This is a genomic window from Actinomyces provencensis (assembly GCF_900155435.1).
Taxonomy (GTDB): domain Bacteria; phylum Actinomycetota; class Actinomycetes; order Actinomycetales; family Actinomycetaceae; genus Pauljensenia; species Pauljensenia provencensis.
Genome location: NZ_LT700212.1, coordinates 1,050,511 through 1,162,736, shown reverse-complemented (window position 1 = coordinate 1,162,736; position 112,226 = coordinate 1,050,511). Strand labels below are relative to the sequence as shown.

General features: G+C 70.7%; 110 protein-coding genes and 3 pseudogenes (1 of these 113 running past the window's edge). 71 read left to right on the top strand and 42 right to left on the bottom strand.

Annotated elements, in window-relative coordinates:
- The 3 genes in view from BQ9890_RS05090 to BQ9890_RS05085 are tightly spaced (at most 9 nt apart) and all read right to left on the bottom strand, a layout consistent with a single transcriptional unit that may run on beyond the window.
- On the bottom strand, positions 1–771 hold the 5' portion of the coding sequence (locus BQ9890_RS05090) for a type II toxin-antitoxin system HipA family toxin (protein ID WP_230297829.1). The gene continues 168 nt to the left of window position 1, outside the view; the window shows 771 of its 939 coding nt (coding positions 1–771); its start codon is at positions 769–771; the stop codon falls past the left edge of the window.
- Positions 772–780: 9 nt separating this feature from the next.
- On the bottom strand, positions 781–1,062 hold the full coding sequence (locus BQ9890_RS16185) for a HipA N-terminal domain-containing protein (RefSeq protein ID WP_230297828.1): 282 nt from the start codon (positions 1,060–1,062) through the stop codon (positions 781–783).
- The gene (locus BQ9890_RS05085; RefSeq protein WP_043536705.1) at positions 1,046–1,291 is read right to left on the bottom strand and encodes a helix-turn-helix domain-containing protein; all 246 of its coding nucleotides are present in this window, start codon (positions 1,289–1,291) and stop codon (positions 1,046–1,048) included. The genes BQ9890_RS16185 and BQ9890_RS05085 overlap by 17 nt, the downstream gene beginning before the upstream one ends.
- A gap of 357 nt (positions 1,292–1,648) precedes the next feature.
- On the opposite strand from BQ9890_RS05085, the gene BQ9890_RS16180 reads away from it, so the two are divergent.
- Entirely contained in the window at positions 1,649–3,124 is a 1,476-nt protein-coding gene (locus BQ9890_RS16180) for an excinuclease ABC subunit UvrA (protein WP_230297827.1), read from the top strand.
- 16 nt (positions 3,125–3,140) lie between these two features.
- Entirely contained in the window at positions 3,141–4,148 is a 1,008-nt protein-coding gene (locus BQ9890_RS16175; RefSeq protein ID WP_230297826.1) for an excinuclease ABC subunit UvrA, read from the top strand.
- 238 nt (positions 4,149–4,386) lie between these two features.
- Here BQ9890_RS16175 and BQ9890_RS05075 read toward each other — a convergent pair whose 3' ends face one another.
- Both BQ9890_RS05075 and BQ9890_RS05070 read right to left on the bottom strand, forming a co-directional pair.
- Positions 4,387–5,931, bottom strand: coding sequence for a catalase (locus BQ9890_RS05075; RefSeq protein WP_230297825.1), 1,545 nt, complete (start codon positions 5,929–5,931; stop codon positions 4,387–4,389).
- Between the two features lie 92 nt (positions 5,932–6,023).
- Positions 6,024–6,497 carry a Fur family transcriptional regulator gene (locus BQ9890_RS05070; protein WP_075889862.1) on the bottom strand — a complete coding sequence of 158 codons (474 nt, stop codon included), beginning with the start codon at positions 6,495–6,497 and terminating at the stop codon, positions 6,024–6,026.
- Positions 6,498–6,712: 215 nt separating this feature from the next.
- Here BQ9890_RS05070 and idi point away from each other — a divergent pair, with 215 nt between their 5' ends.
- The 6 genes and pseudogenes from idi (at position 6,713) to BQ9890_RS05040 (ending at position 12,752) form a co-directional block, all read left to right on the top strand.
- A complete protein-coding gene (gene idi, locus BQ9890_RS05065) occupies positions 6,713–7,315 on the top strand; it encodes an isopentenyl-diphosphate Delta-isomerase (RefSeq protein ID WP_078062240.1) in 603 nt (200 codons plus the stop codon).
- A pseudogene (locus tag BQ9890_RS16170) lies at positions 7,312–8,205 on the top strand (polyprenyl synthetase family protein). The gene idi and the pseudogene BQ9890_RS16170 overlap by 4 nt, the downstream one beginning before the upstream one ends.
- Positions 8,206–8,358: 153 nt before the next feature.
- Positions 8,359–9,216: a phytoene/squalene synthase family protein gene (locus BQ9890_RS05055; RefSeq protein ID WP_075889860.1), complete on the top strand. Its 858-nt coding sequence runs from the start codon at positions 8,359–8,361 to the stop codon at positions 9,214–9,216.
- Positions 9,217–9,283: 67 nt separating this feature from the next.
- Positions 9,284–11,104, top strand: a complete 1,821-nt coding sequence (crtI, locus tag BQ9890_RS05050) for a phytoene desaturase family protein (RefSeq protein WP_075889858.1) — start codon at positions 9,284–9,286, stop codon at positions 11,102–11,104.
- Positions 11,101–11,868: a lycopene cyclase domain-containing protein gene (locus BQ9890_RS15195; protein ID WP_075889854.1), complete on the top strand. Its 768-nt coding sequence runs from the start codon at positions 11,101–11,103 to the stop codon at positions 11,866–11,868. Before crtI ends, BQ9890_RS15195 begins: the two co-directional genes overlap by 4 nt.
- Positions 11,865–12,752 (top strand): prenyltransferase, encoded by an 888-nt coding sequence (locus BQ9890_RS05040; RefSeq protein ID WP_075889852.1) that lies wholly within the window; start codon positions 11,865–11,867, stop codon positions 12,750–12,752. Before BQ9890_RS15195 ends, BQ9890_RS05040 begins: the two co-directional genes overlap by 4 nt.
- Positions 12,753–12,818: 66 nt before the next feature.
- Here BQ9890_RS05040 and BQ9890_RS05035 read toward each other — a convergent pair whose 3' ends face one another.
- The 4 genes from BQ9890_RS05035 to BQ9890_RS05020 form a co-directional block, all read right to left on the bottom strand.
- Complete coding sequence (locus BQ9890_RS05035; RefSeq protein WP_075889850.1) at positions 12,819–13,808, bottom strand: aminotransferase class IV; 990 nt, start codon at positions 13,806–13,808, stop codon at positions 12,819–12,821.
- Positions 13,799–14,827, bottom strand: a complete 1,029-nt coding sequence (gene menC, locus BQ9890_RS05030) for an o-succinylbenzoate synthase (RefSeq protein ID WP_268258657.1) — start codon at positions 14,825–14,827, stop codon at positions 13,799–13,801. Before menC ends, BQ9890_RS05035 begins: the two co-directional genes overlap by 10 nt.
- A gap of 131 nt (positions 14,828–14,958) precedes the next feature.
- Positions 14,959–15,648, bottom strand: coding sequence for a MurR/RpiR family transcriptional regulator (locus tag BQ9890_RS05025; protein ID WP_075889848.1), 690 nt, complete (start codon positions 15,646–15,648; stop codon positions 14,959–14,961).
- The gene (locus BQ9890_RS05020; protein ID WP_075889846.1) at positions 15,645–16,433 is read right to left on the bottom strand and encodes a GNAT family N-acetyltransferase; all 789 of its coding nucleotides are present in this window, start codon (positions 16,431–16,433) and stop codon (positions 15,645–15,647) included. The genes BQ9890_RS05025 and BQ9890_RS05020 overlap by 4 nt, the downstream gene beginning before the upstream one ends.
- A gap of 124 nt (positions 16,434–16,557) precedes the next feature.
- On the opposite strand from BQ9890_RS05020, the gene BQ9890_RS05015 reads away from it, so the two are divergent.
- A complete protein-coding gene (locus tag BQ9890_RS05015; RefSeq protein ID WP_230297823.1) occupies positions 16,558–17,736 on the top strand; it encodes a M20/M25/M40 family metallo-hydrolase in 1,179 nt (392 codons plus the stop codon).
- A gap of 108 nt (positions 17,737–17,844) precedes the next feature.
- Here BQ9890_RS05015 and BQ9890_RS05010 read toward each other — a convergent pair whose 3' ends face one another.
- Positions 17,845–19,383, bottom strand: coding sequence for a serine hydrolase domain-containing protein (locus tag BQ9890_RS05010; RefSeq protein ID WP_075889844.1), 1,539 nt, complete (start codon positions 19,381–19,383; stop codon positions 17,845–17,847).
- A 226-nt stretch (positions 19,384–19,609) separates the two neighbouring features.
- Between BQ9890_RS05010 and BQ9890_RS05005 the strand changes: the two genes are divergently transcribed.
- On the top strand, positions 19,610–21,142 hold the full coding sequence (locus tag BQ9890_RS05005) for a C69 family dipeptidase (protein ID WP_230297822.1): 1,533 nt from the start codon (positions 19,610–19,612) through the stop codon (positions 21,140–21,142).
- Positions 21,143–21,230: 88 nt separating this feature from the next.
- Here the strand turns inward: BQ9890_RS05005 and BQ9890_RS05000 are convergent, their stop codons facing one another.
- Positions 21,231–23,066: an HNH endonuclease gene (locus BQ9890_RS05000; protein ID WP_075889842.1), complete on the bottom strand. Its 1,836-nt coding sequence runs from the start codon at positions 23,064–23,066 to the stop codon at positions 21,231–21,233.
- A gap of 429 nt (positions 23,067–23,495) precedes the next feature.
- Entirely contained in the window at positions 23,496–23,936 is a 441-nt protein-coding gene (locus BQ9890_RS04995; RefSeq protein WP_075889840.1) for a hypothetical protein, read from the bottom strand.
- Between the two features lie 341 nt (positions 23,937–24,277).
- On the opposite strand from BQ9890_RS04995, the gene BQ9890_RS14730 reads away from it, so the two are divergent.
- The 4 genes from BQ9890_RS14730 (at position 24,278) to BQ9890_RS04975 (ending at position 27,369) form a co-directional block, all read left to right on the top strand.
- Complete coding sequence (locus BQ9890_RS14730; RefSeq protein WP_078062537.1) at positions 24,278–24,853, top strand: PadR family transcriptional regulator; 576 nt, start codon at positions 24,278–24,280, stop codon at positions 24,851–24,853.
- Between the two features lies 1 nt (position 24,854).
- Positions 24,855–25,841 (top strand): permease prefix domain 1-containing protein, encoded by a 987-nt coding sequence (locus BQ9890_RS04985; RefSeq protein ID WP_075889838.1) that lies wholly within the window; start codon positions 24,855–24,857, stop codon positions 25,839–25,841.
- A 150-nt stretch (positions 25,842–25,991) separates the two neighbouring features.
- Positions 25,992–26,342 (top strand): TfoX/Sxy family protein, encoded by a 351-nt coding sequence (locus BQ9890_RS04980; protein WP_075889836.1) that lies wholly within the window; start codon positions 25,992–25,994, stop codon positions 26,340–26,342.
- 103 nt (positions 26,343–26,445) lie between these two features.
- A complete protein-coding gene (locus BQ9890_RS04975) occupies positions 26,446–27,369 on the top strand; it encodes an NADP-dependent oxidoreductase (protein WP_075889834.1) in 924 nt (307 codons plus the stop codon).
- A gap of 26 nt (positions 27,370–27,395) precedes the next feature.
- Here BQ9890_RS04975 and BQ9890_RS04970 read toward each other — a convergent pair whose 3' ends face one another.
- Complete coding sequence (locus tag BQ9890_RS04970) at positions 27,396–28,355, bottom strand: DNA topoisomerase IB (protein ID WP_075889832.1); 960 nt, start codon at positions 28,353–28,355, stop codon at positions 27,396–27,398.
- Between the two features lie 296 nt (positions 28,356–28,651).
- Here BQ9890_RS04970 and BQ9890_RS04965 point away from each other — a divergent pair, with 296 nt between their 5' ends.
- From BQ9890_RS04965 to BQ9890_RS04950, 4 genes are read left to right on the top strand one after another with little or no spacing between them, the layout of a single operon-like run.
- On the top strand, positions 28,652–29,464 hold the full coding sequence (locus BQ9890_RS04965; protein WP_075889830.1) for an ABC transporter ATP-binding protein: 813 nt from the start codon (positions 28,652–28,654) through the stop codon (positions 29,462–29,464).
- Positions 29,461–30,255, top strand: a complete 795-nt coding sequence (locus BQ9890_RS04960) for an ABC transporter permease (RefSeq protein WP_075889828.1) — start codon at positions 29,461–29,463, stop codon at positions 30,253–30,255. The genes BQ9890_RS04965 and BQ9890_RS04960 overlap by 4 nt, the downstream gene beginning before the upstream one ends.
- The gene (locus BQ9890_RS04955; protein ID WP_075889826.1) at positions 30,252–30,974 is read left to right on the top strand and encodes an ABC transporter permease; all 723 of its coding nucleotides are present in this window, start codon (positions 30,252–30,254) and stop codon (positions 30,972–30,974) included. Before BQ9890_RS04960 ends, BQ9890_RS04955 begins: the two co-directional genes overlap by 4 nt.
- Entirely contained in the window at positions 30,971–31,951 is a 981-nt protein-coding gene (locus BQ9890_RS04950; protein WP_075889824.1) for an ABC transporter substrate-binding protein, read from the top strand. Before BQ9890_RS04955 ends, BQ9890_RS04950 begins: the two co-directional genes overlap by 4 nt.
- Here the strand turns inward: BQ9890_RS04950 and BQ9890_RS04945 are convergent.
- A complete protein-coding gene (locus tag BQ9890_RS04945; RefSeq protein ID WP_075889822.1) occupies positions 31,944–33,485 on the bottom strand; it encodes an MFS transporter in 1,542 nt (513 codons plus the stop codon). The two genes, BQ9890_RS04950 and BQ9890_RS04945, sit on opposite strands and share 8 nt — an antisense overlap.
- 731 nt (positions 33,486–34,216) lie before the next feature.
- Between BQ9890_RS04945 and BQ9890_RS04940 the strand changes: the two genes are divergently transcribed.
- Entirely contained in the window at positions 34,217–34,684 is a 468-nt protein-coding gene (locus tag BQ9890_RS04940; protein ID WP_075889820.1) for a VOC family protein, read from the top strand.
- A 63-nt stretch (positions 34,685–34,747) separates the two neighbouring features.
- On the opposite strand, the gene BQ9890_RS04935 is transcribed toward BQ9890_RS04940, so the two are convergent.
- Together BQ9890_RS04935 and BQ9890_RS04930 are read right to left on the bottom strand one after the other, a co-directional pair.
- Positions 34,748–35,920 (bottom strand): winged helix DNA-binding domain-containing protein, encoded by a 1,173-nt coding sequence (locus BQ9890_RS04935; protein WP_075889818.1) that lies wholly within the window; start codon positions 35,918–35,920, stop codon positions 34,748–34,750.
- 117 nt (positions 35,921–36,037) lie between these two features.
- Positions 36,038–37,477 (bottom strand): YibE/F family protein, encoded by a 1,440-nt coding sequence (locus tag BQ9890_RS04930; protein WP_075889816.1) that lies wholly within the window; start codon positions 37,475–37,477, stop codon positions 36,038–36,040.
- Positions 37,478–37,637: 160 nt separating this feature from the next.
- Between BQ9890_RS04930 and BQ9890_RS04925 the strand changes: the two genes are divergently transcribed.
- Positions 37,638–38,285, top strand: a complete 648-nt coding sequence (locus tag BQ9890_RS04925; RefSeq protein ID WP_075889814.1) for a hypothetical protein — start codon at positions 37,638–37,640, stop codon at positions 38,283–38,285.
- On the top strand, positions 38,285–38,839 hold the full coding sequence (locus tag BQ9890_RS04920) for a hypothetical protein (RefSeq protein WP_075889812.1): 555 nt from the start codon (positions 38,285–38,287) through the stop codon (positions 38,837–38,839). Before BQ9890_RS04925 ends, BQ9890_RS04920 begins: the two co-directional genes overlap by 1 nt.
- Positions 38,840–39,111: 272 nt before the next feature.
- On the opposite strand, the gene BQ9890_RS04915 is transcribed toward BQ9890_RS04920, so the two are convergent.
- Positions 39,112–40,713: an MFS transporter gene (locus BQ9890_RS04915; protein ID WP_075889810.1), complete on the bottom strand. Its 1,602-nt coding sequence runs from the start codon at positions 40,711–40,713 to the stop codon at positions 39,112–39,114.
- A gap of 304 nt (positions 40,714–41,017) precedes the next feature.
- Positions 41,018–41,599, bottom strand: coding sequence for a GNAT family N-acetyltransferase (locus tag BQ9890_RS04910; protein WP_143226241.1), 582 nt, complete (start codon positions 41,597–41,599; stop codon positions 41,018–41,020).
- A gap of 284 nt (positions 41,600–41,883) precedes the next feature.
- Between BQ9890_RS04910 and BQ9890_RS04905 the strand changes: the two genes are divergently transcribed.
- Both BQ9890_RS04905 and BQ9890_RS04900 read left to right on the top strand, forming a co-directional pair.
- Positions 41,884–43,026 (top strand): TIGR04053 family radical SAM/SPASM domain-containing protein, encoded by a 1,143-nt coding sequence (locus tag BQ9890_RS04905; RefSeq protein ID WP_075889808.1) that lies wholly within the window; start codon positions 41,884–41,886, stop codon positions 43,024–43,026.
- A 186-nt stretch (positions 43,027–43,212) separates the two neighbouring features.
- Entirely contained in the window at positions 43,213–44,751 is a 1,539-nt protein-coding gene (locus BQ9890_RS04900) for an aldehyde dehydrogenase family protein (protein ID WP_230297821.1), read from the top strand.
- A 47-nt stretch (positions 44,752–44,798) separates the two neighbouring features.
- Here the strand turns inward: BQ9890_RS04900 and BQ9890_RS04895 are convergent, their stop codons facing one another.
- The 6 genes and pseudogenes from BQ9890_RS04895 to BQ9890_RS14720 form a co-directional block, all read right to left on the bottom strand.
- Positions 44,799–45,617 (bottom strand): HAD family hydrolase, encoded by an 819-nt coding sequence (locus BQ9890_RS04895; RefSeq protein WP_075892741.1) that lies wholly within the window; start codon positions 45,615–45,617, stop codon positions 44,799–44,801.
- Positions 45,618–45,802: 185 nt separating this feature from the next.
- Positions 45,803–46,054, bottom strand: a complete 252-nt coding sequence (locus BQ9890_RS04890; protein WP_075889806.1) for a CsbD family protein — start codon at positions 46,052–46,054, stop codon at positions 45,803–45,805.
- Between the two features lie 116 nt (positions 46,055–46,170).
- On the bottom strand, positions 46,171–46,371 hold the full coding sequence (locus BQ9890_RS04885; protein ID WP_075889804.1) for a hypothetical protein: 201 nt from the start codon (positions 46,369–46,371) through the stop codon (positions 46,171–46,173).
- Between the two features lie 150 nt (positions 46,372–46,521).
- Positions 46,522–48,243 carry an HAD-IC family P-type ATPase gene (locus BQ9890_RS16700; protein WP_326844924.1) on the bottom strand — a complete coding sequence of 574 codons (1,722 nt, stop codon included), beginning with the start codon at positions 48,241–48,243 and terminating at the stop codon, positions 46,522–46,524.
- Positions 48,126–48,824 (bottom strand): hypothetical protein, encoded by a 699-nt coding sequence (locus BQ9890_RS15820; RefSeq protein WP_230297995.1) that lies wholly within the window; start codon positions 48,822–48,824, stop codon positions 48,126–48,128. The genes BQ9890_RS16700 and BQ9890_RS15820 overlap by 118 nt, the downstream gene beginning before the upstream one ends.
- 170 nt (positions 48,825–48,994) lie before the next feature.
- A pseudogene (locus BQ9890_RS14720) lies at positions 48,995–50,071 on the bottom strand (HAD-IC family P-type ATPase); the annotation flags it as partial.
- On the opposite strand from BQ9890_RS14720, the gene BQ9890_RS16155 reads away from it, so the two are divergent.
- From BQ9890_RS16155 to BQ9890_RS04835, 7 genes are all read left to right on the top strand, one after another.
- A complete protein-coding gene (locus BQ9890_RS16155) occupies positions 50,007–50,225 on the top strand; it encodes a hypothetical protein (RefSeq protein ID WP_230298045.1) in 219 nt (72 codons plus the stop codon). The pseudogene BQ9890_RS14720 and the gene BQ9890_RS16155 sit on opposite strands and share 65 nt — an antisense overlap.
- A 37-nt stretch (positions 50,226–50,262) precedes the next feature.
- Positions 50,263–50,718, top strand: a complete 456-nt coding sequence (locus BQ9890_RS04860; protein ID WP_075890260.1) for an IS5 family transposase — start codon at positions 50,263–50,265, stop codon at positions 50,716–50,718.
- Positions 50,719–50,741: 23 nt separating this feature from the next.
- Positions 50,742–51,314 (top strand): dihydrofolate reductase family protein, encoded by a 573-nt coding sequence (locus BQ9890_RS04855; RefSeq protein ID WP_075889796.1) that lies wholly within the window; start codon positions 50,742–50,744, stop codon positions 51,312–51,314.
- A 34-nt stretch (positions 51,315–51,348) separates the two neighbouring features.
- A complete protein-coding gene (locus BQ9890_RS04850) occupies positions 51,349–52,212 on the top strand; it encodes a MerR family transcriptional regulator (RefSeq protein ID WP_075889794.1) in 864 nt (287 codons plus the stop codon).
- A 9-nt stretch (positions 52,213–52,221) separates the two neighbouring features.
- Positions 52,222–53,145 (top strand): non-homologous end-joining DNA ligase, encoded by a 924-nt coding sequence (gene ligD, locus BQ9890_RS04845; RefSeq protein WP_075889792.1) that lies wholly within the window; start codon positions 52,222–52,224, stop codon positions 53,143–53,145.
- 69 nt (positions 53,146–53,214) lie between these two features.
- Positions 53,215–54,147, top strand: coding sequence for a DsbA family protein (locus tag BQ9890_RS04840; protein WP_143226238.1), 933 nt, complete (start codon positions 53,215–53,217; stop codon positions 54,145–54,147).
- On the top strand, positions 54,144–55,106 hold the full coding sequence (locus BQ9890_RS04835; RefSeq protein ID WP_075889790.1) for a cytochrome c biogenesis CcdA family protein: 963 nt from the start codon (positions 54,144–54,146) through the stop codon (positions 55,104–55,106). The genes BQ9890_RS04840 and BQ9890_RS04835 overlap by 4 nt, the downstream gene beginning before the upstream one ends.
- Here BQ9890_RS04835 and BQ9890_RS04830 read toward each other — a convergent pair.
- Positions 55,036–56,343, bottom strand: coding sequence for an MFS transporter (locus tag BQ9890_RS04830; RefSeq protein ID WP_075889788.1), 1,308 nt, complete (start codon positions 56,341–56,343; stop codon positions 55,036–55,038). The two genes, BQ9890_RS04835 and BQ9890_RS04830, sit on opposite strands and share 71 nt — an antisense overlap.
- 90 nt (positions 56,344–56,433) lie before the next feature.
- The gene (locus tag BQ9890_RS04825; RefSeq protein ID WP_075889786.1) at positions 56,434–57,261 is read right to left on the bottom strand and encodes an aldo/keto reductase; all 828 of its coding nucleotides are present in this window, start codon (positions 57,259–57,261) and stop codon (positions 56,434–56,436) included.
- 211 nt (positions 57,262–57,472) lie between these two features.
- On the opposite strand from BQ9890_RS04825, the gene BQ9890_RS04820 reads away from it, so the two are divergent.
- From BQ9890_RS04820 to BQ9890_RS04810, 3 genes are all read left to right on the top strand, one after another.
- Positions 57,473–58,408 (top strand): AEC family transporter, encoded by a 936-nt coding sequence (locus BQ9890_RS04820; protein WP_075889784.1) that lies wholly within the window; start codon positions 57,473–57,475, stop codon positions 58,406–58,408.
- The gene (locus BQ9890_RS04815; protein ID WP_456047828.1) at positions 58,302–59,036 is read left to right on the top strand and encodes an ABC transporter ATP-binding protein; all 735 of its coding nucleotides are present in this window, start codon (positions 58,302–58,304) and stop codon (positions 59,034–59,036) included. The genes BQ9890_RS04820 and BQ9890_RS04815 overlap by 107 nt, the downstream gene beginning before the upstream one ends.
- Positions 59,006–60,763 carry an ABC transporter permease gene (locus BQ9890_RS04810; protein ID WP_075889782.1) on the top strand — a complete coding sequence of 586 codons (1,758 nt, stop codon included), beginning with the start codon at positions 59,006–59,008 and terminating at the stop codon, positions 60,761–60,763. The genes BQ9890_RS04815 and BQ9890_RS04810 overlap by 31 nt, the downstream gene beginning before the upstream one ends.
- A gap of 124 nt (positions 60,764–60,887) precedes the next feature.
- Here the strand turns inward: BQ9890_RS04810 and deoD (BQ9890_RS04805) are convergent, their stop codons facing one another.
- A complete protein-coding gene (gene deoD / locus BQ9890_RS04805; protein WP_075889778.1) occupies positions 60,888–61,595 on the bottom strand; it encodes a purine-nucleoside phosphorylase in 708 nt (235 codons plus the stop codon).
- Between the two features lie 258 nt (positions 61,596–61,853).
- Here deoD (BQ9890_RS04805) and BQ9890_RS04800 point away from each other — a divergent pair, with 258 nt between their 5' ends.
- Complete coding sequence (locus tag BQ9890_RS04800) at positions 61,854–62,618, top strand: HAD-IIB family hydrolase (protein WP_075889776.1); 765 nt, start codon at positions 61,854–61,856, stop codon at positions 62,616–62,618.
- A gap of 72 nt (positions 62,619–62,690) precedes the next feature.
- On the opposite strand, the pseudogene BQ9890_RS16695 reads toward BQ9890_RS04800, so the two are convergent.
- Positions 62,691–62,831, bottom strand: a pseudogene (locus tag BQ9890_RS16695) (TrmH family RNA methyltransferase); the annotation flags it as partial.
- 136 nt (positions 62,832–62,967) lie between these two features.
- On the opposite strand from BQ9890_RS16695, the gene BQ9890_RS04790 reads away from it, so the two are divergent.
- Complete coding sequence (locus tag BQ9890_RS04790; RefSeq protein ID WP_075889780.1) at positions 62,968–65,556, top strand: ABC transporter permease; 2,589 nt, start codon at positions 62,968–62,970, stop codon at positions 65,554–65,556.
- Between the two features lie 124 nt (positions 65,557–65,680).
- Here the strand turns inward: BQ9890_RS04790 and deoD (BQ9890_RS04785) are convergent, their stop codons facing one another.
- A complete protein-coding gene (deoD, locus tag BQ9890_RS04785; RefSeq protein WP_075889778.1) occupies positions 65,681–66,388 on the bottom strand; it encodes a purine-nucleoside phosphorylase in 708 nt (235 codons plus the stop codon).
- Between the two features lie 258 nt (positions 66,389–66,646).
- On the opposite strand from deoD (BQ9890_RS04785), the gene BQ9890_RS04780 reads away from it, so the two are divergent.
- The gene (locus BQ9890_RS04780; RefSeq protein WP_075889776.1) at positions 66,647–67,411 is read left to right on the top strand and encodes an HAD-IIB family hydrolase; all 765 of its coding nucleotides are present in this window, start codon (positions 66,647–66,649) and stop codon (positions 67,409–67,411) included.
- A 72-nt stretch (positions 67,412–67,483) separates the two neighbouring features.
- On the opposite strand, the gene BQ9890_RS04775 is transcribed toward BQ9890_RS04780, so the two are convergent.
- Complete coding sequence (locus BQ9890_RS04775) at positions 67,484–68,362, bottom strand: TrmH family RNA methyltransferase (protein ID WP_075889774.1); 879 nt, start codon at positions 68,360–68,362, stop codon at positions 67,484–67,486.
- A gap of 176 nt (positions 68,363–68,538) precedes the next feature.
- Between BQ9890_RS04775 and BQ9890_RS04770 the strand changes: the two genes are divergently transcribed.
- A complete protein-coding gene (locus BQ9890_RS04770; RefSeq protein ID WP_075889772.1) occupies positions 68,539–69,111 on the top strand; it encodes a hypothetical protein in 573 nt (190 codons plus the stop codon).
- A gap of 70 nt (positions 69,112–69,181) precedes the next feature.
- Complete coding sequence (locus BQ9890_RS04765) at positions 69,182–70,219, top strand: quinone-dependent dihydroorotate dehydrogenase (RefSeq protein WP_075889770.1); 1,038 nt, start codon at positions 69,182–69,184, stop codon at positions 70,217–70,219.
- A gap of 107 nt (positions 70,220–70,326) precedes the next feature.
- Here BQ9890_RS04765 and BQ9890_RS04760 read toward each other — a convergent pair whose 3' ends face one another.
- Positions 70,327–70,956, bottom strand: a complete 630-nt coding sequence (locus tag BQ9890_RS04760; protein WP_075889768.1) for a DUF3043 domain-containing protein — start codon at positions 70,954–70,956, stop codon at positions 70,327–70,329.
- Between the two features lie 83 nt (positions 70,957–71,039).
- On the opposite strand from BQ9890_RS04760, the gene BQ9890_RS04755 reads away from it, so the two are divergent.
- From BQ9890_RS04755 to trpD, 6 genes are all read left to right on the top strand, one after another.
- Positions 71,040–72,431, top strand: a complete 1,392-nt coding sequence (locus BQ9890_RS04755; RefSeq protein WP_075889766.1) for a M20/M25/M40 family metallo-hydrolase — start codon at positions 71,040–71,042, stop codon at positions 72,429–72,431.
- Between the two features lie 2 nt (positions 72,432–72,433).
- The gene (locus BQ9890_RS04750; RefSeq protein WP_075889764.1) at positions 72,434–73,423 is read left to right on the top strand and encodes a glycerate kinase; all 990 of its coding nucleotides are present in this window, start codon (positions 72,434–72,436) and stop codon (positions 73,421–73,423) included.
- Positions 73,424–73,570: 147 nt separating this feature from the next.
- A complete protein-coding gene (erpA, locus tag BQ9890_RS04745; RefSeq protein ID WP_075889762.1) occupies positions 73,571–73,924 on the top strand; it encodes an iron-sulfur cluster insertion protein ErpA in 354 nt (117 codons plus the stop codon).
- A gap of 4 nt (positions 73,925–73,928) precedes the next feature.
- Positions 73,929–74,936 (top strand): FKBP-type peptidyl-prolyl cis-trans isomerase, encoded by a 1,008-nt coding sequence (locus tag BQ9890_RS04740; protein ID WP_075889760.1) that lies wholly within the window; start codon positions 73,929–73,931, stop codon positions 74,934–74,936.
- A 121-nt stretch (positions 74,937–75,057) separates the two neighbouring features.
- Entirely contained in the window at positions 75,058–75,450 is a 393-nt protein-coding gene (locus BQ9890_RS04735) for a DNA-binding transcriptional response regulator (RefSeq protein ID WP_075889758.1), read from the top strand.
- Complete coding sequence (gene trpD / locus BQ9890_RS04730; protein WP_407638872.1) at positions 75,447–76,499, top strand: anthranilate phosphoribosyltransferase; 1,053 nt, start codon at positions 75,447–75,449, stop codon at positions 76,497–76,499. Before BQ9890_RS04735 ends, trpD begins: the two co-directional genes overlap by 4 nt.
- Positions 76,500–76,625: 126 nt before the next feature.
- Here the strand turns inward: trpD and BQ9890_RS04725 are convergent, their stop codons facing one another.
- Complete coding sequence (locus BQ9890_RS04725) at positions 76,626–76,904, bottom strand: Lrp/AsnC family transcriptional regulator (protein ID WP_075889756.1); 279 nt, start codon at positions 76,902–76,904, stop codon at positions 76,626–76,628.
- A 91-nt stretch (positions 76,905–76,995) separates the two neighbouring features.
- Positions 76,996–78,732 carry an exonuclease domain-containing protein gene (locus BQ9890_RS04720; RefSeq protein WP_075889754.1) on the bottom strand — a complete coding sequence of 579 codons (1,737 nt, stop codon included), beginning with the start codon at positions 78,730–78,732 and terminating at the stop codon, positions 76,996–76,998.
- Positions 78,733–78,849: 117 nt separating this feature from the next.
- Between BQ9890_RS04720 and BQ9890_RS04715 the strand changes: the two genes are divergently transcribed.
- From BQ9890_RS04715 to BQ9890_RS04705, 3 genes are all read left to right on the top strand, one after another.
- On the top strand, positions 78,850–79,713 hold the full coding sequence (locus BQ9890_RS04715; protein WP_075889752.1) for a lysophospholipid acyltransferase family protein: 864 nt from the start codon (positions 78,850–78,852) through the stop codon (positions 79,711–79,713).
- 95 nt (positions 79,714–79,808) lie between these two features.
- Entirely contained in the window at positions 79,809–81,026 is a 1,218-nt protein-coding gene (locus BQ9890_RS04710) for a pyrophosphate--fructose-6-phosphate 1-phosphotransferase (protein ID WP_075889750.1), read from the top strand.
- Between the two features lie 62 nt (positions 81,027–81,088).
- On the top strand, positions 81,089–82,441 hold the full coding sequence (locus BQ9890_RS04705) for a class II 3-deoxy-7-phosphoheptulonate synthase (RefSeq protein WP_075889748.1): 1,353 nt from the start codon (positions 81,089–81,091) through the stop codon (positions 82,439–82,441).
- Positions 82,442–82,576: 135 nt separating this feature from the next.
- Here the strand turns inward: BQ9890_RS04705 and pknB are convergent, their stop codons facing one another.
- Positions 82,577–84,622 carry a Stk1 family PASTA domain-containing Ser/Thr kinase gene (gene pknB, locus BQ9890_RS04700; protein WP_407638871.1) on the bottom strand — a complete coding sequence of 682 codons (2,046 nt, stop codon included), beginning with the start codon at positions 84,620–84,622 and terminating at the stop codon, positions 82,577–82,579.
- Between the two features lie 98 nt (positions 84,623–84,720).
- Here pknB and BQ9890_RS04695 point away from each other — a divergent pair, with 98 nt between their 5' ends.
- On the top strand, positions 84,721–85,071 hold the full coding sequence (locus tag BQ9890_RS04695) for an Rv2175c family DNA-binding protein (protein WP_075889746.1): 351 nt from the start codon (positions 84,721–84,723) through the stop codon (positions 85,069–85,071).
- 18 nt (positions 85,072–85,089) lie between these two features.
- On the opposite strand, the gene BQ9890_RS04690 is transcribed toward BQ9890_RS04695, so the two are convergent.
- Entirely contained in the window at positions 85,090–86,196 is a 1,107-nt protein-coding gene (locus BQ9890_RS04690) for a polyprenyl synthetase family protein (RefSeq protein ID WP_075892733.1), read from the bottom strand.
- A 107-nt stretch (positions 86,197–86,303) separates the two neighbouring features.
- Between BQ9890_RS04690 and BQ9890_RS04685 the strand changes: the two genes are divergently transcribed.
- The 14 genes from BQ9890_RS04685 to BQ9890_RS04620 all read left to right on the top strand — a co-directional run bounded on the left by BQ9890_RS04685 (position 86,304) and on the right by BQ9890_RS04620 (position 95,830).
- Positions 86,304–86,696, top strand: a complete 393-nt coding sequence (locus BQ9890_RS04685) for a universal stress protein (RefSeq protein WP_075889744.1) — start codon at positions 86,304–86,306, stop codon at positions 86,694–86,696.
- A 102-nt stretch (positions 86,697–86,798) separates the two neighbouring features.
- On the top strand, positions 86,799–88,361 hold the full coding sequence (locus BQ9890_RS04680; protein ID WP_075889742.1) for an RNA polymerase sigma factor: 1,563 nt from the start codon (positions 86,799–86,801) through the stop codon (positions 88,359–88,361).
- 116 nt (positions 88,362–88,477) lie between these two features.
- Positions 88,478–89,383 (top strand): tyrosine-type recombinase/integrase, encoded by a 906-nt coding sequence (locus tag BQ9890_RS04675; RefSeq protein ID WP_075889740.1) that lies wholly within the window; start codon positions 88,478–88,480, stop codon positions 89,381–89,383.
- A gap of 731 nt (positions 89,384–90,114) precedes the next feature.
- On the top strand, positions 90,115–90,315 hold the full coding sequence (locus BQ9890_RS04670) for a hypothetical protein (RefSeq protein WP_230297820.1): 201 nt from the start codon (positions 90,115–90,117) through the stop codon (positions 90,313–90,315).
- Complete coding sequence (locus tag BQ9890_RS04665; protein ID WP_075889736.1) at positions 90,312–90,593, top strand: hypothetical protein; 282 nt, start codon at positions 90,312–90,314, stop codon at positions 90,591–90,593. Before BQ9890_RS04670 ends, BQ9890_RS04665 begins: the two co-directional genes overlap by 4 nt.
- Positions 90,590–90,943, top strand: a complete 354-nt coding sequence (locus BQ9890_RS04660) for a hypothetical protein (RefSeq protein WP_075889733.1) — start codon at positions 90,590–90,592, stop codon at positions 90,941–90,943. Before BQ9890_RS04665 ends, BQ9890_RS04660 begins: the two co-directional genes overlap by 4 nt.
- 379 nt (positions 90,944–91,322) lie before the next feature.
- A complete protein-coding gene (locus BQ9890_RS04650; RefSeq protein ID WP_075889729.1) occupies positions 91,323–92,648 on the top strand; it encodes an AAA family ATPase in 1,326 nt (441 codons plus the stop codon).
- A 1-nt stretch (position 92,649) separates the two neighbouring features.
- On the top strand, positions 92,650–92,937 hold the full coding sequence (locus tag BQ9890_RS04645) for a WhiB family transcriptional regulator (RefSeq protein ID WP_075889727.1): 288 nt from the start codon (positions 92,650–92,652) through the stop codon (positions 92,935–92,937).
- A complete protein-coding gene (locus tag BQ9890_RS04640; protein ID WP_075889725.1) occupies positions 92,934–93,299 on the top strand; it encodes a hypothetical protein in 366 nt (121 codons plus the stop codon). The genes BQ9890_RS04645 and BQ9890_RS04640 overlap by 4 nt, the downstream gene beginning before the upstream one ends.
- Entirely contained in the window at positions 93,296–93,466 is a 171-nt protein-coding gene (locus BQ9890_RS15615) for a hypothetical protein (protein ID WP_154671899.1), read from the top strand. Before BQ9890_RS04640 ends, BQ9890_RS15615 begins: the two co-directional genes overlap by 4 nt.
- Positions 93,463–93,684 (top strand): hypothetical protein, encoded by a 222-nt coding sequence (locus tag BQ9890_RS04635; protein WP_075889723.1) that lies wholly within the window; start codon positions 93,463–93,465, stop codon positions 93,682–93,684. Before BQ9890_RS15615 ends, BQ9890_RS04635 begins: the two co-directional genes overlap by 4 nt.
- Positions 93,681–94,217, top strand: coding sequence for a hypothetical protein (locus BQ9890_RS04630; RefSeq protein ID WP_075889721.1), 537 nt, complete (start codon positions 93,681–93,683; stop codon positions 94,215–94,217). Before BQ9890_RS04635 ends, BQ9890_RS04630 begins: the two co-directional genes overlap by 4 nt.
- Positions 94,218–94,326: 109 nt before the next feature.
- The gene (locus tag BQ9890_RS04625) at positions 94,327–95,244 is read left to right on the top strand and encodes a phage major capsid protein (RefSeq protein WP_075889719.1); all 918 of its coding nucleotides are present in this window, start codon (positions 94,327–94,329) and stop codon (positions 95,242–95,244) included.
- Positions 95,245–95,449: 205 nt separating this feature from the next.
- Positions 95,450–95,830 carry a phage terminase small subunit gene (locus BQ9890_RS04620; RefSeq protein WP_230297818.1) on the top strand — a complete coding sequence of 127 codons (381 nt, stop codon included), beginning with the start codon at positions 95,450–95,452 and terminating at the stop codon, positions 95,828–95,830.
- 962 nt (positions 95,831–96,792) lie between these two features.
- On the opposite strand, the gene BQ9890_RS04615 is transcribed toward BQ9890_RS04620, so the two are convergent.
- From BQ9890_RS04615 to BQ9890_RS04595, 5 genes are all read right to left on the bottom strand, one after another.
- A complete protein-coding gene (locus BQ9890_RS04615) occupies positions 96,793–97,158 on the bottom strand; it encodes a hypothetical protein (RefSeq protein ID WP_075889717.1) in 366 nt (121 codons plus the stop codon).
- Positions 97,155–97,775, bottom strand: a complete 621-nt coding sequence (locus BQ9890_RS04610) for a hypothetical protein (protein WP_075889715.1) — start codon at positions 97,773–97,775, stop codon at positions 97,155–97,157. Before BQ9890_RS04610 ends, BQ9890_RS04615 begins: the two co-directional genes overlap by 4 nt.
- Positions 97,776–98,367: 592 nt before the next feature.
- The gene (locus tag BQ9890_RS04605; RefSeq protein ID WP_075889713.1) at positions 98,368–98,850 is read right to left on the bottom strand and encodes a YbjN domain-containing protein; all 483 of its coding nucleotides are present in this window, start codon (positions 98,848–98,850) and stop codon (positions 98,368–98,370) included.
- 48 nt (positions 98,851–98,898) lie between these two features.
- Positions 98,899–99,363 carry a type III secretion system chaperone family protein gene (locus BQ9890_RS04600; protein WP_230297817.1) on the bottom strand — a complete coding sequence of 155 codons (465 nt, stop codon included), beginning with the start codon at positions 99,361–99,363 and terminating at the stop codon, positions 98,899–98,901.
- 272 nt (positions 99,364–99,635) lie between these two features.
- Positions 99,636–99,878 carry a DUF7455 domain-containing protein gene (locus BQ9890_RS04595; protein ID WP_075889711.1) on the bottom strand — a complete coding sequence of 81 codons (243 nt, stop codon included), beginning with the start codon at positions 99,876–99,878 and terminating at the stop codon, positions 99,636–99,638.
- Positions 99,879–100,065: 187 nt separating this feature from the next.
- On the opposite strand from BQ9890_RS04595, the gene BQ9890_RS04590 reads away from it, so the two are divergent.
- The 3 genes from BQ9890_RS04590 (at position 100,066) to BQ9890_RS04580 (ending at position 104,419) form a co-directional block, all read left to right on the top strand.
- Positions 100,066–102,174, top strand: a complete 2,109-nt coding sequence (locus tag BQ9890_RS04590; protein ID WP_075889709.1) for a DNA gyrase/topoisomerase IV subunit B — start codon at positions 100,066–100,068, stop codon at positions 102,172–102,174.
- A gap of 66 nt (positions 102,175–102,240) precedes the next feature.
- Positions 102,241–103,260 (top strand): GNAT family N-acetyltransferase, encoded by a 1,020-nt coding sequence (locus tag BQ9890_RS04585; RefSeq protein ID WP_075892727.1) that lies wholly within the window; start codon positions 102,241–102,243, stop codon positions 103,258–103,260.
- A 148-nt stretch (positions 103,261–103,408) separates the two neighbouring features.
- Positions 103,409–104,419 carry an N-acetyltransferase gene (locus tag BQ9890_RS04580; protein WP_075892725.1) on the top strand — a complete coding sequence of 337 codons (1,011 nt, stop codon included), beginning with the start codon at positions 103,409–103,411 and terminating at the stop codon, positions 104,417–104,419.
- A 126-nt stretch (positions 104,420–104,545) separates the two neighbouring features.
- On the opposite strand, the gene BQ9890_RS04575 is transcribed toward BQ9890_RS04580, so the two are convergent.
- Positions 104,546–107,020 carry a DNA gyrase/topoisomerase IV subunit A gene (locus BQ9890_RS04575; protein ID WP_075889707.1) on the bottom strand — a complete coding sequence of 825 codons (2,475 nt, stop codon included), beginning with the start codon at positions 107,018–107,020 and terminating at the stop codon, positions 104,546–104,548.
- Between the two features lie 69 nt (positions 107,021–107,089).
- Here BQ9890_RS04575 and BQ9890_RS04570 point away from each other — a divergent pair, with 69 nt between their 5' ends.
- Positions 107,090–107,629 (top strand): DUF5998 family protein, encoded by a 540-nt coding sequence (locus BQ9890_RS04570; RefSeq protein WP_075889705.1) that lies wholly within the window; start codon positions 107,090–107,092, stop codon positions 107,627–107,629.
- Between the two features lie 107 nt (positions 107,630–107,736).
- Positions 107,737–108,849: an alkaline phosphatase family protein gene (locus tag BQ9890_RS04565; RefSeq protein ID WP_075892723.1), complete on the top strand. Its 1,113-nt coding sequence runs from the start codon at positions 107,737–107,739 to the stop codon at positions 108,847–108,849.
- A 100-nt stretch (positions 108,850–108,949) separates the two neighbouring features.
- On the opposite strand, the gene sepH is transcribed toward BQ9890_RS04565, so the two are convergent.
- Positions 108,950–110,161, bottom strand: coding sequence for a septation protein SepH (gene sepH, locus BQ9890_RS04560; RefSeq protein WP_075889703.1), 1,212 nt, complete (start codon positions 110,159–110,161; stop codon positions 108,950–108,952).
- A gap of 180 nt (positions 110,162–110,341) precedes the next feature.
- On the opposite strand from sepH, the gene BQ9890_RS04555 reads away from it, so the two are divergent.
- The 4 genes from BQ9890_RS04555 to BQ9890_RS15815 form a co-directional block, all read left to right on the top strand.
- Positions 110,342–110,644, top strand: coding sequence for a DUF4193 domain-containing protein (locus tag BQ9890_RS04555; protein ID WP_075889701.1), 303 nt, complete (start codon positions 110,342–110,344; stop codon positions 110,642–110,644).
- A gap of 109 nt (positions 110,645–110,753) precedes the next feature.
- Positions 110,754–111,410, top strand: a complete 657-nt coding sequence (locus BQ9890_RS04550) for a DUF3710 domain-containing protein (protein ID WP_075889699.1) — start codon at positions 110,754–110,756, stop codon at positions 111,408–111,410.
- Positions 111,403–111,801 (top strand): hypothetical protein, encoded by a 399-nt coding sequence (locus tag BQ9890_RS04545; protein ID WP_075889697.1) that lies wholly within the window; start codon positions 111,403–111,405, stop codon positions 111,799–111,801. The genes BQ9890_RS04550 and BQ9890_RS04545 overlap by 8 nt, the downstream gene beginning before the upstream one ends.
- Positions 111,798–112,226 (top strand): DUF3159 domain-containing protein (locus tag BQ9890_RS15815; protein ID WP_195907628.1); only part of this gene is annotated, 429 nt, incomplete at its 3' end. The genes BQ9890_RS04545 and BQ9890_RS15815, both read left to right, overlap by 4 nt.

Genomic DNA, 112,226 nt, shown 5'->3' with positions numbered 1-112,226 from the left:
CCAGGAGGTGAACTCGGCGACGAGGTCCGCGCGGGTGATCTCCTGATGGCGGTACGTCCCGTTGACAGCGAGCGCGAGTCTGCCGTGGTTGGGCCCGTGGGCCTGTGGAACCACGTCGTAGGCGGGTGCCAGGAGCGTCTCCCCGGTGGAGGGGTGCAGGAGAGCGATGTTCTTGGTGTGCATGTCGAGGTTCCCCACGGCCACCGACAGGACCACCATCCGCGCCAAGTGGTGCAAGTCCCGAGCACTTGCGTACTGGCTGAGGACCTCGGCAACCCTGCGGAGGCTCACCACCCCACCCATCTCCTGGTACTTCTCGTTGTGCTCCGCGCCGAGGGCCTGGCTGAGGTCCTCCTGGTGCACACGGGTGCCGTCACTGCGGTCGTAGCGTTCCACCACCAGTGCCGCCAGACCGTCGAAGTCCGCGACCGTCGTCCCGAATGCCGCCAGCCCCATCCGTCGGGAGAGTCGCGAGCCGAACTCCTCGTCGAAGATGACGGTGCCCAGCGTTCCCCCCAGCTGCGGCTTGAGGATGTGCGTGGTGGGCTGACCGCCGACTGCCTGGGCCCACCCGGTGGGGGTCCTCACCAGGACGATCTTGGGTTGGACACCGCCCAGGGAGGACTTGCCGGTACTGGCCTCATTGGCGAGTGGTGAGCCGACGGGGTCCTCGAGCATCCTGCGGACCTGTGGGGGCGAGAGCTCCCTCAACCCCGGGGAACGGGGCTCGGTGGGATCGTCGAGGTCCCAGATCTGGAGAGCCCCCGCCACGTCGCGACCTTACCGGGCCAGGAAGGCGGGTGTGTCACCCCGGATGAGGTGGCCCTGGGCCAGCATGTGCTCGTACTGGCTCCCTTCCGGCAGGAGCTCGGCGAACCAATTGCGCCGGCGCCTGGCATGGTCCCTGCGCTGCCTCGGGGCCAGGGGGATCGCGACGGAGAGGATCGTGCTGTTGGCCCCGAAGCGTTCGATCGCCTCGGGCGACGGGAGGAAGTCGAAGGTCCGTGCGTCGCCGTCGATGGTCCCCACACGGATCCCGTGCAGCTCAACGGCGAGTCGCATCGTCGTCGTCCCAAGTGGCGGTGAAAGTGATCCCGGTGGCACGGGCGAGCTCCAGGAGTCGACGCAGGTGGATCGTGGACTTCCCTGTCTCGAAGGCGCTGACCGTGCTCTGTGTGATGCCGAGCTCGCGGGCGAGGTCGGTCTGTGACAGACCCTGGGCCATCCTGGCCTGCTGGAGGGCGAGTCCGAAGTCTGCCGGTGCGCGAAGACGTGCGCTTCGTGTGGGCATGGGAGGCCTCCGATCGACTCGTATCAGGATTTCAGTATACCGTGGGAGTATCGTGAAATCCATATACTCGGGCGGTATCGGTTTTTCACGATAGGTCGGGGTCCGTCGACGACGCCCGGTGACCTCGCCGGTGTCGGTTGCTTCCGCCGGTGTCGGGTCCATCGTGTCCGTTGCCGGATCCACCTCCTGCGGCACCCGCACCCGGCAGGAGCGACCCGCGGTGAGCCGTCCAGTGGGCACGTCCGGCACCGGGACTGCGCCGCGGCCGCGCCTGCGTAGCTGACCGTCAACGTGTGGCGGCGTGCGGGCCGGACCGGGGAACCCGCCCCACCCTCGTGCGCTCCTACACTGCGGGACATGGCTGCCTCCACTCCCACTCCCACCCCCCGCCGCCGGGGCCCCGACGCCATCGAGGTCCGCGGCGCCCGGGTCAACACCCTGCGCGACGTGGACATCGACATCCCTCTGGGACAGTTCGTGGGCATCACGGGACTGTCCGGCTCGGGCAAGTCCTCCCTGGCCATGGGGGTCCTCTACGCGGAGGGCTCGCGGCGCTACCTCGACGCCCTGTCGACCTTCACCCGGCGGCGCATCAGCCAGGCCGCCAAGCCCGACGTCGACCGCGTGTCCTTCCTGCCCTCCGCACTGGCCCTGCGCCAGCGCCCGCCGGTTCCCGGCCCGCGCAGCACCGTGGGCACCATGAGCGAGGTCCTCGCCGTCCTGCGCCTCGTGTACTCCCGCATCGGTTCCCACCTGTGCCCCAACGGGCACCGCCTCCCGCCCTCGTACCGGCAGGGGATCGCGGCCACGCGCACCTGCCCGGTGTGTGGGGTGGAGTTCGACGCGCCCAGCGCCGAGGACTTCTCCTTCAACACCCTGGGCGCGTGCCCGAGGTGCCACGGCCTGGGCCAGGTCCGCGAGATCGACCCCCACGGCATCGTCCCCGACCCCTCGCGCACCATCTCCGAGGGCGCGGTGGCCCCTTGGCACGGCCTCATGCACTCCAACATGCCCTTGGTCGCCGCGGAGCTCGGCGTGCGCACTGACGTGCCCTTCGAGGACCTCACGGACGAGGAACGTGAGACGGTCCTCCACGGCCCCGAGGTGACCCGCCGCATCGTCATGCCCACCAGGAGCGGCCACGTCATCACCCTCAACGCCGCCTACGTCAACGCCTACGACTCCGCCGAGCAGATCGCCGACGAGGGGACCGGCGGCGCCACCTCCACCCGCGCGCAGCGCTTCTTCGTCATGCGGCTGTGCCCGGCCTGCCACGGGACCCGCCTGGCGCCCTCCGCGCTGCGCACCACCGTGGACGGGCGCACCATCGCCGAGGCCTGCGACCTCACCCTGGGCCAGCTCGAGGCGGCGGTGCCCGGCATCGAGGCCTCCGTCCCACCCGACACCCGCGACCTCGCCCACCGGCTGTGCACCGAACTGCACCGCGCGATCGCGCCGTTGAGGTCCCTGGGACTGCACTACCTGGCGCTGAGCCGGTCCGGGGACACGCTCTCGACGGGGGAGCGCCAACGCATCCGGCTCGCCCACACGGTCCTCTCCAGGTCCACCGGCCTCCTCTTCGTCCTGGACGAGCCCACGATCGGCATGCACCCCGCCAACGTCCACGGCCTCATCGGCGCGATCGGGGCCCTGGTCGACAACGGCAACTCCCTGGTGGTGGTCGATCACGACGTCCAGGTGCTGCGCGCCGCCGACCAACTCGTCGAGATGGGCCCGGGCGCCGGCGACCGGGGCGGGCGCGTCATCGCGCAGGGCAGCGTCGCGGAGATCGAGGCGACACCCCGGCTCCCTCATCGCGCCCTTCCTGCGTGAGGACCACCCCGGACGCGTGCGTGCGCAGAGGGAGGTCCACCTCGACGAGGGCGACCCCGCGCTGCGCGTGCACGTGGGGGACCGGTTCAACCTGCACGACGTCACCGCCCGGTTCCCGCTGGGGGTGATGACGGTCGTCACCGGGGTGTCGGGTGCCGGCAAGAGCGCCCTCGTCCTCGACAGTCTGGTTCCCGCCCTGGAGGCACGCGCCGAGGGGCGCCCACTGCCCGCCCACGTGCAGGACCTCGACGAGGGCGGGATCCACCGTGTGGTCACGGTGGATGCCACCCCCATCGGTCGCAACGCGCGCTCCGCACCCGCCACCTACTCCGGGGTCTTCGACCCGATCCGCAGGCTCTTCGCTGCCACCCCGCAGGCGCGGGAGCGCGGTTGGAGGACCGGGCACTTCTCCTACAACACGGCCGCCGGGCGCTGCCCCACCTGCCAGGGTCTCGGCGAGCTGAGCCTGGACCTCCAGTACCTGCCCGACGTTCCCATGCGCTGCCCGGACTGCGACGGGAAGCGCTACAACCCCGAGACGCTGGAGGTCACCTGGGAGGGCCGCACGATCGCCGACGTGCTGGGCCTGGAGGTCTCCCGCGCCGCCGAGGTCTTCGCCGGGGAGCAGGCGATCGCGCGCGTGCTGCAGTCCCTGGTGGACGTGGGCCTGGGCTACCTGCGTCTGGGGGAGCCGACTCCGTCCCTGTCCGGGGGTGAGGCGCAGCGTCTGCGCCTGGCCACCGAGCTGCGTCGCGGTCAGCGCCACCAGCTCTTCGTCTTCGACGAGCCCTCGATCGGCCTGCACCCGCGCGACATCCACACGCTGCTGGGGGTCTTCGACCGCCTGCTCGACGCCGGGGCGACCATCATCGTCATCGAGCACGACACCGACATGATCGCCAACGCCGACCACGTCATCGACATCGGCCCCGGTGCCGGGGACGAGGGCGGCCACGTGATCGCCACCGGGACGGTGGAAGAGATCCGGGCCGATGCGGACTCGGTGATCGGACGGTGGTTGTAGGGCCCGGTGCTGAGGGCTCGGTGGTGGGGGCCCGGTGGTGAGGGCTCGGTGGTGAGGGCTCGCTGGTGAGCGGGTTCCGAGGGCGATTCGCACCGGCTGCGCGACCTCCGGGAGCCCGCTGAGCCGGCGGGGTCGGTGACAGCACCGGGCGGCCACCGTCCCCCGTCGGGACGGCGGCCGCCCATGGGTGCCGCGTGGTGCGGGTGGCCCGCCTGCTGCTCAGTGGCCCGCCTGTCGGTCAGTGGCCGGCCGGCGCCGGGTCCGACCCGTTGGTGGCTGGGGCGGTGGCGTCCGAGGAGGTCGCGCCTGCCTTGGCGCGGTAGGTCCTCTCGATGCTGTCCCCGACCTCCTGGTCGATGTGGCGCCAGTACTCGAAGACGTGGGAGAGCACGGGTTCCACGACGCCGTCCAGGAGGGAACCGGTCACGGTGTCGACGAGGCGGGTGCGCTGGTCATCGTCCATGACGTCACGCACCAAGGTGTGGGCCTGGCCGAAGTCGTCGTCCTCGGCGTGCAGGGTGTAGGCGGTGCGCACCAGCTCGCCGTCGGCCTCCCACCCGTTGTCCACCGGACCCTGCTGGTCCTGGTAGGCGCGACCGTAGGAGTTCGGCGCGTAGACCGGGGCGTCCCCGCTGTGCAGGAACTGCATCGCGCCCTCCTTGTCGTAGGAGTTCGTCGGCGTGATCGGCCGGTTCACCGGCAGCTGGTTGAAGTTGGTGCCCAGCCGGTTGCGCTGGGCGTCCGCGTAGGCGAAGGTGCGGCCCAGCAGCATCTTGTCGGGGGAGACCCCGATGCCCGGGACGGTGTTGGCGGGGCTGAAGGCCGCCTCCTCGATCTGGGCGAAGTGGTTCGTCGGGTTCTGGTTCAGCGTGAAGTGGCCGACCGGGATCCTCGGGTAGTCCGCCTTCGACCAGACCTTGGTGAGGTCGAAGGGGTTGAAGCGGTAGGTCTTCGCGTCCTCGTAGGGCATGACCTGGACCTCGACGCGCCAGGAGGGGAAGTCGCCCCGGTTGATGGCGTCGAACAGGTCACGGCGATGGAAGTCCGCGTCCTTGCCGGCCAGCTCGGCGGCCTCCTCATTGGTGAGGTTCTCCACGCCCTGCTCGGTGAGGAAGTGGTACTTGACCCAGAACTTCTCCCCGGCCTCGTTGACCCACATGTAGGCGTGGGAGCCGTAGCCGTTCATGTTCCGCCAGGTGCGGGGCAGGCCGCGGTCACCCATGAGGTAGGTGACCTGGTGGGCGGACTCGGGCGAGAGCGTCCAGAAGTCCCACTGCATGTTGTTGTCACGCAGGCCGGAGGCGGGCATGCGCTTCTGGGAGTGGATGAAGTCGGGGAACTTCATGGGGTCGCGCACGAAGAAGGTCGGGGTGTTGTTGCCGACGATGTCGTAGTTGCCGTCCTGCGTGTAGAACTTCAGGGCGAAACCGCGCACGTCACGCCACGTGTCGGGGGAACCCAGCTCGCCGGCCACGGTCGAGAAGCGGGCCAGCATCGGGGTGCGGGTACCGGGCTGGAAGAGCTTCGCCTTGGTGTACTCCGAGACGTCCTCGGTGATGACGAGCTCACCGAAGGCGCCGGAGCCCTTGGCGTGGGGGCTGCGCTCCGGGATGCGCTCCCGGTCGAAGTGGGCGAGCTTCTCCACCAGTGCGACGTCGTGGAGCATGAGGGGTCCGTCGGGCCCCACGCTCAGCGAGTTCGCGTCGGACTCGCGAGGTGCGCCCGCCTGCGTGGTGGACGTCCTCGTCGAGTCGTGCTGGGCGGTGGGATCGAACGCGGTCACGGTGTTTCCTCCTGGGTTGGGTGACATGACGGGTCGGTGACGCCCTCCCGACGGGAGGACGCAGGACATGATGGGGGTGCGGATCCGGGGATTCAGGACCCGGCGCGACGCTCCGCGGCAGCTGCCCGTTCCCGGCAGGACGGGCACACGCCGCGGAAGAGGACGTCGACGGCCTCGATCGTGAAGCCGTGGTCGTCGGAGGCCTCCAGGCAGGGGGCCTCACCGACGGCGCAGGCGACGTCCTCCAGCCGGCCGCACACGCGGCACAGCAGGTGGTGGTGGTTGTCGTGGTGGTGGACCTCGTAGCGCACCGCATTGCGGGAACCGGTGGAGACCCGGCGCAGCAGCCCGGCATCGGTGAGCGCATTGAGCACCCCGTAGACGGCCTGTGTGGACACGGAGCCGAGCCGTTCGCGCACTGCGACGGCGATCTCGTCCGTCTCGGCGTGCTGACGCCCGGAGACGACCTCCAGGACGGCCAGGCGAGGTGCGGTCACGCGGAGACCGGCACGTCGCAGCTGTTCGCGCGCGTCCAGCTCAGCGCTCTCCACCTGTGTGCTGATCATGGGAACAACATACTCCAAGAAGCGATCAGTTCCAATGCCGGGGTGGTCCGGGACGGGGCGCACACATCCCGGGGAGCGACACCGTGGCACGGGGCGGAGCACCGCTGTGCGCGTCCGGGCCCGCCCGCGCGGCCGGCGGCGTCGTGCGCCCGTGCCGTCAACTGCCGCACCGTCCCGCGCGCGCACCCCGCAGGACCTTCGGGTAGATTCCAGGAATGGAGCCCCGTCATGAGCAGCCGGTCAGTGGCACACCCGTCGTGCACGGCGCCCCCGTGGGGGAGTCCGGGGACGAGCTCGTGGTCCTGTGCGGGCCGGACGGACGCCCGACGGGTTCCGCGCGGAAGGCGGACATCCACACCCACGCCACGCCCCTGCACCGCGCCTTCTCCTGCTACCTCCTCGACGCGTCCGACCAGGTGCTCCTCACCAGGCGCGCGCTCTCGAAGGCGACCTGGCCGGGGGTGTGGACCAACTCCGTGTGCGGCCACCCGCAGCCGGGCGAGTCGGAGTCCGACGCGGCCCGACGGCGCCTCGAGGAGGAGCTCGGCATCGATGTCGGCCCGACGGCGACATTCGAGACGGTCCTGCCCGCCTTCACCTATCGGGCCACGGATGCCTCCGGAGTGGTGGAGAACGAGTTCTGCCCCGTCCTCGTGCTGCGGGTCGACCCCCGGCCCGACATGTCCCCCAACCCCGACGAGGTGGCCGAGTGGGCCTGGACGCCCCTGGCACGGGTACGAGAGGCGGTCGAGGGCGCTCCCTTCGCATTCAGCCCCTGGATGGTGCGGCAACTGGACGAGTGGAACGGTCCCGAATGACGACGGCCTCGGTGCAGGAGCACCTCCTCGGTCTCGTCGACGCCAGACTCGAGGCCTTCCTGGACCTGCGTCGCGCGGAGGCCACGGACCCGTCGTTCACGCGTCTGTGGGACCTGTTGGCCCAGTCCTGCCAGGGAGGCAAACGCATCCGACCCCTCCTCGTCCTCACGGTCGCCACCGGCGCGGGCACGCGGATGGATCCCGCGACCCTGGCCGCGGCAGCCGGTGTCGGGGCCGCCTTCGAGATCCTCCACACCGGATTCCTCATCCACGACGACATCATGGACCGTGACGTCCAGTGACGAGGGCGTCCCACCGTCGCGGCCGCCCTCATGGGTGTGGCCCGCGACGGCGGGGACACCGATGCGACCCACACCGGGGCCTCGGCGGCGATCATCACCGGGGACCTGGCGCTCACCGGCGCCTACCGCCTGCTCGCGGATGCCGACCCCTCCATGTCGCGTGTCGTGGACATCGTCGACGAGGCACTCAGACGCACGGCTGAGGGCCAGCTGCGGGACATCTCGACCACCCCCGCCGCACGTCCCCGTGAGGAGGACCTGTTGGACCTGGCCCGCCTGAAGACCGGGGTCTACTCCTTCGAGGCGCCCATCGCCTGCGGCGCGGTCCTCGGGGGCCTGGGCCCGACGCCCACCGCGCAGCTGGCCGCCGGCGCCCGGGACCTCGGGGGCGCCTTCCAGGTCGTGGACGACCTGCTCGGCACCGTGGGAGACCCCGGACTCACCGGCAAGTCCACCTCCTCGGATCTCAGGCGCCGCAAGCACACGGTGCTCACCGTGTGGGCCGCCGCCCGCGATGCGCGTTGGCCGTCGATCTGGGACGACCTGGGACGGGGGGGACCCCGACGGGGCGGAGCACCTCGCATGTGAGGTCATCGTCTCCAGCGGCGCAGACGACCATGCCCGGGAGCTCTCCGCGGCACTGCACGACTCGGCCCGCACCCACTTCACCCATCCCAGCGTCCCGGAGCCACTGGCCCGGGCACTCGTGGCACTGACCGACACCCTGGAGGCACGGAGCCGATGACACGTCCCACCTCCACTCCCGCACGGCTCTTTGAGCGTGCCGCGCACGAGGCGGCCGCCGTCGTCATCGGGCAGTACTCGACCTCCTTGGGCGTGGCCGTGCGACTCCTGCGGGAGCCGGTGCGCACCGCGGTGCGCGACGTCTACGCCATGGTGCGCGTCGCCGACGAGGTCGTGGACGGGGCCTGCGCGGACCTGCCCACCCAGGAGGTCAGGACGGTCCTGGACCGCTACGAGCAGGACGTCCTCGCCGCCATCCCGCGCGGGTTCTCCACCGACCTCGTCATCCACGCCTTCGCACTCACCGCCCGGAGGGTGGGTATCACCGCAGACCTCGTGGGCCCGTTCTTCGACTCCATGCGGGCGGACCTGACACGCAGCGCACACGACCGGGGAAGCCTGGAGGAGTACGTCCACGGCTCCGCTGAGGTCGTGGGCCTCATGTGCCTGCGCTGCTTCCTCCACGACCAACCCGACCGGGAGGAGGCCTGGGTGCGTCTGCGCCCGGGGGCCGAGCGCCTCGGGGCCGCCTTCCAGAAGGTGAACTTCCTCAGGGACATCTCCACCGACTCGGGGGAGCTGGGCCGCACCTACTTCCCCGGCGTCACGCCCGACACGCTCGACGAGGCGACCAAGTCCCGCCTCGTCACGGAGATCGACGAGAACCTGCGGGCCGCCGACGCAGCCATCGCCCAGTTGCCCGACTCCAGCCGGGCCGCTGTGCGGACCGCGCACCTCCTCTTCGGTGAACTCAACGACCGCATCGCCGCGACACCTGCCCGGGACCTCGCCCGCACGCGCGTGAGGGTGCCCGACACACGCAAGGCGGTGCTGGTGGCACACGGGCATTCCTGAGGGAGGACGTGTCCGTACCCGGCATCGGAGCAGGAAGGCCTGCCCGGCCGGTAGCGGGAGGCACGCGATGAGGAGCACCCGGCACCCCCACGTCACCCGGCGTCCCGCCAGCGGTGCGCCACCCCACGCCCTGGTCATCGGGGGAGGCCTGGCGGGCCTGGCCACCGCGGGGCTCCTGGCCCGCGACGGGTACGAGGTGGACCTCTTCGACCGTGGCCCGGACGTGGGTGGCAAGGTCGGTGAGATCCGCGTCGACGGTTTCCGTTTCGACACGGGTCCCACCTGGTACCTCATGCCGGAGGTCTTCGAGCACTTCTTCGCGCTGATGGGTTCACGGGTGGAGGACCACCTCGACCTCGTCGCCCTCGACCCCGCCTACCGCCTCTTCGCCGGCAGGAGGGATCCCGTGGACGTCCGCTCCGGGGTTGAACGCGTCGTGGAGCTCTTCGAGGGACGCGAACCCGGCGCGGGTGCCGCCGTGCGGGCACACCTGGCCTCGGCGGGGGAGACCTACTCCCTGGCCATGGACAACTTCCTCCACACGAACTTCCAGTCCGTGCTGCCCTGGCTCAACAGGGACGTCCTCGTCGGCCTCCCACGTCTGGTGCGCCTGCTCACGGAGTCGCTGGAGACCCAGGCGTCCCGGGTGGTCCAGGACCCCGTGCTGCGCCAGATGCTCACCTTCCACGCGGTGTTCCTCTCGACCGCGCCCTCCATGGCGCCCTCGATGTACCACCTGATGACCCACCTGGACCTGGAGCAGGGGGTCTTCCACCCCCGCGGGGGGATGCGACGTGTCGTGGATGCCGTGAGGGACGTGGTCCTGGCGGCCGGAGTCCGCATCCACACCCGCTGCGAGGTCGAGGAGATCCTCACCCGTCCAGGTGGCAGGGGCAGGACCCGCGCCACGGTGACGGGACTGAGGATCAGGATCAGGGACAGGGACAGGGACGGGCACGGGGACGGGCGGGCGGTCGACGTGGCGGGTGACGTCGTGGTGTCCACGGCTGACCTGTGGCACACGGAGACCGCGCTCCTACCCGCCCACCTGCGGTCCCACTCCCCGCGCTACTGGGAACACTCCACCGACGGGATCGGGACGGTCCTGGCGATGCTCGGCGTGGAGGGGGAACTGCCCGAGCTCGCCCACCACTCCTTCTTCTTCACCGACGACTGGCAGGAGAACTTCGCCGCGATCTTCGGTGGAGGGCCCCGCGTCCCGGACCCGGCCTCGGTCTACGCCTGTCGCGCGGGCGTCACGGACGCAGATGCCGCGCCACCGGGCTGCGAGACGCTCTTCCTCCTGGTGCCCGTGGCCGCTGACGAGGGAATCGGACACGGCTCCATCACCCGCGGGCACGGGACGGGGGACGTGCCCGGGGACGCCGAGGTCGAGGAGGCCGTCGACCGCGCCGTCGAACAGGTGGCGACCTGGGCCGGCATCCCCGACCTCGCCGGTCGCATCCGCACCCGGGTCACCCTGGGACCCGCGGACCACGCCCTGCTCCACCACTCCCGCCACGGCAACGCCCTGGGACCGGCCCACACGCTGTCCCAGTCCGCCTTCCTCCGCGCGGGATCGGCCTCGCGCCGGGTCGACGGGCTGCTCCACGCCGGGCAGACGACGACCCCGGGCATCGGTGTCCCCATGGCCCTCATCAGCGCGGAGAACGTCCTCAAGCGACTCCACGGCGACACGTCTGCGGGCCCGCTTCCCGAACCGCCCGCCCCTGCTCGACCACGCACCGCGGCGGGTCCGCTGCCGATGGACTCGGTCGCGGCATTGGAGTCGGCCCACGCCCCCGGGCGCAGCGGGTCCGAACCCGTCGGGGATCCGTTCCCCGGGGGAGCGGTGCCCGGGGGCCCGCTCATCGGGGGCACGTCTTGAGCGGCACGGGCTGGTTCTACGGAGGCTTCCTCCTGTGCTCGGCCGCCTGCATGCTCCTCGTGGACCGCCGGTGGCGACTCGCCGTGTTCCGCACCCCGCGCCCCGCGTTGGCCACCATTGCCCTGTGTGTCGTGGTCCTGCTCCTGTGGGACCTGGCGGGGATCGGGTGGGGGATCTTCCTGCGCGGGGCGGGGCCCTGGCAGACGGGGTGGCTGCTGGCCCACGAACTCCCCGTGGAAGAGGTCCTCTTCCTCGCCTTCCTCTCCCACCTCACGCTGGTGGTCGACTCCGCGGCCACCCGCCTGCTCGGGGAGGGCGGACGCCGGGCACGTGTCGTGGAGCTCCTGCCCGTGGCTGCGGCGCTCGTCCTCGTCCCGGTCCTCGTGGTGTCGAGCCACTGGCACGGCGGCGGCGCGTCACTGACCTACCTCGTCCTCGATGCCGCCTTCCTGGCACCCGCCCTCGCGCTGGCCGTCCTGTGGGGGAGAGGCGTCGGGCGCAGCCCCGGGGACCCGTCGACGAGGGCGACACTCGCTGTCCTCGCGCTGCTGACGGCCTTCTTCGACTCACTACTGATCCACTTCGGGATCATCGCCTACGACTGGGCGCTCACCTCCGGTCTGCGCATCGGGCTCGCCCCGTTGGAGGACTTCGCCTACATCGTCCTCACCGCTGCTCTGGCCCCGGTGCTGCTGCGGCGTCTCGGTGGAGCCCGCCACCCGCACGGCGCTCCGACAGGGACCCAGGAGGGAACACGCCGATGAGCACTGTGAAGATGTTGTTCGCAGCGTCGCGGCCGCTGTCGTGGATCAACACGGCCTACCCCTTCGCCCTGGTCCTGTGGCTGCTGACCCGGCAGGTGGACGCCACGCTGGTGGTGGGGACCCTCTTCTTCCTCATCCCGTACAACCTGGCGATGTACGGCATCAATGACGTCTTCGACCACGAGTCCGACCTGCTCAACCCCCGCAAGGGTGGGGTCGAGGGCGCTCTGGTGCCTCGGCGCCAGCACCGCACCGTCCTCGTCGCAGTCGTCGCGACCACGGTGCCGTGGGCGGTGGCACTGGCCGTCCTCGCGGGGCCGGTGGCCGCGGTGGTCCTGGCCGTGGTCCTCTTCGCGGTGGTGGCCTACTCGGCTCCCCACCTGCGCTTCAAGGAGATCCCCTTCCTGGACTCGGCCACATCCGCGACCCACTTCGTGGGACCGGCACTGGTGGGTCTCGCAGCGGCAGCGCCCTCCACGTCGACGCCCCTTGCCTCGCGAGAGGTGGTCGCACCCCTGGTGGCCTTCTTCCTGTGGGGCATGGCCTCCCAGGCCTTCGGTGCGGTCCAGGACGTGATCCCCGACCGGGAGGCGGGGCTGGGGTCGGTGGCCACGCAGATCGGTGCCCGGGCGACGGTGCGCGTCGCGGCAGCCGGGTACGTCCTGGCGGCCCTGCTGCTGCTCCTCGCGGGAGGCGCGGCCCGATGGGTGGCGCCCCTGTGCCTGGTCTACGCGGTCTCCGTCCTGCCCTGGTGGAACGTCACCGACGAGGACTCGGCAGCTGCCCACGCCGGATGGGTGCGCTTCCTCTGGCTGAACTACGTGGTCGGGTTCCTGGTGACACTGGTGGTCATCGCCGCCGTCAACGGGTACCTGCCCACGTGAGGGGTCGGGGCCCGGCGGGAGATGGTCCCGCCGGTGCCGCCTCCGACCGGGGGGATGCGGGTGGTCTCAGTCCCGGTCCTGGTCGAACGGGCTCGGGGCCGTCAGCGTGTACGCATCGACCGCCGCCCGCTGGGTGCGCATGTACTCGTTGGCTGCGCGCGTGAAGGCCAGGTCGGTGGGCACCGGCACGCCGTCCAGCTCGGTGACCGCCTGCACGGTGGAGCCCCCCGTCATCCAGATCTGCTCCGCCTGACGCAGTTCCTCCACCGTCAGGTCCCCGTACCCGACGGTGAGGCCCTGGGACGCGGCGTAGGCGAACATCTCCTGCTGCGTGGTCCCGTGCAGGATGCCGATGCGCGGGTCCGGGGTGAGCAGGGACTGTCCATTGCGCACGATCACATTGGAGCGGGGACCCTCCAGGACATAGCCGTCCATGGTGGTGAGGATCGCGTTGTCGCAGCCCCGCCGGGCCGCTTCGCGTCCGATCGACATGTTCGTGGCGTAGGAGAGGGTCTTGGCGCCGAGCAACAGCCAGGGGGCGCGCTCGACGGAGTCCCTCACGATCTCGCGCGAGAGGGTGATGACGCTGATCTGCTCGGGTTTGGCCTCACTGGGAAGCTTTTCGTCGATGAAGACCCAGACATGGGGCACGCCCGGATCCTGTTCCTTGCCGGGATTCGTGGAGCCGTCGGCGCCCCTGGTGACGATGACCTTCAGCATGCCGGGCTGGTCGGCGTCGTAGCGGGCGACGACATCGGAGAGCGCTTCGACCCAGGCGTCCTCGTCAATGGGCGGCAGGTCGGCGATCCGCGCAGAGAGGCCCAGGCGGCGCACGTGCAGACGCAGTGCCAGGGCCACGCCGTGGTTCACCTCGGTGGCCTCGAAGATGCCGTCCCCCCGCAGCAGCCCGAGGTCGAAGACGCTCACATCGGTGCTGCTCGGATCGACGAACCTGAGGACCTCCCCGATGGAGGGGTCCCGGTGGGTCCCCCCGGGCTGCGCGGTGGAGTGGAAGAGGGCGGTGGGATCGGCCTCCGCCAGAACTGTCACTGCCATGGCGCACTTCTCTCTGTTGGTGTCGTCTCCCGCCCATCCGGATGGTTGACGTCCAGCTCGATCGACTCAAGGGTGTGGGCGTCCATCCATCCGCGGTCCACGTGCACGCCCAGTCCTGGGGTGGTGGGGACCCGGACGACGCCGTGGTCGGCCGTGATGGGAGGGTCGATGATGTCGCGCAGGAAGTACTTCGAGGATGCCGAGACGTCGGAGGGGAGGACGAATCCGGGCAGGGAGGACAGGGCCACGTTGGCGGCGCGCCCGATGCCGAACTCGTGCATTCCCCCGCACCAGACGGGGATGCCGTCCTCCTGGGCGATGTCGTGCAAGCGGCGGGCAGCGGAGAGACCGCCCACGCGGGAGACCTTGATGTTGACGATGCGCCCCGCCTTCAGGGCGAGCATCGTGTGGAGGTCGTCGACGGTCACGACCGACTCGTCGAGGCAGACCGGGGTCCCCATCACCGACTGCAGTCGCGCATGGGAGGTGAAGTCACGCGGGGCGAAGGGCTGCTCGATCATCGTGAGGCGGAAGTCGTCCAGTCTCCTCAGGTGGGAGAAGGTCTCCTCGTCGCTCCCGTATGCGCCGTTGGCGTCGACGTGCACGTCGTGGTCGGGGAAGGCGGAGCGCACCGCGGCGACGGGCTCGAGGTCCCATCCCGGGGCGATCTTGAGCTTGATGCGCTGGTACCCGGCGTCGACCTGTGCCTGCACCTGGACGAGGAGGTCGTCGACGGTCTTCTCGATGCCGAGCGAGACACCGGCCACCACCTCCTCGCGGGTGCCCCCCAGCGCCCGGGCGAGGGGGACTCCCTGCTGCGCGGTCCACAGTGACCAGGCGGCGATGGAGAAGCCCGCCTTGGCGAACTCGTGGCCGCGGATCCTGCGCCAGCTGTCCTCGAGTTCTCCCGGGGTCGCGGCCTCGGTGCCGAGAACGGAGGGCGCCAGGTAGTGGGTGGCCACCAACCACGCGGTGTCGACCGTCTCCGCGCAGTAGTAGGGGTCCGAGGGGGAGGCGATCTCCCCCCCATCCGACCGTGCCGTCGGCGTCCGTGAGGCGCACGAGGATGTGGTCGAGGTGGTCCTTGCGGTGCGAGCTGGTCTGGAACTCGTGGACCAGCCTCAGCCGGACCTTGGCCAGGGCGATCGACTCAATCCTCATGCGGCGCCTCCTCGTCCGGCAGGTACTGGTGGAGCGTCGTGCCGAGCGTGTCCCGCGCGAGCAGACGCCGACGGGCCCCCTTGGCGGAGGCGATGGTGAGCGTGGACAGCAGGTGGCACACGGAGACGATGGGGAGGGGGGAGTCCGCGTAGGACTCCGATCCCGTGTCGACGGTGAGCACCACCTCGCCGATGGGGACCAGGGGTGAGGTGTCGGAGTCGGTCACGACCACGACGTGTCCGCCCTGCTCGGAGTACAGGCGCGCCAGGTCCACGGTCTCGACGCGGTACCGGCGAACCGAGAAGCACACCAGGACGTCGTTCGCGCGCACGTCGGTGAGGACATCGATGGCGTGCAGGGACGTGTCGTCGATCTGGTACACGTTCGCGAGCCCTGCGGCGAGGTCGGCACTGAGCAGGGAGGCATAGGCACTGGACTTGCCCGCACCCATGACGAAGCGGCGTCGGGAGGAGACGATGAGGGCGGCTGCGCGCTGCAGGGAGTCGTCGGAGCAGAGGTGCTCGAAGGTCGAGGCGAGGGACTCCGTCTCCTTCCTCATCACCCTGTCGCGCAGGATCTGCGCGGAGGTCCCGGTCCGGATCCGGGCACGGAAACGTGCGCCCTGGGTGGTCAGACGCCTGTTGTCCGCGTCCTCGGGTGTCGTGGTGCTCGTCGTCATCGCCTCCGTGCGACGGCGAGATATGCCGCCATGTCATTGCCCACACGCTGGCAGTCGACCAGGACCCGGTCGTCGGACATGAGCAGATCGATCGTACGCCGGAGGCGGGAGCCCTCCGCCTGGGAACGGCGGGTACGTCGCCCGGCGACGTACCCCGCCGGGAGTGCCACCCAGACCGCTCCTCCCGGAACTTCGGCCTCCACGATCTCACCGGTGGCCGCATGGGCGATCTCCTCCGGTGCAGCGAGCCCGCGGTGCGCGGCGTAGGGATCGATGTCGTCGCCGAGGGACCAATCGACCAGGAGACGGTCGGTGTCCGGGCGCCCGTAGTAGTCGTGGACGAACTTGATGCCGACGGCGCCCAGGGACCCGAGGTTGAAATGGCCGTTGCGGGCATAGAGGGGGTTGTAGGTCCACCGCATGTGCGTGAACCCGAGTCCGAGGACCACGGCGCGCTGGGCGTCCTCGAGCTGCCAGCCGATACCGTGTCCCTGCCAGTGGGGATCGACCACCGCTGCCTGCGAGTAATGGTACGCATCTTGACCGTCACTGCCCATGAATCCGTAGGCGAAGCCGACGAGTCGCCCGTTGACGTCGCGCGCCCCGACCGCAGTCCCGCCGTTGTCGACGAGAGCGGTCAGGAGGTTCGCATTGAGGGAGAAATCCTCGTTGGCATAGGAGAACACCTCCCGGTAGAGCGTGGACGCCGCTTGGAAGTCGTCGTAGGTGCTGAGCTGCCCGACCCACAGGTCCGGACTCGCGGCAGCGGCAGTTGATGTGTTCACAAAGGATGAATATACGAGTCGTATCATGAGGTTCAAGAAGTGTGTCAGAGTGTGGGACCGGCACCCGTCCGCGCAGTCCCGGGTGGGAGGGTGCGGGAGTCCGCGACACCGACATGGGGCGGGAATGGAGATCGGGATGGACGAGGACGGGAAGCTGGCACCCTCCACCGTGGGGACCGCGGGAAGTGGGGCTCCCGACATGGACTGGGCACTGTCGCGTCTGGAGGAGTTGGTGCGCCTGGAGTCGCCCTCCTCCGACCGGGACGCCAGCCATGCGATCACGGAGAACCTCGCTGCGGGTTTCGAGGACCTCGGTGGAACGGTGCAGCGTTTCGCCTTCGAGGGAGGCCAGCACCTGGTCATCGACCTCCCGGGGGAGGGTGAGCCCCTGCTGTTGGTGGGCCACTCCGACACCGTGTGGGCACGCGGGACCATCGACGGCGAGGTGCCCTGGAGCAATGACGGTACCGTCGTGCGCGGGCCCGGAGCCTACGACATGAAGAGTGGTCTGGTGGTGATGGAGGCGGCACTCAGACGGGTCGATCCCTCCAGGCGGCGCCGCGTCCGCGTGCTCATCACCGCTGATGAGGAGATCGGCTCGCCCGACGGTTCCTCGGTGGTCCGCGCAGCCGTCGAGGGGGTCAGCGGTGCACTCGGTTTCGAAGCGCCCCACCCCGATGGCGCGTTCAAGATCGGACGCCGGGGCAGTACACGGGTGCTCCTGGAGGTCACCGGTGTGGCGGCGCACGCCGCTCTCGACCCGGAGGCGGGGGTGTCCGCGATCGAGGAACTCATCGACCAGCTCCACGCCGTCACGGACAGGGTCCGCCAGGTGTCCGCGTCGGGCACCGAGGTGCTGCTCAACATCGGGACGATCTCGGGTGGGACCCAGGCGAACGTCGTCCCTGACCGGGCCCAGGCACTCCTGGGACTGCGCTTCCTCGACGGGAGCAGTGAGTCCGAGGTGCTCGGGTACATCGACTCCCTCACGCCCGTACGCCCCCGCGCGGGCGTGACGGCGACACGGCTGAGCATGCGTCCGGCCTGGGCCGCGGACGAGGGCGACCGGGCCCTGCTCCAGGAGATCGCCACGACCGCCTCCGGTCTCGGGATCGCGTGCGCTGCACGGCCCGCAGCCGGTGCCGGCGACCTCAATCTCATCGGGGCCCTCGGCGTGCCGTCCCTGGACGGGTTCGGCCCCGTGGGAGGCGGTGCACACGCCGTGGACGAGCACCTGGAGGTTGCCTCCATGGCCGAGCGGATCCGGCTGGTGACGGCCATCGTGGGTGCGCCATCGGCGTGATCCCGCGGGGCGGGAGTGTCGCGGTGTGTGCCGGACCCGATGAACCTGTTCGGTCCGGGTGACGGACTGTGGGCAGCACGCCGACGGAGGTCGCCGGCGCGCTGGGGATCACCGCGGGATCAGCGGACGGAAATGGTGCGTCATGAGGTCCGGGTCCCCGCTCCCGTCCTCGATCGCCTTCTCGATCTCGACACGCTGGATGCGCGGGGGCGAGACCTCGGTCATCTCCAGGCGGCCCTGGACCCCACCGTTGCGGCAGGGGATGCGCCAGACCACCTGTGCGGCGGAAGCCGACCATGACAGGCGGTCCTCGAGCCGTCCTGCCTCACCTGCATCCAGGAGGCCCCCTGCCCCCTCGATGAGTTTGTGGATCCGCGCGTCCCGGACGTCGGCAGGGGCATCGCTGAGCACGTTGGGACTGAACAGGTCAGCGCACTCGGCGATGCTGGCGCGGCCCAGGACCGCCTCGTCGACGCGACGAGCCGCCTGCGCCGTCTCCGGCCACAGCGTGATCTCGCGGGCGGGCACGTCGATCCCGGACAGGACGGCTTCCAACAGCTCCATCGTCCACCGGGCGGTCTTCTGTCCCTCGGTGTTGGTGAAGAGGACCACCCCGACACCGGAGTCCACGTGCCAGCGCATGTTCGAGCCGAACCCGGGCAGGCCGCCGGAATGCTGGGCGAAGGTGCCGAAGCGGCTGTCCTGCTCGACGATGAGCCCCATGCCGTAGCCGACATTGAGCAGGGTCGGGCGTTGGACGCGGTCGTCCGCGGCGATGGCGGTGTGGATCCGCTGCATGCGTCGGCGCTGTGCGCGCGAGAGCACGGAGTCGTCCACGTTTCCCGGGTCGAATGCGCTGGACAACCAGGCCGACCACCGAGCGATGTCGCCGAGGGTGGAGAAGATGCTCCCGGCGCATGCCAGCGCGCCGGTGCCGACGAAGGGACGCTCCAACCATGTCGCACCGGAATCGAAGGTCGAGTAACCGTGGGCGATTCCCTCCGGCGCACCGCCGTCGGGGCCCTCTCCGTGGAAGTCCGATGCGGAGTAGTGCGTGTGGGACAGTCCCAGTGGTCCCAACAGCTCGGTCTCGGCGAACTCGATGAAGGGGCGTCCGGTCACGTTCTCGACGATCAGTCCCAGCACGGCGAAGCCGATGTTCGAGTACTGGTAGAAGCAACCCGGGAACTCCGAGTACCTCAGCCCCCGGGACAGGAGGCTGAGCAGTTCGCGACGGGCGATCCCCAGGTGGAAGTCCGCCCAGGCATTGTCCTCCGGCAGGCCGGAGCAGTTCGTCATCAACATCCGCACGGTCACCGGCACCGGTGTGCCGTGGGTGTCGGCGAAGTCGGGGAACTCCGGAACATAGGCGCTCACGGGCTCGTCGAGGTCGACCTGACCGCGCTCTTCGAGGATGAGGACACACGCGATGCAGAAGCTCTTCGACATCGAGGCAATCCTGTAGACGGTTCCCACGCTCGGCCCACGTCCGTCCAGACGGAACTCGCCGATGCCGCGGTGGTGGAGCACCCCGCCACGATCGAAGACTGCGAAGGACAGTGACGGCACGTGGAGGTCGACCGCATCGAACCAGGTGTCCAGTCGGTGGATGAGGTCGTCGGGGAGTTCGAGCTGCGCACCGGTCATTGCTGGGGCCTTTCTCTCGAGCGTGTCGCGCGAGGGCGGGAGCGGACGACCAGGGCAGATGAGCGGCCACCGGAGTGGACGGGCATCCCCGCCCCGTCAGTTGCGGCCATCGTAAGGAGGGAGCCGAGGCGCTCCGGGACGGCGACCGCGTGCCGGACGGCCGCGCTCGCCCTCGTCCTCCTGGTCCTTCGCAGTTGCGTCCGTGCCTACCATGGTTGCGACTGGCATGATCGACGACTTCGAGGGGGATTCACTCGTGGGCTGCACGACGATTCTGGTGGGCAGGGGCGCGAGCTACGACGGGTCTCCGCTGGTGGCGCGCAACGAGGACTCGGCCAATGGAGAGTTCAACCCCAAGCGCATCGTGGTCGTCCATCCCGAGGACCAGCCGCGCACCTACACCTCCGTCATCGCCCACCTCACCATCGACCTGCCCGAGGAACCCCTCCGCTACACCGCCGCCCCCAACGCCGTCCTCGACGAGGGCATCTGGGGCGAGGCCGGCATCAATGCCGCCAACGTCGCCATGAGTGCCACCGAGACGTTGACCACGAACGAGCGCGTGCTGGGCGCCGATCCCCATGTCGGGTACCGTCCCGCCCGCGGCACCGAGGGGACCCCCGACTTCGTCCCCGAACAGGCCGGTGGCATCGGCGAGGAGGACTTCCTCACCCTGGTCCTGCCCTACATCCACACCGCGCGCGAGGGAGTGTTGCGTCTGGGGGCGCTGCTGGAGCGGTACGGCACCTACGAGGCCAACGGTGTCGCCTTCTCCGACGCGGACGAGATCTGGTGGCTGGAGACGGTCGGGGGTCACCACTGGATCGCCCGGCGCGTGCCCGACGACGCCTACGTGACCATGCCGAACCAACTGGGAATCGACAGCTTCGACGTCGACGATGCACTGGGGGAGGGGCGCGAACACCTCGCCAGTCCCGACCTGCGCGAGTTCATCTCCGACAACCACCTCGACCTCTCCCTGGACGGGTCGCTCAACCCGCGCGACGCCTTCGGCTCGCACTCGGACGCCGACCACGTCTACAACACGCCCCGCGCCTGGTACATGCAGCGCACACTGAACCGCCACAGCGGGGAGTGGGACGGGCCGGCCCCCCGTTACACGCCGAGTTCCGATGACCTGCCGTGGGCGCGCGTCCCCGAACGCAGGATCACCATCGAGGACGTCAAGGACGTGCTGAGCTCCCACTACCAGGGCACTGAGTACGACCCGTACTCACGTCTCGGCACCGAGGCGCAGCGCCACCTGCTGCGGCCGATCGGGATCAACCGTCACAGCCAACTCTCGGTCCTGCAGGTGCGCCCCTACGCGCCGGAGTCGTCGCGTGCGATCCAGTGGGTGGCCTTCGCCTCCAACCCGTTCAATGCACTCGTGCCGCTGTACACGAACGTCGACCGCATCCCCGACTACCTCTCGGACACGACGGCCCGGGTGACCACCGAGAACTTCTACTGGGCCAGCCGCGTCGTCGCGGCACTGGCGGACGCCCACTTCAACGACACGATCCCGGAGATCGAGCGCTACCAGCAGCGGGTCCTGAGTGCCGGGCACGCCAGCATCCGTACCACCGACGAGGGCGTCCCCACCCTGTCGGACGAGGCTGCACTCCGGGAGACCCTCGCCGGCGCGAACGAAGCGCTCGCCGCCACCGTGCGCACCGAGACCGAGGCACTCCTCGATCGCGTCCTCCTCATTGCGAGCAATGGGATGCACAACCGCTTCTCCCGCTCCGACAACTGACCGCATCCAGATCCAGTCGCTGGCGACCCGGCGACCCGGCGGTCCGGGCGTGTGGGCGTCTGGACGTCGGGGCCCAGGGACCCGTGGGTCAGGCGGCGGGTGCTCTGCTGCGGGGTTGGGGCATGTGGGGACCGTGGGGTCTGTCGGTGTCGGTGTGGGTGGTGGTTTCGGCTGTGTCCTCGCCGGTGTCTGGGGTGTCGCTGGTGTTGGCGGTGTCTCGGGCGTCTCGGGTGTGGGTGGTGTAGTGGGGTAGTGGTGGGGGTCGGGTGGTGTGGGTGTGCCCGGTGGGCGTGGTGGTGGTGATGGTTGCGTCGGGCTCGGGCTGGGCGTGCCACCGGGGTGCTTCTTTGGCTTGGTTGCAGTGGATGCACAGGCCTTGGGCGTTGTCGGCGGTGGTGGGGCCGGCGTTGCGTACGGGGGTGACGTGGTCGATGTGGGCGATGGGGGCGCCGCACCAGGGGGTGCGGCAGGTGTTGTCGTCGCGGGCGGTGATGAAGCGGCGCAGTCCTGTGGGGAAGATGCGGCGTGTCGACTCCATGTGGATGAGTTGCCCGGTGTGGGGGTGGGCGTAGAGGCGGCGGATCCAGTGGCGGGTCTCCTCATCCAGCCCCTCATCCGGACTCTGGTCCTGGTCAGCACCTGTGCCTGCGTCAGTGTCCGTGTGTGGGCGGGTGGTTGCGCCGCTCCCGGTCCCGGGGTCCGTCTCAGCCCCACGTCTCGCATCCGTTCCGGGATCTGTGTCGGTGCCAGGGTGCGTGTCGGTCCCGGGGATCGTGTCGCTCCCGGGGTGCGTGCCGACGGTGCTGGTGCTGGTGCTGGTGCTGGTGCTGGGGGTGTCTGTGAGGGTGATGAGTCGTCGGGCCACTGCTGGGGGGATGGGGCCGAATCCTGTGAGGCGGGCGGGGGTGTCACCGTCGGCGAGGAGGGTGTCGTCGGTGATGACCAGTTGGATCTCGAGGGGGACTGCACTGGCGGTGGTCTGTCCGGTGATACGGGTGACGAGGGTGTCGGCCATGACCTGTCCGCGTCCGCGGGGGTCTCCTGCGGCTCGGGCTCTCTCGACCTCACGCAGGAGGGTGGCGTGTACTGCGGCGCCCTGGGCGACGGGCAGGAGGGCTGTGAGGACGGTCATGCAGTCGGGGGCAGGGCGGACGGAGACCCTGCGTTCACTCTCGGCGCGTGCGATGTGGGTCACGACGCCGTGGGGGTCCAGGGCGTAGGCCACTTCGCGGGCTCGGGCTGCGACTTCACGGTTGGACCAGGTGGGGAGGTCTGTGGCGAGGGTGTGGTCCGCTGCCAGGCGTTGGGCCGGGTCCAGGCACGCGGTCTCGCGGGCCACGAGGGTTGCGCGGTACTCACTGATGCGCCCGGCCGAGAGGTGGGCCATGGTGTGGGGGAGTTCGGTGGTCAGGGCGGTGGCGAGTCCGAGGAGTGTGCTGGCGCGGTGGGGGGACTCCCGGCGTGCCAGGGCGAGCTCACTGATGACACTGCGGTGTGCTGCTTCGCGTTGGCGGGGGGTGCTGGCCTCGTGCAGGCGGGTGTCCTCCAGGGCGAGGGCGGCGTGGGCCTGGAGTGCGCAGCACTGGTTCTTGAGGGTTTCCAGGTGGGTGATGAGGTCCACGAGTTCCACGTCGGTGCAGTCGGGGACCTGATCGGTGATCGCCTCGACCAACGCGGACAGCTCCACCACCTGGGACAGTTGCGTCACCTGGGACAGGTCCACCACCTGGGACGGTTCCGCCACCGCAGACGGACCCGCCACCGCGGGCAGGTCCGCCAGCGCGGCTCGGTCTGATGTGTGGGGCAGTTCTGTGACCCCACGCAGTTCTGTGGTCCCACGCAGTTCTGTGGTCCCACGCAGTGCTGCGTCCCCGGGGGGTGCATCCCCGGGGGTGGTGTGTCGCAGGCGGGTGGGTGGTTCCATGACCCCACTGTATTCGAACAGGTGTTCGACGGTCCAGTGTTTTCTTCAATCTGTGGACAACTGTTTCGAGGGTGTCCCGCCTGTGGACAACCATTGACCCGGATGGCGACGAGGCCCCGGGCGTGGCATCCACGAAATGACCCTCCAGGCGGCCGATCCGCCAGCTCAGGAGCCTGTCGAACCTCGGGCCCGCCAGCCCGCCTGCTCAGCAGCCTGTCCAACCGTGAGCCCAGCAGCCTGTCCAACCGTGAGCCCAGCAGCCTGTCCAACCGTGAGCCCAGCAGCCTGTCCAACCGTGAGCCCAGCAGCCTGTCCAACCGCCAGCCCGCCTGCTCAGCAGCGTGTCGAACCTCGGGCCCGCCAATCCGCCAGCCCGACGAGTCAGCGCTTGTCCCCCGGTGCGGCCTGCCACCGGTCGAACGATGCGGGTCAGGAGTAGGTCACCAGCTCGACAGCGGGGTGGGCGTTGCCCCGGAGGCGGCGATGCCTGAGAACCCTCCGGTCCCGGATGTCCGACTCGGTCCTGCGCACCACGGGTCCCCGCGTGACGTGCTCGATGAAACGGAGGTTCTCGGTCGCGGGTGGGCGGCCGTAGGAGTACCACTCCCACAGGACGCGTCGGGCGTCGCCGATGCAGAACTCCGACGCGGTGATCCGGACGTCCGAGGGTTCCCAGACCGAGAGCAGCTCGCCTCCGGTGAAGTGCACCAGGAGCTCCCCGGATGAGCCCAGCCCACAGGCGGCAGGCAGGTGGAAGTTGTCGAAGGGCTTGCCGAAGAAGTCGCCGAAGACCCGGAGTGTGCCTCCGTGGACGTGGCCGGCGCGCGCCAGTTCGTCCCAGTTGGTGACGTCCTGCGAAGAGGGCTCCATGCATACATTCTCCACCGTTCTCACGGGCAATGTCAGCGTGCGTCGACGTGTCGGATGACGTGACCTGACGCCCGGAGTGCGCCGACCCGTGGGCCGATCCGTTGCTGGCTCTCCAAGATGCTGGACAGGTGGCCGCGGAGTACCGGGACTCCGCTGTCTCCCTCCGTCGAGGTGGGGTCGTCCACGTCTCGCCGAGACGTTTCCCTGCACGGGAGGAGGGACGCGAGCGGACGCTCTGTCGGCGTACCCCGCTGTGGACGCCTGCCCGCACGGGAGGAGGAGTGCGAGCCGCCGACATCCAGTCTTGCCAATAATGTGTGCGACACAGTATTGTGGTCGGCATGGACGAAGGGTTCAGCGCTCACCTGCAGGAGCTGCGTCGCGGCACGATCGTGCTGGCGTGCCTGGAGTTGCTGCGCATCCCCGGGTACGGGTACGGCCTGCTCCAGGAACTGGAACACCGAGGCTTCACGACCGATGCGAACACGCTGTACCCGCTGCTGCGGCGGCTCCAGAAGCAGGGCTTCCTCACCAGCGAGTGGAACACCGACGAGGCCCGGCCTCGCAAGTTCTACCGGACCTCACCCGACGGGGAGCGTCTGGGCGAAGCGCTGGGACGGGAATGGCAGGAGCTCAGCGACTCGATCACGCAGCTCACGAACGGATCGCCCGCCGGGGCGATGCCGGCATCAGGCCCGGCAACTCCGGCACCCGACAGAGGAACCCCGGCACCCGACCTGGCAACGCCTGCACCCGGTCCTGCCGGGGCGCCAGCCTCCACGCAGGTCGGTCAGACACATGACGACCCACCACACGACGCACATGCCTCCGGAGGGCCGCCGCAGGACACCTCGTCCGGCGTGCCGTCCCCCTCCGAGCATCGCCCGAGCACCGCACCGACGGACCAGGAGCACTGACATGGACGCCACCCCGCACCCCGACCCGCGCACCACCCCGGACACCGGCCTCACCGAGCGCTACCTCGACGCGACCGCCCGGAGCCTCCCGGCGGAGGCCCAGGACGACGTGCGCAACGAACTCAGGGCCTCCATCGACGAGGCCATCGAGACCCGTACCGAACAGGGGGAGGACCTCCAGGAGGCCGAACGTGCGGTGCTGAACGAACTCGGTGACCCGGCGGCCCTGGCCGCGGGATTCGCCGACCGGCCCCTGCAGCTGATCGGGCCCCGCTACTTCCTCGCCTGGTGGCGTCTCCTGAAGCTGTTGCTCACCATCGTGCCGGTCACGGTCTTCGCCGTGGTCATTCTCGGGCAGTCCCTGGCGGGCGCCCCCATCGGTCAGGTCATCGGACAGTCGGTGGCTGCGGGACTGCTCGTCGCCCTGCACATCTGCTTCTGGGTGACGCTGGTGTTCGCAGCCATGGAACGCGCGGGCGCTGATGCGGGTGCCCCCTGGGACGTCGACCGGCTCCCGGAGCCGAAGGAGGTCGGCAGCGGACGCTCCGACATGGTCGCCTCCCTGTCGCTCCTCGCCCTCGCCGCGGCCGCCATCGCCTGGGACGGCACGCTGGGCCTCGTGCGTGTGGGTGGTGAGTCCCTGCCCTTCCTCAACCCCGCGTTGTGGCCGTGGGTGGTCGCGGCGCTGCTCGTCCTGATCGGCCTGGAGGCGCTCCTGGCCGTCGTCGTCCACGCCCGGGGGCACTGGACCGCGGGCCTCGCAGTCGTCAACACCGCTCTTGCCGTCCTCTTCGTCAGCTGGACACTGACGCTGCTGGGGCGCGGGATCCTCGTGAATCCCGCCCTCGTGGACTTCCTGTCCGACATCGGAGGGGTGGACCGGGAGACCTGGCGCATCCTCGGTGTTCTCCTCGGGTTCGGGGTCGTCGGGATCTCACTCTGGGACGTGGTCGATGCCTGGCTGAAGGCCCGCCGAGCCGCGCGCTGAACGCCCGTTCCCCGTCGGGTGCCCGCCGCACGTGCGCGTGACCCCGGGCGTCACGCCGTGGGGTGGGCGGGGGTTCCCTCCCGTGTCCGCGGACATCGACGAGGGCGGCGCGCCCTCGCAGGTCGGGCGCTCGGGCCATAGGCTCACAGCATGGCCACCCGCGAGGAGGACGTCGACCACATCCGTGACCAGCTGGCCCCGTTGCCGGTGGCGGTCCGGCGGATGTTCGGCGACTACGCGCTGTACCTGGACGGGCGGGTCCTGGGGTTCGTCACCGATGGTGTGCTGTGCCTGAAGATCACCTCCTTCCACGACCCACGTCTGACGGAGGACCTCAAGGGTGAGGCGTACACGGGGTCCAGGCAGTACTGGCGGATCACGGGGGACATGTTGGAGGACCGGGAGTGGCTCCAGCACGTCGTGGGGGAGACGGCTGCGCGGGTGCCGACCCGCGCTGAGGGCAAGCGGGCCGTGAGGAGACGGTCCCAGCGGCGCCAGTGAGGCGCGTGCGCGGAGGCGGGTCGGCCCGCTGGTCCCCCTCCCTCGGTGGCGTGCCGGACCCCGTGCGTGGAATGCCCCGACCCGCGTCGACGTTGTACAGGTCATGCGAGCGCTGACGTACTCCCACTACGGGGAGCCCCATGTCCTGTACCTCTCCGACGTGCCCGTCCCGAAGGTGGGACCCGGATGCGTCCTGGTCAAGGTCCACCGGGCGGCGGTGAACCCCGTGGACTGGAAGCTCATGGCGGGTGGCCTGGACAGGCTGCTCGACGTCGTCTTCCCCGTCGTCCCCGGCTGGGACGTCTCCGGTGAGATCGCGGCACTGGGACCCGACGTGCCCGAGTTCGAGGTGGGGGACCGGGTGGCCTCCTACGCGCGCAAGGACGTCGTGTCCGGGGGGACCTTCGCCGAGTACGTCGCGGTCCCCGCGACATCGGTCGCGCACGTGCCCGACGGTGTCGCTCTCGGCGTCGCCGCGGCGCTGCCACTGACGGGACTCACGGCGCTCCGGTGCGTGGAGACGCTCGGCATCACCGGACAGGACACGGTCCTCATCCACGCAGCGTCCGGCGGGGTCGGGTACATCGCCTCACAGCTGGCCGTGGCGACCGGGGCGACGGTCATCGGCACCGCCTCACCGCGCCACCACGACAAGCTGCGGGCCGTCGGGGTGACGCCGCTGGCCCACGGTGATGGCCTGACCGAGAGGATCCGGGAGGTCGCGCCGGCTGGCGTCTCCGCCGTGCTCGACCTGGTCGGTGGGGTCCTCGGGACGACGCTCGCGGTACTTGGCGAGGGCGGCCGACACGTGTCCATCGCGGATCCCGCAGTGGAGGAGCACGGAGGGCAGTGGATCTGGGTGCGACCCGACGGGCCACGTCTGACCCACCTGCTGGACCTCGTCGCGCAGGGCGCCCTGGACGTCGACGTCGACCGGACCTTCCCCCTGGAGAGTGGCGCGGAGGCACTGGAACTCAGTCGTTCCGGGGCCGCCCGGGGAAAGATCGTCCTCACGGTGACGGACTGAGATGGAAGGTGGCGACGGGCCACTGCTCACCCGGTGAGCAGGGCCAACACCTTGCGGTCGGTGGGCCGGCCACGGATCACCCTGCCCTTCTCGAAGAGCTCGATGACCAGGGGGTCGATGTAGGAGTCACGTGCCACCGCGGGGGTGTTGTGCAGGTACTCCGCCGTCGCCCTGACCGCGGCGACCACCGCCGCGGGTGACGTCTCGCCGGTGGTGGCGGCTGCAGACAGGGCACCGGCAGCCACCACGGTGCCCTGCCAGGTGCGGAAGTCCTTGGCGGTGAAGTGCCCGCCGCACACCTCTCCCAGGTAGGTGTTGATGTCGGCGGCCGACACCCCGTGCCAGAGACGCCTGCGACCCTGCTGTTCGGGCCAGCACACCGCGGGCGCGGACCCGGGCGTTTTGGGTCGGTTGGTGAAGAAGGCCGCGAGATCGGCATCGGTCGAGCGCACGTCCCACTCACTCCCGGACTTCCCGCGGAACACCAGGTGGACGGTGTCGCCCCTGACCTCCACGTGACGACGCCGCAGGGTGCTGGCCCCGAAGGACCCGTTCTCCTCCGCGTACTGCTCGCCACCCACCCGCAGCGCCATCGAGTCGATCATCCGCACGGCGGCCGCCAGTGCGCGGCGGCGCTCGTCGTGCCCCCGCAGGTCCTTGGTCACCCGGCGCCTCACCGAGGGCAGGAGATCGGCGAAGGCCACTGCGCGCAGGAACTTCTCGCGGTCGCGCTGCTCGCGCCACGCCGGATGGTAGAGGTACTGGGTGCGGCCGGCCTCGTCGACACCGGTCGCCTGGATGTGGGCGTCGGCGTCAGCTGCGATCCACACCTCCTGCCAGGCGGGTGGGATGACGAGCGCGCGGATCCGCTCCAGCTGCTCGGCGTTCGTGACGCGTCGACCGTTGGCACCCCAGTAGGTGAACCCGCTCCCGGCCCGCCGCCGGGTGAACCCGCCGGAGCCGACCTCCACGCGGTGGACCTTCATGTGATGACTCCCATCCGACCAGTGAAACAGTGCGGCGACCACCCCGCGCGCGCAGGGGCGGGCAGCGCGCAGGTGAGAGCACCGCACGCGGCCGGGCCCGCCCACCACCTCGCCCCACGCACCGCCGGGCCCGGCGGACGTACCGCCCCACCCTGCGTCCTCCACCCAGCGCGCGCACCCAAGGGGCCCTCCACTAGCGTGGACAGGAGCCCGGCCCTGCAGTCGACACGATCTGGGGTCGACACCGTCCACGACCGACACACCCCGCCACCACCCAGATCCCAGGAAGGCGGCCCATGATCCGCTTCGAGCACGCCGGAAAGACCTACCCGGACGGCACCGTCGCCGTCGGGGAGTTCACCCACACGATGCCCTCCCACGCCTGCGTGGTCCTGGTGGGGACCAGTGGGTCCGGCAAGACGACGCTCCTGCGCATGGTCAACCGCATGGTGGACCCCACCCGGGGCCGCGTCCTCATCGACGAGGACGACGTCGCCGACCTCGACCCCGTCGACCTGCGTCGTCGCATCGGGTACGTCATCCAGTCAGGCGGCCTCCTCCCACACCGCAGCGTGCTGGACAATGTCGCCACCGTCCCCCTGCTCGAGGGGAGCCCGAGGCGCAGTGCCCACGAGCGCGCGCGGGAGCTGCTCGACCTCGTCGGCCTCGATCCCGCACTGGGGGAGCGCTACCCCTGGCAGCTCTCGGGCGGCCAGCAGCAGAGGGTCGGAGTGGCGCGGGCGCTGGCGGCCGATCCGAACATCCTCCTCATGGACGAGCCCTTCGGCGCGGTCGACCCCATCGTGCGCCGGGAACTCCAGGACGAACTCGCCCGCCTCCAGCGCGACCTCGGCAAGACCATCCTCTTCGTCACCCACGACATCGACGAGGCCTTCCGGCTGGGCGACGAGGTGGTGGTGCTGCGCCCCGGCGGGGAGGTCGCCCAGGCGGGCACACCCGCCGAGATCCTCGCCCACCCCGCCGACGCCTTCGTGGAGGCCTTCATCGGCGCGGGCTCCTCCTCGCGCACACTCCACGTGGAGGACCACGCCGGCACCCGCGTCGTCGTGGACCGGTCAGGCCGTGTCTCGGGGGTGCTGGCACCGTGACCTGGCTCCTGGACAATTCCCGCACGGTCCTCTCCCTGCTGGGATCCCACGTGGTCCAGGCCGGTGTGGCCGTGCTCGCCGCCTTCGTGATCGCCGTGCCCCTGGCGCATCTGGCAGCGCGACGCGGCTGGCTGCGCGGCGTGGTCGAGACCGGCTCCGGCCTCATGTACGCCATCCCCTCCCTGCCGTTGCTCGTCGTGCTCCCCCTGGTGCTCGGCACCGGGCTGCGCAGCGTCGTCAATGTGGTGGTGGCCCTGACGATCTACGGACTCGCGCTCATGGTGCCCCAGGCCTGTGCCGCCTTCCGCAGCGTGGACCGCCAGGTGCTCGACTCCGCCACTGCAGTGGGCTACGGGTCCCGCGCCCTCTTCGCCCGCGTCGAACTGCCACTGGCAGGCCCCGCCCTGCTGGGCGGGCTCAGGGTCGTCTCCATGAGCACCATCGCCCTGGTCACCATCGGTGGCGTGCTGGGGGTGCCGAGCCTTGGCATGCTCTTCGTCGACGGGTTCCAACGGGGCATCCTCGCCGAGATCCTCTCCGGTCTGGTCCTCACCGTCCTCCTCGCACTGGCGGCAGATGCGGCCCTGGTGGGGCTCGGTCGTGTGCTCATGCCGTGGACGCGCACGTCGCGGAAGGGGAGACACGCCCACGGACACGTCGGCCGTCCCACGGCGCCCCACCAGCCCGGTGTGTCGCGGCAGCCCGGGCAACTCGACCAGCTCGCGGTCCCGGACCAGCCCGCACCGCCCGAACAGTCCGGCCGGTCCACCCACCCCGGGGTGCGGGCATGAACCAGATCCTCCTCGCCTGGCAGTGGCTCCTCGACCCGGCTCACCTGACGGGCCCGTCCGGCATCCTCACGCGCACGACCCAGCACCTGGGACTCACCGCCCTGGGGGTGGGAGTGGCCGCCCTCGTCGCGGTGCCCCTGGGTCTGTGGGTGGGTCACAGCGGACGAGGGCGGGGCCTCGTCATCGCCACCACGGGCGCTGCGCGCGCCATCCCGACCCTCGGCCTGGTGACCCTGTTCGGGCTGGCGTTCGGCATCGGCATGACCGCGCCCGTCCTGGCCCTGGTCGTCCTGGCGGTGCCCGCCCTGGTCGTCGGCGCGTGCTCGGCATGCGAGGCGGCCGGGCGGGACGTCGTCGATGCGGCCCGCGCCCAGGGAATGACCGAGTGGCAGCTCCTCACACGCGTCGAGCTCCCCCTCGGTGCGCCACTCCTGGTGGCGGGCCTGAGGTCCGCCACCCTCCAGGTCGTCTCCACCGCCATGCTCGCCGCCTACGTCGGCAGCGGGGGACTCGGCCGCTTCATCTTCCTGGGGCTCAAGACCCATGACTACCCCCAGATGCTCGCAGGGTCGTTCCTGGTGATCCTGCTCGCCGTGGTCCTCGACCTCGGCCTCGCCCTCGTCCAACGTCTCAGCGCGCCGCCGGCCCCGGGACGGGCCCGTGAGAGGCGACGCAGCCCCCGACCCGCCATCCCCGCAACGGAAGGATCCACCCCATGAAGCACCTCCGCACCGCCCGCGTCCACGGCACGTCACGCACCCGAGCCGTGATCGGCGTGCTCGCCGCCTCCGCCCTCGCCATGGGGGCCGCCGCCTGCTCGAACGCCGATCCCACCCAGGACCCGGCGTCGGGGACCCAGAGCCGGGAGGACGAGGGTGCCGCCCAGTCGGATGACGGCGCTGCGGTCGTCATCGGCTCCCAGGCCTACTACTCCAACGAGATCATCGCCGAGCTCTTCGCCCAGGTCCTCGAGCACGAGGGGGTGACCGTGCAACGCGAGTACCAGATCGGTCAGCGCGAGGTGTACATGCCCGAACTGGAGTCCGGGGCGATCGACATCATGCCCGAGTACACCGGGAACCTGCTGCAGTACTACGACGCCTCCGCCCCCTCAGGATCGCCCGAGGAGATCGCCGACCAGCTGAACGCGGCACTGCCCGAAGCGCTGACGGCGCTGCCCTTCGCGCAGGCCAGCGACCAGGACTCCTTCGTCGTGACCCGCGAGTTCGCCCAGGACAACGGCCTCACCTCGGTGGCGGACCTGGCGAAGGTCGGGGGGAGTGTGAAGATCGCGGCCAACAGTGAGTTCGAGGCGCGCCCCTACGGGCCCCAGGGTCTGAAGGACACCTACGGGGTGGATGTCGAGCTGGTCCCCGTCGAGGACTCCGGTGGTCCCCTGACCGTGAAGGCCCTGCTGGACGGGACGGTGCAGGTGGCGGACATCTACTCCGCCGACCCGGCGATCGCGGCCAACCACCTCGTGACGTTGACGGACCCGGAGTCCCTGGTGCTGCCCCAGAACGTCGTGCCCATCGTCTCCCAGCGCGTGGACCAGGGCGCCCGTGACGCGATTCGCACGGTCACGGACGCCCTGGGCACGGAGGAGCTGATCGAGCTCAACGCCCGCAGTGTGGATGAGCAGGCGTCCTCCGCCGACATCGCCTCCGCGTGGTTGACGCAGAAGGGACTCATCTGAGTCCGGCCGGAGCCTCCTGTTCCGCGGGGAGCTCCTGGTCCAGGGGCATCTCGGAGAGGTCCAGGTGCGGGTTGTCGTCCTGCCCGGCGACGAGCTCGCGGGCCTCGGCGTGCGTGGCCACGGACGGCATGGACCCGGGCAACGGGCGACGGGCCGACTCGGTCATGAACCACACGCCGACGGCGCCGACCACGGACATGCCCATCATGTAGAAGGCGGGGGAGAGCTGGTTGCCGGTGGCCTGGAGGATGGACTCGATGATGAGGGGCGAGGTTCCTCCGAAGACGGCCACGGCCACGTTGTAGGACACACCCATCCCGCCGTAGCGCGCGGAGGTCGGGAACAGGGCCGGGAGTGCGGAGGCCAGGTTCGACACGTAGAGGGTCACGGGCACCGCGATGAGGGAGAGCCCCGCCAGCGTGGACCAGACGGCTCCGTGTGCCAGGAGCAGGAAGGCGGGCACGGAGAGCACCACGGCGCTGGCCGAGCCCAACCACAGCACGGGGCGGCGCCCGATGCGGTCCGAGAGTCGCCCGGCCAGCGGGATGCACAGGGACATGACCACCAGCACCGGGATCGTCAGGAGTGTCCCGTGGATGGGGTCGTAGCCGAGGGTGTCGGTGAGGTAGGTCGGCATGTAGCTGGTGAGGGCGTAGGCCGAGGTGTTGGCGGCCGCGACCAACATGATGGCGATGAGGATGGGGCGCCAGTGCGTGCGCACCAGGTCAGAGGTGCTCGAGGGCGCGTCGTCGGGGCGGTCGGTGCCCGCGGCCTCCTGGGCGTCCAACTGGGCCTGGAAGGCGGGGCTCTCCTCGATCTTCATGCGGAAGTGGATGGCGACGGCGCCCAGTGGGCCGGCCACCAGGAAGGGGATGCGCCAGGCGCCGTCGAGGATCGCCTGCTGACCCAGGGTGAGTTGGAGGACGGAGACCACCGCGGCACCCACGGCGAAGCCCATGTAGGACCCGGTGTCGAGGATGGAGGCGAAGAACCCGCGCCTGCGGTCCGGCGCGTACTCGCTGACGAAGGTCGTGGCACCCGCGTACTCGCCACCCGTGGAGAAGCCCTGGAGCAGCTTGAGGACGACCAGGAGCACCGGGGCGAGGGCGCCGATGGTTGCGTAGGTCGGCAGCAGGCCGATGGCGAAGGTGGAGGCGGCCATCAGCATGAGCGTGGCGGCGAGGACCTTCTGGCGTCCGATCCGGTCCCCCAGGCGACCGAGGATGACGCCGCCGATGGGACGGGCCACGTAGGTGGAGGCGAAGACACCCAGGGAGAAGAGGACCTGGACCGAGGGGTCTGCGGTGGGCAGGAACACCTGGCCCATGACGACGGCGAGGTATCCGTAGACACCGACGTCGTACCACTCCATCGTGTTGCCGACGACCGTGCCGGTGACGGCTCGTCGCATCAGTGGCTGGTCGACCACGTTGACGTCGGAGACCTCCAGTCTGCGTGGCAGGTGGGAGAGGTGGCGCCGGTGCGGCGCGGGAGTGGACGTGGATGTGTCGGACTGATGGGCACGTGTGCTCATGGGCTCCTCGGGGCAGGCGCGCAGTCTGCTTCGCGGGCGGCGTGCCTCGCGGAAGGGCGATCCCGGAACGGTGTCCAGGGATCGCGCGGGCGGGACCGGCGTGGGAGGAGCCTTCGGATCCCCGGGGGATCGACGAGGGCGGCACGGTCCGACTGTGCGCTGCACCGGGTCCGCTGGACCCGGCGTGTCGCCACGGCGCCCGTCCGGCGCCGCTCGTGAGCGACCCGTCGACCGTACCCGGGGTGGTGAGACCCGTGCAAGATTGCGTGATCCTCCTCACCTGCACGGATGGTCGTCCGGGGCCATGCCCGGGATTCGCGGCGGGACGTGGGTCGGGGTCTGGGAGAGGCGTTCCTGGGCACTGCGTGGAAGATCCTTTGCCCAACACCGTTCCGGGGGAGGTGGGGTCCCGGGGTGGGTCTCCGCAGTGTCGTCAGCGGTCCCGCGGCAGACAATGCGGATGGCCGCCAGAGATGCTCCTCGTGTTCCCGCAGGTCACAGCCGAGCCCATCTTCCACGCCCACGTCGAGGCACGGACATTGTCTGTCGCGGCGGTCGTGGCATCGCGACGGGGCGTGCTTCGGGACTCGGGCGGGGCGTGCTTCGGGACTCGGGCGGGGCGTGCCTCGGGGGGATGCGCGCGGGCACGGGGGCACGGGCGCGGGCACGGGCTCGGTGCACCGTCCGGGGCCCGACAGGCGTCCGGGCCGGGTCATCCCTACGCTGTGTGCATGGACAACGACGCACCCACTGACGGGTCGACGCCGCCCGTCCTCCAGCTCCGCCTGGTCGTCGAGGCCGAGGACTACGCCGCGGCGGTCGCGTTCTACCGCGACGTCCTCGGCCTGCCCGAGCACGCGGCCTTCGAAGCGGACGGTGACGCAAGGGTCACGATTCTCGAGGCCGGTCGTGCCACGCTCGAGATCGCCAACCCGGCACAGGTGAGGATGATCGACGCCGTCGAGGCCGAGGGACGGCCCAGTGCGCGTCTGCGTGTCGCCTTCGAGGTGACCGACGGCGAGGGCATGACTCGACGTCTGGTGGAGGGTGGAGCCGAGCTGGTCGCGGAACCGCGTGAGACCCCGTGGAGGTCCCTCAACTCGCGCCTGCAGGGGCCCGCCGGCCTCCAGCTCACCCTGTTCGAGGAGCTCGAGGACCTCGACACCAGGCAGGAGCGCCCGGGCTTCAAGCGCCCCTGACCCCGGTCGGCCCGGGTGCCGACTGATGGTGCCCGCCGACCCCGCCGACCCCGACGACGACCCTCAGCCCAGGGACCACGCCCGGGCGGCGCGGTCGACGGCGAGCCTCGTGCGGGCGGGGACGTCCTCGACGAGGTCGACCTCGGCGGTCGCCGGTCGACCCGCCCGAGGGGGACGCATCCCCCAGGTCCCCACGACGCGCCCGTCCACGAGCACCGCCGGTCGGAACACGCCGTTGTTCCCGGGCACCAATGCCTGCAGCATGGTGGGTGAGGCGATCAGAGAGCGCTCCGCGTGACCCAGCACCCACTCGTCGAAGGCCGGGAGCAGTCGGACCCCGCTCGGTGGGTTGTCAGTGAGGCCCTCCGCAGGATCAGCGGGTGCAGCCCCAGCAGTGGCCGAGGCTTCGGGCGGGGCGGCGTCGTACGCAGTACCACCGGCTCGCGCCCCACCAGCCCAGGCCCCGCCCGTCCGTGCATCATCCACGACGACGAGGGCGGGTACACCCTCCATCTGGACCTCGACCAGGTCCTCCACCTCGGACAGGGCCCGGCGCAGCATGCCCCTGGGGAGCTTGGTCCACCACGCGAGATCGGCCTCGGTGACAGGACCGCGGGCCAGCACGTAGCCGCGGACCACCTCCACGAGGGCATCCTCCGGGTCCGACTCCTTCGGCGCGGGGGAGAGTGCGAGCAGCTGGGCGGTGCCATCAGGCGCGAAGGGGCCCCAGTGGATGTGCCCGGCCACGGCGAGGTGCATGAGCAGGTGGTAGCCCGGGCCCCCGCGCGTCGCGATGCCGGCTGCCTCCCACAGGTCGAGGGCCTCAGCGCGACCGAGGGGACGTTCGGACAGTGCGGTCCCCAGCACCTCCCACGCCTTCTCGATGGTCGCGTCCCCGAGGCCGAGCTCTGCTCGCCGTCTGGTGGTGGCACGGTGGATGCGGGGTCCGGTGATCTGCAGGAGTGTGGCCAGGTGCTGGGGCGTGGTGGCGAAGAGGGTGCCGCGCATCGGCCAGGAGCGCACCAACTCACCTCGGTCGAAGGCTGCCCGGACATCGGCGACCGTGGTGCCCGGGGCTGATCGCAGGGCGATCGCCCGCAGGACGGCTCCGAGGTTCTGGCCCTGGAGGGCCACCGCGCGGTCGACGACCTCGGTCGGGGTCAGGGAGGATCCTGCGATCAGTTGGTTGCGGGCACGCAGGCGTCGGGCTCGGGTGGCTGTCAGCCTGACGGTCATCCCTCCACCGTAGGGGACGCCAGCTCCCAGCACCCGGCGTCGGGTCCGGACGGGGTGGTGCCGGGAGAGCAGGGACCTGCGGGGCTGCAACAGAGGGAGGGGTTCGTCGCGGTCCGATCAGTGGCGGGGGACGGGGGAGCGGCGGACATCGTCGGTGCCGGCACCGTCCCCGACACCCTCGTACGGGGCCCCCGAGTTCGCGTCGTCCTCGTGCGCGCCGTGGGTGTGGGTTCCCCCACCTTCGTGCACCCGTGCGGACACACGGGGGCTGCCCACCAGCGCCGCCGCGATGCCCGTGGTCAGGGGAATGGCGAGCACCAGGCCGATGGAGGCCACCGCGATGCCGACCAACTCCTGGGCGATGTCGTCATAGGTGACCAGGTCGGCCAGGCGGTGGTCGAGCGTCGAGGCGAGCATGAGGAGTCCCAGCGCGCCCCCGGCGTAGGCGAAGGCGATCGTGTAGACGGTGGAGGCGATGTGGTCGCGCCCGATGTGCATGGCCCGCACGAAGATGGTCCAGCGCGAATCCTCGGGAGCCGCGGCTCGCAGCTCCCACACGGAGGACGCCTGGGTGATGGTGACGTCGTTGAGCACACCCACCCCGCCCAGGACCATGCCGCACAGCAGGACTCCGCGGATGTCGACGTTCTGGGCGTAGTAGGCCAGCTGGGACATCTCCTCACTCCCCCCGGGGATCAGGTGTGCCGCGGGGATCGCCCATGCCGCCAGCAGGGTGACGACGGCGATGCCGGCGAAGGTCCCCAGCAGTGCGGTGGAGGACTTCACGGAGATCCCGTGGGCCAGGTAGACGACGATGAAGAGGACCGCACTGGCCGTGGTCAGCGCGACCGGTAGCGAAGGTTGTCCCGCCAGGAGGGCGGGAAGGGTGAAGAACCAGATGGTGGCCAGGGCTGCGACCAACCCGCACAGGGCTGCGAGGCCCTTGAGACGCGCAACGGCCACCACGAGGATGGCGAGGACGATCCCCAGGGCGACCAGGGGGACACCCCGGTGGAAGTCCATGAACATGTAGTCGGGTGTCGCAGCGGTTGCGGTCGGATCCGCGCCGAGGTCTGCACCGGAACCCGCGCCCGACTCCGTCCCTGGATCGAGCAGTGAACCGTCCTCGCCGGTTGCGCCGGACTCGCTCCCCGGGTCGAGTCCGGGATCGACGCCTGGGTCGAGGGCGCTGCCCCCGTCGTCGTAGGCGGGGATCTCGACCAGACGCATTCGGGCGCCGACGATGTCATCGGTGACCAGGGTCGGACCCATCTGGATGACCGTCTCCGTGCCGTCCTGGTCGAGGCGCACCCTCACCTCCGCGTTGACGCCGGTCTGGACGTCTCCGGGGCTCTCGATGTCCAGGACGGTGGCGGAGACCTCACGGGCGCCCTCGTAGAGGAAACTCCTGCGCTCGGGGAGGTCCGCGGAACTGGGCCAGAGCAGGACGAGGGCGAAGACGGTGACCATGAGGATGAGAGTCATGACGACGGCCAGGCTGATGACCACCGAGCGGCTGGCGGGTGCGGGACCGCCGTGGCCATGGGAGTGCGACATGTCGCCCACACTAGTTCGTCGGTCCGCATCAACCTCGCGGGTTCGCCCGGTCGGGGACCCAGGGTCTGGGGCGTCGGACCGGGGGAGGACTGCGACATGAACTCGCCTCCGAAAGGCTCAACCTTTGATTTCCTTGAATCAAGGTTCTAGACTTGTTGTCATGTTCGCGATGACTGTGGACCAACGGCGCTCCAGGGACGGCAGGGACCTGGTGCCCGACGCCCTGGGCGCCCTGGGGCGCGCCGTCCCCGAGCCGGTCCTTCCCTTCGAACGCACCGTGGGGGACGAGATCCAGGCGCTCCTGGGTCGGGGAGAGGACGTGGTCGCGACGTGCCGTCGCCTGCTGCGCGACCAGGAGTGGCATGTCGGCATCGGTGTCGGACCCGTCGAACTGCCACTGCCGGCCAGCACCCGGGAGGCCCGCGGCGAGGCCTTCATCCGCGCCCGCGAAGCCGTCGAGGAGGCCAAGTCCCTCACACCTTCCCTGCGTGTGCTGGGTGGCAACCGGTCAGACGAGGGGGCCCGCGACGCCGACGTGGTGTTGCGGCTGCTCGCCTCGATGTGGACCCGGCGCACGGCAGCCGGGTGGGACGCCGTCGATGCCGTGGAGGCGACGCGGGACGAGGGCGGGACGCACCAGCCCCTGCGTGACGTCGCCCAACGTCTCGCCATCACCCCACAGGCCCTGAGCCAGCGCCTCCGGACGGCGTCCTGGCAACTGGAGGTGGAGGCACTGCCCCTGGCAGCACGACTGCTGGATGCCGCAGGTGCACGGATGGCGGAGGAATGGGGAGGGGGGCAGCGGTGATGACGCACCAGATCCTGCAGGTGGTGATCGGCCTGGCCGTCATGGTGGTCAGCGCACTGACGGGCTGGCCACTCGTGATCGCGATCCTCTCGCGCAGCAGGGCCTCGGGGTCCCGCGAGGAGGACACGAAGGGGACCGGTGCGGAGCTGCCCGGGACGCCGGGGGGAGCGGATCACGCGGTGGGGGCCTCGACGAAGGCGTCCACCCCTGGAGCGGACACCGGCTCGGACACCGACACATGCACCGGCGCTGACACCGGGACCGGCAGAGGCAGGCCCGGCAGCGTGGACGGAGCGGCCAACTCCGAGGAGGCACACGGGCTGCGCGGGGGACTGTGGATCGGCCTGCTGGAACGCTTCGCCGCGACCGGTGCTGTGCTGCTGGGCGAGTACACGATCCTCGCCGCCATCGTGGCGGTCAAGGGACTGGGCCGATTCAGGGAGCTCTCCACCCCCGCTGCGTCGGAGCGGTTCGTGGTGGGGACGCTGGCGTCCCTGACCTGGTCCGTCCTCCTGGGTGTGATCGGGCGGGGCCTGCTGGCGCTCTTGGTGTGAATCCCGGTAGCGCCCTCGTGGCTGCCGGAGGATGGAGCACTCTCGTGGGTGGATGTGTGCTGGAGGGGCGCCGAGACGTGGTCACGGGGGCGGCGGGGATGGGTGAGGGGCGATGAGATGTGCACTCGTGCCCACTGAGGGTCGGAACGGCGCTCAAGAGGCCTCGACCTCACACCTCGTCGCCCTCCGGATGGATTGTGGGCGCGCGTGAGGGCGGCCGAAGGTGAGAGGTGGCCGGAGGTCAGGGCTGGCTGGAGGTGAGGGCAGGCCAGTCAGTGTGACCCGGTCGTCCGACCAGCTCCCGTAGGGGCGGACGTGACAGCATTGCTGCCGGGCACGACCGCCGCATTGCTGCCGAGCGCCAGGACCGCGTCAGGCACTCGCAGGGCCTCGAAGGGCAACTCCGACAGGTCCAGGAATGGGCTGTCGTCCTGGTTCGCCACCAGCTCCTCGGCCTCCTGGGCAGAAGCCACCGAGGGCATGGAACCGGGCAGCGGACGGCAGGACGACTCCCGCATGAACCACACGGCGACGGCCCCCAGTACCGACATGCCCATCATGTAGAAGGCGGGGGAGAGCTGATTGCCGGTGGCCTGGAGGATCGACTCGATGATCAGGGGGGACGTGCCCCCGAACAGGGCGACCGCGACATTGTAGGAGATCCCCATGGCCCCGTACCGGGCGCGGGTGGGGAACAGCGCCGGAAATGCGGAGGTGAGGTTGGAGACGTAGAAGGTGACCGGGACGGCGATGAGTGACAGTCCCGTCAGCGTGGACCACACGGCCCCGTGTGCCAGCAGGAGGAAGGCCGGCACCGACAGCGCAATGGCACTGACCGAGCCGAGCCAGAGCACGGGGCGGCGACCGATGCGGTCCGAGAGCCGTCCCGCCAGGGGGATGCACAGGGACATCACCACGAGCACCGGGATGGTGAGCAGCGTGCCGTGCACGGCGTCGTAGCCGAGGGTGTCGGTGAGGTAGGTCGGCATGTAGCTGGTGAGGGCGTACGCCAGGGTGTTGGCCGCGGCGACCAGGGTCATGGCGATGAGGATGGGGCGCCACAGGGTGCGCACCATCGACGCGGTCCCCGGGGCCCCGGTGACCTGGCTGCCGTCGCCGTGCCCGGCGGCCTCCTGGGCGTCCAGGTGCGCCTGGAAGGCGGGTGTCTCCTCGATGCGGAGCCGGAAGTGGATGGCGACGATGCCCAGTGGTCCGGCGATGAGGAAGGGAATCCGCCACCCTCCGTCGAGGATGGCCTGCTGGCCGATGAGCAGGTGGGGTGCCGAGACCACGGCGGCACCCAGGGCGAAGCCCATGTAGGAGCCCGTGTCGAGGACGGAGGCGAAGAATCCGCGACGCCTGTCCGGCGCGTGCTCGCTGACGAAGGTCGTGGCACCCGCGTACTCGCCTCCGGTGGAGAAGCCCTGCAGGAGCTTGAGGACGACGAGGATGACGGGGGCGAGGGCGCCCACGGCCGCATGGGTCGGCAACAGTCCGATGGCGAAGGTGGAGGCGGCCATGAGGATCAGGGTGGCGGCGAGGACCTTCTGGCGTCCGATCCGGTCACCCAGGCGCCCCAGGACGATGCCGCCCAGGGGGCGGGCCACATAGGTGGAGGCGAAGACCCCCAGGGAGAAGAGGACCTGCACGGAGGACTCTGCCGTGGGCAGGAACACCTGCCCCATGGTGAGGGCGAGGTAGCCGTAGACACCGACGTCGTACCACTCCATGGTGTTGCCGACGATGGTGCCCGTCACGGCACGCCGCATCAGTGACTGGTCGACGACGGTCACGTCGGAGACCTGCAGGCGTGGGGTGCGTCCGGGTCCGGGTCCGGGTCCGGGTGCGGTGGACGGCTGGACAGACGAGCTCATCGGCTCCTCCTGGGGGTGTGCATCTGACGGCGCAGGGCTGTCGGACGGCGCAGGGCTGTCTGACGGCGCAGGGCAGTCGGACGGCGCAGGGCCGTCGGAGCGCAGGTCCCACGGGACGGACGATCGGCCGCGTCCCCGAAGGTGTCAGGTCCCGGTCCACCGCGGGGTGGTGGCCCGGTCCGTCAGCGCGCTGCACCGGGCACGGTGCCCGGGGTGTCGGGGTGGCACCGGGTGGGTGCTGAGCTCTCGACCTCGTCGGACGTTACCGAGTCCTCGTCCGGCGTGCAAGGAGCCACCTCCCGGCTCAGCGCTCGGGGGTGGCGCGCGTGTCCAGGACCAACTGCAGGAAGTCCAGGTCCAGCCAGCGCCCGAACTTCGCGCCGACCTCCGCGAGATGTCCCACGCGCCGGAAGCCGAGTGTCTCGTGGAGGTGGATGGAGGCCGCGTTGCCCGACTCGATGCCGGCCACCATCACATGGACCCCGCGCACGCGGGCCGCTGCGATGAGTGCGAGCAGCAGGGCCCGCCCCAATCCGTTCCCGCGTCGGTCGGAGCGCACGTAGACGGAGTGCTCGACCGTGTGACGGTACCCCTCCCAGGCGCGCCAGGGTCCGAATGCCGCGTAGCCGAGCACGGTGTCCGTGGTCCCTGCGCCGTGGGTGCCGTCGGTGGTGTCGGTGGGGTCCGCGCTCCCGACGGCGACGAGGACGGGATTGCCGAGTTCCCGGTGGGCCTGCATCCAGGCCAGCCGGTCGGCGACGTCGACAGGCGTTTCGTCCCAGACGGCGGTCGAGTGCTCGACGGCGTCATTGTGGATGTCGGTGATCGCCGGCGCATCGGCGTCACGGGCCTCACGGATGTGCACCGGGTCCCCGTTCACGTCCATTGCACTCCCCTCACAACTCTGTCCCGCCTCCACGCGTGTCCCGTCTGCATGCCCATGGCTGCATGCGGGAGCGTGCCCGCTTCCGGGAGCGTGCCCCTGGGCGCCACGACAACGCTACCGGTCGTGGCATGTCGTGACGAAATCTTGTCACCTGTCACCAAAGTCCCAGGTGTGGGGCGAGGAGCAGGCCTACCGTGACAACGGTCGAGGACGTGTCCGCCCTCGTCGACGCCGGGTCGCCACCGACGCCTGCCCGCCCGCCGCCGAACCCAGGAGGTCTGTCCATGCACGGTCCCACCACCCCCGACATCCCCGCCGCCATCGGATCCGTGCGTCCCCACGACTTCGCGTGGGACCGAGCACCGATGATGCTGTACTGGGAGCTCACCCTGGCCTGCGGACTCGTGTGCCGCCACTGCCGGGCGAAGGCCATGAAGCGCGCGCTCCCGGGGGAGCTCTCCACCGAGCAGGCCGTGTCCTTCCTCGATGACATCACCGGGTTCGGCAACCCGATGCCCCATGTCGTCCTCACCGGCGGGGACCCCCTGCAGCGCGAGGACCTCTACGACATCATGTCCGCCGCCGGGGACCGCGGGATCGGGGTGTCGGTCTCCCCTTCGGTCACACCCCTGCTCACCCGCGAGAGCATGCGCGCCATGCACGAGGCCGGATCACACGCGATCTCACTGAGCCTGGACGGGTCCACCGCGGCCCTGCACGACGGGATCCGTCGGGTCGCCGGCACCTTCGACCAGACTATGGCCGCCTTCGACTGGGCGCAGGAGGTGGGCATGCCCGTCCAGGTGAACACCCTGGTCACCGCCGACACCGCCGCCGACCTTCCTGCGGTCTACCGCCTGCTCACCACCAAGAAGGTGGCGCGCTGGACCCTGTTCTTCCTCATCCAGACCGGACGCGGCGTCATGCTGCGCGAGGTCACCCCCGACCAGTCCGAGCAGATCATGGTGTGGCTCCACGGACTGCGGGACACCGCACCCTTCCAGTTGAGCACCACCGAGGCGATCCACTACCGCCGCGTCCTCGCCCAGGACATGGAGTCCCACGGCATGAGTGCCGCCGAGATCGGGCACTCCCGAGCCGCTCGCGCCTTCGGGGTCCGCGACGGCAACGGCATCGTCTTCGTCTCCCACATCGGTGACGTGACACCCTCGGGGTTCATGCCCCTCACCGTCGGCAACATCAAGGAGCAGTCGATCGTCGACCTCTACCGCGACCACCCACTCATGCGTGAGTTGCGCGACCCTGCGGGGTTCCACGGAAAGTGCGGGGCGTGCGAGTACAACCGGTGGTGCGGGGGCGCACGCTCCCGGGCGTGGGCGGCCACCGGCGACCCGCTGGCGGAGGACCCGATGTGCACCTACGTCCCCGCAGGATGGTCGACGAGGGCGGACGCGCCGGTCGGCTGAGCAGGTCGGACAGGGGGGCCCGTCGGCTGAGCAGGACGAACCGAGGCCCATCCGTCGAAATCCTCCCGGCACGGACCTCTCCGGCGTCGTACGATTCCAGCACCGCACCGGCACGCGGGGAACCGACGCCCGTCGCGCCGGAGCGCACTGCACAGGAGTGCAGGGCGCCACCGATCGGAGGACGTGATGAGCACACCACCCGCACACACAGGACCCGCCACCGGCCCCCTCGCATCCCTGGCACCCGGCATGCGCATCCCCTACGGCGGGGACAGGTACGCCCTGGTCGGCGAGGACCTGGCGGAGGCCTTCCACGAGGGCGACGCCCTCTACGTCGTCCAGGAGACCGGGGCGCTGCTCCACGTCCCCGCCGACGTCCGCCACGCCGTGCACGACCAGGTCGACGCCGCCGTCACCGCCTTCCGGGACATGGCCAGCGTCCCACCCACGGACGTCGCCCGGTTCTTCACCGACTTCGCCACCCGCCTGGAAGGGGAGTGGGAACGCATCCACGAGGCGAACGAGGTCGACATCGAGCGTGCCCGGACCCTGGGTCGCTCCACCACACGCCTGGCACTGGCTCGCGCAGCGCTGGACGACATGGCCAGGGGACTGCGCGGATGGGCCGACCGCCTGCACGGGGCGGGCGGAGACACACATCCCGAGGTCGCCCACCTGGAGCACGACGGGTGGAGCGTGCGCACCGTGAGCGCACCCCTGGGCGTCATCGCCTTCGTCTTCGAGGGACGTCCCAATGTCCTGGCGGATGCCGCCGGCGTCCTGGCCAGTGGCAACACTGCGGTCCTGCGCATCGGGGGCGACGCCCTGGGCACGGCCACCGCCATCCGGGACCTCGCTCTCGCCCCGGCACTGTCGGACGCCGGCCTGCCCGGCGGCGCCATCTCCATCATCCCCGTGCGTGACCGCTCGGCCGGCTGGGCCCTCTTCAGCGACCCCCGCCTGGCACTTGCCGTGACGCGCGGGTCCGGACGCGCCGTCACCGAGCTCTCCGCCGTGGCCCGCCAGGCCGGCATCCCGGTCTCCGCCCACGGCACGGGCGGCGCGTGGCTGGTGGCCGACTCCTCCGCGGACGCGCACCGCTTCTCGTCGGCGGTGCGGCACTCCCTGGACCGCAAGGTCTGCAACACGCTCAATGTCGCAGTCGTCGTGGCTGACCGGGCCGCCGAACTGGTGCCAGAACTCCTTCGCGCAGCCGATGCCGCCGCGGCCTCCCGCTCGGGCACGGCACGTGTCCACGTGGAGGCGGACAGCCGCGGGTGGGTGGGGGCGGGCGAGTTCACCCGCACCATTCCCGTGGCGCGTGCCGACGGGGTCCACGAGGAACCACGCGCCACCCCCATCCCCGTCGGGGAACTGGGCACGGAGTGGGAGTGGGAGGACACCCCCGAGTTCTCGGTGGTCGTCGTGGAGGACCTGGACCGGGCGATCGACCTGGTCAACACCCACAGTCCCCACTTCGTGGCCTCGCTCATCTCGGAGGACACCGCCGCCCAGGAACGATTCCGCGCCCTGGTGGACGCGCCCTTCGTGGGGGACGGTTTCACGCGCTGGGTCGACGGGCAGTACGCCCTGGACCAACCCGAACTCGGACTCTCCAACTGGGAGCGTGGGCGCCTGCTGGCACGCGGGGCGGTGCTGACCGGCGCGGACCTGACGACGCGTCGCCTGTTCGCCCACCACGAGGACCCCGACCAGCACCGCTGAGTGCGGGCGGGAGCGGGCCCCGGAGCGGGGGAGCGAGCAGGGGCAGCTCAGATGAGGCCCAGCTCCTGGAAGGCCTGGGCGAGTCCGTCCTCGTCCACGGGTGCCGTCACCATGTCCGCGATCGCCTTCACGCCCTCGCGCGCATTGCCCATGGCCACCGCGGTGCCCGCTGCCTCCAGCATCTCCAGGTCGTTCTCCGAGTCCCCGACGGCGACGGTGTCGGAAGCCGCCATGCCCAGCACCCGCGTGGCCAGGAGCAGACCGACGCCCTTGTCGACGCCGAGGGGCAGCAGCTCACCTGTCAGCCCGCCGGGTCCCATGGACCCCGGGATGACGTGGTAGCGGCCCCGGAAGGAATCGATCACGCCGCCCACCGTCACCGAATGGTCCGCGGGCAGGGTGAAGGTGCACTTCGAGGAGGTCAGCGGCAGTCCCTGGCGCACCCAGGGAGCGACCTGTCGGGCGTACGCACTCCAGGACCCCTGGGATCCCGAGGCGGTGAGGACGCGCAGGAAGCCGGGGGAGGGGTTGAGCGAGTCGGGTGACTGCCAGACCCAGTCGGCCCCCAGGGCGTCCAGCTCGGAGGTCACCTCCTCGATGGAGTCGCGGCCCATGCGCACGTCACTGTGCACCTCGTCACCCACCCGCACGTATCCGCCGCCGCCTGCCACGATGCCGCTCATCCCGGTCCTGAGCAGCCACGGGTAGACCTCGGGCACGGTGCGGCCCGTGCAGAGCATGAGGGTGTGGCCTGCCTCCACGGCTGCCAGGCAGGCGGCGCGGGCCGAGTCGGGCATGAGCTGACGGGAATCGATGAGGGTGCCGTCGACGTCCAGGAAGACCAGTCTGTGGGCCCGTGTGGTCATGTTCGTCACGCTGAGAGTCTCCCATGGGTGTGCGGATCGTGGTGGATGGGTCCGCTCCACCGGGGTTTCCTTCGCGGGGGTCGTGCAGTGGGCCGGTGCCCCCGCAACGGGGACGGGGACCCGGGACCGTCAGGCCCCGGGTCCCCCTCCCGTCCTCCCAAGTGCTTCGGGGAGGCCCTGCGTGCTCAGTCGACGTCGCGGTGCAGCGCCTTCTTGGCCCGGTCGACCAGCGCCTCGGCACCGGCCTTCACGTCACCCGCGGCGTCGCGGACCTTGTCGCCCGCGTCGTCCAGGGTCTCCTTGACCTTGCCCTCGGCGTTCTGGATCTTGCCCTCGGCCTCCAGGTCCTTGTCGCCGGTCACCTTGCCGGCGGTCTCCTTGAGCTTCCCACCGGCCTGGTCGGCCTTGTTGTCGAGCTTGTCATCGAAGTCGGACATGTGTGCCTCCTGGGTGGTCTGTCTCTGACGTTCCCACCCTCGCACGCCCGGGAGGGAGCGGCAACAGGAGGGCAACTGTGCGGGCAGTGCCGGTCGGTGGCGGCACCGCGCCGTGATCACTCCTCGACAGGGTTGCCCGGGTTGCCGGGGATCTCCTCGTCGGCGGGCGCTTTGGCAGGCTGGCCGCCCACCGTGGAGACCTCGTCGCCGAGATCCGGCCGGACCTTGGGCTGGACGCCCTCGGTGGCGACCGCGTCATCGAGATCCGGGTGGGTGGTGGGCTGGTTGCCGGGGGTGGGGACTTCCTTGTCGCTCATCGCGCTCCTCCTGTGGACGGTGTCCGGCATCGCGGACGGTGGGCCGGCGTGTGTGCCGGTGCAGCTTCACTCTACGATGACCCCGGTCACAGGACCCGATGAGGGGGCGGGAAGTCCGTGCAGGCCACGGACGCGGATGCGGGAAAACGCTCAGGCAGTCAGGCCGAGACCCCGCAGCGCGTGTGCCAGTCCTTCCTCGTCTATGTCGTCGGTGACCACGTCGGCGACCTCCTTGACGGCCGGGGAGGCGTTCCCCATGGCCACTCCGGTGCCGGCCGCCCCCAGGGCCTCGATGTCGTTGACCGAGTCCCCGATGGCGACGGTCCTGTCCAGTGGGATGCCCAGGTGCTCGGCGAGGCCGACCAGTGCGCTCCCCTTGTCGACGCCGGAGAGGAGGATCTCGCAGGTGGTGCCGGTGGCCGCCTCGACGGAGCCGGAGATCGTCCGCAGACGTCCCCCCGTCGCGCGGGGGACGAAGTCGGGGTCGAACGTGCTGCCCGCAGGAAGCATGAAGATCCCCTTGGAGGCGGAGTCCGGCAGACCCCGGCGCACGGCCTTGCCGACCTGGTGCAGGTAGGGGGTCCAGTCGTCGTCCGGGTCCGCCTCCTCCGCGCCCGAGGCCCCCGCGAATGCCTCCATGAACGAGTCACTGGGGTGGAACCGGTCAGGTGTCTGCCAGGCCCAGGGCAGGTCCTGTCCGTCCAGCCAGGTGCTGACGACCTCCACGTCCCCGCGTGTGATCCGGTGGTCGGAGACGACGTGCCCACCCATCCGGGTGAAGGCGCCGGCCCCTCCGATGATCCCCTCGAACCCGATGTCCCAGACCCAGGGGTAGACCTCGGGCAGGGAACGGCCCGTGCACAGGACGAAGATGTTGCCGGCGTCAATGCCGGCCCGGACCGCCCGACGGCTGGACTCGGGCACCTCCTGGCGGGAGTTGATGAGGGTTCCGTCGATGTCGACACACACGAGGTTGGGGGGCACGCAGACGATGATGCCCAGGATCCCGAGCGCCAGCAGGCACGCCACCCAGAAGCGCCTGTTGGTCAGCTGGTGGCGGCTGAGGATGCCGTGGACGCTGCGCCGCTGGACGATGTTGACCAACTGGTACATGAGGATCGTGGCGTAGGTGACGGTGGTCGCGGCAGCCACCTGGGTCGCGTCGCCCCGGCCGACGGCCATACCCTGGAGGGGGAAGGCCACCAGGAACGCGCCGATGGCCAGGGCACCCATGACGGTTCCCGTCGCCAGCACGTCCCCCAGGGCCCGTCGGTCCAGGATGCGGGAACGGGGGTCACGGGGCGGGCGGTGCATGTTCTCCCCCTCGGCGCGATCCGCCCCCAGGGCGGAGATCGGGATGATCTCACCCAGGACGTCGATGGCGAGGATCTGGAGGACGTTGAGTGCCAGGGGCAGCCCCAGCAGGGCGGTGAGGACCAGGCTCACCATGTTCACCACGAACTCCGCGATGTTCGACGTCAGGCAGGAGAGGACCCCACGGGAGATGTTGGTGTGGATGGTGCGGCCCTGGCTGACGGCCTCGACCAGGGTGGCGAAGGAGTCGTCCAGGAGCACCACCTCCGCGGCATCCTTGGCGACGTCGGTCCCGGTGCGCCCCATGGCCACCCCGATGTCGGCGTGGCGTAGGGCGGGAGCATCGTTGATGCCGTCCCCGGTCACCGCGACCACCTCACCGGAGGCGCGCACCAGGGAGACGATGCGCATCTTGTCCTCGGGCGCCACCCGGGAGAAGATCACCCCTCCGGCCAGTGCCGCGGAGAGCACCTCCGCATCGGGCATGGCCCCCAGCTGGTCACCGGTGATGACGCGTGGGTCCGTGCCCGGCGCGCACAGGCCGGCCTGCCGGGCGATGGCCTCGGCCGTGGGTGCGGAGTCACCGGTGACGATGTTGACGCGGATGCCGGCCCCCGCGTGCGCGCCATGGCTGCCGGGACCTCCTCGCGCAGGGGGTCGCGCATGGAGACCAGGCCGAGCAGGATCAGGTCCTGCTTGATCGCGGCGCTGCCCACCCGCTCGTCGGCGGCCGTGGCGGGATCCACCTCGCGCACGGCCAGGGCGAGGTTGCGCAGCGCACGGGAGGCGAGTTCGCGGTCACGCGCCAGGAAGTCGCGGCGGTCCTCCTCGGTGAGGGGACGCACGTGGTCGCCGTCGAGGACGCGGGTGGCCACGGCCAGGACGGTCTCGGGGGAACCCTTCGTGCAGGCGAGGCAGTGCCCGCCACCGTCGCTCCCGTGCCCGGGCACCGGGGCGGATCCGTCACCCGGTGGTGGGCCGGGCAGGGGGTCGGGGGAACGCCGGATCGACGTCATCCGCTTGCGGGTGGAGTCGAAGGGGAGTTCGCGCACCAGCGGCTCGCGGGCATCCGCGTCCCCGGCATCCACACCTCCCTTCGCCGCAAGGGGGAAGAGAGCCCCTTCGGTCGGGTCCCCGATGACGTACCAGTCCCGGTGGGCGCTGTCGGGGGGCAGCAGGCGGGCGGTGGAGGCGAGGATGCCCGCGCGCAGGAAGACCGTGGTCCAGGCATCGGGGACGAGGGCGGCGCCGGTGGCGTGGTCGAGGATGCGCCCTCCGGGCGAGTACCCCGTGCCGGTGACGTCCAGTGATCGCCCCCGACCATGACCTGGACCACGGTCATCTCGTTGCGGGTGAGGGTGCCCGTCTTGTCCGTGCAGATGACGCGCGTGGCTCCCAGGGTCTCCACCGCGGAGAGCTTCTTGACGAGTGCGTGCTTGCGGGCCAGTGCGGCCGACGCCTGGGCCAGGGAGGTGGAGACCTCGGCCGGCAGGCCCTGGGGGACCAGTGCGCAGGCCAGCCCGACGGCGAAGAGGACAGCCTGGCGCAGCGGCATCTGTGCCTGCACCGCCCACACGAGGAGTGCCAGGGACAGGACCACCACGGCGACCCCGACGATGCGGGCGATCCGCGCCATCTCGCGCTGCACGGGGCTTGGGGTGGAGGGGGCGGTCTCGGAGAGGTGGGCGATGTGACCCAACTGGGTGCGCATGCCGGTGGCGGTGACGACGCCCGTCGCCTCCCCGGCACCGATGACCGTGCCGGCGAAGACCATGTCGTGCCGGTCCTGCAGGGGACCGGGGTGTTCGAGGGCAGTGGTCGACTTCCGCGTCGGGTCCGACTCGCCCGTGAGTGCGAACTCGTCGGCCTCCAGGGACTGGGTCGAGACGAGTCGCAGGTCCGCGGGCACGGAGTCCCCGCCGCTGAGGCGCACGAGGTCCCCGGGCACGAGGGAGGAGGAGTCCACGACCGCGGGTCCCCCGTTGCGGACCACCTGGGTCGTGGGGTGGACCAGGGTCCTGAGGGCCTCCATGGTCCGCTCCGCCCGGTATTCCTGGACGAAGCCGATGGTCGTGTTGACCAGGACCAGGAACACGAGCACCCCGGCCGTGGAGAGGTCACCGAGCCATCCCACCACGCCCGCGCAGACCAGCAGCAGGAGGACCAGCCAGTCCCTGAACTGGGCGCGCCACGTGACCAGGGGACGGGAGTGCCCGCGCGACGTGATCGTGTTCGGACCCGCCACCGCCAGGCGCCGGGCGGCCTCGTTGGCGCCCAGACCNCGGGACCTACCTCGGGAGCAGTACGGGCCGTGGCAGACGGTGTGGAAGAGGCATCGCTCGTATGCACGCCGAGGCGTGTGGGACCATGTGCTCTCCCACGTCATCTCCCAGGCGGACACGCGAGGTGAGGTGGACTGGGCGGTCAGCATCGATGCGACGATCAATCGCGCTCACCAGCACGCCACCAACACCAAACGCCCCGAGCAGGACACAGGGGGCGCGATCGAACTACAAGAAATCTCCCACCGGGGAGGATGAACCCGCAGGTCACGGCGTTGGTCGGTCCCGAGGCGGGTTGACCACGAAGATCCACCAGGTCGTGGACGGACACGGCCTCCCACTCGCCATGGTGGTCACTGGCGGGCAACGCAACGATGGCGTGATGCTCAAGGACACCCTGGAAGACATCTATGTTCCTCGGCCTACCGGCAGGCCTCGCACCACACCCGAGGTGGTCTTGGCGGATCGCGGGTACACCTCAGGTGTGAACCGCCGCTACCTGCGTGCCCGCCACATCAAGATGGTGATCCCCCAGAAGAAGAACGAGATCGCCGCCCGCCAGAAGAAGGGCTCCCAGGGCGGCAGACCACCTGGCCTCGATGTGGAGGCCTACAAGGGCCGCAACGTGGTCGAGCGGTCCTTCAACAGCGTCAAGCAATGGCGGGGACTGGCCACCAGATACGACAAGCTCGCCACCACCTACCGCTCAGCCACAGTCCTCCACGCCATCCTCCAATGGCTCAAGACATAGGAGACATGGCCTAGGGTCCAGACATGGGACGCATCATCTTCGACACCGCCTGCACCCTCAACGGCTGGATCGCCGATGAGGAGAACTCCTTGGAGTGGCTCTTCGCCGTCGAGGGCGGCACGGAGCCGGACCCCGGTCTGCTGCCCCAGCGGGCGAGCGTCCTCGTGGAGGGCTCCACCACCTATGAGTGGATGCTCGACCAGGAGGACATGCTCGCCCACCCGGAGCGGTGGCACCAGACCTTCGGGCCCCGGGCGACCTTCGTCTTCGCGACCCGCGACCTCCCCGTCCCCGAGGGGGCGGATGTGCGCCTGGTCAGCGGCGAGGTCGCCGCGCTCCTTCCCCTCCTCCGGGAGGCCGCCGGGGACGGGGACATCTGGGTGGTCGGGGGAGGGGACCTGGCGGGACAGTTCCTGGACGCCGGGGCACTGGACACCATCGCCCTGTCGATCGCCCCGGCCGCCCTCCCGGGCGGGGCACCGCTGTTGCCGCGCAGGATCGGACCCGATCGGTTGCGCCTGCTCTCCGCCCGCGCAGTCGGACAGTTCGCCCGTGTGGTCTACGAAGTCCGTGGACACCCGGTCCCACACCCTTGACATTGACGCGACGTCAACCGTTAGCGTCGCAGGCATGGAACGCTCCATCCAGGAGGTCGCCCGGCTCACGGGAACGACCAGCCGCACACTGCGTCACTACGACGCCATCGGGCTTCTCACACCCACCCGCACGGGCGCCAACGGCATGCGCCACTACGACGCCGCATCCCTGGTGCGCCTCCAACGCATCCTCCTGCTGCGCGACCTGGGGCTGGGACTGGGGGAGATCCGCGAGGTCCTGGAGCGCCGCACCGACGAGGTGCAGGCGTTGGGCGCCCATCTCGAACTGCTCCACTCCGAGCAGGCGAGGCTCGCCCGGCAGGTCGCCGCGGTGGAGCACACCATCGATGCGTTGGAAGGACGTGAGGTGATCATGGCGGAGACGATGTTCGACGGGTTCGACCACGGGCAGTACGAGGATGAGGTGCGCACCCGCTGGGGCGATGCCTCCTGGGAGGACTCGAACACCTGGTGGGAGGGGATGGGCCCGGCGGAGCGACAGGCATGGAAGCAAGACGTCGACGAACTCAACGGGGCCTGGCAGGAGGCGGCGCAGGACCCGGCCGTCTCACCGGGGTCCCCGCGGGCACAGGCACTGGCGGCACGACACATCCGGTGGCTCGCCTCCGTGCCCGGTACCCCGGCGGCGGCCGGTTCGGCCGCGGGGTCCCCCACGGCGGCGGGTGGTGGACCCGGGGACCGTGCGTCCCGGGACGCAGCGCCCCATGACGCAGCGCCCCGTGACCCAGCCCTGCGCGCCTACGTCCTCGGGCTCGCGGAGATGTACGTCGCCGACGCGCGCTTCGCGGAGAATTACGGCGGACCAGAAGGGGCGGAGTTCGTGCGGGCTGCCCTGCGCACACATCTGGGCGAGCCGTCGGAGGCGGCCCGGAGCTAGGCTGGTGTGATGACGGACACGCACGGGGGCGCGGGTCGGAGGGCTGTCAGCCTGCACTCACCTGACAAGGTGATGTTCCCGGAGGTCGGCTTCACCAAGGCCGACCTCTGGGCCTACCTGGATGCGGTCTCCCCGGCCCTGCTGCCCCAGCTCGCCGACCGCCCCGTCACCCGTGTCCGCTTCCCCGGTGGTGTCACCGGTGAGCGCTTCTTCGAGAAGAACACCCCCCGCAACGCGCCCCGGTGGCTGCGACGCCTGACGCTCTCGGCCAGCCCCGGCACCCGTACCACCCGGGGACGCGCCCCCAAACAGGTGACCTACCCCCTCATCGACAGCACCGACGGGTTGAAGTGGATGGCCGACCAGGCCGCCCTGGAGTTCCACACCCCCCAGTGGCGGGTGGGACCCCGGGGTGGGGTGCACCGCCCCGACCGGCTCGTCATCGACCTCGACCCGGGTGAGGGCGTGGGCCTGGAGGCCTGCGCCCGTGTCGCCCATCTCGTGCGCGATCGCCTTGCGGAGGACGGGCTCGCAGCATGGCCCGTGACCAGCGGCGGAAAGGGACTGCACCTGTACGCCGCGGTGCCCGGGGACTCACCCGCCCTCGTACGGGGGCGGACCTCGCGAGCGGTCCACGCCTTCGTCGGAGACCTCGCCCATGAGCTCGCCGACCAGCACCCCGACCTGGTGGTCGCCCGCGCCGGTGCTGGGCACCGGGTCGGGCGGGTGCTGGTGGACTGGAGCCAGAACCACGCCGCGCGTTCCACCGCGACCCCCTACACGCTGAGGGCCCGCGGATCCCGCCCCACCGTCGCCGCCCCTCGTCACTGGGAGGAGATCGGCCCCGACCTGCGCCAGCTGGGACCGGAGGACGTCGTGGCCCGCCTCCACCGCGACGGGGACCTCATGGCGCGCCACGGCCTGGTGCCCTGAGGCCCCGCGCGGAGCGTCTCGCCCACGGGACTGCCACCGGTGGAGGTCCCTCCCGGTAGGGTCGGGGCCATGAACACCCCGTCAACCACGCCCCCGCCCGCAGATCCCGAGCACGAGCAGCCATTCGGTGCTGCCACATCCGCACCCGGCACCACCTCCGAGGTCCCACCCACCCCGGTGGCCGCTCCCGGGCCCGGGATCCAGCGCCTGGAGGAGCTACTGCGCTCCTCCAGGATCCTCAACCTCGTCCTCGTGGTGATCAGCGTGGTGCTGGGGGTCGCCCTGTACCTCAGCGCGACAGGCGCGACCTCTGGGGAGCGGGGCAACGACGCAGCGGCACCCGACGCCCAGTCCGCCGAGGCCGGGGCACCATCGGGTGGGGAGTCGGCACCGAATGCCGACGCTTCCTCCGCAGCGCCGGACGCAAGTGACGCGGACAGCGGGGACGCCACCTACGTGCGTCGCCAACAGGGTGATCCCATGGCGATCGGCAGCATCGATGCGCCGGTCGTGCTGAGCGAATGGACGGACCTGCGCTGTCCCTTCTGCGCCCTCTTCGCCAACCAGACCCTGCCGACCCTCATCCAGGAATATGTCGACACGGGCCAGGTGCGCATCGAGTTCCATGACGTCGAGTTCTTCGGGGACCAGTCCCGCCAGGCCGCCGTGGCCGCGCGCGCGGCGGGGGAGCAGGGCCTCTACGTCGAGTACCTCGAGACCCTCTACGCCGCCGCCCCGGAGAGTGGCCACCCCGACCTCCCCCGCGAGACACTTCTCGCCTTCGCCCGCGAGACGGGGGTCCCGGACCTGGACGCGTTCACCGCGGCTCTCGACGACGCCACACTCGGTGACCAGGTGGATGCCAGCACCTCGGCCGCGCAGGCCCTGGGCATCAACTCCGTCCCCTTCTTCGTCATCGACGGGAAGGCCCTGGCCGGCGCACAGAGCATCGACGCCTTCCGGGAGTTCATCGACCAGGAGCTCCCCGGGGCCGGTCAGTGAACGCGCCGGGGCTCACGGCCGCCCTCGTCGGCGGGGTCCTCACCCTGCTCAGCCCGTGCTCCGTGATGCTCCTGCCCGCCTTCTTCTCCTACGCCTTCACCACTCCCACCCGGCTGCTCGGGCGCACGGGCATCTTCTACCTGGGCCTCCTGGTGACACTGGTCCCCATGGGGCTGGCCGCAGGCGCCACCGGCGCGCTCCTGGTCGCCCACCGCGACACCCTCGTGGCCGTCGCCGCGACCGTGCTCATCGTGCTGGGGATGGTCCAGGTCCTGGGGATCCCACTGCCTGTCCCGCATCTGCGTCGCTCCCGTGCCCGCGTGGGCGTGAGGTCCGGGGGGACGGGGTCAGTGGGCGGGACACCCGGGGGTGGAGTGCCCGGCGGCAGCGCGCATGACGCCGGCACCCACGAGGGCGGTGCCGACAGTGCGCGGATCTTCCTCATGGGAGCGGCCTTCGGGGCGGCGGGCACCTGTTCCGGGCCGGTGCTCGGATCCGTGCTGACGATCGCCGCTCTGGGTGGCAGTGCGCTCCACGGTGGCCTCGCGCTGGCCGTGTACGGCGCCGGAATGGCGCTGCCCCTGGTGGTGCTGTCCTGGCTGTGGTCACGATCGGACCGGGTCCGGGCGTGGGTGCGACCCCGGCCGGTCACCGTCCTGGGTGCGCGCACCACCTGGACGCAGGTCGTGGGTGGCCTGCTGTCCCTGGGCGTGGGCATGTTCCTGCTGGTCAGCAGGGGAGTGACGAGCAGTGGCGTGCTCTCGACGACCCAGCAGTTCGCCGTGGAGTCCTGGGTGGTGGACCACCTGGGCGCCGTGCCCGACCGGGTGTTCGCACTCGCGGTCGTGGCACTGGTGGGCGGGGTCGCCCTCGTCGGCCTCCCGCGACTCAGGCGACGGCGAGGGGAAGCTGTTCCGCGGAGCGAACCGGCACCCGATGCATCCGCGCCACGGGGGTGAACCCCATGGCCAGGCCCGCGCACACCGTTCCCGACACGAAGCAGACCATGGCCGGGACCACACCCAGACGGGCGGCCACGAATCCGGACAGCAACGCGCCCAGCGGCATCACGCCCCACACCGCGAAACGGAACGTCGCATTGAGGCGCCCCAGCAGCGCGGGCGGGCAGATCTGCTGGCGCAGACTCATCTGGGTCACGTTGTAGACGGTGAGGAAGAAGGAACTCACCAGGTTGGTCGCCACCAGCACCCAGGCCGCATGAGCGGGGACGAGGACCGCGGCGGGCAGACCCAGGTTGGCCGTCACCCCCAGGACATTGCACACCACGATCGTGTGGCCCACACCCAGGCGGGCGATGATGCGGTGGCGCAGCATGGCGCCCAGCACCCCGCCGACGGCACCGACGGAGAGCAGCGTCCCCAGGGTGGTCGCCGACATCCCCAGCTCGCGCAGGGCCAGGACGGGGAGCAACACCTGTACCCCCTGACCGGTCAGCGCCGCAGCCGAGATGCACAGGAAGAGCGGGCCGAGGAGACGTTCGGAGCGGACGTAGTCGAGGCCTTGACGCACCTGGTGCCACAGCTTGGGGTCCGCGGGGGGTTCGGGACGTGCCTCCCGACCCGGGATGCGCCAGATGGCGACTGCGGAGAAGGCGTAGGTGGCAGCGGTGAGGAGGTAGGCGGCGGGGGCCGCCACGACACCGAGGAGCCAGCCACCGAGGCCGGGGCCCGCCACGCGTGCCACCTGGAAGCTCGCCTCGAGGCGCCCGTTGGCCTCCCCGATCTGGGAGGGCCCGACGAGGGCGGGCACGAAGGACTGGTAGGACACGTCGAAGAAGACGGTGGCCAGTCCCATGACGGCGGCCACGACCATGAGGTGCCCGATCGTCAGGGCGCCCCACCACCAGGCCAGGGGGATGCTCACCAGGGCGACGACTCGCACGAGGTCGGCGGCGATCATCGTGCGCCGCTTGCGCCACCTGTCCACCCACGCCCCGGCGGGCAGGCCGATGAGCAGGAAAGCCAGGGTCTGGAGTGCCCCGAGCACGCCGATCTGCTGGTTGGTGGCGTGCAGCAGGGTGATGGCGACGGCGCTGGTGGCGAGGCCTGCGACCTGGAAACCGAACTGGCTGGCCGTCTCGCCCCGTCCACAGGCGGTTGAAGCCGATGTGACCGGAGAGCCCTCCCACTGTCGGGTCGTCGGGTGGGGGGAGCGGGGGCACGGCTGCGCCGTCAGTGGATGGGGGCACCCGAACAGCCTAGGGGGTCGGGCGGGTGTCCCCGGCCCGGGTGTGCGGGGTCTGTGAGGGGACAGACACCACCCGGTTCACTCGTTGAACGTGGCCGGGTCCGATCCGATGCGGATGCCGGCCTCCAGGGCGTCGAGGGCCTCGAGGTCGGCGTCGTCCAGCACCACGTCCGCGGCGGCGAGGTTCTCCACGATGCGGGAGGGGGTCACCGACTTGGGGATGACGACGCGCCCGCGGGCCAGGTGCCAGGCGAGGACCACCTGGGCGGGGGTGACCCCGAGCCGTGTCGCGATGAGGTCGATGGCGGGGATCTCCAGGTCGGCCCCGCGCCCCAGGGGGCTCCACGCCTCGGTGAGGATGCCGAGCGAGGCGTCGGCCTCCTGGATGTCCACCTGCTGGAGGGTGGGGTGGAGCTCGATCTGGTTGACCGCGGGCACCGTCCCTCCCAGGTCCGCGATGCGCCGGAGGTGCTCGGGCAGGAAGTTCGAGACGCCGATGGAGCGGGTGAGGCCCTCGGAGCGCAGCTCCTCGAAGGCCTCCCAGGTCGGCAGGTACAGGTCGCGCGCCGGGGTGGGCCAGTGGATGAGGTAGAGGTCCACGTGGTCCAGGCCGAGGCGCTCCAAGGAGGCCTCCAGGGCGGGACGGGCACTGTCGCGTCCCTGGTCCGCGTTCCACAGCTTGGTGGTGACGAAGACCTCGTCCCGGGGGAGCCCGGAGTCCGCGAGCGCCTGGCCGACCGCCTCCTCGTTGCCGTAGATGGTGGCGGTGTCGATGTGGCGGTAGCCCGCCTCCAGCGCCTCCCCGACGGCCTCCTTGGTCTCCGTGTCCGGCACCAGGAAGACCCCGAAGCCGATCTGGGGAATGGTGTGGCCGTCGTTCATCGTCAGTGTCCGGACCGTCGTCATGTGTGTGCCCCTGTCCTGTGGTTGCGCGTGTCCTGTCGGCACCCGGTGTCGCAGGTGCCACGGTCACCCCATGGTGCACCGGGAGGGGGTGCGGGCGCGAGGGGGAGGGGGCAGGTGCGGGCCGGGGCGACACGGCCACGGCGGGACCCGACGGGTGTGCGGATGCTGGGCGCGGGGGGCGGGAAGGCAGTCCGGGCCCTAGCGTGGGGGCGTGGGCACCATCATCCAGAGCATCTGCGCGATCGCACTCGTCATCGTGGCCGGGTGGGTGGCACGACGGACGGGTGCACTGCCGGAGGGCACCGAGCGTGTCCTCACCAACCTCGTCTACTGGTTGGCTGCCCCCGCCCTGCTCTTCTCGACGATCGCGGTCACCGACATCCGCTCCCTGCTCGGCGCGCCCCTGCAGGTGGCTGCCGTCTCGGGGGTGGGCTCCGCGCTCGTCTTCGCCGCCGTCGCGGCACTCACCCTGCGCCCACCCGCCCCGGAGTTGGTCCTGGGGTCGATGTCGGCCTCACTGAACAACGCCGCCTACATCGGTGTCCCCATCGCCCTGTACGTGCTGGGGGACGCGGTGCACGGTGTGCCGATCATGGTCTTCCAGCTGGGGTTCTTCACGCCCATGTTCTTCGTGCTGGCCGACCTGGTGGGCAACCACCGCCGCCCCACCCCCGGCATCGTCGTGCGCGGCGTGGTCACCAACCCGATGGTCATCGCCGCCTTCGCCGGCTTCGTGTGCGCCTGGTTCTCCGTGCCCCTGCCCGAGGTGCTCACGGTCTCCACCACGATGGTGGGGGAGGCCGCCCCACCCGTGGTCCTGCTGGCCTTCGGCGCCTCGCTGTTCGGTCAGCGTTTCCGGCTGCACTCCCGCGCGGGCGCCCTCATCGCGCTCGCCTCGGTGACGAAACTCGTCGTGCAGCCGGGCATCGCCCTGTTGGTCGGGCACCTGTTGGGCCTGCGGGGGGCGGGGCTCATGGCCGTGACCGTCATGGCGGCACTGCCCACCGCACAGAACGCCTTCATCGCCTCCACCCGGGCCCATGCCGGCGAGGAGGTCGCCCAGGGGGCGGTGCTCGTCACCACCTTCGCCTCCCTGCCCGTGGTCCTGGTCATCGCCTGGGTGTTCCACGCCTTCCTGGGAGTGTGAGCCCGGGCGGGCAGGGGACGGCGTCCTCCCCACTGGCGTGCTCCCCGACCCGTCCCGAGCGCGATCCCACGTGGACTCACCTGACGGAATGGGCGATCCTTGGGACATGACGCCTGATCCGACCGCACCGTCGGCACCGACCCCGCCCCCCGCCACCGCGCCCGGAGCACCGGGCCTGCTCGAACCGGGAGTCCCCCTGCGTGCCTGGGCGCGGGGCCTGGTCAAGGTCTACGGCTCCGGGCGTTTCACCGTCACCGCCCTGGACGGGGTCGACGTGGACTTCCAGGAGGGCCGATTCACGGCGATCATGGGTCCCTCGGGGTCGGGCAAGTCGACGCTGATGCACTGCATGGCGGGACTGGACACCATCACCGCGGGGCAGGTGGTGGTGGGTGGGCACGACCTCTCCCACATGAACCAGCGGGCACTGACGAGACTGCGCCGCGACGAGGTCGGCTTCATCTTCCAGTCCTTCAACCTGATCCCCACGCTCACCGCGCGCGAGAACATCCTCCTCCCCCTCGACATCGCCCACCGACGCGTGGACCGGGAGTGGTTCGACGAGGTCGTGGCGACCGTCGNCTGGTCTTCGCCTCCGTGTCCCTGTTCGTCGGGGCGTTCCTGGTGACCAACACGTTCTCCATGAGCATCCACGAGAGGATGCGGGAGTTCGCCATGCTGCGCGCCGTGGGAGCGAGTCCCACGCAGGTCATGGTCTCCGTGCTCGCCCAGGCCCTGGTGATCGGGATCCTGGGGTCCGCCCTGGGTGTGGGCCTGGGGGTCGGCATCGCCAGTGCGATCGCCGCCGTCCTGGAGCACTTCGGCATGGAGATCGGGTCCGGCATCGCCCTGACCTGGCAGACCGTGGTGATCTCCTTCGCCGTCGGCATCGCCGTGTCCCTCGTGTCGGCTGCCATCCCGGGACGCCGCGCCGCCACCGCGGCACCCGTGGAGGCCATGCGTCCCCAGCGACCCACCGAGAAGGGCCTGCTCCTGCGCGGCCTGCTGGGAGGGGTCCTGGTGGTCGCCGGTGGCGCAGGAGTGGTGTGGTCGGCCCTGCGTCGCACCGCCGACGGTTCCGCGGTCGACCACGCGGGCACGATCCTGGGTGTGGGTGCCGCAGTGCTGGTGCTCGGCGTGCTCGTGGTGGCACCCGTCCTCGCCCGCTGGGTCGTGCCCGTGCTGGGCTGGCCCTTCTCCCACTTCCTGCGCCCGCTCGGGCGCATCGCGGTGGGCAATGTCGTGCGCAACCCGCGCAGGACCGCCTCCACGGCGGGGGCCCTGATGATCGGCATGGTGCTGGTCGCGGCATCCGGCGTGCTCGCCGCCTCCACCCGGGCCTCGATCTCGGACCTGGTCGACTCCGACCTCAGGTCCGACCTGGTGGTCCAGACCGCCAGTGGAGCGGTGGCCCCCCAGGAGGCCGTCACGCAGATGGAGCAGCAGCCCGCCGTGGCCAGCTTCGACGAGTTCCGCGGGGGTGCCGGGAAGGTCGCGGGCCCCGGTGCGACGGGCCAGGGGAGTGACGTCGTGCTCGTCTCCGCACCCACGCAGTTCTACGAGCACTCCGTGGGAGTGACCCTGGACGAGGGCGACCTCGCCTCCTTCGACCGTGGGGAGGCCATGGTCCTGCGCTCGGTGGCCAAGGACCAGGGGTGGGAGCTCGGCGACGAGCTGACGATCAGGACCTCGACGGCGGAGCATCCGTTGGAGGTGCGCATCGGGTCGGTGGTGGACAGCCAGATCATGGTCGGAACGGGGGTGCTCCTCACCCCCGACGTCTTCGCGGAGGTGGTGCCCGAGTCCTCCTCGTACTTCATCTCCGCCCACTTCACCGCCAGGGACGGGGACGTCGCGGCCCTGCGCAGCCAGCTCACCGACGTGGCCAGGCAGTACTACGTGTTCTCGGTGATGGACAGCGAACAGATGGTGTCCGCCCTGTCCCAGCAGGTCGACTCCATGTTGGCGGTCATCTACGCCCTCCTGGGCCTCAGCGTCGTCATCGCCGTCCTCGGCATCGTCAACACCCTGGTGCTCTCCATCATCGAGCGCACCCGGGAGGTGGCACTGCTGCGCATCGTGGGGTTGGGCCGGATGCAGATGGCGGGGGTGATCACCATCGAGTCGGTGATGACGGCCCTCTTCGGCACGATCCTGGGCGTCGCGGTGGGGGTGGGCGTGGCGTCCGCCCTGCCCACGGTCTTCCGTGACCAGGGTCTGAGCACCCTGGTCGTCCCGTGGGGGACCCTCGCGGTGATGGTGCTCCTCACCGTGGTCGTGGGACTCGTCGCCGCGGTGGTCCCCTCCGTGCGTGCGGCACGCCTGCCGCTGCTGGAGGGCCTCGCCGCCGAATGACGCCCGGGGGTGGGGCGGGACCCGCAGGGAACGGGGCAGGCCCCGCCCGTCCCCACCCCACCCACCCGGTCGGACCGGATCAGGAGGGCGCTGATCCGTACGGCGCGGATCAGGACAGCGCGGATCAGGACAGCGCGGCCGCCACGGCGAGGCGCAGGGAGGTCTGGAACTTCGTCTCCCGCTCCTCGGCACTCATGTTCTGGGAGGCGTCGAAGAGGTGGTCGGAGACGGTGAGGACCGTGAGGGCCTGGCGGGAGAACTGGGCGGCCACCGCGTACATGGCGGCGGCCTCCATGTCCACACCGAGCACGCCGTAGTCGGCCAGGCGCTCCGTCTGGCCCTCGGGGGCGAAGTAGAAGTGGTCCTTGGAGATGATGGTGCCCACGTGCACCGGGTCCTCGGGGCCCGCGGCCTCCACGGCGGCGCGCGCCAGCTCGAAGCTGGCCACGGCCGAGAAGTTCACCCCGGGGATGCGCTGCTGGTTCATGTTGGAGTCGGTGTGGGCGCCCAGGGCCACCACCGTGTCACCGACGTGCACGTCCGGGGCGATGCCCCCGCAGGTGCCGACGCGGATGACGCGCTGGACGTCGAAGAACTTGAACAGCTCGGTGACGTAGATCGTCGCCGAGGGCTGGCCCATGCCCGATCCCATGACGGAGAGGGGACGACCGTCGACCTCACCGGTGAAACCGAGCATGCCGCGCACGTCGGTGACCAGTCGGGGTTCGTCGAAGAGCTGCTCCGCGATGCGCTGGGCACGACGCGGGTCACCGGGCATGAGGACGGCGGGGGCGAAGTCCCCGGGCTCGGCGTTGATGTGGGGGGTGGACATGTGGGCCTCCGGAACGGACCGTCTCGCGGTCGGGTGGATGGGGACGCGTCCTCGTCGGTGCGCCTGACGGCCCATTGTGCGCACCCGGGGGCGCTTCCTGCCACACCGGCGGGCCGTGGGTGGCCGATCCCACGTGCAGGGACGCCTCACCCCCCACCGGGCGGTGGCCACCTGCTCCCGTGACGTGACACGGTCGACTATCCTGCCTGTGGCCGGATCGTCGAAACGTTCCGGCGGATGCTGCGAGAAAGGTTCCGCATGACCCTCAGGATGGTCGCCTTCGACCTCGACGACACCCTGGCGCCGTCGAAGTCGCCCCTGCCCCCGCTCATGGACGAGCGTCTGTGTGCCCTGCTCGACCACGTGGAGGTGTGCATCATCTCCGGTGGCCAGATGGGTCAGTTCCGCACCCAGGTCCTCGACAACCTCCACGCCGACGAGGGCGAGCTCTCCCGGCTCCACCTCATGCCGACCTGCGGGACGCGCTACTACCGCCACGTCGGGGGCCAGTGGCAGGAGGTCTACGCCCACGACCTCACCGAGCAGGAGCGTGCCCAGGCGATCGAGTCGCTGGAGCGCCACGCGCGCGAGCTCGGTCTGTGGGAGGAGCACCCCTGGGGGGACATCATCGAGGACCGCGGCTCCCAGATCACCTTCTCGGCGCTGGGGCAGGCGGCACCGCTGGAGGCCAAGCGGAACTGGGACCCCACCGGGGTGAAGAAGACCGCGCTGCGTGACGCCGTCGCCGCGGACGTGCCGGACCTGGAGGTCAGGGGAGGCGGGTCCACCTCGGTGGACATCACCCGACGCGGCATCGACAAGGCCTACGGGATGGGCAAGCTCGTCGAGGTCACCGGCATCCCCGCCCACGACATGCTCTTCATCGGAGACCGCCTGGACCCCGCCGGCAATGACTACCCGGTCAAGGACGCCGGGTACCCGACCCACGCCGTCACCGACTGGGAGGACTGCGCCCGCTACATCGGCGAGGTGGTCGCGGACCTGGAGCGACAGGGAGCCTGAGGGGCGCGCCCACCCACCCACCGACCCGCACCGCATGTGCGCCCGACCGGCCACCGAGGCCCGTGCGGGTGGTCAGGGACGTGGGTGGACGTCGCCAGAGCCGACGCCGCGGGTCGCCCAGAACGCCACGGCGGAGGCCGCGGCCACGTTGAGGGAGTCCACGCCCCCGGCCATCGGGATGCGCACCACCACGTCCGCCGCCTCGATNGCCTGCATCCGGGCCTGCGCCCGAGCCGGCGGTGGGCGACCCGTCCGCCGGGCACGGTGCGGGGCCGGCCGGCAGCGGTGCGAGCGGTGACGAGGGGGCGCCCACCACGGGTGCAGGACCCGGTGTCGGTGGGGAGCAGCGATGATCCGCGTCTCCCTGCGCGGCATCCGGGCACGCCTGGGGCGCTTCCTGCTGGCCGTCCTCGCCGTGGCCCTCGGAGTCGGGTTCGTCGCGGGGACGTTCTCCCTGCGCGCGGTGCTGGCGGACACCTTCAACGGCATCGTGGATGCGGCTGCGGACGCCGACGCCTACCTGCGGTCCTCCACGCCCGGCTCGGCCGACACCGACACCGCCGGCACGCGCCCCGAGATCCCGGCCTCCCTGGCCGAGGAGGTCGCGGACGTGCCGGGAGTCGCGACCGCAGTGGCCGAGGCCTCGGGCACCCTCGTCCTGGTGGGGAGCGACGGGACCGCCGTCACCACCTCCGGTGCCCCCACCCTGGGCGTCATCGCGCGCAGCGACGTCCCCACCTTCACCCCCTCCGCCGGGCGGTTCCCGCACTCCGACGACGAGATCCTCCTCGAGGACCGCGCAGCCCGCCAGGCTGGTCTGGGGGTGGGGGACACGACCAAGATCGTCACCACCGAGGGGCTCCTGGAGGTCCGCGTGGTGGGCACCGCGTCATTCCCCGCGGCCACGGCGGGCGCGCTGATCGTCGGACTCACCCAGGACCTGGCCGACCGCCTCTACGCCCCCCACGGGACCGTCTCCACCATCTCCGTCTACGCCGATGGGGGGACCAGCGAGGAGCAGCTGCGCGAGAACCTACAGGACTGGCTGGGCACCCACGCGGACCGGGCCGACACCTCCGGGGTGGAGGCCGTCACCGGTGACACCGTGCGCGAGGAGTCCCGCGACTCCGTGGACCAGATCCTCGGCTTCGTCCAGACCTTCCTGCTGGTCTTCGCCTCCGTGTCCCTGTTCGTCGGGGCGTTCCTGGTGACCAACACGTTCTCCATGAGCATCCACGAGAGGATGCGGGAGTTCGCCATGCTGCGCGCCGTGGGAGCGAGTCCCACGCAGGTCATGGTCTCCGTGCTCGCCCAGGCCCTGGTGATCGGGATCCTGGGGTCCGCCCTGGGTGTGGGCCTGGGGGTCGGCATCGCCAGTGCGATCGCCGCCGTCCTGGAGCACTTCGGCATGGAGATCGGGTCCGGCATCGCCCTGACCTGGCAGACCGTGGTGATCTCCTTCGCCGTCGGCATCGCCGTGTCCCTCGTGTCGGCTGCCATCCCGGGACGCCGCGCCGCCACCGCGGCACCCGTGGAGGCCATGCGTCCCCAGCGACCCACCGAGAAGGGCCTGCTCCTGCGCGGCCTGCTGGGAGGGGTCCTGGTGGTCGCCGGTGGCGCAGGAGTGGTGTGGTCGGCCCTGCGTCGCACCGCCGACGGTTCCGCGGTCGACCACGCGGGCACGATCCTGGGTGTGGGTGCCGCAGTGCTGGTGCTCGGCGTGCTCGTGGTGGCACCCGTCCTCGCCCGCTGGGTCGTGCCCGTGCTGGGCTGGCCCTTCTCCCACTTCCTGCGCCCGCTCGGGCGCATCGCGGTGGGCAATGTCGTGCGCAACCCGCGCAGGACCGCCTCCACGGCGGGGGCCCTGATGATCGGCATGGTGCTGGTCGCGGCATCCGGCGTGCTCGCCGCCTCCACCCGGGCCTCGATCTCGGACCTGGTCGACTCCGACCTCAGGTCCGACCTGGTGGTCCAGACCGCCAGTGGAGCGGTGGCCCCCCAGGAGGCCGTCACGCAGATGGAGCAGCAGCCCGCCGTGGCCAGCTTCGACGAGTTCCGCGGGGGTGCCGGGAAGGTCGCGGGCCCCGGTGCGACGGGCCAGGGGAGTGACGTCGTGCTCGTCTCCGCACCCACGCAGTTCTACGAGCACTCCGTGGGAGTGACCCTGGACGAGGGCGACCTCGCCTCCTTCGACCGTGGGGAGGCCATGGTCCTGCGCTCGGTGGCCAAGGACCAGGGGTGGGAGCTCGGCGACGAGCTGACGATCAGGACCTCGACGGCGGAGCATCCGTTGGAGGTGCGCATCGGGTCGGTGGTGGACAGCCAGATCATGGTCGGAACGGGGGTGCTCCTCACCCCCGACGTCTTCGCGGAGGTGGTGCCCGAGTCCTCCTCGTACTTCATCTCCGCCCACTTCACCGCCAGGGACGGGGACGTCGCGGCCCTGCGCAGCCAGCTCACCGACGTGGCCAGGCAGTACTACGTGTTCTCGGTGATGGACAGCGAACAGATGGTGTCCGCCCTGTCCCAGCAGGTCGACTCCATGTTGGCGGTCATCTACGCCCTCCTGGGCCTCAGCGTCGTCATCGCCGTCCTCGGCATCGTCAACACCCTGGTGCTCTCCATCATCGAGCGCACCCGGGAGGTGGCACTGCTGCGCATCGTGGGGTTGGGCCGGATGCAGATGGCGGGGGTGATCACCATCGAGTCGGTGATGACGGCCCTCTTCGGCACGATCCTGGGCGTCGCGGTGGGGGTGGGCGTGGCGTCCGCCCTGCCCACGGTCTTCCGTGACCAGGGTCTGAGCACCCTGGTCGTCCCGTGGGGGACCCTCGCGGTGATGGTGCTCCTCACCGTGGTCGTGGGACTCGTCGCCGCGGTGGTCCCCTCCGTGCGTGCGGCACGCCTGCCGCTGCTGGAGGGCCTCGCCGCCGAATGACGCCCGGGGGTGGGGCGGGACCCGCAGGGAACGGGGCAGGCCCCGCCCGTCCCCACCCCACCCACCCGGTCGGACCGGATCAGGAGGGCGCTGATCCGTACGGCGCGGATCAGGACAGCGCGGATCAGGACAGCGCGGCCGCCACGGCGAGGCGCAGGGAGGTCTGGAACTTCGTCTCCCGCTCCTCGGCACTCATGTTCTGGGAGGCGTCGAAGAGGTGGTCGGAGACGGTGAGGACCGTGAGGGCCTGGCGGGAGAACTGGGCGGCCACCGCGTACATGGCGGCGGCCTCCATGTCCACACCGAGCACGCCGTAGTCGGCCAGGCGCTCCGTCTGGCCCTCGGGGGCGAAGTAGAAGTGGTCCTTGGAGATGATGGTGCCCACGTGCACCGGGTCCTCGGGGCCCGCGGCCTCCACGGCGGCGCGCGCCAGCTCGAAGCTGGCCACGGCCGAGAAGTTCACCCCGGGGATGCGCTGCTGGTTCATGTTGGAGTCGGTGTGGGCGCCCAGGGCCACCACCGTGTCACCGACGTGCACGTCCGGGGCGATGCCCCCGCAGGTGCCGACGCGGATGACGCGCTGGACGTCGAAGAACTTGAACAGCTCGGTGACGTAGATCGTCGCCGAGGGCTGGCCCATGCCCGATCCCATGACGGAGAGGGGACGACCGTCGACCTCACCGGTGAAACCGAGCATGCCGCGCACGTCGGTGACCAGTCGGGGTTCGTCGAAGAGCTGCTCCGCGATGCGCTGGGCACGACGCGGGTCACCGGGCATGAGGACGGCGGGGGCGAAGTCCCCGGGCTCGGCGTTGATGTGGGGGGTGGACATGTGGGCCTCCGGAACGGACCGTCTCGCGGTCGGGTGGATGGGGACGCGTCCTCGTCGGTGCGCCTGACGGCCCATTGTGCGCACCCGGGGGCGCTTCCTGCCACACCGGCGGGCCGTGGGTGGCCGATCCCACGTGCAGGGACGCCTCACCCCCCACCGGGCGGTGGCCACCTGCTCCCGTGACGTGACACGGTCGACTATCCTGCCTGTGGCCGGATCGTCGAAACGTTCCGGCGGATGCTGCGAGAAAGGTTCCGCATGACCCTCAGGATGGTCGCCTTCGACCTCGACGACACCCTGGCGCCGTCGAAGTCGCCCCTGCCCCCGCTCATGGACGAGCGTCTGTGTGCCCTGCTCGACCACGTGGAGGTGTGCATCATCTCCGGTGGCCAGATGGGTCAGTTCCGCACCCAGGTCCTCGACAACCTCCACGCCGACGAGGGCGAGCTCTCCCGGCTCCACCTCATGCCGACCTGCGGGACGCGCTACTACCGCCACGTCGGGGGCCAGTGGCAGGAGGTCTACGCCCACGACCTCACCGAGCAGGAGCGTGCCCAGGCGATCGAGTCGCTGGAGCGCCACGCGCGCGAGCTCGGTCTGTGGGAGGAGCACCCCTGGGGGGACATCATCGAGGACCGCGGCTCCCAGATCACCTTCTCGGCGCTGGGGCAGGCGGCACCGCTGGAGGCCAAGCGGAACTGGGACCCCACCGGGGTGAAGAAGACCGCGCTGCGTGACGCCGTCGCCGCGGACGTGCCGGACCTGGAGGTCAGGGGAGGCGGGTCCACCTCGGTGGACATCACCCGACGCGGCATCGACAAGGCCTACGGGATGGGCAAGCTCGTCGAGGTCACCGGCATCCCCGCCCACGACATGCTCTTCATCGGAGACCGCCTGGACCCCGCCGGCAATGACTACCCGGTCAAGGACGCCGGGTACCCGACCCACGCCGTCACCGACTGGGAGGACTGCGCCCGCTACATCGGCGAGGTGGTCGCGGACCTGGAGCGACAGGGAGCCTGAGGGGCGCGCCCACCCACCCACCGACCCGCACCGCATGTGCGCCCGACCGGCCACCGAGGCCCGTGCGGGTGGTCAGGGACGTGGGTGGACGTCGCCAGAGCCGACGCCGCGGGTCGCCCAGAACGCCACGGCGGAGGCCGCGGCCACGTTGAGGGAGTCCACGCCCCCGGCCATCGGGATGCGCACCACCACGTCCGCCGCCTCGATGGCGTGGCGGGTCAGACCGTCCCCCTCCGTCCCCAGTGCGAGGGCGACGCGCGCACCGGGGTCGGTGCAGGCGGGTGAGGCGGCGAAGACGTCCAGGGGCACCGAGTCCTCGGAGAGGGCCAGGGCTGCCACGGTGAACCCCGCCGCGTGCAGCGCCCCCACGGTGGGCCACTCCGGGATGCGGGTCCAGGGGACCTGGAAGACGGTGCCCATGGAGACCCTCACCGACCGTCGGTAGAGCGGGTCCGCGCACCGGGGGCTCACGAGCACCGCGTCCACACCCAGCGCCGCGGCGGAGCGGAACGCCGCGCCGACATTGGTGTGGTCCACCAGGTCCTCGAGCACGGCGACCCTGCGGGCCCCCCTGCCCCCACGCGCCCCGGCCAGCACATCCGCGACCGGCTCCAGGGGCGGGCGGTGCATGGCGGCCAGTGCACCCCGGTGGAGCCTGAACCCGGTGATCTCGCGCAGCATCTCCTCGGGTGCGACGAAGACGGGGACCTCACCGCCCTCGGGAGAGCCCGTGGAGTCCTCGATGAGGTGGGACATCTGGTCCAACCACCGGGGTGCCATGAGGAAGGAACGGGGTCGGTGACCGGCCTCGACGGCCCGCATGATGACATTGTGCGACTCCGCCATGTAGAGGCCACGCTCGGGCTCCATGGCGGATCGGAGACGGACGTCCGTCATCGAGGTGTAGTCGGCCAGACGGGGATCCGCCGGATCTGTGAGGTGGATGAGCACCCGGCCATTATCGTCCGTCCACAGCTCCCGGTCCGGCCCCGCACTGTCCACAGGGGCGCGTGACGACCGCCACCCTCCACAGATGTGGGTGGTCCGGGGTGCGCGGGGGACCTGCACGGGTGAGCGTGTCCCCGGGACGCAGGAGCGTCCCGTCACCGGCAGGGGAAGGGACGGACATGGCGACGAGGACACAGGGACAGGCCCGGAGGGAGTCGCTCCACGGCGCACCCGGGTGGACACGGGAGAGTGGTGTGAGCGCCCTGCTGGGACCACACCTGGACCACGGGGACGCGGGTGGCAGTTCCTTCGCCCGCTTCGCAGGGGTGGGAGGGGAGGCGGCACGGGCGCTCCTCGGGCTGCTGCCGGAGGGGAACCTCGCCGAACGGCAGAACGGGGGACCACCCTGCCGGGACATGCTGCGCGCCGCCGTGCGGTGGACGGGGGAGGTGGAGCTGTCCGGCTACCTCGTCTCACCCCCGCGGTGGGACGAGAGGGTCAGCCTGGACGGCATGGTCGTCCACTCCGGGGTGCTCGGAGCCGGTGGCACGCATGCCGGTGCCGGGGGGCACGCCACCGGCGGTCTTCCCGTGCTGCGCGGGTCCTCCACCCCGCTGGGCCGGAGCCGTCTGTGGGAGGAGCTCAGGTGTGCACTCGACCTGGGCGCGGCCACCCAGGATCCCGACGAGCTCCTCCCGTTCCTGCCCGAGGGACGCGGTGGACGCCTCTCGTGGTGGGTGTGGTGGGACTGAGGGAGGTGGGCCCGCCCGGGCTGCTGGGATCCCGGCGCGGGGACCCGGGGTGCCTCGCTACTCTGTGGGCATGCCTGTCTACCCGTGGCTGTACCGGACGTTCATCCACCGCACCGACCCCGAGGCCGCCCACCACCTCGCCCTCGCCGCGATCGCCGTGGCCGGCCGCATCGCCCCGGTGAGGGGTCTCATGAGGGCCACCATCGGGCACCTGGACCCCGCTCCCGCCCCGGCTGCGGGCCTGCCCCACATCGGCACGCGCGTGCTGCCGGGCCGCCTGGGCCTGGCGGCGGGGATGGACAAGGACGCCGACGCGGTCCTGGGCATGGCGGCACTCGGTTTCGCCTTCGTCGAGGTCGGCACCGTCACCCCCCGCCCACAACCGGGCAACGACCGACCCCGCCTGTGGCGGCTCATGGACGCCGACGGCCTGCGCAACCGCATGGGCTTCAACAACCGCGGGGTCGGGGACATGGTCGACAACCTGCGGGAGCTGCGCTCCACGCGGGCCGGGCGTGCCGTCGTGGTGGGCGCCAACATCGGCAAGAACAAGACGACCCCGGAGGAGGACGCCGCGGAGGACTACCGCGTGTGCGCGCGGGCAGTGGCCCCCTGGGTCGACTTCGTCGTCGTCAACGTCTCCTCGCCCAACACCCCCGGTCTGCGGGACCTCCAGGCGGTGGACCACCTGCGGCCCGTCCTCCAGGCCGCCCGGCGTGGCTGCGAGGAAGGGGTCGTGCGGAGGATCCCCCTGTTCGTCAAGATCGCCCCGGACCTGGGTGACGCCGAGATCCTGGAGGTCGTGGCACTCACCCGAGAGCTGGGGGTGGAGGGGGTCGTCGCCACGAACACCACCATCGACCACGACCTGGGCGAGGGCGGGGTGTCGGGACGCCCGCTGAACCCGCGGGCCCTGGAGGTCGTGCGCCTCGTGTCCCGGCACCTGGGTGAGGAGCAGACGCTCATCGGAACCGGTGGGATCGCCAGTGCCGAGGACGCGATGCGCATGATCGAGGCAGGGGCGGACCTGGTGGAGGCCTTCACCGCCTTCGTCTTCGAGGGCGCCACCTGGCCCGGGCGGGTCAACAGGGCACTGGCGGGCCACTGAGCCCACACCCGGGTCCTCCCCAGGTGGTGTGGAGCCGGGTCAGTGGTGGACCGGGAGCGGGCCGCGGTCAGCGCGCCCCGACGGCCCGGCGGGGAACCTGGGACGGATCAGCGCCGCGGTCCCGTCTGCGGGAACTGCCCACGGTCGACCTGGGGCTTGGGGGAGCGCCACCGGCGCGCCATCACCATGCGGGAGTAGACGTAGAACCACGTGCCGCGGGGGATCTCGTCATCCGGGTAGCGCTCCTGGATGCGCTTGCGCAACCGCATCCACACGATGACTCCCTCGACGACGGAGACGATGAGCAGCCCGTAGAAGACGAAGGTCATCCCCAGGACGACGGCGTTGGCGACCTCGGGGGAACGCTGCAGGAACGAGGCCGCCATCATGGCCACCAGGAAGATCAGCATGACCGGGACGACGAACTCGGAGAAGGACCAGCGTGCGTCCACCCAGTCGCGGGCGTAGCGGCGCACTCGGCCCTTGTCGCGCACGGGGAGGTAGCGCTCGTCGCCGGTGACGAGGGCCTCCTGCTGGCGCTGGTAGGCGGCGTCGCGCCGGATCTTGGCCTGACGCTTGGCCTCCTTGCGGTCCGCGGGGACCAGGGGCTGGTGTCGCCTGGCCTCGGCCTCGCGGCGCGTGGGCGTGGCGTGGCCCTTCTTCCCGGTGGGGTCGCTGTGGGAGGAGGCCTCCTGCACGGGGCTCTCCGGTGTCTCGGACTTCTTGCGGCTGAACACCCCTACAGGGTAGTGGATCCGACACCGCCGGACCGACGCCGCCCGGGCACCGGTGCGGGGGAGGTCCGCACTAGGCTGGGAGCATGTCGAACCCCGCCCTGAACAGTGACCACGCGACCCCCACACCGCAGGACCTCCGGGCCCGGGTGGAGGGCATCTTCCCCGAGCTCCTCGAGGAGCTCGCACAACTGGTGGCCATCCCGTCGGTCTCCTCGGACCCGGACCACGTCGCAGACGTCCTCGCCTCCGCCGAGCACGTGCGCGACCGCCTCACCGCTGCCGGTCTGGAGGCCGAGTGCCTGCGGGGCTCCAACCCCGACGGCACCCCGGGACGCCCCGCAGTGGTCGCGCGCAGCCGTGCGGTGGAGGGGGCGCCCACGGTGCTGCTCTACGCCCACCACGACGTCCAGCCGACGGGTGACCTCGCGCGGTGGGCCTCGGACCCCTTCGTCGCCGAGGTGCGGGGGGAGAGGATCTACGGCCGTGGCGCCTCCGACGACGGTGCGGGGATCATCGTGCACCTGGGCGCGCTGCGCGCCCTGGGCACGGACCTGGGCGTCAACGTGGTCGTCTTCATCGAGGGTGAGGAGGAGGTCGGGTCGCCCTCGTTCCGTGACTTCCTCACCACGTACGCCGAACGCCTGAGCGCCGACGTCATTGTCGTGGCCGACTCCAACAACTGGAAGGTCGGGGAGCCGGCCATGACCACGACGCTGCGCGGCAACTGCACCGCGACCGTGGACGTGAAGGTGCTCGACCACGCAGTGCACTCCGGCGCCTTCGGTGGTCCCGTCCTCGATGCCGTCACCGTCGCCGCGCGCCTCATCGCCACCCTCCACGACGAGTCCGGGGACGTGGCCGTGGCGGGCCTGGGCGGGGAGTCGACCGCCGACGTCATCTGGCCCGAGGAGGAGTTCCGCGAGGCGGCGGGCACCGTGGAGGGACTCCACCTGGCGGGGACCGGGGACCTCGCGGCACGGGTGTGGACCAAACCCTCCATCAACGTCATCGGCTTCGACGCGCGCACCGTCGCCCAGGCCTCCAACACGATCGCGCCCGAGGCGCGCTTCAAGCTGTCCATGCGCACCGTGCCCGGCCACGACCCCGAGGAGGCCATGGCCGCCCTCGTCGCCCACCTGGAGTCCCACGTCCCCTTCGGGGCCGAGGTCACCGTCACCCCCAACGAGTACGGGCCCGGCTACCGCGCCGACCTCACCTCCGCGGTCGCGGCGAACCTCCACTGGGCGCTCGGCGAGGCCTGGGGCGTACCCGCCGTCAACATCGGTGTGGGCGGATCCATCCCCTTCATCTCCGACTTCCAGGTGGCCTTCCCCGATGCCCAGGTCGTGGTCACCGGCGTCGAGGACCCCCTGACCAATGCCCACTCGGAGGACGAGTCCCAGTCCGTGCCGGACCTGGAGGCAGCGGTGCTGGCGGAGGCACTGCTGCTGGCCCGCCTCGCCCAGGACGACTGAGGGTGGTCGCACGCGTCCTCGTCGCCGGCCACTGGGAGCGACCGGGACCGGGGAGCGCGGGCCGGGCCCTTGCCCTGGTGGGAGAGGGCCTGGTCGACGCCTGCCCCGGGACCCACGTGGACACCGTGCCCTTCGGGCCCGGGGAGGACTTCGAGGAGTCCCTCCTGGCCGCCCCCACCCACTCCCTCGCACCCGTCGTGGTGGGGGTGGAGGAGGAGACCACCCACCGTGCGGGACGCGAGGTGCTGGCAGCGTGGGGTGCGGGGCTGACCCCGGTCGTCGAGGGCGGGCACAACATCGACGTGGACGCGGGCCTGGGGTTCCTCGAGGAGCTCTCGGGCCTGGAGGTGGCGCGCGACGCGACCCTGGCCGACTCGGCCCGGGTCGCCCTGGAGGCGGCCCGCGGGGTGCTCGGCGGACGTGACCTCATCGCAGCAGCCTCCACGGCACGCCCCCTCCTGGGACTGTCCTCGGTGGTGGCCACGGGGATCGACCTCGGCCCACGCAACCGGCAGGACCGCGCCCACACCGCCGCCCTCGCCCGCTTCTTCGCCGGCGTGGGCACACCACGCCCTGCACTGGCCCTCGCGGACGCGCCTGCACACCGGGACCCCTCCCGGCTGCCGGGCTCGGGGGCTGCGGGTGGGGCGGCGGCCGTGGTCGCGGCACTGGGCGGGAGGATCGTGCCGACGGGCACGCTGCTGGCCCGGACGTGGGACCTGGACGCGCGCTGCGCCGCGTGCGACCTGGTCGTGGTGCTGGAGCCGATGTTGCATTCCCCACACCTGGCCGACGCCCTGCTCGACTCCGTGACCGCCTCCGCGGCCCTGCACGCACTGCCCGTCGTGGCGGTGGGACGGGAGTCGAGCCTGTCCGCACACGAGGCCGCCCAGTGGGGCCTCCACGGTGTGATCACTGCGGGCGCCGGGGAGGATGAGTTGCGACGGGCCGGCGCCCGGATCGCGCGGACCTGGCTCGGGGTGCACCGCTGAGGGCCCCGGACCGCGGTCCCCGGGGCGATGTGCGCTGGCGTCCCACGCTGCGCCGTGGGCGAACTCCCAGGAAACACCCATGGCGGTGGCAAGGTCGCGGACGTAGGCTGACGGGCGACAACGAGGACACACAGATCGAGGAGCACCATGTCCGACACCACCACCGAGCTGCCGACCCACGAGGTCCTGCTGACCGAGGTCGCGGCCGCGAAGGTCAAGAGCCTGCTCGAGCAGGAGGGACGTGACGACCTCCGCCTGCGCATCGCCGTGCAGCCCGGCGGCTGCTCCGGCCTGATCTACCAGCTCTACTTCGACGACCGGGTCCTGGACGGGGACGCGGTGCGTGACTTCGACGGTGTCGAGGTGGTCGTGGACCGCATGAGCGTCCCCTACCTGGCCGGCGCCACCATCGACTTCGCCGACTCCATCGAGCGTCAGGGATTCACGATCGACAACCCCAACGCGCAGAACAGCTGCGCCTGCGGCGAATCGTTCCACTGAGCCGATGACGAACCCCCTCAGGAAGGGCCTCGCCGTGTGCGCGGCCCTCGCGCTCTCGCTCGGCCTCGCGGCCTGTTCCTCCGACTCCCAGTCCGGCGAGTCCGGCGCGGAGTCGGGCTCCTCCCAGTCCGGCGAGGCGGCCCCCACGGTCGACCGTTCCGGGGACGCCAACTTCCCCGATGTGACGGGTGACTTCGGTGAGGAGCCGACGATCTCCGCCGGTTCCGGCACCGAGCCCACCCAGATATCCGCCAGGACCCTCTCCGAAGGCGACGGCGAGGAGATCTCCTCCGACGACTTCCTGCTCGTCAACTACGCCGGCGCCCTCTGGAACGGCAAGGTCTTCGACTCCTCGTTCACGAACGGGTCCCCGGCCGCGTTCGGGCTCAACCAGGTCATCGAGGGCTGGAAGTACGGCCTGGCGGAGCAGCACGTCGGCGACCGCGTCCAGCTGGTCATCCCCTCCGAGTGGGGGTACGGCGAGACCGGGTCGGGTGACGCCCAGAGCGGGGAGGAGGCAACGATCCCCGCCAATGCCACCCTGGTCTTCGTCGTCGACATCATCGACTCGGTGGACCCGAGTGACACCTCGGCCCTCGAGGACGCGACGCCCACCGACGACGAGCTGCCCAGTGGCATCAGTGTCGAGGGCGACCTCGGCTCCGAGCCGACGCTCACCTTCTCCGGCACCACCCAGCCCGAGGACTCCGAGACGACCCTGGCCACCGGCTCCGGTGAGGAGATCACGGACAGCGACTACGTCGTCTACCACGCCGTGGGTGGCTACTTCGGTGAGGACTCCGAGACGTCGGGGACCTGGCCGGACAACGCCCAGATGCTCTCCCCGGGTGTCACGGAGATGGTCGGCAAGACGGTGGGTAGCCGGGTCCTGATCGTCTACGGTCCGACAGCGGACGCCTCCCAGTCGGGTGCCACCGACGCGGAGACGAAGGCCACCGTCATGGTGGTCGACATCGTCGGTGTCCTGCACGACACCAGCGCCGAGGGCTGATCGGCTCCTCGCGCAGGTCCGGTGGGCGGGTCCTCCTCGGGGGACCCGCCCACCGGCGCATAGAATGGCCCCGTTGACCCGTGGGCGCCACGCGCGCGCCCCATTTCCCGGAGGAGTACACGTGAGCGACCAGACCGTTGGCGTCCTGCTGTACAGCGATGACATCGACACCCGCAGAGCCGTCATGGACGGCGTGGGACTGCGTCCTGGCAAGGATTCGCCCAAGGTCGAGTGGTCCCAGGCGGCCACTCCCGCGGGCGCCCTGGAGCTCATGCGCACCGGGCACTTCGCAGCCCTGGTGCTCGACGGGGAGGCCACCAAGGAGGGTGGGATGTCCTTGGCGAAGGAGATCTCGGAGACCTTCGACGACGTCCCCCCGGTGATCATCCTCACCGCGCGCCAGCAGGACGACTGGTTGGCGTCCTGGGCGGGAGCGACCGCCACCATCCCCGATCCCCTGGATCCCATCGTCCTCCAGGAGACCCTCGCCGCCGTGCTCGAGGGGGAGCTGTGACCAGCACCTGGGCAGAGGTCATGGGGGACGTCCTGGGCGGCCGGGACCTGGACCACGACACGGCGTACGCCGTCATGGACCAGGTGATGACCGGTGAGCTCGGGGACGTCCGTCTCGCGTCCTTCCTCACCGCCCTCACCTCCAAGGGGGCCAGCGTCTCCGAGGTCCACGGACTCGCGGCCGCCATGCAGGACCACGCGGAGCCGGTGGACGTTCCCCAGGACGCGCTCGACATCGTCGGCACGGGCGGCGACCGCGCGCGCACGGTGAACATCTCCACCATGTCGGCCGTCGTGCTGGCCGGCGCCGGGGTGCCCGTGGTCAAGCACGGCAACCGCGCCTCCGCCTCCGCCTCCGGCTCCGCGGACGTGCTCGAGGCCCTGGGCCTCAACCTGGACCTTCCCCCGGAGCGGGTCGGGGAGGTCTTCGACCGGGTCGGCATCACCTTCCTGTTCGCGAAGACGTTCCACCCCTCCATGCGCTACGCGGCGGGAGTGCGCAGGCAACTGCCCTTCCCCACGGTGTTCAACGTGCTCGGACCCCTGACGAACCCGGCCCGTCCGGCAGCTTCCGCGGTCGGTGTCGCCCAGGCCCCCAACGCACCCCTCATGGCGGGCGTGTTCGCCGAGCGTGGCTCCTCGGCCCTGGTGTTCCGGGGTGCGGAGCGCGGGTTGGACGAGCTCACGACCATCGAACCCAGTCAGGTCTGGTCGGTCGCCGGGGGAGTGGTGGAGTACAGCGAGTTCGACGCCGTGGACGCATTCGGCTTCGAGCGTGCGACTGTCACCGACCTCGAGGGTGGCAGCGCCGCGGAGAACGCGCAGGTGGCGCGCGACATCCTGGCGGGTGCAGGCGGCCCCGTGCGTGACGCGGTCCTGCTGAACACGGCTGCGGGGATCGCCGCGTACGCGCTGTCCCAGGAGCCCGGGCTCCTGGCCACGGACGTGGTCACCCAGCTCGCGGTGGGCATCGAGCGGGCAGCTGAGGCGATCGACTCCGGGTCGGCCGCAGAGGTCCTGCAGCGCTGGATCGAGGAGACCAACCGCTGAGGAGCCCTGCCCCGGGCGCCCCGACGGGGGACCGGCGTGGATGGTTCCGGGAGGGTGTCCGCCTGCGGGCGGGCACCCTCCCGGTCCACGGTGCCGGTGCAGGGTCGCGACGGGGTACGACCCGCGTCACTCCAGACCGAGGTGGAATGCCTCCTCGAGGTCCGTGCTGGAGAAGGAGCGGAAGGCGATGTGGGTGCGCATGGAGCGCACGCCCTCGACCTTGCCGAGGCGGTCGGAGACGACCGTCGCCAGGTCGTCGTACTCGCGTACACGGACCAGGGCGACGAGGTCGATGTCCCCGGTGACGGAGTAGACCTCGCTGACGCCGTCCAGGTCTGCGATGGCCTGGGCGACCTCGGGAATGCGGTCGACGTCTGCACTGATGAGGACGATGGCGGTGAGCATGGGTTTCCTTCCCGCGTCGGAGAACTTCCTGTACCGATCATCCCACGTCCCGGGCCCGGGGATGCGAGGCACGTGCGCGATCCCGTCCCCCTCACGCCCCCCGACGCCCGGCGAGGTCCAGGTTGGCCAGCAGGCGTGTGCGCGCCAGCGGTGAGTCCACCGGTGCCGCCAGGGGAACCTCGCCCTCCCAGTGCACCAGGCGCGTGCCCGCCTCCGTGACGGAGTCCGTGAGGAGACGGACCTCCTCCCAGGTGGTGCCGGCCAGGAAGACGGGCGGTCGGGGCAGGGGCTCCTCGGAGAGGAGGGACTCCACCCACGGCAGGGGAGAGGTCCGGGGAGGCGTCGAGACCGTGCGCACCAGCCTCCCCCAGGAGGAGCAGTGGAGGGTCCAGCCGCCGTCGTCCAGGTGCTGCGCCCAGACCACCCGGCGCGCCGCAGCCATCGGCACGACGTCCGCGCGCCGCTGCAGACCCGACAGGTAGGCCGCGAGCAGTCCCCGCCACCTCGTGGCCCCCTCGAAGTCCTCCACCTCGGAGGCACTCGCCATGCGCCCCAGCAGGCAGTCCACGACCCCGCAGTGCTCGCCGCGCAGGGCGCCCCCCAGCTCCGATGCGCGCTGCGGGTCCGTGCGGGCGGAGGGCCCGGCCAGTGGTGCGTCCCCATCGTGCGCATAGGTCGCCTGGAGTGCGTCGCGCGCACGACCGGCGTGCGAGGACCCCCGGAAGGGGCCCAGGGCGTCCAGGGCGTCGTCAGCCCCCACCACCGGTACCACGTCCACGGACCCTCCCCGGCGCACGACCCACATGGTGCGGTCCTGGTGGGTGGAGGCGGAGTTGAACATCGGGTGCAGGGTCCGGATGGCCCGCAGCTCCTCGACGCGGGCATCCAGGAGGGTGGACGTGGGGGTGACCTGCACGTCGGCGGTCACGTCGAGCATCCGACGCACCTTGGCGCGGGTCTCCGAGGCGGTGAAGTACGAGCGCACCCGGGAGCGCAGGTTCGTCGCGGAGCCCACGTAGAGGGGCGCCCCCGCAGCATCGAGGAAGCGGTAGACACCCGGGGAACGCGGCAGGTCGTCCGCGAGGGCGACGCGGCGACGACGCCGGGTGGGGACGGGTGCCCCCACCGTCGAGACGTCCTCGATGGTGCGCACCCCCAGGGGCGCCAGCACGTCGATGAGTCCGCGCAGGACCTCCACCGTGGTGCGTGCATCCCCCAGGGCACGGTGCCGGTCCTGGTCGGAGGTGGAGAAGTGCCCGGCGAGGGTGGCCAGTCGGTGGTTGCGCACCAGGGGCCGCGGCAGCGCGATGCGGGCCAGGGCCAGGGTGTCGACCACGCGTGGGGCGGGCCAGTCGTGACCGGTGCTGCGAGCGGCGCGTCTCAGGAAGCCGACGTCGAAGGGGGCGTTGTGGGCGACCAGCACGCAGGAGGGAGTGGGCAGCGCGAACCCGGAGGCATCCTCCAGACCCGCCCACCTCGCGAAGTCGGCGTAGGCACGGTCGATGGTGGGTTGGCCCCGGAGCATCGAGGTCGTGATCCCGGTGAGTGCGGTGATGCGGGGGGAGATGGGTTCCCCGGGGTCCACCAGGGTCTGGAACTCGTCCACCACGTCCCCGCCGCGCACCCTCACCGCACCGATCTCCGTGATGGAGGCCGATGCGCCGATACCGGTGGTCTCCAGGTCCACGACCACCCACTCCACGTCCTCCAGGGGCGTGCCCAACTGGTCCAGACCCACCTGGACACCGATGGGGACGGCCTCGGTGAGGCGCGTGGCGACCTCACGTGAGGCGACGGCGGGACGCTGACCCGGAGGGGGCGCGTTCACGCGCCCTCCCACCCGGGTACGACGGGACCGGCCGCGCCATGTGGCGTCGAAGCGGTCCCGGACGTCATAGGGTGGATCCTAGTTCGTCCGTACCCGGGGGAGTCATCAGGAGGATCCGTGGGTTTCTACCAGGCTCTGAAGGCCACTGGCGGTCCGGTGCTGCGCACCGCCTACAAGCCGTGGATCCGCGGCAAGGAGAACGTGCCCACCGAGGGGCCCGCGATCCTGGCCTCGAACCACAATGCGGTGTGGGACTCGGTGTTCCTGCCCATGATGCTCGACCGTGAGGTCGTCTTCATGGGCAAGGCCGACTACTTCACCGGGACCGGTGTCAAGGGCTGGGCCACCAAGGAGTTCATGCGGGCCGTCGGCACCATTCCCGTGGACCGCTCGGGGGGTCGCGCCTCCGAGGCGGCGCTGAAGGCGGGCCTCGACCGGCTGGCACGCGGTGAGCTCTTCGGGATCTACCCCGAGGGCACGCGCAGCCCCGACGGTCGCCTCTACCGGGGCAAGACCGGCGTGGCGCGCCTCGCACTCCTCTCGGGAGCCCCCGTGCTCCCCGTGGCCATGATCGGCACACACGCGGCGCAACCGATCGGGCAGAAGGTGCCCTCGCGCACCAACATCGGCATGGTCATCGGCAAGCCCCTGGACTTCTCCCGTTACCGGGGGCTGTCCAAGGACCGCTACGTCCTGCGCGCCATCACCGACGAGATCATGTACAACCTCATGCTCCTGTCGGGCCAGGAGTACGTGGACCTCTACGCCGCCGATGTCAAGGCGAAGATGGCGGAGGAGGGCACCTTCGAGGGGCCCGTCCCCACCAACGGACGCCCCGCCCCGGGTGGGCGCGTCGCCCCCGAGGTCGAGGTGCCCGGACCCCCGGAGGAACCGGACCGGGACGCCGCGGCGGACGAGGCCCCCGGGGAGGGCGCTGCGCCGGAGGAGGCCGCGGCGGACACGGACCGTCCGCAGGACTGACGTCGCCCTCGTCCCCCCTGCGACTGCCGCTAGACTGGCCACGGTCAATTGCGGGTGTTCCTCGCCCGTCGTACTCCCGTGAAAGGTGCCCCTCCATGTCGGTCCGTCGTGTCGCCCTGCTCACCGCCGGTGGTTTCGCCCCCTGCCTCTCCTCCGCCGTGGGTGGTCTCATCGAGCGCTACACCGAGATCGACCCGGACGTCGAGATCATCGCCTACCAGTACGGCTACCACGGCCTGCTCACCGGGAACTACGTGGTCGTCGACGACCAGGCCCGCCGTGACGCCGCCATCCTCCACCGCTTCGGCGGCTCGCCCATCGGCAACTCGCGCGTCAAGCTGACCAACGCCAAGAACCTCGTGGAGCGCGGACTCGTCAAGGAGGGGGAGAACCCCCTGGAGGTCGCGGCCGAGCAGCTGCGGCGCGACGGTGTCGACGTCCTGCACACCATCGGCGGGGACGACACGAACACCACCGCCGCCGACCTGGCCGCCTACCTGGAGGAGCACGACTACCACCTCACCGTCGTCGGCCTGCCCAAGACCATCGACAACGACATCATCCCGATCCGCCAGTCCCTCGGTGCCTGGACCGCGGCGGAGGAGGCCTCCGTCTTCGCCCAGCACGTCATCGGGGAGCACCGCTCCAACCCGCGCATGCTCATCGTCCACGAGGTCATGGGACGCAACTGCGGGTACCTGACCGCGCAGTCCGCGGCCGACTACCACGAGTGGGTCGGCAAGCAGGAGTGGGCGCCCTCCATCGGACTGACCCCCGAGCGCTGGGACGTCCACGCCGTCTTCCTGCCCGAGCTCGCCATCGACATCGAGGGCGAGGCCGCACGTCTGCGCGGGGTCATGGACGAGATCGGCAACGTCAACATCTTCCTCTCCGAGGGCGCGGGCGTGCCCGAGATCATCGCGGAGAAGGAGGCACGCGGCGAGGAGGTCGAGCGCGACCCCTTCGGCCACGTGAAGCTCGACACCATCAACCCCGGACAGTGGTTCGCCAAGCAGTTCGCGGAGCGCATCGGTGCGGAGAAGGTCATGGTCCAGAAGTCCGGGTACTTCTCCCGCGCCTGGCACGCCAACGCCGACGACCTCCGTCTCATCAAGTCGATGACCGACCTGGCCGTCGAGTGCGCCCTCAAGGGTGAGTCCGGCGTGATCGGCCACGACGAGGAGAACGGCGACCGGCTCAGCGCCATTGCCTTCCCGCGCATCGCGGGCGGCAAGGCCTTCGACATCTCCCAGCAGTGGTTCCTGGACCTCATGACGGGCATCAACCAGCCCGTCGTGCCCGCGCACCGGTGAGCGCCCGGCTGCCCTGGAGGGGCGCGACCGGCGGGGGTGGACAACCGCCCCTGCGCCAGGAGATGCCCGAGCTGTGGGAGACCGTGGCGCCCGAGACGGCCCCGTGGGACACGTGGCGCTCACACCCGGCCCTCCAGCAGCCGACGTACCCCGACGAGGCCGAGGTGCGGGCGGTGACCGCCGACCTGCGCTCCCGCCCGCCCCTGGTCTTCGCGGGCGAGGTCGACGACCTGCGTGCGGACCTGGCTGCTGCGGGTCGCGGCGAGGCCTTCGTCCTCACGGGCGGTGACTGCGCGGAGACCTTCGTGGAGTCCACCGCGGACCACCTGCGCCTCAAGATCCAGACGCTGCTGCAGATGGCGGTCGTGCTGACCTACGGTGCCTCCCTGCCCGTCGTCAAGATCGGACGGATCGCGGGCCAGTACGCCAAGCCGCGTTCCTCCGACATGGAGACGCGCGGGGAGGTCGTGCTGCCCTCCTACCGGGGGGACGCCGTGAACTCCCACGAGTTCACCGCCGAGGCGCGCACCCCGGACCCGCACCGCCTGATGGAGACCTACCAGCACGCCGCCGCGTCGCTGAACCTCATCCGGGCGTTCACGAAGGGCGGGTACGCCGACCTGCGCCTGGTCCACCACTGGAACCGCGGCTTCACCCAGAACCCCGCCTACTCCCGCTACGAGTCCCTGGCGGAGGAGATCCACCGTGCGGTGAAGTTCATGGAGGCCGCCGGGGCGGACTTCGACTCCCTGCGCGAGGTCGACCTCTACAGCTCCCACGAGGCCCTGCTCCTGGAGTACGAGTCCGCGATGACCCGCATCGACTCGCGCACGGGCGACCCCTACGACACCTCGGGGCACTTCCTGTGGGTGGGCGAGCGCACGCGCGACCTCGACGGTGCGCACATCGAGCTGCTCAGCCGGGTGCGCAACCCGATCGGGGTGAAGCTCGGTCCGGGGAGCTCGCCCCAGGACGTCGTCGCCCTCATGGACCGGTTGAACCCGGAGGGGGAGCCGGGCCGTCTGACCTTCATCACCCGCATGGGGGCGGGGCGCATCCGTGAGCTGCTGCCCCCGCTGCTGGAGGCGGTCAAGGCGGACGGGCGTCCTGTCACGTGGACGACCGACCCCATGCACGGCAACACGATCACCTCCTCGACGGGGTACAAGACCCGGTCCTTCGAGACGGTCATGGACGAGGTCAGGGGCTTCTTCGAGGCCCACGACCAGGTCGGGACCGTTCCCGGGGGGATCCACGTGGAACTCACCGGCGACGACGTCACCGAGGTGATCGGCGGGTCCGAGCAGTTGGACGAGTCCTCGTTGGAGGAACGCTACGAGACCTTGGTGGACCCGAGGCTCAACCACCAGCAGTCCCTCGAGATGGCCTTCCAGGTCGCCGAACTGCTGCGTTGACGCGGCCCGCCCGCCGGGCGCTCCCGGACCCACAGGTGGTCGAGGTCGGGGGCGCCCGTGCGGCGACGGGGTGTGGTGCGCGCGCCGCAGTTCCGGTGTGCCGGGGAGCGGTCGCAGACCGGGTGGGACCCCGACTCAGATGACGGTGACCGTCACCGTGGAGCCCTTGGGCACCGAGGTGCCACCGGCGGGGTCGGTCTGGCGGACGGTGCCGAAGTACCCGCCGAGGATGCGTTCCACCGAGACCTGGAACCCCTGGTCCTCCAGTGCCCGCCGGGCCTCGTCGAGCTGCTTGCCGATCACTTCGGGGACCTCCACCATCTCGGGACCCTTCGAGACGACGTAGTCGACGGGGTCCCCGCGGTGCAGGGTGGATCCGGCAGCCGTGGTCTGGGAGATGACGACCCCCTTCTCCACGGTGTCGGAGAACGCCTCGGAGGGCTGGGACACCAGGCCGAGCCCGTCCAGGGCCTGGGCGGCCTCGTCCCCGGACTTCCCCGTGAGGTCGGGGACGGCGATCGGTTCACGTCCCCGGGAGACGGTCAGGTCCACCGCGGTGTCGTGGGGCAGGCTCGTGCCCGGGTCCTCCGACTGGGAGATGACCAGCCCCTCCTGGACCTCCTCGGAGTACTCCTGGGAGACGGTCCCCACGGACAGGCCCACGTCCGACAGCGCCGTGCGGGCATCGGCCTCCGCATCACCCACGACGTCGGGCACGGTCCGCATGTCGACACCCTTGGAGACGACCAGCTTCACCTCGACGTCCTTGTGGACGGCCTGGCCCCCGACGGGGTCGGAGTCGATGACGACCCCGGAGGCGACGGTGTCGGAGAACTCCTCGGTGGTCGTCGAGGCGAGCCCGACCGCCTGCAGGTCCGATGTCGCGGCGGCGGCGTTGCGTCCGGCCACCACGGGCATCTCGACGTAGGAACCGGGACCGTACTGCGCCCACCACCACCAGCCCCCACCCCCTCCGGCGAGGAGGAGGACCACCAGCAGGACGAGGAGGGTGCGTACCCCGGAACGGTGGCCCCTCGCCGGGGCGGCGGGGACCGATCCCGAGGCGTGGACCACGACCTGCGAGGTCGACGCCGTGGGCACCGGACCCGAGACGTGTCCCGGAAGGGGGGAGGTGGCCGTGCCCGGGGTGATCGCTGCCGTCATCGTGGACGTCGAGGCGGGCGAGCCCACGGTGGGGACGACCGCCGCCCGGCGGTGGGCGATCTCCGCGGGCAGGGAGGCTCGGGTGCGGGCCACCAGTTCGAGTGCCTCGCGCGTGTCCGCGGGACGCTCATCGGGATCACGGGCGGCGAGTGCGGCCACGAGGTCGTCCACCTCACGTGGGATCCAGGGTTCGTCACGGGAGGGGAGCGGGATGTCGTCGTGGACATGTGAGTACGCCATGCGGATGGGGCTCTCCCCGTCCCAGGGGACCCGCCCGGTGAGCATCTCGTCGAGCATGATGCCCACGGAGTAGATGTCGGTGCGGGCGTCGGTGGTGCCCGTCGTGGCGATCTCCGGGGCCATGTAGGCGACCGTGCCCAGCATCGACCCCGTGGTCGACATGGAGACCTCGGAAGCTGCGCGCGCCAGGCCGAAGTCGGTGACGCGGACCGGCCCCTCGGCCGGGACCAGCACGTTCTCCGGTTTGATGTCGCGGTGGATGACTCCGGCGCGGTGGGCGGCCTGGAGGGCCTCGAGGACCTCCTGCGTGTAGCGCAGCGCCTGGGCGACGGTGAAGGCACCCTGGGAGCGCAGGAGGGTGCGCAGGTTGGGTCCCTCGATGAGTTCCATCACGAGGAACCCCTGGCCGTGCACGACCCCCTGGTCGAACACGGAGACCACACCGGGGTGGACGATGCGCGCGGCGGCGCGTGCCTCGCGCCGGAAGCGGGAGACGAAGTCCGTGGACTCCGCGAGGTGGGGGTGCATGACCTTCAGGGCGACGGGCCGGTCGAGGCGTTCGTCCTCGGCGACGTAGACGGTGGCCATCCCGCCCCGGGCCAGGCGGGAGAGGATCCGGTAGCGCCCGTCGACGAGGAGCCCGATGAGCGGGTCGGTGAGGGTGGTGGCCCCGGTGGGTCCGGTCGACGTCGGCGGAGCGGGGGGAGCAGCCGTGGACCCGTCCGTGGGCACGGAGGAGTCCGGGCTGGTGGGGGCGCTCGGACCGGGTGTGCTCACGTCTCGGATTCTACGTGACACGTCGTGGGGCCCCGGCGGAGGGCACGCCGCCACCCGTGGCCCGCGGGTGGCCCGCCCGACGTCGTAGGCTGGTGGGCATGGATTCACCGACTTCCCTCCTCACGATCGACGAGGCCGCACGCCTGCTGGGCATCGAGCCGCGCCGCATCAAGCAGCTCGTGCGTGACCGTCAGCTCTTCCTGGTCACGGCCCCCGACGGGTCGCGGGCAGTGCCCGCCGAGATCATCACCCGGGGCGAGAACGGGTGGGAACCGCTGTGGAACCTGCCCGGCACCCTCACCCTGCTCTCCGACGGCGGCTTCTCCGAGGACGAGGCCGTCTCCTGGCTCTACACCGTGCGCGAGGAACTCGGCGGCACGCCGATGGAGGCACTCCTGGCGGGACGCCACCACCTCGTCAACACGATTGCCGGGACGCTCGCCTTCTGAGTCCGCCCCTCGGGCTCCTCAGGCCTCGCGGCGCGTGAGCAGGTCACCCAGGTCCGCGAGGAGTGCGCTCACGCGTGCGTCCAGTCCCGAGTCCGCCAGCTCCCGTGCACCCCGGGAGACGAGCTCGTCGATGAGCTCCTCGTGGGGCCCCCGACCGTACTCCTCGACGATCCCCACCATGCGTGACAGGAGCTGGGGGCTGGTGTCGGTGTGGCCCAGACCCGCGGCGAGTTCGACGCGTGCGGCGCGGGGGGCCCGCGCCCAGGTGAGGGCGAGCAGGGGGGTGCGCTTGCCCTCCAGCAGGTCGCTCCCCGTCGGTTTCCCCGTGGCCGAGAGGTCACCGAAGACCCCCAGGTCGTCGTCGCGCAGCTGGAAGGCCGTGCCCCAGGGGCCCGCGACCCGCTCGACGGTCGCGACCAGGGTCGGGTCCCCGCCCCCGGCGATGACACCCAGGGCCAGGGGGTGGACCACGCTGTAGCGGGCAGACTTGCGACGCACGACCTCGAGTGCCGCCCCCAGTGGGACGGCCTCGTCGTCGTCGGCGTCCAGGGGGACCTGTTCCGCGCGGACGTCCAGGTACTGCCCCAGGGCCACCTCTGCGTGCATGAGCGTGAAGCGTGTGAGCACCTCGCTGCCCCGTCCGGGGGGGAGCTCGCGTGCGGCGCCGGCGACGGTGTGGTCGGCCGCGGAGAGGAGGAGGTCTCCCAGGAGGATGGCTGCAGCGGCTCCGTAGTCCTGCGCCGAACCCCGCCAGCCCGAGGCCCGGTGGGAGGAGGCGAGGGCGACGTGGGGGGTGGGCCGTCCACGGCGCGTGTCGGAATGGTCGACGAGGTCGTCATGGGCGAGGGCGGAAGCCTGGTAGAGCTCCAGGGCAGCGGCCAGTGCGTCGAGGTCGTCCTCGCCCGGATCCCGGCCGTCGGCGATGGCGGCGCCGATGAGGGCGAAGGAGCCCCTCAGTCGTTTGCCTCCCTCGATGGTGGTGAAAGCCGCTTCCACCAGCGGCTCCAGGAGGGGGGAGGGTCCGAGCTCGTCCAGGGTCCTGTGCAGGGCCGCGCGGGTCGCCAGGTCGATGCGGTGGGCGATCGCTGCACGGTCGGGTCGGGTCTGCCCGGCGGTGGAGGTCATGGCGTCAGGGTAGTCGACCGCACCGGGGCCGTCCGGGTGGCGTCGCTGCGGCAACGGGGGCGCCGCGCACTCCTATCATGGTGGGAATCCCGGATCTCGGAGGAAGCATGGCCATCGTTCTCAGCTACCACGGCAACCGCGAGTCGGAGGTCGCCCTCCAGGAGGCCCTCAGGGTGGCGCACGAGAGCAGGTCGCGCCTGGTGGTCGTCCTGGCGAGGAGGGACGACGAGGAGGACCCGCGCACCGTCGGGGACGCGGAGGACAGGCTCTGGTCCCACCTCGGCCAGGCGGACGTCCCCTTCGAGATCCGTCACACCGAGCCCGGGCAGGACGTGGCCGACGCCGTGCTCGATGCCGTGGAGGCCGTCGGCGCCCAGGCGGTGGTCCTGGGCCTGCGCCCCGGTGGCTCCGCGCACACGACGGTCGGCCCGAACGCCTCCCGGATCCTCCTGGACGCTCCCTGTCCGGTGATCACGACCACGTACCGTCCCGAGGTGTGAGCGCCGGCGCGCAAGCTCTGGGAGAAGTTCCGGGGGCCGCGGATTATAATTGCAACCAGTCCTCCGACGCCACCCCCCGGAACACCTGAGAAAGGGATACGTGTGACTGCATCCCGCGCTGCCTCGTCCCGCACTGCCACGACCACCCCGACCGCTTCCCCGGAGGAGGCGAACACCGGGGCACAGGCACCCGACACCGCGAAGACCCGCAAGCGGACCGCCGCCGCGAAGAAGACCACTGCACCGAGGAAGGGCAACTCCACGAAGAAGACCGCTGCCACGAAGAAGACCTCCGCCACGGAGAAGGCCGATGCGGCCTCGGCTGCGCAGTCCACTGAGGGGACGACATCCGCATCGGGTGCGAAGAAGGCCCCGGCGAGCAGGAAGTCCACCGCCAGGAAGGCCCCGGCGAAGAGGTCCACCTCCAGGAAGTCCACCGCCAAGAAGGCCTCAGCTCCCACCACCTCGAAGAAGGGCCACAAGGCGGACCCGGAGGTCGAGGAGACCGTCGAGGACCTCGACGTCGATGTCGTCGAGGACGACTCCGACGACCTCCACACCACGGAGTCCACCGGCGAGGACACCGCCGAGGACCCGTCCGAGGACTCCGAGGACTCCGAGGACGACGCCCCGGAGGACGCCAAGGGCCCACGTGCCAAGGTCACCCCCGTGACCGTCAAGGCGAAGGGCGGGTTCGTCGTCTCCGACTCCGATGACACCGACGAGCCGGTCCAGCAGGTGACCGTCGCGGGCGCGACCGCCGACCCCGTCAAGGACTACCTCAAGCAGATCGGCAAGGTCTCCCTGCTGAACGCCGAGCAGGAGGTCGACCTGGCGCGGCGCATCGAGGCCGGGCTGTACGCCGAGTACAAGCTCAAGAACGAGGCCGACTCCATGACCTCGAAGCAGCGCCGTGAGCTGCACTTCATCGCCCAGGACGGCCAGAACGCGAAGAACCACCTGCTGGAGGCGAACCTCCGACTGGTCGTCTCCCTGGCCAAGCGCTACACGGGGCGCGGCATGCAGTTCCTCGACCTCATCCAGGAGGGGAACCTCGGCCTGATCCGCGCGGTGGAGAAGTTCGACTACACCAAGGGCTACAAGTTCTCCACCTACGCCACGTGGTGGATCCGGCAGGCCATCACCCGCGCCATGGCGGACCAGGCGCGCACCATCCGCATCCCCGTCCACATGGTCGAGGTCATCAACAAGCTGGCCCGCGTCCAGCGCCAGATGCTCCAGGACCTCGGGCGTGAGCCCACGCCCGAGGAGCTCGCCAAGGAACTCGACATGACCGCGGAGAAGGTCGTGGAGGTCCAGAAGTACGGGCGCGAGCCCATCTCCCTGCACACCCCCCTCGGCGAGGACGGGGACTCCGAGTTCGGTGACCTCATCGAGGACTCCGAGGCGATCGTTCCCGCCGACGCCGTCTCCTTCACCCTGCTCCAGGAGCAGCTCCACCGGGTGCTCGACACCCTCTCGGAGCGCGAGGCCGGGGTCGTCTCCATGCGATTCGGGCTGGGGGACGGTCAGCCCAAGACCCTCGACGAGATCGGCAAGGTCTACGGCGTCACGCGTGAGCGCATCCGCCAGATCGAGTCCAAGACGATGTCGAAGCTGCGCCACCCCTCCCGTTCACAGGTGCTGAGGGACTACCTGGACTGAGAACGTGTCCGGTGCAGGACTCGGAGGCCCATGATTTCAACGCTTTCGGGTCCTGACATCGGACACGCTACCACGGCACAGCGCTTCAGGTCCAGATATTTGGTATCGTGTCGGGTGTGAGCAAGGACCGGGGAACCGTAGACCTGGAGGCGGAGCTCGACCTCTGGCAGGTCAGTCTCCGCGCCCAGCACAAGTCATCGGCGACCGTGAAGTCCTACCGGGCCGGTGTGCGCGCCTTCCTCGACTACTGCGCCGACGAGGGCGTGCCTGCCGTCCTGGACAAGCACACCGTGTCCGCCTTCACCGCGTGGCTCCTGGACCAGGGGCGCGAGCCTGCCACGGCAACGGCCCGACAACTGGCCGTGCGTCGCTTCTCCGCATGGCTCACCGCCGAGGAGGTCCTGGACCGCGACGAACTGGTGGGGATGCGTGCCCCGAAACTCGACCAGAAGATCATCGAGCCTTTGACCGAGACCGAGATCAAGGCGCTCTTGAAGGCGTGCCGCGGGAAGGATCTGCGCGACAAGCGTGACGAGGCCGTGGTCCGCCTCATGCTGGAGACCGGACTGCGCGCGGGTGAGACTGCGGAGATCCGACTCTCCGACACCGACCTGACCCACGGGACCGCGATCGTTCGACGCGGTAAGGGCGGGAAGGGGCGCGTGGTCCCCTTCGGTGCCCAGACGGGGCAGGCGATCGGGCGCTACCTGCGCCTTCGCCGCACACACCGCCTCGCGTCCACCGACGCCCTGTGGCTGGGGGACCGGGGCAAGGAGTTCCACTACGACGCCCTGCACAAGGCTCTCAGTGGACGGGCACAGACGGCTGGCATCCCACGCTTCCACCCGCACCTCCTGCGCCACACGGCAGCGAACCGGTGGCTGGCGGCCGGGGGATCGGAGCAGGGACTCATGGCCGTCGCCGGATGGTCGGAGCCGTCCATGCTGCAGCGATACACCAGGGCCCGCGCATCAGAACGCGCCGTGGCCGAGGCTCGGAACTTGAACCTGGGGGACCTGTGACGGATCAACGTGTCGATCTCGGGCAAGCCGAGGAGAATGCACAGGAGATCCTCGCCGGTGTGAAGGCAGGGACCTTTCGGGAGCTTCGAGGCTCCGCCATCACCTGCATTTGCAAGCCCGGGAGGGGGCGACGGCTTGCAAGGTTCTTTGTCGGTCCCGACGATGATGGGGTGATTGGAACCTGGTACCTCATTTCTCGGTACCGGATGAAGGGGCGGACACTTCCTGCTTGGGCAGCTCCGGTTGATCGTGGGCATGAGATAACGGGGTTCTGGCCAAGCGCAGTTGCAGTGTGCCCGGACTGTCGTCGTGGGTGGGCCATTATCCCGTCGGCATATGCCGCCGCTGAGGTATCCGTCGGTGGTGCGTTGATCATGCGGGCGGGACCGAACGCAGGACGGCCATGGGCGGTAGGTGATTCGACTGAGACGTTCGAGATCGTCGGCGAACCCACCCCGGGCCCAGCTGGGTCAAGGATTGTCCCTCTCGGGCCCGTGACACGCGGGAGCATTGTCGATGGATGACAGCACACCGTAGCGGGTGTAGTGTCAAGCGCATAGGCCCCGGGGGTTCCCGGAAGGACTGCGAGACGGGCGCCGCAGACTAGACCGAGAGGTCAGTCTGCCATGTCATCAGACACTCGTAGTCTCACAGCGAGCATTGCAGCTCACGAATCATGGGCCCACACACCGGATCGTTCCGCCCGTACCGCACCCGCGCGCGCAGCCCTCATGGCGAAGTTCGAGCGCGAGGTGGACCCGGAAGGCCTCCTCGACCCTGCCGAGCGAGCAATTCGTGCCGAGCATCTCCGTAAGGCCTACTTCCAGCGCCTCGCCCTGAAGTCCGCCAAGGCGCGCCGTGCGCGCAAGGTGGTTGCGGAAGGCGAAGCCGCCGAGCGCGAGCTCGCCACCCTCGGGGGTGACGCAGCTTGATCGGCGCAAATGAAATCCGCCCCGGCTGGGAGACCGAGGCGGACCGAGATGTTCACGGGCAGGCGAACACTTCCAGTGTACCCGCCGCTGATCGTCTCGCCCAGTACGTCCAGGGCGCCTTCGTCGTTGTGGTCGAGGTCGGCGAGGACCGCCTGCGTCGCCGCGTGTTCCTGAACCTGCCCAGTGCCCAGCGTGCAGCCGAGCGCGCCCAGGATCGCGGCCACGCCGCCGTCGTTGCCCTTGCCCGCCTCGACGTGGTGGGGGTGATCTCCGAATGAGCAGCCTGTTCGAGCAGCTGCACGCGGTCCTCGGTCCCGACTACCGGGGTCTCATCAATCGCGTGGTGACCTACGCCTACGAGGTCGGTCGCTCCAGTGCCTTCGAGGACGTGCGTGTCGTGCACGTCATCACGGATGACTACCAGCGCGGCTACAGCGACGCGGTGGCGGACATGGCAGCGGCCCAGCGTGAGCAGGTGCGTATCGCCCGTGAGGCGGCCTCTGGGGTCTCCTGGAGCGCCCTGTGCGACCTCCGAGGTGACCGTGAGCGTGCGGCCCTGGCACGAGCCCAGGAGGAGCGCATCGCCGCCATGCCCAGCCCGACCGAGGTTGGGGGGTGGGCAGCGTGAGTACGCGCGTGACACTCAGGGGCGACCGCGTGACGTGGCGGTGCGAACGGTGCGGGCATGTCATTCGTGGCGGCGACGGCTACATCTGGATGGACCGTGCGGACGCTTGGGCCGCGACCGCTGACACGTCGGTGCCTCACGCACGCTGGCAGGTGTCCCACACGCGGTGCCTACGCGGGGACGCTGACGAGCCGGTGGGTGCCTACAACATCGAGACGGACCGTGTGCGGACCGTGGCCGAGGTCGAGGACTGGACGCGGCACCTGAGGGAGAAGAGATGGTTCGCGGGGTGTGGGTGGCGGGAACTTGTCGCGGAGATTCACGGCGCCGCAACTGAGGGCAGGAGCCCGGCGACTCCTCTGCGGGGAGGTGCGCGGCGATGAACGAGATTGACGACTCCCTGACCTCCCAGGAGCGCTATGAACTGTTCCTTGCAGAGGAGATCGCCCGGCAGCGGGCACGCCGGGACGCGCGGCGCATCATCGGACGTGAAGAGCGCCTCGGTCACGACCTCGACGTGGCCATGCTCGCCGAGGTACTCCAGCGGCCCCCAGAAGCGCCCTACCGCGTGGAGGGCCTCATCCCCAGTGATGCGGGCACCCTCCTGGTCGCCCAGCGCAAGACGGGCAAGTCCACGTGGGCGCTGAACTTGGCGCGCTCCCTGATCCTCGGGAAGAAGTTCCTCGGCACTCTCGACGTGATCCCGGTGGTCGGCAACGTCGCGGCGCTGAACTTCGAGGTGTCCAGCCGCACCTACGCGACGTGGGCCCGTGAGGTCGGGATCCCGGGTGACCGGCTCGTGGTGGCCAACCTGCGCGGGGGCCGCAACCCCCTGTCTGACCCCGAGGACGGAGCCGCCCTGGCCGAGTACCTGCGTGCCCATGACGTGGAGACCGTCATCGTGGACCCGTTCGGGCGGGCCTACGACGGGGCGTCGCAGAATGACGCTGGGGAGGTCGGGAAGTGGCTCCTGGGGCTCGACCGGTGGGCGCGCAGCGACGTCGGGGCCCGAGACGTCATCCTCACGGCTCACGCGGGGTGGAACGGGGAACGCTCCCGTGGTTCCTCGGCCCTGGAGGACTGGGCGGACACAATCGTCACCCTGACGCGCGGGGAGGTCGAGGACGGGCCCAGGTACATGCGTGCCGTCGGCCGTGACGTGGACATGCCCGAGGACGAGCTCTACTTCGACCCCGGGACGCGCCGCCTCACCCTCACGGGCAGCGGTGGCCGCGCCCAGGCCAGTGCTGAGCGACGCGCGGTGGACAAGGCCCCCGAGGTCCTCCAGTTCATCACGGACAATCCGGGCGCATCGAAGAACGACGTGGAGAAGATGGGCGGTCGGAAGAGTGACCTCACCGCCGCGTTGAAGGCGCTCGTGGCCGACGGGGCCGTGGAGTCCCGGAAGCGTGAGGGCCGGGGCGGGGGCCTCGCGTACTTCATCACCGCGAACCTCCCCCAACATCCCCCAACATCCCCCGGGGGGACCTTAGAAACCTCCCCCATCCTCCCCTATAGGGGGGAGGTTCTTGGGGGGAAGTTAGAAGTCGAACCTCCCCCCACTCCAGAAGAGTGGACAGACCCTCGGTGGGGACAGTGCGTGATGCCGGAGAAGGGCGACAAGCCCGTGATCCTCAACCCCGCGAAGTACTCGGCATGGCGTCTCGCCGGACAGCCCACCATCGAGATCCCGGAGGTGGCCTGACATGGGGACCCCACCAGCCCGCCTCTCCGAGGCCCAGCGCGACGACCTCGACCGGCTCAACCAGGTGCTGGCCGAGGCCGACGTCCTCCCCTGCGGTGACGACGACCGGGCGATCTCCGAGGACCCCAGGGTGCAGGCCCTGGCCGCCCCCGCCTGCCAGCGGTGCCCGGCCCTCGACCTCTGCCGGGCCTACGGGCTGCGGTGGGTGGACGAGACCGGCCTCTACGGCGGGATGACACAACAGCAACGACAGGCAGCAGCACGCGACCAGGAAGGAACGGCAGCATGAGAACAGGCAAGGTCACGGGCACGTTCGCCCACGGGTACGCGGCGGGGGGTGTCCCCGTCCCACACACGGACCTGACCGTGACGTTCATCGCTCCAGTGGGGGAGTTCCCCGCTGACATGGATCTCGTCGTCCCCGACCGCGTGGTGTGCCACCTCGACGCCCGAGGGCGGATCGCGGACCCCACCGATCCCACGGGGCAGCGCCTCGGGGTGGAGCTCGCGGCGTCGGAGGCCGTCCCCGGCGGGTTCAGCTACCAGGTCGAGATCACCGGGCCGAGCATCGACCGGATCACCACACACGTCACCGTCCACGCCGACCAGGTCGTGGACCTCACCCGACGACAGGAAGGAGCAACAGCATGAACGACATCCTCTTCGACGCCGAGCGCCAGCAGATCACCGAGGTCACCGTCTGGGAGGACGTGGACGGCAACCCCGCGTGGATGCAGTCCAAGACCCACCCCGCCGAGGTGGTCCACGCCGAGGACGGGACACCCGTGGCCTTCTGGACAGATGAGGACCTGGCATGAAGCGGGAAGCAGAGGTGGTCCCCTTCAAGACCGCACCCACCGACAACCCCGACGTGTGCGTCGTCCACGTCAGGTGCCCCTACTGCCACAAGGAACACCGTCACGTGTGGGGCCCAGGCGAGGACGACCTCCCCGCGTGGAGAACCACTCACTGTGGCGGAAAGCGAAACCGAACCTACTGGATCACCAGCAACTACCCCGAGGAGTACATCCAATGAGCACGCAGGAACAGAACACCACCGACACGAACGAGCAGGAGACCACCATGAGCGACACCGAACACCAGGACGAGCAGGACACCACCACCGAGGACACCTCGACCGAGGAAGCCCAGCAGGAGGAGACGGCCACCGAAGACGAGCAGGACAAGGTCCTCACCGAGGACGAGAACGACGAGGAGCACAAGGGCGGTTCCGCCCGCGAGATCCGCTACCGCCGCCGCCTGCGAGAAGCCGAGGCCGAGCGCGACAAGCTCACCGAGACAGTCACCAACCTCCAGCGCACCATCGCTGAGGGGATGCTCGCCGACATCCTCGACCAGCCCGCGTCCCTGTGGCTCACCGACCACAAGGTGGGGGACTACTTCGAGGACGGCCAGATCGACGCCGAGCAGCTCCAGGCCGATGCGCGAGACGCGACCAAGACCCTTGGGTTGGCCCCCACGCGCCGCTTCAAGGGATCTGCCGGAGGCGGTGTCAAGACAGGCCCTCAGACCCGGCATGTGTCGTGGCAGGACGCCCTCCGAGGCTGACACCCCATACCCCCATCGGGTATCATTGAACTGTTGGGATACCGGTTGGTGACCGGACCCGGCGGGAATGAACCTCCTGTGGAGGACTTGATGGTCGAGGCGACCGTCGATGTTGAAACCTTGCGAACAACGTCGGCGGTCGCCCTTCCATTTGCGCCGCCGGGAATCAGGAACGAACACCATGACCATGCTCACCAACACCAAAGGAATCGGCGGCCTCCTCCCCGAGGACTACGCCCAGCTCATCGTCCAGCCCGTCACGCGCGACTCGGCAGCCGCCCAGGCTTCCACCGTCGTCACCACGGCCTCCCACGAGCTCCACTTCCCTGTCATCAGCGACGACCCCAGCGCCGCGTGGACCGCCGAAGGCGCCGAGATCGACCCCTCCGACGCCATCCCCGACGAGATCGTTGCCATCCCCGCCAAGGTCGCAGGATTGAGCGTCGTCACCCGGGAGCTCGCCAACGACTCCAGCCCCGCCGCCACCCAGATTGTCGGAGACGGCCTCGCCCGCTCCATCGTCAACCGCGTGGACGGGGCATTCTTCGGCAAGCAGGGAGCCAACCTCAACCAGCCCAAGGGACTGGAGGACCTGGTCGGCGTCGGCACCGTTACCGCACCCACCGCGTGGGCCGACCTCGACCCCTTCGCCGAGGCCATCTCCCAGGCCGAGACCGTGGGAGCAACCGTCAACACGTGGGTCGCGAACCCTGCTGATGCGCTCGCGCTCGCCAAGCTGAAGGACGAAGCTGACAGCAACCGCCCGCTTCTCGGCACGGACCCGACCCAGCCCACGCGACGCCTCATCCTCGGCATCCCGCTCCTGGTCTCCCCGGCCGTCACCGCTGGCACTGTCTGGGGAATCCCGAAGTCTCGCGCCTTCGTCGTCATCCGTGAAGGCGCAGTGCTGGAGATCGACAAGAGCGTCTACTTCACCAGCGATCGCGTCGCAGCTCGCGCCATCATGCGAGTCACCTTCGCGTTCCCCCACGCCGCTGCGATCCAGAAGATCAAGCTCAGCGCCTGATCGACACCGCGCCGACACCAGCCTGGCCGCTCGCTCCAGCACACCAGCTCCAGCGAGCGGCCACGGCCACGGCAGGGGTGGGGGGTGACCCCTTTGCCAAGTCTTGACCCAGACCGCAGGACAGGTGTCTAGGGGATTTGGGGACCGCTCAGGTCGAACCGGTCAACCATTCGTGCAGGTCAGAGAGCATTTGAAGGAGTAGGACGTGGGCGTCAGCCGCAACATGACGAAGCGGAACAGCCGCGCATACCGCGAAAACGGGGCGAAAGCAGCCGTTCTGCTGCCTGCTGGGGGCTCGGAGCTGCCAGTTCCAGCGATCCCACCCCAGTGCAAGGAGACGTGGAACCGTGCCCAGAAAGCGCGGTGGAAGGAGCTGTGGGAGTCCCCTCAGGCTTCCCAGTGGGACGAGTCGTGCCGGGGCACCGTGGCGGCGCTGGTGGCCTATGAGGACGCGATCCTCACGGGCGCGGCGTCGGCGTGGATGGCGCAGGAAGCCCGCTATGCGTCGGAAGCTCTGGGGTTGACTCCCAGGGCTATGGCGGCGTTGGGATGGGTCATCGACGACGCGGGGGCCTCTGGTGAGTAGCCGACGGGCGGCGCGTGCTCGGGCAGCGAAGGTCCAGCGCGCGGAGATGGTGGAGATGGCACGCCCGGTGACGGGGGAGCGTCCCGGGTTTGAGCGGCGCTGCTGGAAGTGCAAGGGCCCGCTGAACGGTGGCCGCCAGTCCTGCCCCGACTGCCAACAGGCGTTCGTGGACAACGGATACAGCTGGGGCGCGTGAGGGCATGAGCGGTCGCGGTCGGCAAGGACTACTCGACGGTCAGTCGTGACCGTCAGGTGTTGCACGATGCAACACCTGCCCCATCAGTCGAGTCTCCCCGCCCGTGGGTCGCAATCCCGCCCCCGGGAAAGTGATCGAGGGGGCCGTCTCGTCTCTGCGCCCGTGGACTGCACTCGATATTGCCACTGGTGGCAATAACGGGTCGCATCTCGTCTCTGCGCCCGTGGGTGGCACGCTTGCCGACCTCGGTGTTTTGCACTGGTGCAAGGGAGAAGGTCCTCGGTGCCCCACAATGCGTCGACTGTCGACGGAGACCGCGCTCGAGAACCGTCTGGGACCCATGCTCGAGTTTTGGGTGGCGTCACCGAGAAGGGCTCCCCACGTTCCGGGGCACCTTCACCCACACCCATGTGGAGGCCCTGCGGGCCCAGTGTTCCGGGAGCGTCCCTTCATCCCAAAGCGCCCCGGCGTTCCGATCCTCACATTGCCGCATCTGCCCACGACGAGTGGCGCCCACCTGTTCGGCGCGCGCTTCTGTTGTGGCCCTGGTCAGCGGTCCAGAAACGCTGGCACCCGCCGGTGGCACGACGGTTCGGGAAGGGTTGCCACGGCCCTCTGGTGTACGCGGGAGGGTCAGGAACGCGAGGGTGGTGTTCCGCCACCCACAACGGCCACCAGACGTGTGCTGGGAGCCCGTGTGGAGCGTCGGAGCCCTGCGGGGACCGGGGAGGACAGGAGTGCATCCCCTCGGCCCCCGCGTGGGGGCTCATTCGTACATGGATGCCCCGTCCTCTCGGCCTGTCGCGTAGGTGTCCTCGGGCTCGACGGTGTCGGGCGGGGTCCAGGAGGTGGAGGGGGCGGACAGGTTGGTCACTTCCCGCTCGATGCGGTCCGCTAGGGCAATGGCGCGGTCGAGGGCAACCCTGACGAGGCGCGCCTCCGAGGGTGGGAGGGCAGGCAGGACGGGGACGTCCAGCACGACGTAGACGTGGCCCAGGTGGTCGGTGGTGGCGGTGACGAAGATCTCGGGGCGACCGTGGACGATGTGGACGCGCTTGGTGCGCCACCGGTCCCCGGTCACGTCGTCGTGGTCCTCCTCGTCCCACCAGGGGGTGCTGGTCTCGGTGCTCATCGGATCTCCTCGGTGTTGTGGAAGAAGGCGAGGGCGTCCAGGTCGAGGACCAGGACGATCCTCACGACCTCGCTGGGGGTGAAGCTGGTGTGGCCTGCGAGGCGTCGGCGCAGGGTGGAGGAGCTCATGCCTGCCTTGCGGGCGACCTCGGTGGCGGGGATGCCGCTGTCGTGGATGGCCCACCCGACGCGGGCGGTCACCCTCTGCGCGTAGCGCTGGCCGCGTGTGGCGACGTCGTGGGCGTGCTCACGGCGACCGACCCGGGCCCGGTAGTCCTCCAGGCTGTAGGCGTGGTCGCAGGCGGCCTCGAAGCCGAAGATGGCGGTGGCCCACGGGCGGTCGGGGTCTCGCTGGTGGTCGAGCCACCCGTCCTCGAAGGCGACCTCCAGGGGACCACCCCAGTGCGGGGACGCGTCGCCTTCCTCCCCGGCGGCGTGTGTGTGCCAGCCCTCCAGGTAGGCCCGCGCGTAGTCGAGGCCGGCGAGCCCGTGCAGGACCTCGGGGAGGAAGCTGTGGGTGGGGGCACTGGCCGCGTCGAGGGCGGCCCTGCCCTGTGGGGTGATCGACCAACACGTGTCGGTCTCGGGAGCGGTGACGGTAGGTAGGGTGGTGTTCATGGCCGGGCCTTTCGAGCTAGGCCCCGGACCTAGGCCCCGGCGGGTGTTCCACCACCTGTCGGGGTCGCCATTTCAGTCCGGGATATTTCGACCCACAGCGTTTAGCCTTGACCTCGCGACCTGCACCGACGCACAGCGTGTAGCCCGCTAGAGTGAGGGACTACCTGGACTGACACGGTCCCGGAGCGCCCCGCTCGAAGTCCGCTCTGTTCCGACCTCGAAGTCCGCTCTGTTCCCACCTTGAGGTCCGCTCTGTTCGACCCGCGAAGTCCGCTCTGTTCGGGGGTCGAGGTCCGTCCTCGCGACGCGTCGGAGGCCTCGCGCGGCGCGTACCCAGGACGGAGGACACGGGCTGTCCATCCTGCTGTCTCTTCCCTGGGCGGGCGGTGTCCCATCTGTCCTGGGCCGTAGGGTGGAGTGTCGGTGTGCCGTCTGACCCGGCGGAGTTCCACCCCAGCAGGGGTGGAACCGCCAGCACCATCAGATGGCAGATCGGACTTCGCGCCCAAAACGGAGCGGACTTCAAGCCCCGGACAGAGCGGACTTCGAGCCTAGAACAGAGCGGACTTCGCGCCCGGGGGGTCAGGCGGGGTCAGGCGGGGTGCGTCCCCAGTGCGAACACCTCTCGCGCGGCCTCGAAGACCTGGTTGGCGGTGCCCAGTGCACAGCGGATCTGCTGGAGGAGCTGTGCATCGGTGGCTCCGGCCTCGTGGTCGATCGTGTGGGAGGCGAGGAGGACGAGCATGTCGGTGTCCTCGTCGAGGCGGTAGGAGCACTTCGGCCAGTAGTGGTCACGGTGCCAGTCCTCGATGAAGAGACGCAGGGCGTCCGCCTCGGAGACGGGGATGCGTTCGCGCAGCGCGCCCTGGACCTGGAGCACCTCGTCGCGCTCACCCACCACGAAGAAGTAGAACCCGTTCCCCTCCCAGTTGCCTCCCAGGTCGCCGTCCTCGTCGATCGCCCAGTGCCAGCCCTGTGAGTCGAGGATCTCGGTGAGGCGCTCCTGGGACAGGGGACGCACGGTGTCCTCTCGCGACACGGTGTCCTTCCCGGTCAGTCGGGTGAACCAACCCATGTGGTCGGGGTCCTTCCTCGGTGGTGGATGGGGAGCGGGCGGGGGTGCTCAGACGCCGAGCCCGCGGGTGATCTCGTCGTAGAACTGGGTGGCGGTGCCCAGGGCGCACCGGACCTGCTGGAGCAGCTGGGCATCGGTGGCCCCGTGCTCCATGTCCACGGTGTGCTCGGCGAAGACACGGATACGACCCTCGTCGGAGATGCGGTGGTAGCACTTGGGCCACAGGCGGTCGCGGTGCCAGGTGTCGATGAAGAGGCGCACCTCTTCGAGGTGTTCGATGTCGAGGGTCGTGTGCCACATGGACTGGATGTGGAGGATCTCGGAGTCAGCACCGCGCAGCATGAAGTAGAACTGGTTGTCGTCCCAGTTGCCACCGAGGTCGCCCTCGTTGTCGATGTAGTACTTCCAGCCCTGCTCCTCGAAGAGGCGGACCAGGCGGTCACGACTGATCGGCGTGGGGACGTCGGAGGCAGGAGGGGCCGACCTGGTGGAGAAGAGTCCCATCGTTCGCATGCCTTCCTCTGTACTGTCTCCCCAACCTACGCACCCTCGCGGGTGGCGGACAACTCCGTGGTGTCCACGCGCTCCCCACGGGGTCGCGACGGTCCCCGCGTGGCCGGGGTGGTCCCCGGCGGGGTCGTCCCCGGGGTCGGCGTCGCGGGCCACGTGTGGTCGGGGGAGCGGAACCCGGCTCCGGAACGCGTGCGGCGCCGCAGGGAGGTCCCTGCGGCGCCGCAGCGCGTGCACCGGGGTGTGTGTTCCCCGGGCGGGTGGTCACACGGGGTTCAGCGGACCCCGGTGCCCTTCTCGTCGGCGACCAGGAGGTGTGTGTCGTCCTGGATGGACAGCGCCGAGGCCCGGAGGGCCTCCATGTGCTGGCGCGCGTGGTGCGCGCAGAACAGCAGCTGTCCACTGGCCAGGGTGACGCGGACCCAGGCGCGCGCGCCGCAGTAGTCGCAGCGGTCGGCCGCCGTGAGGGCGGGTGCACCGGTGGGCTCGGGACGCTCAAGCATGCTCGTTGCGTTCATGACCCCATGAGACCACCGATCGGTCACGCGCGACAGTGCTGGGGGCCTTCTTTCGCCAGTGGCACAATTCCCCGGGACGGTCCTGATCTGCAGAATGTCGCCACATGTGGGGCATGGGGGAGGTCAGGATCGGGATGCCGCGGCGGGCCGACGTGACCGGCATGCGGACAATTCCTACTATGGGCGGGTGACGACAGACCCGGCATCCGACTACTCCGCTCGCCACCTCTCGGTCCTGGAGGGCCTGGAGGCCGTGCGCAAGCGTCCCGGCATGTACATCGGCTCCACCGACCACCGTGGACTCATGCACTGCCTGTGGGAGATCATCGACAACTCCGTGGACGAGGCCCTGGAGGGCTACTGCCGCACCATCGACGTGCGCCTGCACCCCGACCACTCCGCCTCCGTGTCCGACGACGGCCGCGGCGTGCCCGTGGACGAGGTCCCCGGTGTGGGGCTCTCGGGCGTCGAGGTGGTCTACACGAAGCTGCACGCCGGCGGGAAGTTCGGTGGCGGCTCCTACGCCGCCTCCGGTGGGCTCCACGGGGTGGGTGCCTCCGTCGTCAACGCCCTGTCCGCCCGCATGGACGTCCAGGTCGACCGCAACGGGCGCACCTACCAGATGTGCTTCCGACGCGGTGAGCCGGGGACCTTCGACGACTCCCGGGTCCGCACCCCGAACTCGCCCTTCAGCCCCTTCACCGAGTCCTCCAGGCTCCAGACGGTCGGGAAGGTGCGCAAGGGCGTCACCGGCAACAGGGTGCGCTTCTGGGCGGACTTCCAGATCTTCCCCTCCACCGAGGGCTTCTCCTGGGAGGAGCTGCTGGCACGCGCCCGACAGACCGCCTTCCTCGTGCCGGGCCTCACCATCAACTGCTGGGACGAACGTGGGGAGGAGGTCGTCCAGGAGTCCTTCCACTACGAGGGCGGCGTGGTGGACTTCGCCGACTGGCTCGCCACCGACGGACCCGTCACCGCCACGTGGCACGTGACGGGGGAGGGCACGTACCACGAGGTCGTCCAGGAACTGGACCCGGAGACCGGTCACCTCCACCCCGTCGACGTGGAACGCACCTGTGAGGTGGACTGCGCCCTGCGGTGGGGCGTCGGCTACGAGACCCGCACCCTCTCCTTCGTCAACATCATCGCCACCCCCAAGGGCGGCACACACGTCGCCGGCTTCGAACAGGCCCTGCTCAAGGTGTTCCGTGCCCAGGTCGAGCGCAACTCCCGGCGTCTCAAGGTCTCGGCGAAGGACGGCCGGCCCGAGAAGGACGACATCCTCGCGGGACTCACCGCGGTCGTCACCGTGCGTTTCCCGGAACCGCAGTTCGAGGGACAGACCAAGGAGGTGCTCGGGACCCCCCAGGTCCGCGCCATCGTCGCCCGTGTGGTCGGTGAGTGGTTGGACGCCAAGCTGACCTCCTCGCGCCGCGACGACAAGCAGCAGGCCCAGCTGCTCCTGGAGAAGGTCGTGGGCGAGATGAAGGCCCGCGTCTCCGCGCGCCTGCACAAGGAGATCTCGCGACGCAAGAACGCCCTGGAGACCTCCTCCCTGCCCGCCAAACTCGCGGACTGCCGCTCCGAGGACGTCCACCACACCGAACTCTTCATCGTCGAGGGGGACTCCGCCCTCGGCACGGCCAAGGCGGCGCGCAACAGCCAGTACCAGGCGCTGTTCCCGATCCGCGGCAAGATCCTCAACGTCCAGAAGGCCTCCACCGCCGACATGCTCGCCAATGCGGAGTGTGCGAGCATCATCCAGGTCATCGGCGCCGGGTCCGGTCGCACCTTCGACCTCGCCCAGGCCCGCTACGGCAAGGTGATCCTCATGACGGACGCCGACGTGGACGGGGCCCACATCCGCACGCTCCTCCTCACCCTCTTCTTCCGCTACATGCGGCCACTGGTGGAGGACGGGCGTGTCTACGCCGCCGTGCCCCCGCTCCACCGCATCGAGGTCTCGGCCTCGGGTCGGCGCAAGCGGGAGTACATCTACACCTACTCCGAAGCGGAGCTGCACACCCAGCTGAAGGCCCTCCAGCGGTCCGGGCGCCACTGGAAGGACCCGATCCAGCGCTACAAGGGACTCGGCGAGATGGACGCCGACCAGCTGGCCGAGACCACCATGGATCCCGCGCACCGCGCCCTGCGCAGGGTCACCCTGGAGGACGAGGGCGCCCTGCGGGAGGCCGAGGACGTCTTCGAACTCCTCATGGGCTCGGTGGTCGGACCCCGACGTGACTTCATCGTCTCCGGCGCGGACCACATCGACCGGGACCGCATCGATGCCTGACGCCGCGGTGTCCACCCATTCCCGAGGTGGGCACGGCTCCTGCGTGCCGACCGTAGGATGGTGGGCATGACTGGACTTGCCGAGCGACTGGCGCCGCCGGCCTCCGTACCGTACCCGGGTGCCCATCTCGGACTCCGTTGGCGTCCGCTCATCGCCTCCGACGGTCCCGCAGTGGCGGACCTCATCCGCCGGGTGGAGGCCGCCGACGACGCCATCCACCGCACCTCGGCCTCCGAGGTGGCCGACATGATGGAGGGGCACAGCGGGGTCGACCTGCTGGACACCGCCATCGGACTGGACGCCGAGGGCCGGGTCGAGGCCGTGGCGACCGTCCGCGTGGAGACCGCGGTCACGGAGATGGCCGTGGCGGTCGTCAACGCCTTCATCGCCCCGCACTGGCGGGGACGCGGCCTCGGTCGCGCACTGCTCTACTGGCAGGACGGACGTGCCCGACAGCTGCTGGTCACCCAGTTCGGCGCGGACTCGGAGGTGCCGGCCGCGATCACCAACATCGTCGACTCCCACATGACCGACCGGCGTCGCCTCTACATCGCGGGTGGTTTCCACGCCCAACGCAACTTCGCGGTCATGTACCGCGAGATCGAGGGATCGGAGACCGCGCCACCCGCGCGCGCCGGGTACACGGTGGTCCCCTGGCACGAGGTGCCCGTCGAGCGCGTCCGCGCCCTGCACATGGAGGTCTTCCAGGACCACTTCTGGCCCGAGATGCGCGGCGTGTGGTGGGAGGAGGCGGTCACCGAGCTCGACCGGCGGTGGTCCTTCGTCGCACTGGACCCACGGGGGGAGCCCGCGGGCTACGCGGCCGTGGGCCGACCGGCGGATCGCTGGCTCGCGGAGGGGCGCACGGAGGCCTACGTCGAACTGATCGGAGTGGGGCGCGAGCACCGCGGCGGTGGCCTGACCTCGGCGCTCATCGGCTCCGCGGTCCAGGCGGCGGCCCGCTCGGGGGTCTCCCGCATCGGGTTGGACGTCGACACGACCGGCGCCACGCACGCGCACGCGATCTACGAGCACCTCGGCTTCATCGACGACCGCTCGCAGGTGTACTACTCCATCGAGCACTGACGGGTCGGACACCGGACGCAGCGCACGCACCGTCCGGGGACGCCCAGGACAGCCGCCGAGACACGTCGGCGGGCCACCATGACAGGCAGCAGGACCGAGGGGAGGTGACAGGCGGGTGAACGAAGAGGTCAGCAGCAGGAACGGGTCGATCTCCGCGAGGGTCGCGGCCCCCCTGTCCCTGCCCGTGCCTCCCTCGACCCACGGGATCCTCTGGGAGCGGCTGACGGCGGACCACGTCGCGGCCCTGGCGAACCTCTTCGCCCGCGTGGAGGCCACCGACAACCCGCCCTACCGCACCTCGCGTGAGGAGGTCGTGGAGATGCTCGGCCCCACCAGTCAGTGGAGGGGCCTGGCCGGGTACGCCACCCGAGGCATCGCCAAGGGACAGATGGTGGCCTACGGCCTGGTCGCGCTGCGCCTGGCGGGCCACGTGGAGTGCGTGTGCCAGGGGGGTGTGGATCCACGCTTCCGCAGGTTGGGGCTGGGGCGCTCGATGATCGAGTGGCAGACGGCCACCGCACGCCAGATGCTCGCCACCAATCCCGGGCAGGGCAACGCCCAGATCGTCATGCACGTCGAGACGGGCCACGAGGAGCTGGAGGACCACCTGGAGTCCCTGGGCTACCACTGGGCGAGGACCTACTACGAGTTGCGTGCCGATCTGTCCTCACTGCCGGACGGGCCGGACCTGGGCAGCTACCTGGGCATCGAGGCGTGGTCGCCCGAACTCGACGACCTGGCCCGGCGGGCCTCGAACAGGCTCTCCGAGCAGGAGTGGGGGCGCCCACCCCAGACGATCGAGCAGTGGCAACGGGGACGGACCGACTTCGTCCCGGGATGGTCCTTCCTGGCCATGGACCGCACGGGTGACCGTCCCCAGGTCGCGGGCTTCCTGCTGGCGTCGCGCTACGAGCAGGACTGGGCGGCACTGGGCTGGAAGGAGGGCTACATCGACCAGATGGGTGTCCTCCAGCCGTGGCGCCACACCCGGGTGGCCGACGCCCTCATCGTCGCCTCCATGCAGGCCCAGCGCACCGACGGCATGGACCGGATCGCCGCGGGACTGGGATCGGCGAACCACTCGGGTGCACTCGTGGTCTACGACGCGCTCGGGTTCCGCACGGTGGGGCAGTCCCGCCTCTACGCGATCAACGTCTGAGGTCGCGGTGTCCGGGAGGCCCTCCAGCGACGAGGGCGGCCCGTGCTGACGAAGGCCGGTGCTGACGAGGGCGACGCTCGCTGACGCAGGCGTCCCGCGCCGACGAGGGCGAGCAGGAGAGCCGCCTCAGCCGATGGAGGCCACGGGGTGCCTGAGGACCTCTCCGGACCCGTCCCTGCGGGGGTCCTCCTCCGGCAGGTCCACGGGGGACCCGTCGGCCGAGGCCGCACGCACCGGTCGGGGCCCCACCCAGGCGATGTCGAGTCGGTCCTCCCCACGCAGGAAGCGCTGGGCGCGCACGCCCTGACCACCACGGCCCTTGACCGGGTACGCCTCCAGGGGCGTGACCTTGGCCGTGGTCTGTCCCGTGCCGGGCAGTGCCCCGGCAGCGGCGGCGACGGTGACGACGGCGCAGTCCGACGCATCCGTGACCACCCAGAAACCGATCGCCTCGGACCCCTCACCCAGCTTCATCCCCGCCATCCCACCTGCCGAGCGGCCCTGGGGACGGACCTTCGCCGCAGGTGTGCGCAGCAGCTGCGCATCGGAGCTGACGAAGACCAGGTCCGCGTCATCGGGACACGCGGCGATGCCGAGCAGCCGGTCGTCCCCCTCGAGGGAGATCACCTCCCAGGAGTCGCGTTGGGGCGCATCCGGGCGCAGCCGCTTGACCACTCCGCTGCGCGTCCCCATGGCCAGGACCTCGGTGGGGGCCGTACCGATGAGGCCCACGGCGGGCTCGTCGGTGTGCAGCAGCAGCGAGGCCGGGGTCGCCGCGGCCAGGGACAGCCCCGTCTCGAAACGCGGCAGTGCCGGCAGGTCGACGACCTCGATGCGGTGGGCGAGGCCGTCGGCGGTCACCACCGCGACCTGGGAGCGCACGGTGGAGGCGAGCTGCGCGTGCCACGCATCGGCGCTCGCACGCGGGCCGGGCTCCAGTGGGTCCGCCCCCTCCACGCGTGCCAGGGCCCCCGTGGCGGTGAGGACCACGGTGCAGGGGTCGTCGGCGATCTCCAGGTCCAGGCCCCTGCCGCGTGAGGAGGTCTCGGGCAGTGCGGCCGCGAGCGCTGCGGGCCCACCCGCCAGGGCGCCGCCCTCGTTCCCCGCGGAGGTGAGGAGCAGCGTGCGCCGAGGTGTCCCCAGCCTGCGTGCGACCTCCTGCATCTCCTGGCGCACCCGGGCGCGCAGGAGGTCCGGGGAGGCGAGGAGTTCCTCCAACTCGGCGATGCGGGCGCGCAGGTCGTCGCGTTCCGACTCGAGCTCGATGCGGGAGAACTTCGTCAGCCTGCGCAGGCGCAGCTCCAGGATGTGGTCCGCCTGGGCCTGGGAGAGGTCGAAGGCCATCATCAGGCGTTCCCGGGCCGAGGGGGTGTCCTCCGAGGAGCGGATGATGGCGATGACGTCGTCGATGTCGACGATCGCGATGAGCAGGCCCTCCACGAGGTGGAGGCGCTCACCGTACTGCTGGAGGCGGTGGCGGGAGCGGCGCGTGGTGATGTCGAGACGGTGGTCCAGGAACACCTGGAGCATCTCGCGCAGTCCCATGGTGTGGGGCTGTCCGCCCACGAGGGCGACGGCGTTGATGGAGAAGGACTCCTCCATGGGGGTGCGACGGTAGAGCTGCTGGAGGACGGCCTCCGGGTTGAAGCCGTTCTTCACCTCGATGACGAGACGCAGCCCGTGGTGGCGGTCGGTGAGGTTCTGCACGGCGGAGATTCCCTTGAGGCGCCCCGCCGAGACGTTCTCCTTGATCTTCTCGATGACGCGCTCGGGGCCGACCATGTAGGGGAGTTCGGTGACGACCAGGCCGTGCTTGCGCGCCGTCACCCGCTCGACTGCGACCTTGGCGCGCGTGCGGAATGCGCCGCGGCCCGTCTCGTAGGCCTCCCGGATGCCGTCCAGGCCGACGATGATCCCTCCCTCGGGCAGGTCGGGGCCCGGGACGTAGCGCATGAGCTCCGCGGTGGAGGCCCCCGGGTGGTCGAGCAGGTGGCAGGCGGCGGCGACGGTCTCGGAGAGGTTGTGCGGGGGGATGTTGGTGGCCATGCCCACCGCGATGCCGGAGGACCCGTTGACGAGGAGCTGCGGGAAGCCGGCCGGGAGGACCTCGGGCTGGAGGAGCTGGTTGTCGTAGTTGGGGACGAAGTCCACGACGTCCTGGTCGAGGTCGGCGACCATGTCCAGGGCGGCCGGCGCGAGGCGGGCCTCGGTGTAGCGGGCGGCGGCGGGGCCGTCGTCGAGGGACCCGAAGTTGCCGTGCCCGTCGACCAGGGGGACCCGCAGGTTGAAGGGCTGGGCCATGCGCACCAGCGTGTCGTAGATGGCGGAGTCCCCGTGGGGGTGCAGCTTGCCCATGACCTCGCCGACCACGCGCTGGGACTTGACGTGTCCCCGGTCGGGTCGCAACCCCATCTGGTCCATCTGGTAGAGGATGCGGCGCTGGACGGGCTTGAGACCGTCGCGGGCGTCGGGCAGCGCCCGGGCGTAGATCACCGAGTACGCGTACTCCAGGAAGGAGCCCTTCATCTCCTGGGAGACGTCGATCTCGGAGATGTTGTGGTCCTCGGGCGGCACCTGCCGGGTCGACTCCTTCTCGCGCATGGGGGCCATTGTCCCGCCGCGTGGGACCCTGCTTCGACTTCACACGCCGCCCGGGGGCACAATTGGCGAATGGACATCTGGCACGAGATCGAGTCCCTGGGCTTCTACCCCGTCGTGGTCGCCCGTTCCCTGCGCCGCGGGCTGGCGGGGGCGGACCCCCTGGCCACCCTCTGCCAGCTCGACGCCGCCTTCGACCGGGGGACCATGTTCCGACACCTCACGGTGGCGGCCCTGACCCCCACCCAACTGGTCCAGGTCCACGTCGACGAGCTGGAGGACGGGGGAGCGATGGTCCAGACGGCGCTGGCGCCCCTGTCGGGCATCCGCGGCGCCTCCGTCATGGAGCTCGTGGCACAGCCTGCCACCGACCCGGCGTCCTCACCGACGGAGGTCACCGTCTCCGTGGACCTGGGGGGCCAGCGGCGTGCGGAGATGGAGCCCCGGCACTGTGACGACCCGGAGTGCTCCGCGGACCACGGGTACGCCGCCACGAGCTTCCCCGACGACCTCGCCATGCGGGTCTCCTCCGCCGCCGACGGGGACGAGGCACTGGCGCGCGCCGAGCACTTCGTCGACGTCCTCACCGCACTCATCGGAGGCGCGAGGTGACCGCCCCCCGCGGCGGGGCACTCCCCGGTCCGACCGGTACCCGCCCCCGTGCCACGGGCCCCGTCCCCGCCGCGGGGCACCGGTGCCCCGCCGACGCGGACGTCCCCGTGCCCGACCTGCCCCCGCAGGGGGCGCTGCGCCTCACCGACGTCCTCGGGGCGTGCGTGGCCGCACTGGACCCGGACCTGCCCGGTGCACGGGACGCCGCGCGGGAGGCCCTGGCCATCGAACCCGCGGAGCAGGTCCTGGTGCTCCTGGTCGACGGTCTCGGCTGGGTGCCCCTGGAGGCCCGCCTCGGCCACGCCCCCGTCCTGAGGGCACATCGGGAGGCCACGACGGTGGTGCACACCGTGGCGCCCTCGACGACGGCCGCAGCGATCACGGCCTTCGCCACGGGGCGGCTGCCCGGGGCGACGCGCATGGTCGGCTACTCGGTGTTCGCGGAGGGCGGGACCATGAACCTGCTGGCCTTCGCCGAGGGGGTGGACCCCGTGCTGTGGCAGCCCTGCGACACGACCTTCGAGGTCCTGGCCCGGGCGGGGGTCACGTCCGCCGTGGTCTCCCCCTCGGCCTTCGCGGGGTCGGGGCTGACGAGGGCGGCCCTGCGGGGCGCACGCCACGTCGGGGCCACCGGCTGGGAGCAGCGCATCCGCGCCGCACTGCGTGAGCTGCGGGCGGGCACACGGGTCGTGTACCTCTACTGGTCCGACATCGACCACACCGGGCACCACCACGGTGTGGGCTCGGAGGAGTGGACGGCGGCCCTGGAGGAGTTCGACGCCGGGCTGCGCCTGCTGCTGGCCGGGCTGCCGCGCGGGGTGCGGGCGGTCCTCACCGCTGACCACGGGATGGTGGACACCTCCCCGGACCAGCTCATCGACCTGGCCGAGCACCCGGAACTGGACGAGGGGCTGGCCGGCATCGGGGGTGAGGCGCGCTGCGTGCACGTCCACGCCCGGGAGGGCGCGGCAGCAGGTGTGCTCGAGCGCTGGAGGGACGTGCTGGCGGAGCGGGCCTGGGTGTGGGGCCCCGAGGACATGGCCGAGGTGCTGGGGCAGGGACCCGGTTCTGCCGTGGTCGGGGACGCCTTGGTCTTCATGCGCGGGCACCGCGGGATCGTGGACTCCCGTGTCCAGTCGGCGGGATCGATCTCGCAGGTCGGGATCCACGGGTCACTGACCAGTGACGAGATGCTCGTGCCGGTGATGCGCCTGGCCTGAGGTCGGCTGAGGGGCGGGGCACCCGGCGGAGCGGGACCGCGGCCGGGCCGGCACGCCCGGCGAGGTCACCGCCGTGCCGCTGCGGTGTCGGTGCAGGGTGTCACTGGGGCTTGGAGCCGAAGACGATCTCGTCCCAGGAGGGCACCGAACGCCGCCGGGTCCGCTTCTTCTCCCGGTCCGGTCGGGCGGGGTCGTGGCCGACCTCCTCGAGTCCCGGCAGGGTGCCGGTCCGGGGTGGCTCCTCCGTGCCGTGGTCCTGCGGGGGGACCGGGGCAGGACCGGCAGTGGTCGGACGGTCGTGCACTGTCCGCGGGCGGGACCCGTCCCCGGAGCCGGTCCCGTGGTGGTCGCCCTCGTCAGTGGTGCGCCCGTCGGCGGGGCCCTCGTCGGTGGTGGCTGCGCCCGGGGCACCCGGGGTGGTCCCGCTGTCCGCGGACCGGGCTGGGGAGCTCGGTGTGGGGGCGTTGGTGCGTGTGCGGGCGTGGGCCAGGGAGTAGATGCGCGCGGAGAGCGAGCCCGCCGGTGGTCCGGACGGGGCGTGGTCCGTCCCGGGGGCCGTCACCGGGGCTGCGTCCTCGTCCTCCTCGTCCTCGTCGTCCAAGGCGATGTCGATGTCCTGCCGGTGCCCGCGTGCGGCGTTGAGCTGGTCCAGGAGCGCCTCGCGTGCCCGGACGTCCTCGTCGCCGTCCCCCCGGGGCGTGGAGGACTGGTTCGGCAGGGGGGTGAAGACGGCTGCGACGGGGGAGGGCGCGGCGGTCTCGGTGAGCCAGCGGGCCTCCTGGTCGATGGCCTCCACGGAGGAGGCCGAGGGGGAGAGGCTCCAGTGGGCGGCGTGCTCGGCGGCCCCCTGGAGGAAGGTGAGTGCGATCTCCCAGGGGCCCTCACCCGGACGGCGGGCGGACCAGGACAGGGAGGCGGGATCGACCCCGCGGGCGGCGAGACGGTCCACGACCAGGTCCCCCATGACCGGGGCGTCGCGGTCTCCCCCCACGTGGGTCTCCAGCGCGCGGGAGAGTGCCCACTCCTTCTCCGCGGCGACGGGCGCCTCGAAGCGACGGATGTGGGCGATGTCCATGTTGGACTCGCGTGCGAGTTCCTCTGCGGTGAGCCCACTGCGCAGGAGGGACTGGATCTCGCGGGGGCGCAGCGGACGCTCCCCCGGGGAGGGCACGGACTCGAGCCGTGGGCGGTCCCGGCGCACGGCTCCGCGCAGCTCATCGGTGATGGGCACGCTGTAGCGCTCCCCCCCGGCATCGGTCATGACCAGTGACTGGCCGTCCGCGCCGGCTCCGAGCAGCTCGAGCTCGATCATGGGCACCTCCTGCAACTCTCCACAGGGCATGGTCTCAGAGTCTCGGGGTGCGTGCCCGGCGCACGGCGGGCGTGTCCGACAACTCGATGGCGCGCGCCCCTCCCAAGTGTTACCATCCCTGCGCCGAGCACCCCCGCCGCGGACGCACCGCCCGGGACCGTCACTGAGTGAGGAGACAGGGTGGCCACTGACTACGATGCACCGCGCAAGACTGACGACGACGTCGCCGAGGACTCCATCGAGGAGCTCAAGGCACGGCGCAACGACGCGGGTTCCAATGACGTGGACGAGGACGAGAACGAGGCTGCGGAGAACTACGAGCTCCCCGGCGCCGACCTCTCCAAGGAGGAGCTCACCGTCCACGTCGTCCCGCGTCAGGAGGACGAGTTCACCTGTTCGCACTGCTTCCTGGTGCACCACGCCTCCCAGCTCGCCTACGTCGACGACAACGGGCTGCCCGTGTGCACGGAGTGCGCGGGCTGAGGACTCCCGCCCCGGGGCCGTGAATCCCGGGGCACACCGGGACGGGACACCGTCCCCTCCACCGCGTACGGTGGTGGACTGACACACCACCGGAAGGACAGGACCGCGAATGTTCGGGCGCTCACGCCATCAGCAGGACCGGGCGGGTGGGGCCGAGGCCTCCGCGCCCGAGGAGGACCACCTGCCGACCCTCCAGGAGGAGGACGCGATCTGGTCCACCCCCGGACCCCGCACCCCTGACGAGGTCGACACGGGCAGCGGGTACGTCGACATGGGGTCGCTGCTCATCCCGGCCGTGCCGGGCATGCAGCTGCGCACCCAGGTCGCCCAGGACAAGCGCACGGTGCTGCGCGCCCTCGTGGTGCTGGGCGCCTCGGGCATCCAGATCAGCGTCGCGGCTGCGCCGAGGTCGGGTGGGGTCTGGGACGAGGTGCGGGAGCAGATCCGGTCGGGGATGGAGTCCGACGGCGCCACCGTCGTCCCCACCACCACCCGCTACGGCGAGGAGCTCCTCGCCGACATGCTCGTCACCCTGCCCGACGGTTCCCGGGCGACCTCCCGCATGCGGGTGATCGGACGCGAGGGACCACGCTGGTTCGCCCGCATCGACGTGCTCGGACCGGCCGCGCAGACCCCCGAGGCGGGTGCCGAGGTCGAGAAGGTCATCGACCGCCTCGTCATCGTGCGCGACGACCTCCCGCGTGCCCGGCTCGACCTGCTGCCCCTCCACGTCCCCGAAGGGGCCGTGGAGGTCCCCGATGTCTGACCACCCGCGGTGGGGGAGGCGCTCCCTGGCGGAGCGCCTGCGACTGCGCTGGTCGGGGACCTCACGTGAGGCGATCGAGGCCGACGACGAGGTGCGCAGCCGGCTCTCCCGCGGGACCATCCCGATCTCGGAGGTGCAGGAGCGCCACAAGGTCGTCGTCTCCGGGGTGCTGCAGTCGATCACGTACTCACCGGTGGACGGCCCGGTACGCCTGCTCGCCACGCTCTACGACGGGACCGGGACGATCGAACTGCGGTGGCTGGGTCGGCGCGCGATCCCCGGCATCTCGGTGGGGCGCCACCTCGAGGTCGAGGGCACCGCGTCCCTGCACATCGACCACCTGGTCCTCATCGACCCCCTGTACCGCCTCCTGGCGCCGGGGTCCGCATGAGCAGCGGCGACCCGCAGGGCTGCCGCGACACCGGGTACCCGTCCGGAGTCACCGACGGGGCAGGGGGAGCAGGGGTCCCGGGGGAGCCGGGGGCCCGCGCTGCGGTGCCGGGCTGGGCGTCCGGCCTGGACCGCGACACGTTCTCGGTGACGGAGACCGTGGGGGGATGGCGCGGTGTCGTGGAGTCGGTGGCTCCCGGTCTCGTCTTCGTGGTCCTCTACGTCACGACCCGGGACCTCGCCTGGACCCTGGCCGCCTCGGCCGGGCTCTCCGTGGTCTTCTGCGTGGCGCGGCTCGTGCGCGGTCAGGCCCTCACACAGGCGGTCTCCGGCCTGCTGGGCGTGGGCATCGGCGTGGTCTGGGCGCTGCTGTCGGGTCGGGGTGAGAACTACTTCGCGTGGGGCATGGTCACGGCGGGGGGCCTC

Bases quoted from the DNA above. Each gene is read 5' to 3' on its own strand.
- BQ9890_RS16185 (WP_230297828.1), bottom strand. From the start codon at position 1,062: ATGCGACTCGCCGTTGAGCTGCACGGGATCCGTGTGGGGACCATCGAC.
- BQ9890_RS05085 (WP_043536705.1), bottom strand. From the start codon at position 1,291: ATGCCCACACGAAGCGCACGTCTTCGCGCACCGGCAGACTTCGGACTC.
- BQ9890_RS16180 (WP_230297827.1), top strand. From the start codon at position 1,649: ATGGCTGCCTCCACTCCCACTCCCACCCCCCGCCGCCGGGGCCCCGAC.
- BQ9890_RS05070 (WP_075889862.1), bottom strand. From the start codon at position 6,497: ATGATCAGCACACAGGTGGAGAGCGCTGAGCTGGACGCGCGCGAACAG.
- idi (WP_078062240.1), top strand. From the start codon at position 6,713: ATGGAGCCCCGTCATGAGCAGCCGGTCAGTGGCACACCCGTCGTGCAC.
- BQ9890_RS05055 (WP_075889860.1), top strand. From the start codon at position 8,359: ATGACACGTCCCACCTCCACTCCCGCACGGCTCTTTGAGCGTGCCGCG.
- crtI (WP_075889858.1), top strand. From the start codon at position 9,284: ATGAGGAGCACCCGGCACCCCCACGTCACCCGGCGTCCCGCCAGCGGT.
- BQ9890_RS05040 (WP_075889852.1), top strand. From the start codon at position 11,865: ATGAGCACTGTGAAGATGTTGTTCGCAGCGTCGCGGCCGCTGTCGTGG.
- BQ9890_RS05035 (WP_075889850.1), bottom strand. From the start codon at position 13,808: ATGGCAGTGACAGTTCTGGCGGAGGCCGATCCCACCGCCCTCTTCCAC.
- BQ9890_RS05025 (WP_075889848.1), bottom strand. From the start codon at position 15,648: ATGACGACGAGCACCACGACACCCGAGGACGCGGACAACAGGCGTCTG.
- BQ9890_RS05015 (WP_230297823.1), top strand. From the start codon at position 16,558: ATGGAGATCGGGATGGACGAGGACGGGAAGCTGGCACCCTCCACCGTG.
- BQ9890_RS05010 (WP_075889844.1), bottom strand. From the start codon at position 19,383: ATGACCGGTGCGCAGCTCGAACTCCCCGACGACCTCATCCACCGACTG.
- BQ9890_RS05005 (WP_230297822.1), top strand. From the start codon at position 19,610: ATGATCGACGACTTCGAGGGGGATTCACTCGTGGGCTGCACGACGATT.
- BQ9890_RS05000 (WP_075889842.1), bottom strand. From the start codon at position 23,066: ATGGAACCACCCACCCGCCTGCGACACACCACCCCCGGGGATGCACCC.
- BQ9890_RS04995 (WP_075889840.1), bottom strand. From the start codon at position 23,936: ATGGAGCCCTCTTCGCAGGACGTCACCAACTGGGACGAACTGGCGCGC.
- BQ9890_RS14730 (WP_078062537.1), top strand. From the start codon at position 24,278: ATGGACGAAGGGTTCAGCGCTCACCTGCAGGAGCTGCGTCGCGGCACG.
- BQ9890_RS04985 (WP_075889838.1), top strand. From the start codon at position 24,855: ATGGACGCCACCCCGCACCCCGACCCGCGCACCACCCCGGACACCGGC.
- BQ9890_RS04980 (WP_075889836.1), top strand. From the start codon at position 25,992: ATGGCCACCCGCGAGGAGGACGTCGACCACATCCGTGACCAGCTGGCC.
- BQ9890_RS04975 (WP_075889834.1), top strand. From the start codon at position 26,446: ATGCGAGCGCTGACGTACTCCCACTACGGGGAGCCCCATGTCCTGTAC.
- BQ9890_RS04970 (WP_075889832.1), bottom strand. From the start codon at position 28,355: ATGAAGGTCCACCGCGTGGAGGTCGGCTCCGGCGGGTTCACCCGGCGG.
- BQ9890_RS04965 (WP_075889830.1), top strand. From the start codon at position 28,652: ATGATCCGCTTCGAGCACGCCGGAAAGACCTACCCGGACGGCACCGTC.
- BQ9890_RS04955 (WP_075889826.1), top strand. From the start codon at position 30,252: ATGAACCAGATCCTCCTCGCCTGGCAGTGGCTCCTCGACCCGGCTCAC.
- BQ9890_RS04950 (WP_075889824.1), top strand. From the start codon at position 30,971: ATGAAGCACCTCCGCACCGCCCGCGTCCACGGCACGTCACGCACCCGA.
- BQ9890_RS04945 (WP_075889822.1), bottom strand. From the start codon at position 33,485: ATGAGCACACGTGCCCATCAGTCCGACACATCCACGTCCACTCCCGCG.
- BQ9890_RS04940 (WP_075889820.1), top strand. From the start codon at position 34,217: ATGGACAACGACGCACCCACTGACGGGTCGACGCCGCCCGTCCTCCAG.
- BQ9890_RS04935 (WP_075889818.1), bottom strand. From the start codon at position 35,920: ATGACCGTCAGGCTGACAGCCACCCGAGCCCGACGCCTGCGTGCCCGC.
- BQ9890_RS04930 (WP_075889816.1), bottom strand. From the start codon at position 37,477: ATGTCGCACTCCCATGGCCACGGCGGTCCCGCACCCGCCAGCCGCTCG.
- BQ9890_RS04925 (WP_075889814.1), top strand. From the start codon at position 37,638: ATGTTCGCGATGACTGTGGACCAACGGCGCTCCAGGGACGGCAGGGAC.
- BQ9890_RS04920 (WP_075889812.1), top strand. From the start codon at position 38,285: ATGACGCACCAGATCCTGCAGGTGGTGATCGGCCTGGCCGTCATGGTG.
- BQ9890_RS04915 (WP_075889810.1), bottom strand. From the start codon at position 40,713: ATGAGCTCGTCTGTCCAGCCGTCCACCGCACCCGGACCCGGACCCGGA.
- BQ9890_RS04910 (WP_143226241.1), bottom strand. From the start codon at position 41,599: ATGGACGTGAACGGGGACCCGGTGCACATCCGTGAGGCCCGTGACGCC.
- BQ9890_RS04905 (WP_075889808.1), top strand. From the start codon at position 41,884: ATGCACGGTCCCACCACCCCCGACATCCCCGCCGCCATCGGATCCGTG.
- BQ9890_RS04900 (WP_230297821.1), top strand. From the start codon at position 43,213: ATGAGCACACCACCCGCACACACAGGACCCGCCACCGGCCCCCTCGCA.
- BQ9890_RS04895 (WP_075892741.1), bottom strand. From the start codon at position 45,617: ATGACCACACGGGCCCACAGACTGGTCTTCCTGGACGTCGACGGCACC.
- BQ9890_RS04890 (WP_075889806.1), bottom strand. From the start codon at position 46,054: ATGTCCGACTTCGATGACAAGCTCGACAACAAGGCCGACCAGGCCGGT.
- BQ9890_RS04885 (WP_075889804.1), bottom strand. From the start codon at position 46,371: ATGAGCGACAAGGAAGTCCCCACCCCCGGCAACCAGCCCACCACCCAC.
- BQ9890_RS04855 (WP_075889796.1), top strand. From the start codon at position 50,742: ATGGGACGCATCATCTTCGACACCGCCTGCACCCTCAACGGCTGGATC.
- BQ9890_RS04850 (WP_075889794.1), top strand. From the start codon at position 51,349: ATGGAACGCTCCATCCAGGAGGTCGCCCGGCTCACGGGAACGACCAGC.
- ligD (WP_075889792.1), top strand. From the start codon at position 52,222: ATGACGGACACGCACGGGGGCGCGGGTCGGAGGGCTGTCAGCCTGCAC.
- BQ9890_RS04840 (WP_143226238.1), top strand. From the start codon at position 53,215: ATGAACACCCCGTCAACCACGCCCCCGCCCGCAGATCCCGAGCACGAG.
- BQ9890_RS04825 (WP_075889786.1), bottom strand. From the start codon at position 57,261: ATGACGACGGTCCGGACACTGACGATGAACGACGGCCACACCATTCCC.
- deoD (WP_075889778.1), bottom strand. From the start codon at position 61,595: ATGTCCACCCCCCACATCAACGCCGAGCCCGGGGACTTCGCCCCCGCC.
- BQ9890_RS04800 (WP_075889776.1), top strand. From the start codon at position 61,854: ATGACCCTCAGGATGGTCGCCTTCGACCTCGACGACACCCTGGCGCCG.
- BQ9890_RS04790 (WP_075889780.1), top strand. From the start codon at position 62,968: ATGATCCGCGTCTCCCTGCGCGGCATCCGGGCACGCCTGGGGCGCTTC.
- deoD (WP_075889778.1), bottom strand. From the start codon at position 66,388: ATGTCCACCCCCCACATCAACGCCGAGCCCGGGGACTTCGCCCCCGCC.
- BQ9890_RS04780 (WP_075889776.1), top strand. From the start codon at position 66,647: ATGACCCTCAGGATGGTCGCCTTCGACCTCGACGACACCCTGGCGCCG.
- BQ9890_RS04770 (WP_075889772.1), top strand. From the start codon at position 68,539: ATGGCGACGAGGACACAGGGACAGGCCCGGAGGGAGTCGCTCCACGGC.
- BQ9890_RS04765 (WP_075889770.1), top strand. From the start codon at position 69,182: ATGCCTGTCTACCCGTGGCTGTACCGGACGTTCATCCACCGCACCGAC.
- BQ9890_RS04755 (WP_075889766.1), top strand. From the start codon at position 71,040: ATGTCGAACCCCGCCCTGAACAGTGACCACGCGACCCCCACACCGCAG.
- erpA (WP_075889762.1), top strand. From the start codon at position 73,571: ATGTCCGACACCACCACCGAGCTGCCGACCCACGAGGTCCTGCTGACC.
- BQ9890_RS04740 (WP_075889760.1), top strand. From the start codon at position 73,929: ATGACGAACCCCCTCAGGAAGGGCCTCGCCGTGTGCGCGGCCCTCGCG.
- BQ9890_RS04725 (WP_075889756.1), bottom strand. From the start codon at position 76,904: ATGCTCACCGCCATCGTCCTCATCAGTGCAGACGTCGACCGCATTCCC.
- BQ9890_RS04710 (WP_075889750.1), top strand. From the start codon at position 79,809: ATGTCGGTCCGTCGTGTCGCCCTGCTCACCGCCGGTGGTTTCGCCCCC.
- BQ9890_RS04705 (WP_075889748.1), top strand. From the start codon at position 81,089: ATGCCCGAGCTGTGGGAGACCGTGGCGCCCGAGACGGCCCCGTGGGAC.
- BQ9890_RS04695 (WP_075889746.1), top strand. From the start codon at position 84,721: ATGGATTCACCGACTTCCCTCCTCACGATCGACGAGGCCGCACGCCTG.
- BQ9890_RS04690 (WP_075892733.1), bottom strand. From the start codon at position 86,196: ATGACCTCCACCGCCGGGCAGACCCGACCCGACCGTGCAGCGATCGCC.
- BQ9890_RS04685 (WP_075889744.1), top strand. From the start codon at position 86,304: ATGGCCATCGTTCTCAGCTACCACGGCAACCGCGAGTCGGAGGTCGCC.
- BQ9890_RS04670 (WP_230297820.1), top strand. From the start codon at position 90,115: ATGGCGAAGTTCGAGCGCGAGGTGGACCCGGAAGGCCTCCTCGACCCT.
- BQ9890_RS04660 (WP_075889733.1), top strand. From the start codon at position 90,590: ATGAGCAGCCTGTTCGAGCAGCTGCACGCGGTCCTCGGTCCCGACTAC.
- BQ9890_RS04650 (WP_075889729.1), top strand. From the start codon at position 91,323: ATGAACGAGATTGACGACTCCCTGACCTCCCAGGAGCGCTATGAACTG.
- BQ9890_RS04645 (WP_075889727.1), top strand. From the start codon at position 92,650: ATGGGGACCCCACCAGCCCGCCTCTCCGAGGCCCAGCGCGACGACCTC.
- BQ9890_RS04640 (WP_075889725.1), top strand. From the start codon at position 92,934: ATGAGAACAGGCAAGGTCACGGGCACGTTCGCCCACGGGTACGCGGCG.
- BQ9890_RS15615 (WP_154671899.1), top strand. From the start codon at position 93,296: ATGAACGACATCCTCTTCGACGCCGAGCGCCAGCAGATCACCGAGGTC.
- BQ9890_RS04635 (WP_075889723.1), top strand. From the start codon at position 93,463: ATGAAGCGGGAAGCAGAGGTGGTCCCCTTCAAGACCGCACCCACCGAC.
- BQ9890_RS04630 (WP_075889721.1), top strand. From the start codon at position 93,681: ATGAGCACGCAGGAACAGAACACCACCGACACGAACGAGCAGGAGACC.
- BQ9890_RS04625 (WP_075889719.1), top strand. From the start codon at position 94,327: ATGTTGAAACCTTGCGAACAACGTCGGCGGTCGCCCTTCCATTTGCGC.
- BQ9890_RS04615 (WP_075889717.1), bottom strand. From the start codon at position 97,158: ATGAGCACCGAGACCAGCACCCCCTGGTGGGACGAGGAGGACCACGAC.
- BQ9890_RS04610 (WP_075889715.1), bottom strand. From the start codon at position 97,775: ATGAACACCACCCTACCTACCGTCACCGCTCCCGAGACCGACACGTGT.
- BQ9890_RS04605 (WP_075889713.1), bottom strand. From the start codon at position 98,850: ATGGGTTGGTTCACCCGACTGACCGGGAAGGACACCGTGTCGCGAGAG.
- BQ9890_RS04600 (WP_230297817.1), bottom strand. From the start codon at position 99,363: ATGCGAACGATGGGACTCTTCTCCACCAGGTCGGCCCCTCCTGCCTCC.
- BQ9890_RS04595 (WP_075889711.1), bottom strand. From the start codon at position 99,878: ATGAACGCAACGAGCATGCTTGAGCGTCCCGAGCCCACCGGTGCACCC.
- BQ9890_RS04585 (WP_075892727.1), top strand. From the start codon at position 102,241: ATGACTGGACTTGCCGAGCGACTGGCGCCGCCGGCCTCCGTACCGTAC.
- BQ9890_RS04575 (WP_075889707.1), bottom strand. From the start codon at position 107,020: ATGCGCGAGAAGGAGTCGACCCGGCAGGTGCCGCCCGAGGACCACAAC.
- BQ9890_RS04570 (WP_075889705.1), top strand. From the start codon at position 107,090: ATGGACATCTGGCACGAGATCGAGTCCCTGGGCTTCTACCCCGTCGTG.
- sepH (WP_075889703.1), bottom strand. From the start codon at position 110,161: ATGATCGAGCTCGAGCTGCTCGGAGCCGGCGCGGACGGCCAGTCACTG.
- BQ9890_RS04550 (WP_075889699.1), top strand. From the start codon at position 110,754: ATGTTCGGGCGCTCACGCCATCAGCAGGACCGGGCGGGTGGGGCCGAG.
- BQ9890_RS04545 (WP_075889697.1), top strand. From the start codon at position 111,403: ATGTCTGACCACCCGCGGTGGGGGAGGCGCTCCCTGGCGGAGCGCCTG.